This is a genomic window from Yersinia kristensenii (assembly GCF_900460525.1).
Taxonomy (GTDB): Bacteria; Pseudomonadota; Gammaproteobacteria; order Enterobacterales; family Enterobacteriaceae; genus Yersinia; species Yersinia kristensenii.
This window is the reverse complement of the sequence record NZ_UHIY01000001.1, coordinates 1,728,354-1,843,696: the sequence shown is the minus strand read 5'-3', so window position 1 is coordinate 1,843,696 and position 115,343 is coordinate 1,728,354. Positions and strand designations below refer to the sequence as shown.

Sequence of the window (115,343 nt, the reverse complement as noted above, 5' to 3'; positions counted from 1 at the left end):
TGCTCGCCATCGACTTATTGTTGCAGGGGCGTCGTGGCTCACAAACTATGACTCTACGCCAGGCCGCCTGTTGGTCGTTGGTGTGGGTGAGTTTATCTTTGCTGTTTAACGCCGGTTTCTGGTGGTATCTGACCGAGACCATGGGCCGCGAAATCGCCGACAAGCAAGCGCTGGCCTTCCTGACCGGCTATCTGATTGAAAAAGCACTCGCCGTCGATAACGTCTTCGTCTGGCTAATGCTATTTAGCTATTTTGCTGTTCCTGCAAATTTGCAGCGCCGCGTGCTGATTTACGGTGTTTTGGGTGCGATTGTGCTGCGAACTATCATGATCTTCGCCGGAAGTTGGTTAGTGTCACAATTCAGTTGGATTTTGTACCTGTTTGGTGCCTTCCTGCTGTTTACCGGCATCAAAATGGCATTGGCCAAAGAAGACAATACGCCGATCGGCGAAAAGCCACTGGTACGTTGGATCCGCAATCATCTGCGCATGACTGACGAGTTACATGGCGACCGCTTTACTGTGCGCAAAAACGGCCTGCTCTATGCTACACCGTTGGTGCTGGTATTGATTCTGGTTGAACTGAGTGATGTGATTTTTGCCGTTGATAGCATCCCGGCGATCTTCGCTGTCACCACGGATCCCTTTATTGTTTTGACCTCTAACCTGTTTGCTATTCTAGGCCTGCGCGCCATGTATTTCTTGTTAGCAAACGTGGCTGAGCGATTCTCAATGTTGAAGTACGGTTTATCCGTCATTTTGGTCTTTATCGGTGTCAAAATGATGATTATCGATCTGTTCCATATCCCTATTGGCATTTCATTAGGTGTGGTAGCAGGCATTTTGGCTCTAACATTGTTAATTAATGCGTGGGCAAATCATCGCGCAGATAAGCGTTTAGCAGCAGATAAGACTGCTCATAAATAGTCAGTATCGCGACACAATATATTATGCGGGGCAATTATGGCCCCGCATTTATCTCGCTTATTTCGTCAATAGCCAAATGTTATTGCCATCACACAAATGTAAATGAAATGTTATGCAAATTTGATCCGCATTGGATTTTGCTGATTGTTTCTTTCCTGCTCAATAGATTCCCTTATACTGTCAAAGCAAACACACCCAGTTACAAATAATACAAAGTTACAGGTGTGGAAACTAAACCCATTAGCCCCGTTCCGGCTCATGGGTGAATTAACTAAAAACAAGACAAACTTGGGAGAGGTATCACTGGAAACTATGGAAAAGACACAGTCTGGCTTTATCGGATTTATCATCCGCGGTAGTTTGGTTAAACAGATTCTGGTCGGTTTGATTGCCGGGATTATTTTAGCGCTGGTATCAACTCAGGCCGCAATGGCTGTGGGTTTGCTGGGAACTTTGTTCGTCGGTGCTTTAAAAGCGGTCGCCCCAGTTCTGGTTTTGATGTTGGTCATGGCCTCGATTGCTAACCATAAGCAAGGCCAAAAAACCAGTATCCGACCTATTCTGTTTTTGTATCTCTTGGGCACGTTCTCTGCGGCACTGATCGCCGTGGTCGTGAGTTTTATGTTCCCCTCAACACTGATCCTGGCCACTCATACCGCGGATATCACTCCACCGAGTGGGATTACCGAAGTGTTGAAAGGCTTGTTGAGCAGCATCATTGCTAACCCAATCCATGCTCTGCTTAATGCCAATTATATCGGCATTCTGGCTTGGGCTGTCGGCTTGGGTATTGCTCTGCGCCATGCTGCTGATACCACCAAGGCATTGATTAATGATATGTCTGACGCGGTAACTAAAGTGGTACGGGTAGTTATTCGCTTTGCACCGCTGGGTATCTTTGGTCTGGTTTCCTCCACCATGGCAGAAACCGGCTTTGGTGTGTTACTGGGCTACGCACAACTGTTGGTCGTCTTAATTGGCTGTATGTTATTGGTCGCATTGGTGGTCAACCCACTGATTGTTTACTGGAAAATCCGCCGCAATCCTTATCCATTGGTGTTTGCCTGCTTGCGCGAAAGTGGCGTTACCGCCTTCTTTACCCGCAGCTCAGCCGCCAACATTCCTGTGAATATGGAAATGTGCAAGAAGATGAATTTGAATGAAGATACCTATTCGGTATCCATTCCATTGGGCGCCACCATCAATATGGCCGGTGCGGCGATCACCATCACCGTGCTGACATTGGCGGCAGTTCATACCTTAGGTATTCCAGTGGATTTGCCAACAGCTCTGCTGTTAAGTGTGGTTGCTGCGGTCTGCGCCTGCGGGGCATCCGGTGTTGCCGGTGGCTCGCTGCTATTGATCCCGCTGGCATGCGGCATGTTTGGTATTCCAAATGAAATCGCCATGCAAGTGGTTGCGGTTGGTTTCATCATTGGCGTATTGCAGGATTCCGCTGAAACCGCGCTGAGCTCCTCAACCGACGTCCTGTTTACCGCCGCAGCTTGTCAGGCCGACGATGCCAGACTGGCGGATCCTGATCCGCTGGCGAGCCGTAAATCAGTCTGAAGCACATTATCGAGATAACTATCGGGGGCAATTTGGCCCCCGATAGTTATTATTTTTCGACGTTCTTCTCTACCAAAAAAGGGTCTATCCCTTGCCGTTGCAGACGATAGAAACGGATAATATTAAAGCCGTTAAGCAACAAGAAACTGCCTTCAATCAATGAACCGCCAATAGATCCTAACCAAACATTGTGGATAACCCAGCACACAGTGGATACCCACATCACACAGCGAGTTGTCAGGCCAGTGGTGCGAAATATCGCCCAAGTGCTGATAACGGTACCGAAAATCGGCAATATCTCGACTGTATGTTGCATACGCCAAAGTCCAAAAGCCAATGTCAGACTGATAAATACCAGCATGGCAATACTGCTACGGGTTTTAGCCGCGACCAAATTTCGCAGTGCATTCAGCATAGCGCTGCTGCCGGCAGCACTGGCCCCCATCAGGAAGAAATGGCAACCAATAATGGCACTATAGGCGGAAAGTTGCAGTCTAAAACGCCGTTCATCACGGTTGAAGAACATGGTGATACCGACAAAAAATGCCAGCACGCCAACGGCTTGAGCAAACCAATAGAAAGTCATGGGGGGATAATCCTGGTGTACGGTGACCGTACCAATTAATAAGCAAACGGCATTTTATTAAAAATAATAAAACACCGTTTCATATTAATCAAAAGACACACTATTTACAAGGTGACACCGCTTTTAAAGATTGCCAGTTCGCGGAAGTCATTGACTTCATTGCGTGCTGGTTGACCATTGGCAATGGCGACGATCAAATCAATAAACTCTGTCAGCAAGGTATCCATTGGCGTGCCGTGAATCAGTTTACCGGCATCGAAATCAATCCAATGGGGCTTTTTGGCGGCCAGCTCACTGTTAGTTGCCAGCTTAACTGTCGGCACAAAACCGCCATAAGGTGTGCCACGGCCGGTACTGAATAGCACCATATGGCAACCTGCGCCCGCTAATGCACTGGTGGCGACGGCATCATTACCCGGCGCACTGAGTAAATTCAGCCCTGGGCGCTGTAGGCGTTCACCATATTTCAGTACATCGACCACTTTGCTCTGGCCGGCTTTTTGGGTGCAACCCAGTGATTTCTCTTCCAACGTGGTGATGCCGCCCGCTTTATTGCCCGGTGATGGGTTTTCATAAATCGGTTGGTTATGCGCGATAAAGTACTGTTTGAAATCATTGACCATGCTAACAGTCTTTTCAAATGTCGCTTCATCACGGCATCGGCTCATCAAAATCCGCTCTGCCCCAAACATTTCCGGCACTTCTGTCAGGACGGATGTCCCGCCATTGGCAATCACATAGTCAGAAAAACGGCCCAGTAATGGGTTAGCGGTAATTCCTGATAAGCCGTCAGAACCTCCGCATTCCAGACCAAACTTCAGCTCACTCAACTTACCCGGCACCCGTTGGTCATTGCGCATGGCCTGATACAAAGCATGTAAATGCTCCAGACCGGCTTCAACTTCATCATCCTGCTGCTGGCAAACCATAAAGCGCACGCGTTCTTCATCCACCTTGCCCAGCGTGGACTGGAAAACGTCTACCTGATTGTTTTCGCAGCCCAAACCAATCACCAGCACTGCGCCAGCATTGGGGTGGCGCACCATATTTTGCAGCATGGTTCGGGTGTTTTCGTGATCCTGACCCAGCTGTGAACAGCCAAACGGGTGGCTGAACAGATAGACGCCATCAATACCTTCCGCGTCTTGTGTTTCTTTCAAGAAGCGTTGCTGGATCTGGCGGGCGATCCCATTCACGCAACCCACGGTTGGGATGATCCACAGTTCATTGCGAATCCCCACGTTGCCATTGGCACGGCGATAGATTTGCACCTCGCGATCCGCCATTTGTGGTGGCAACTCACTGAATTCTGGCTGATATTGATACTCATCCAGATCACTGAGGTTAGTTTTGGCATTTTGCGAATGAATATGTTCGCCCGGCTGGATCTGCATTAATGCATGGCCGATCGGCAAACCATACTTAACGATCATTTGTCCCGGCTCAATAGCTGTCAGGGCAAATTTATGCCCACGAGCCACTGGCTGAGCCAACTTAACACTGAATTCTCCGATTTCGAGAACCTCATCAGCGGCTAAATCTTGCAGTGCGACGGCGACATTATCTAGCGGGTGAATTTTTATAATACTTTGCATAATTAGACCCTTAGATGTAAGCCGCGACTGCAACTCTCATGCCACTGTTAATGATGGTTTGCAGTTGTTCTGTCACCTGATTTGCCAGTTGCGGTACGGCAGTCAGATCCTGCCCCCAGTGGGTAGCATCAGACAATACGCCGTTCACTAACTCAGCCAGCGCAATATCCCCGTTTTTCACCCCATTCCACAGGGTTGAATAACGTTCCAGCCAGTGAGCATCATCCTGTAGTGGATAAGTTTGACCATCACGCTCACCACGATAAAAGGCGATCAAAGCGGCCAGGGCAAAGGTCAGGCGCGGCGGCAATTTACCTTGCTGCTGCTGATAAGCCAGCAATTGAGGCAAAATACGGGTACGGAATTTTGTCATGCCATTCAAGGCAATAGATAATAATTGATGCTGAATGAACGGGTTGCGGAAGCGGCTCAGTACCGCCTGAGAGAATGACAACAACTCATCTTTCGGTAAATCCAATACTGGAACAATCTCTTCAGTAATGGTTTTTTCGACAAAACGGCTGATTTGCGCATCATCCATAGTTTGGCCGACAGTATCCAACCCAGACAGATACGCCACCGGTACCAGTGCAGTGTGCGCGCCGTTTAGAATCGCCACTTTGCGCTCTTTATAGGGTTTGATGTCATCAACGATAAGAACATTCAGATCTAATTTATCGAGACGAAGCTCTTGTGCTAATTCTTTTGGCCCTTGGATAACAAACAGATAGAAATATTCAGCCGTGTCCAGGAAGCTGTCCTGATAGCCCAATTCTGCTTGCAGTGCAGCCACTTCATCACGCGGATAACCGGTCACAATGCGGTCAACCAAGGTTGAGCAGAACGTGTTGTTTTCCGTTAACCACTGAGTAAATTCGGCAGGTAATTGCCAATGACTGGCATAGCGCAGCACCAACTCACGCAGAGCTTCACCATTATAATCAATCAGTTCACAAGGTAGCAGTATCCAACCTTTATCCGCCGCACCCGCAAAATGCTCAAAACGTTCGAATAGCAAGCGCGTCAATTTCGCCGGGAAAGAGCTTGGCGGCGCATCGCTGAATTGATCCGCTTCATTCCAGGCAATGCCCGCTTCAGTGGTGTTCGAAAACATAAAGCGGATATTAGGGTCACGGGCCAGCGCCAGATATTCATCAAACTGACGATAAATATTGATTTCGCGGTTAACCGAGCGGATCAGACGGGATTCACGCACCGCTTCGCCTTGCTCGTTCAGACCACGGATCACCGCAGTATACAAGCCATCCTGCGTACTGAGTGAAGGAGGGAAATCGCTATCGATCGGGCGAATCACCACGATCCCGGCATTCAGATCGGTATGTTCATTCAGTAAATCAATCTGCCAGTCAACAAAGGCTCGCAGGAAGTTACCTTCACCGAATTGAATGATTTTGTCCGGGTGGCTACGGCCAGGAAAGTCACGACGGTTCAAAGCTTGCATCAGGGTTCACCTCATAGTGCATACAGCCGGGCGTTAAATAAACAACAAGTTATCCCCGTCATACTTCAAGCCGCATGTGCGTTGGCTACGTTCAATCACCCGAATCACTTACAACACCGTAAGCTCATCGGGATGATGAGTCTCATCAGAGGCTCACCCTACGGGCCAGCGCAAGCGCTGTTCAAAATGGTTTACAACCAATTTGTCTCTCGCTTGCCGCCTTCCTGCAACTCAAATTATTTTGGATAAAATGTTATGCGGGGCTGGCATTCAGCCCCGTGATTGTTGTCAGATATTCATCACTGAAAAAATTCGGTGATTACAGCTCAATAGCGAAATATTGTTTGGCGTTATCAAAGCAGATGTTTTTCACCATGGAACCCAGCAGCTCCATATCTGCCGGAGCTTCACCATCTTCAACCCAGCGCCCAATCATTTGGCACAGAATGCGGCGGAAGTATTCATGGCGGGTATAGGACAGGAAGCTGCGGCTGTCAGTTAGCATCCCAACAAAGCGGCTCAACAAACCAAGCTGGGCCAATTGGGTCATCTGGCGTTGCATGCCATCTTTTTGGTCGTTGAACCACCAGCCCGAACCAAACTGCATTTTCCCCGCGGTACCTTCGCCCTGGAAGTTGCCTACCATGGTGCCGATCACTTCGTTATCCCGTGGGTTTAAGCAGTAAAGGATGGTTTTTGGCAGTGCATTACGCAGGCCTTGCGCATCCAATAAGCGCGATAAAGGCTGTGCTAAGGGTTGGTCATTGATGGAGTCAAAGCCGATATCCGGCCCGACCAGATTGAACATGCGGCTGTTGTTATTGCGCAATGCGCCGATGTGATACTGCTGAACCCATTCACGGCGGTGATACTCGCCAGACAGGAATAATAAGACAGCGGTTTTAAACTGAGCGATTTCTTCGGTGCTTGGCTGATTACCGGCCAAACGACGGGCGAGAATGCCGTCTAAAGTCGCTTCATCAGCTTCACCGTAAACCACCACATCCAACGCGTGGTCAGAAACTTTACAACCGTGGGCGGCAAAGTGATCCATACGCTTGTTCAGCGCGGAACACAAATCGGCAAAGCGGCTGATAGAAGTGTCAGCGGCAGCTTCCAGGCGCTGCATATAATCGTTGAAACCCGCGGCTTCAATATTGAAAGCTTTGTCTGGACGCCAGCTTGGTAACACTTTGATATTGAAGCTGCCGTCAGCCGCAATAGCTTTATGGTGGCGCAAGTCATCAATCGGGTCATCAGTAGTACCGACCATTTTGACATTCATCTGCTGCATAATACCGCGCGCGGAGAAGCTGTCCTGAGCCAGTAATTCGTTACCGCGCTGCCAGATTTCATCTGATGTGGCAGGGGACAATAACTTACCTGTAATACCAAATGGACGGCGTAATTCAAGATGTGTCCAGTGATACAGAGGGTTGCCAATGGTATGAGGAACCGTTGCAGCCCAAGCATCAAACTTCTCGCGGTCGCTGGCATCACCGGTACAAAAACGCTCCGCGACACCATTAGTGCGCATAGCTCGCCATTTGTAATGGTCACCTTTCAACCAGATGTCATACATATTCTTAAAGCGGGTGTTTTCTGCGATCTGCTCAGGGGGCAAATGACAGTGATAATCATATATCGGCTGATCTTTTGCATAGTCATGATACAGACGACGGGCAAATTCAGTGTCGAGCAAAAAGTCTTCGGTCAAAAACTGCGCCATATTAGGTTCCTCACTTGAAACATCTTAGAGTTCTGCTTTCTGTTATCGCGAAGTTATCACACCAATTTCATCTATCGTCCAGCATTTTTTTATAGATAAAGATCGCAAAAACCTAACAAAAAGAACAAATACTCAACATTTATAGTCTATTTAGTCCCTTTCGGCACTAAGTCTGCTGGGTTCTATTATTCCCTAATTGAAAAGTGGTTTTTGTGATATCACTCAACTTTTAAATCTGTATGACAAGTTATTGTTGCGTCGCCATCAGTCATCTCATTAGCCATGTTCACGTAAATGCATTGATTTGACTCAAATGGGTATACAGCCAATGGGGTATACAAAAAATGAGTGTCGTACCAGCACTGCGGCCTCGAATAGGAAGGGAAACCTAAAGTAGTTGAAGCGACCGCCAGCACGCCAGCCTCAACTCATGAATAAGAAAGACCAGGTACCACCGCATGCACTGTGATGTCGGATTGGGCCACATTGCGCCATGAAACGTCACGACAGGCGGCGTTTCATGGCAGTAATCTAATACTGGGAGAAAGTTACAAATGATGCGTAAAATTAAAGGGTTACGCTGGTACATGATCGCTTTGGTTACCGTTGGCACTATATTAGGTTACCTGACGCGTAACGCTATTGCCGTTGCCGCACCAACGTTGCAAGAGCAGTTACATATCACGACACAGCAATATTCTTATATTATCGCCGCTTATTCAGCCGCTTACACCCTGATGCAACCGGTCGCCGGTTATATTCTGGATGTGATGGGGACGAAAGTCGGTTATGCCATGTTTGCCGTGATGTGGGCCATATTCTGTATGAGTACCGCCTTAGCCAGCAGTTGGGGCGGTTTAGCTATCGCTCGTGGTGCTGTGGGTGCAGCAGAAGCAGCCATGATCCCTGCAGGTTTGAAAGCAACCAGTGAGTGGTTCCCAGCAAAAGAACGTTCCATTGCCGTGGGTTACTTCAACGTAGGTTCTTCTATCGGCGGCATGATTGCACCACCATTAGTGGTGTGGGCTATCGTGATGCACAGCTGGCAGATGGCATTTATCATTACCGGTGTGCTTAGCTTGATTTGGGCCATTGCTTGGTTAATCCTGTACAAACACCCGAAAGATCAGAAAAAACTGTCTGATGAAGAGCGTGAGTACATCCTGAGTGGTCAGGAAGCGCAGCACTCTACGGCTAACTCCAAAAAGATGTCTGCAATGCAGATTATCCGTAACCGCCAGTTCTGGGGTATTGCAATCCCACGTTTCCTGGCAGAACCGGCTTGGGGGACATTCAACGCGTGGATCCCACTGTTCATGTTCAAAGCTTATGGCTTTAACTTGAAAGAAATCGCCATGTTTGCCTGGATGCCAATGTTGTTTGCCGACTTAGGCTGCATTCTGGGGGGTTACCTGCCACCATTGTTCCAAAAATACTTCAAAGTTAACCTGATTGTATCCCGTAAGTTAGTGGTCACCATGGGCGGCTTGTTGATGATTGGGCCGGGGACTATTGGCCTGTTCACCAGCCCTTACGCGGCTATCGCCCTGCTGTGTGTCGGTGGGTTTGCTCACCAATCACTGTCTGGTGCGCTGATTACCTTATCGTCTGACGTCTTTGGCCGTAACGAAGTGGCCACCGCCAACGGCTTGACGGGAATGGCGGCTTGGACGGCCAGTACTATGTTCGCCCTGGTAGTGGGTGCTTTGGCAGATACCATGGGCTTCAGCCCACTGTTTGCCGCACTCGCCGTATTTGACGTGTTAGCCGTCGTGGTTATCTGGACGGTACTGCAAAACCGCCCGGCAGCCGAACCCGCTATCGATCCGGTACAACAAACGCCAGCCGGACAGAATTAATCCAAGACTTTACGCGAGAGACACCATCAGCCCGGTGATATTTGCCGGGCTTTTTATCCCCGAGCCGCCCTCCTTTACTGCACATTTTCCATCATAACTGTGATAGCAATAACTAGAACCCAATAGGGATAAGTGGTATAACAAGTCCAATTGTATCTCCTACGGGATATCATGCCTTCCAGACAAAATGAGCCGCAAAATTTGCTGCCTCAATTGATCCTTGATCCCAAGAGCCTTAATCATGGAATTCACAGAAACCAGACGGTTGTACCAGCAGTTAGCCGCAGAGTTAAAGCAGCGCATCGAAGCCGGTGTTTATCAGGTGGGCGATAAATTGCCCGCAGAACGCTACATTTCCGAAGAAATGAATGTCAGCCGAACTGTGGTCCGTGAAGCGATTATCATGTTGGAAGTGGAGGGCTATGTAGAAGTGCGCAAAGGCTCCGGCATCCATGTGATGTCGAATCAGCAAAAGCACTTAGTCATGCCAAACCACGGTATTGAATTCGCCACCGCCGGCCCTTTTGAGCTGTTACAGGCGCGTCAATTGATCGAAAGTAACATTGCTGAATTTGCGGCCACACAAGTGACTCGTCAAGATATCGTGCAATTAATCGAGATCCAAAAACATGCGCGGCAAGAAGATCGTTTTCGTGACTCGCAGTGGGATTTGAAATTCCATGTGCAAGTGGCGCTGGCGACGCAAAACACCGCTATGGCCACGATTGTCGAAAAAATGTGGAGCCAGCGGGTACATAACCCTTACTGGATCAAACTGCACGAGCATATTGATGATAAGTCGATCGAGAGTTGGTGCGAAGATCATGACCGGATCCTTGAGGCTCTGATGCGTAAAGATCCTTACGCCAGTAAGCTCGCCATGTGGCAACATCTGGAAAATACCAAACAAATGCTGTTCCGGGCCACGACTGATGATTTCGAGTTTAATGTAGACCGCTACTTATTCACCGAAAACCCGGTAGTTCATCTCGATATCCCCAAAGAGCTTGGTTTGAGTGTTACAGATAAGCCGCAAGCAAGCGAATCATTGAAATAAGTCATTAGAGACAAATTCGCCAAAAGTCGATGTGACCAAGGCTTATGGCGGCAATGCCCAAGGATGGGCCAGCTAACCGATATCGGTGATTTCCAGCACGAAGAGGCACTCTTCATGCGATGTTGTAGTCAGTAAATGTCGAGTTCTGTCAGCAAATGTCAGTGTTAAGCCTGTTTTTTAACTATTGCTTAAAAAACACTCAATTAGCATCTATATTTCCCTGTTTCATATCCCGCTATTTTGCTAAAGTGGCAGCACTTTTTTATTCGGATGCTTTGGGAGCGAAACGCAAATATATGCGCTGGTTGTTTGCTCTGTTTATTGCAGTAGCGGGCTGGGTCGGTTCGGCTTCCGGCAGCTTGCTATCGTCCACGCATCCCTCATCAAGTATAGTGCTACCTGCGCTTGACCGTCCCTGCGTCAGCGGCACCTCCTCATCCGTCAATGTCTTTTCGTCATATCTGCACCTGCAAAAGAAAGCCTTTTATTCTCAATTGCGCTTGATGGGTATGCCCGCTAAAAAAACCGCCATAAAAAATCGGTTGGGTGCGGCTAAACTTACCAGCTCAGTTAATCTTTCATTCGCCAATCACACTTGGCATAGCGCACATCTGGCTATGTCCCGCAGCAGCCGAGCGGATGAAATCTATAAACAGCCACGGCAATCACTGCCCCTGTTGAACTATTCCAATTGGATATTCTATGCTTCGACACAGCAAAATCGTGTGGGTGGCTGGAAAGAGAGTAATACTCAATATAGCGGGATGCTTACCTACCACATTATGGCGTGATGCTTTCTCGGTTGTCGTAATACGTGAGCATCGCAACAAGAAGTCAATTTACCTTTAGATATCAGCGAATTGGTTTGCTTTGGTTCCTTTATCAAAACCATCGCTAAAACACGAAAAACCATCAGATATTTTTTGATCGTGTTTATATCCATAACGATGCATACAACAAACAATGACGTTTTAGGAATACCCGATGGATATCATTAAAGAACTCTTACATGCTTTATGGGCGCAAGACTACGAGACACTGGCGAATCCATCTTTAGTCTGGGCCATTTACATCTTGTTATTTGTGATACTTTTTCTGGAAAATGGTCTGCTTCCGGCGGCTTTTTTACCGGGCGATAGTCTGTTGATTCTGGTTGGTGTCTTGATTGCAAAAGGGGCCATGAGCTTCCCGGTGACCATTGTAGTATTAACCACCGCAGCCAGCTTGGGTTGCTGGGTCAGCTATATTCAGGGGCGATGGCTGGGGAATACCAAAGTGGTGCAAGGGTGGCTATCCCATCTACCTGCCCATTATCACCAGCGCGCACATAACCTGTTCCACCGCCATGGGTTATCCGCCCTATTGGTCGGCCGTTTCCTGGCATTCGTGCGCACCTTATTGCCAACAATTGCGGGCCTTTCCGGCCTGAGCAATACCCGCTTTCAATTCTTTAACTGGATGAGTGGGTTGCTGTGGGTTTTGATCTTAACCACTATGGGCTTTGCCTTTGGCAAAACACCGGTATTCCTGAAATACGAAGATGAAGTGATGTTTTTCCTGATGTTGCTGCCTCTGGCACTCTTAGTGATTGGCTTATTTGGTTCTTTATATGTGCTTTGGCGCAAAAAAAGTGCCCCTCCGGCTAATAACAGCAATGATAAAGGTAAGCCAGAGTGATTACCCTCAGGGGCCGTTTTAGCCGCCCAGTTTGGCTCTATCTTATCCTGCCGGTGACCGCCTTATTGCTAGCAGCACTGTTGTTTACGCCAATGATTCTGCGCACAGAAAGTGCGTTAAAAATTCGGCCTAATCAGCAGGGCCTGTCGTTACCCGATGGATTTTATCTGTATCAACACCTAGATCAGCGGGGGATTCGCATCAAAAGCATCACTCCGGAGAATGACAGCCTGGTGGTGAGCCTTGAGTCTCCGGAACAGCAAAAAGAAGCGATCGAAGCTTTGCAGGATATCCTACCAAGCGGTTATGTCATTGTGACGAGTGAATCAAAGAAACGTCAGCGTTTATTACCCGCCTTCAGAAATAACCTACAAAATGTAGGGTAATCTACATGACGGGGAGCATCTCCCCGTCATCAGCTCTCCGTTATTCCCTATTTATTCTGCTGATACATGATTAATCTATAAAAATTCAGTAGTAAACTTGGGTATCACATAATTCAGCGCTATGCTTAGTCATTCATGGCAACCTATTTTATCACCGATTCTTGCTGTAAAAGGAAGCAATACCATGTTGTTACATACTGTGCTGTTACGCCCCGTTTTTTCACTACGGGCCTTTCTCCTGTTGGTCTTACCGATGGTTGCATTTTACAGTGTCGCCCAAACGAATGAATGCGACACCAAAGCTAAGGAGATCCAACAGCAGATTGATTATGCCAAACAGCATGGCAATACTCGCCGCGCCGCCGGTCTGGAAACAGCGCTGAAAGAAGTGAAAAATAATTGTACTGTTGAGAGTCTGAAAGCTGAGCGGCAGAAAAAAATCAAAGAAAAGCAACACAAAGTCGCAGAACGCAAGCAAGAACTCAAAGAAGCTCAGCAAAAGGGTGATGCTGGAAAAATCGCCAATAAACAGAAGAAGTTAACGGAGGCGCAAGCTGAGTTAAAGCAAGCTCAGGCACAGAAATAGCGACTCCGGGTTTAAATACAAACACAGTGAACTATTAGGATTATTAACCTATCAACTTTCCGATAAATTCACTAAATTAGATATTCACCTCAGTTATGTTAAGGAGCTATTACATGCCACAAGATAAAACCTCTGAACATTTGCGCGCTGAACTTAAGTCACTTGCGGATACTTTGGAAGAAGTGCTGCAATCTTCGACCGATAAGCCGAAAGCTGAGTTAGATAAGCTGCGGGCCAAAGCGGAGAGCGCGTTGAAGGATACACGTGAACGTCTGAGTGAAACTGGCGATAAAATTGCTGCCCAAACCAAAGAGATTGCTGATAAAGCTGATAACTATGTCCATGACAACCCTTGGGCTGGTGTGGGTATCGGTGCTGCTGTCGGCGTGGTGTTAGGCGTGTTGTTGTCTCGCCGCTGATTATGGCTGAACTTCCTCAAACTCAGGGCCCCGGTAAAGGGGTCCTCGATACTGTCCACCGTATCGCCACCATTGTGGTGGGTATGGTTGAAACCCGTGTCCGGCTGGCGGCCATTGAGCTGGAAGAAGAAAAGGCAACACTGATTCAGTTGCTGATAATGGCGGGGATTACCCTGCTGTTGACTGCTTTCGGTTTGATGAGCTTGCTTGTGTTAGTCATATGGGCGATTGATCCTGCCTATCGTTTAGTCGCACTGGGGTCGACAACCGCCGTGCTATTAGCGTTGGCAATCATCGGAGTTATCTGGACACTCACCAAAGCGCGTCACTCCACGCTGCTGGGTTCAACCCGCAAGCAACTGGAAACAGACCGCGAATTATTGGAGAAAGAGCGTTGAGCCGCCGTCAATTGGCACAGGAAAAGGCCGCATTGTTACGGGAGATCCAGCAGCAACGTCTGGATCTCGCTAACAGCGCAGCGCATTGGATTGAAGTCACAGCACCTTATGACCGAGGCTGGGTAAAAATCGTCAGTATGCGAAAATATCTGATGGTGGGTTCAAGCCTGGTCGCACTCTACGGTATCCGCCACCCCAGCAAATTAATCCGCTGGTCGCGCAGAGCTGTCAGTGCATGGGGTACTATCCAACTGTTTCGCAATACTTTTTTATTACGTTAACCCCCAATTTCACTGCACTGCCACGTCACCATTATCTTATGTTTGATCAACTCAGAATATAAAAGCCCACCTTTCCATAGGCGGGCTTTTATATTCTGTCACTTCAGTTTTTTTGATGAAAAACGACAGTTTTACTTGCTAACAACTTATCAACTTCTCGATTAACATTCTCTCATCAAGTCAGGGCGTTTGCAGAAACATATTGGCAAACAATCACATATAAACTTTTTGATGAAAAATTAACGCCAGCAAATGCCAGGCATTAATACAAAACACTTTTTGGAGAAGTCGTTGATGAACAAATTACAAGATACTGGCCTGTTGGTAGCACGCATTCTAATGCCAATTCTGTTTATTGTTGCCGGTTACGGCAAAATGGGTGATGCCTATGCCGGTACTCAGCAATATATGCAAGCAATGGGCGTCCCTGGCTTCTTCCTGCCACTGACTATTTTGTTGGAATTTGGCGGCGGCCTGGCCATTCTGTTTGGTTTCCTGACCCGTACCACTGCGCTGTTCACCGCCGGTTTCACTATTTTGACTGCATTAATCTTCCACACTAACTTTGCGGAAGGCGTTAACCAACTGATGTTTATGAAAAACCTGACCATCGCTGGCGGTTACATTGTCTTAGCCGTTGCTGGCCCAGGTGGTTTCAGTATTGACCGCCTGCTGGGTAAGAAGTGGTAAGCACAGTAGCCAAAATGAATATGCTATTTTAATTAACGACGCCCTATCATTTGATAGGGCGCGTTTTTATGGAGAAGTATAAAGATGGGGCAACTTGTTGACGGTGTATGGCAAGACGTTTGGTATGACACCAAACCTAGCGGGGGCCATTTCAAACGCAGTAACTCGCAATTCCGCAATTGGGTGACGACTGATGGTCAAGCTGGGCCACAAGGTAAGGCGGGCTTTAAAGCCGAAGCACATCGTTACCATTTGTATATTTCTCTGGCCTGTCCATGGGCGCACCGCACCTTACTAATGCGCAGCTTGAAAGGTTTGGAATCGCTAATTTCAGTTTCTGTGGTACATCCGCTGATGCTGGAGAATGGCTGGACATTCGGTCATGACTTCCCCGCCACCACCGGTGATGAGCTTTACCATCTCGATTATCTTTATCAACTCTATCTCCGTGCCGACCCCCATTATAGCGGGCGCGTGACCGTCCCGGTGTTATGGGATAAACAGCAACAAACTGTTGTTAGCAATGAGTCAGCCGATATCATTCGTATGTTCAATAATGCTTTTGATGCGGCTGGCGCTAAAGCAGGCGATTATTACCCTCCCGCATTACGCGGCAAGATTGACGATATCAATGAGTGGATTTACGATCAGGTCAATAATGGTGTGTATAAAGCGGGCTTTGCCACCACGCAAGAAGCTTATGACGAAGCCGTCACCCCCTTGTTTGATGCATTGAATAAGCTAGAACACATTCTGGGGAAACACCGCTATTTGACCGGTGACCAACTGACCGAAGCGGACTTACGCTTATGGACCACACTGGTACGTTTTGATCCAGTGTATGTCACGCATTTTAAGTGTGATAAGCGCCGTATTAGCGATTATCTCAACTTATACGGCTTTTTACGCGATATTTATCAGATGCCGGGTATTGCCGAGACAGTCGATTTTGACCATATTCGCCATCACTATTACCGCAGCCACGGCACCATTAATCCTTACGGGATTATCTCCATCGGCCCACAGCAAGACCTGCTGGAGCCCCATGGACGAGATACGCGCTTTAATTAGTTAACGCGCAGTCTCCGCTCCCTTTTCGAAGGCGTTGCGAGCGAAAGTAGTTTGGGTACGGCCTGCGCACAGCCACCGGAGCGTACACATAGTACGTGAGGATGGCGAGTACGTGAGGATGGCGAGCACAGCCCAAGCCCAAAATACGCACGCGCAGTAGCCGTTTATTTATTAGAAAAGAGCTTTGGGATCTCGCGCAGACACCACGACTTGGCCTCGCCCATGCTGTCACGCCGCCATGCCATAATGATATCCGCCTCACGGCTGTATTCCGGCCCGACAACCCTGAGTCGCCCTGCTTCGATATCTTTTTCCACCATGTCATAAGGCATGGTCGCCACGCCTAAACCGGCGAGTAATGCCCGCCGTTTATCTTCAATGGTGCTGACCGTCAGCCGCTGCTGTTTATCCAACAACTGTACAGTGATAACTGGCCGCTCACGGGCGGTATCTGCCACGGCAACAGCACGGTATTTTACCCGGGTTAGCTCAGAGAGCGGCTCTGGCTCCAAGTGAATAGGATGATCTGGGCTGGCGACATAAACACTGGTCACTTTGTACAGTTTGCGGCTGTTAATCTCCGACGATGCACGAAAATGCATATCCGGCGCGATAACAATATCAGCCCGCCCCTGCTCCAGCCGTTCCCATGCGCCCGCTAATACCTCGGTAAAGATAGAGACCTGAGTGTTAGCTTTGAGCGCCAGTTTGTCGATTAGCGGAAACAGTTTCCAGGCTGGAGACAATGCCTCGCTGACAATGGTGATATGGGTTTCCCAGCCGCGTGCCAATGCTTCTGCATCGGTAGTCAGTTTGTCTGCCGCTTCCAGCAGCACTCGCCCACGCTCCAGTAGCATGCGCCCAACATTGGTAAACTTGGTGCGATGCCCTGAGCGATCGAACAGCACCACATCAAGCTCTTCTTCAAGCTTCTGCATGGTGTAGCTCAGCGCAGAGGGTACTCGCCCCAATTCATCGGCTGCTGCCGCAAAACTACCACGGCGATCAATGGCATCCATCACTCTCAATGCTTCTAACGTTAGCGCCCGATCTTTGGCCATCATTTTCTCAATCAGGAAATTTGAATATAGTGACCAGATTAACTGGCTAACAATCTGCCGTCCAGACGCTTACCATTTGTTTACAGATTAATATACCCGTCGCCCTTCAAGATGCGGCTATAGGAGCAATCATGATCACATGCAGAACAGCAAAACAGTGCGGGCAAGCTGACTTTGGTTGGCTTCAAGCTCGTTATACCTTTTCATTCGGCCATTACTTTGATCCGAAATTATTAGGTTATGCCTCGCTACGAGTGTTGAATCAGGAAGTGTTAGCGCCCGGCGCATCATTCCAGCCGCGAACCTATCCACGGGTTGATATTCTGAATCTGATTTTACAAGGTGAAGCCGAATATCGGGATAGTTTGGGTAACCATGTGCGCGGTAAAACCGGCGATGTTCTGTTATTGTCTACCCAGCCCGGTGTCAGTTACAGCGAGCATAATCTTAGTACAGACAAACCATTAACCCGCATTCAGTTATGGCTCAATGCTTGTCCAGAACAAGACTGCCATCTCGCTCAGCGCATGTCTTTATGCTCTCAGCCATTGCGGTTATTGGCCTCTCCCGATGGGGAACAAGGTAGCCTGAAGCTGCGCCAGCAAGTGTGGATTCATCATTTAAATTTAGCCGCCGGTGAACAATATACAATTGATTTGCACGGCCCGAGGGCTTATCTGCAATCTATTCACGGGACGGTAGAAGTGGAAGGGCCGCAAGTGAGTGAAGCTCAGCGTTTGACCTGTGGTGACGGGGCTTTTGTGCAAGAAGAACAGCATTTAGTGATTACAGCAGAGACCCCGCTGCGGGCATTGCTGATTGATTTACCTGATTGACCAGGTATTCGCCCGGTCAATTTTAAATTGCCACATTGATTGTGGCATTGGCGCGCTATCTATATAGCATATGAATTTCTTACGGTTTCAATGACGCCATATCAATCACAAAGCGGTATTTCACATCACTTTTCAGCATACGGTCGTAAGCGTGGTTAATATCTTGAATATTAATCATTTCTATATCTGAAGCAATGCCGTGCTCAGCACAGAAATCCAACATTTCCTGTGTTTCGGCGATACCGCCAATGCAAGAACCCGCGACCGAACGCCGCCCCAAAATCATCGGTAAAGTGCTCACCATCGGGCTGATATCCCCGAGGAAACCGACAAACACCAGCGTGCCATTGACATTCAACGTCGGCATATAGGGGTTGATATCATGCACATAAGGCACAGTATCAATAATCAAATCAAACTGCCCTTTGGCGGCAGCCATTTGAGCATCATCGGTAGATAAAACAATATGATGCGCACCTAAGCGGCGGGCATCCGCCTCTTTATTGGGGGAGCGGGTAAAGAGTGTCACTTCAGCACCGAGCGCATTAGCCAATTTCAAGGCCATATGCCCCAACCCACCCAGCCCCACTACCGCCACTTTGCTACCCTTTCCGACCTTCCAATGGCGCAGCGGTGACCAAGTGGTGATACCCGCACACAACAGGGGAGCTGCCGCTTTCAAATCTAAGCCGGTAGGCATTTTAAGCACAAAATCTTGTGATGCAACAATGGCTTGTGAATATCCGCCATAAGTTGGCTGATGGTCATGGCGGTCAATACCATTATAGGTTTGCACATTTCCTTCTTCGCAATATTGTTCTAATCCTTGCTGACACGGATTGCAGTGTCGACAGGAATCCACCATACAGCCAATACCGGCAAAATCGCCCACTTTAAACTTCGTGACATCCTTACCCACCGCCGTAACGCGCCCCACCACCTCATGACCGGGAACAATAGGATAGGAGCTGAATCCCCAGTCATTACGCGCCTGATGCAGGTCTGAATGACAAACACCGCAATAGAGCACCTCCATCACCACATCATCTGGCCGAGGATCGCGACGGGTAAACTCAAAGGGGGCTAGAGGAACTTTTGCTGATGTAGCAGCATAACCGAGCACTTTCATTGTCATGGTGTATCTCCGGAATCATAAACACTGCGATTTGTAACTCGATAAACCTTAAAGAAGACCAAGGTAAACTGTATAACTGTAGACGCTGCATTTACATGTAGTAAATAAGTCATGTCTATCTCAGCTTGTAACTCATTATTATTTGCTACACATAAAACACAATTTCAGTTTTTATTTGCCTGATTCATCATTATCCCTTACCTTTTTGAGCTTATTGCCAAATTGATATTGGCAAATGGATGAATAAGGGATGATATGGCAACAGGATACTGGATAGTCAAAGGTGACAAGACCAGCTGTGGCGGGATAGTGCATGAGGGGATGCCGGAGAGAACATTTGCTAATCATCCGGTCGCAGTGAATGGCAGTAAAGTCTCGTGCGGCAAACACCCCGGCAGTTACAGCGTGGGGGGAGGACATCCGGGCGAGATAGTGTATGGGCATTACGTTGCCAGCACGCTGTATAGCCGCTCAACCTGCCCATGCAAGGCGTTTTTTATTCCGTCACAAACGTGGGCATCTCATGGCCCTTATCAGGGAGGACAACCGCAAGCCACCTCTTCTCGCGCAGCGGTAGATTCGCCGGTGGCCGAGCCCCAGCAGTTCGCCCAGTCAGCCAAAAAATCAAATCTTCCCCCCTACCTCACGGGTGAAAAACCATCTTCTGAATTTGTACCGGATTATTCAGTCTTGCGGAATACCCATACTCTACCGGATGATGCCTTACGTGCTATGTTGGCGCGAACCAATCAAGATGTGATGCTACTGACTCTCTCGGAGAGTTTGGAAGTGCTCCAATCATGGGGTTGGAAAAACACCAAAACAGCTTGGGTGGAAACCACTCAATCCGATGTCGGGCAAGTGATGGTTAATTACGGTGTCAATGGAAAGGATGTTGTCACCACCTCGATGATTATTGCTCGATTAGGTGACTTCGGTATTAAAGCTACCGTCTACGTTAATCATAAAGGTACTGAGTTAATAAAACTGACGGGTTATGCTGGTGTCAGGAAAGTATTAACCGCGCCGGTATTTGCATTAAAGAATCCCAAAGTGGTTGATTTAGGTATCGGTAAATATGGGCTAAAAAACTCTATTGTCAGTGGTGCGCGGGTTACATTTTATGTAGCAGCCGCTTACCGAACGCTTGATTTTATATTGAACGATGCAACGTCACTGGCTGAGTTTATCGGTTCCTTGGCAACCGATGTGGTGAAAATAGGTATTTCTTCTGCTATTGGTTGGGGAGTTGGGGGGGCTGCTGTTGCGTATATTCCTTTCATTTCAGCCCCATTAGTGGTTGTTGTTGGTTTTGGTTTGTTAGCTGCGTGGGGATTAAATAAACTTGATAGTAAATTTGGAGTCACGGATAAAGTTGTTGCGTACATTGAGGCTGCGCAGCAAGAGTTTGTAGAGAAAGCGCGAGAGATAGAGCAAGGACTCTGGGATTTGGGAGCTATGTATGCTGATCAGATGCTCGATAAAGGTAAGGAAGTTATTGAATCTGAAATAAAGAGATATTTCAGAGATACTATCAATAATGTAATCCCGAGGGTGTATTGATGTTGATAATAAGGCTTAAGGCCATTGCCGCCTTTTTTCTTTTTTTTATAATTGGATTGGGAGTGTTTTACTTTTCAATTCAAGAACTGATTGAGTACTTTAAGTTTCATGATGTGATAATATATTCTTGGATGGACTGTTTTGCCTTATTTTTCTCTTTTGTTGTTTTCCTTTTTTCTATATATCCCATTCATGTTGCTTTTTATGGTGTGCCTCTCCCACCGGATAAATCAAAGGGTACTTATAAAACAGTGCTTGTTTTTTTTGCTGTATCATTGGTAATACCTATTATTTTCTCTTTTATTTATGTAAGCAAAATAGAGTCTAAAGGATATATTCCGTGCCAAGGTACACCATCAGGATGGATGCCGGGAATGGCAACTAAATATGTAACGAGTGAAGATTTGTGCTTGAAAAAATCGGAGTGAAACACTTTTCTCTCGTGTATATATCACGACAACAAAAACCCCGCCGAAGCGGGGTCATGTGGAATGAGTGGAGTTGACCGGTAAGCCGGGTTCTGTCGTGGACAGTCATTCCTCTAGGCCAGCAATCACTCACTGGCTCAAGCAGCCTACCCGGGTTCAGTACGGGCCGTACCATGTGAACCCCTATTTGGCCTTGCTCCGGGTGGAGTTTACCTTGCCACGAACTGTTGCCAGCCGCGCGGTGCGCTCTTACCGCACCCTTTCACCCTTACCTGATCCCACTTGCGCGGGCCATCGGCGGTTTGCTCTCTGTTGCACTTGTCGTAGGCTTGCGCCTCCCAGGCGTTACCTGGCACCCTGCCCTATGGAGCCCGGACTTTCCTCCCCTTCACCTGTCTCCCCCGAAGGGGACGGCAGCGAAGCGGCGACTGTCTAGTCAACTCCGCGGCGGATTATAGTCACATTAGCCCTGAATGTCATCTTCCGACTGCAACAAAGATTCAAGTTGAAATAGTGTAAAGCTGAGCATTAATAAATTTACATAAATTTTCTTTTGAGTCAGTAACATAGAATGTGTTTGTCGGCTACGATTAAATACAGCCACTACCCGATTGAATATCGTCACTACCACGACAGTCAGCATAATTCACGATTTTATGCTGGCTGGGGAGTTCTACCATGAAACGTTCTGTCGGTTTTATCTTCCCGATAATTACTGTTGCACTATTAAGTGGTTGTGTCGTCGAACCGGCGCGATATGCAGAACCGCAGGTGTATGTCGAGCCGGGCGTAATGGTAGAACCCAATGTCGTTATACCGCCGAGAGTTGTCTATGTCGCGCCACATTATCCAAGGCCCGCACCAGGCTATGAATGGCGCTATCGTGAAGGGCATAACTGGGGGTGGTACCACCCACAATATGGCTGGCACCGCCGCGGCTGATTAAGCGCCCTGAGGCAAACTCTGGCCTCAGGGGATGACTTATTCTTCGTCGTCACCCTGCTCTTGAGCATCTTGCTCCAAAGCATGCTTATAAAGCGCATTCTTTTTCACACCATGGATTTCTGCGGCCAGGGCCGCCGCTTTTTTCAGCGGTAACTCTTTTTGTAACAACGCCAGAGTACGCAAGGCGGCAGCTGGCAGTGCATCATCAGCCTGTACTTTATGGCCTTCGACAATCAAGACCATTTCACCACGGCGGCGGGTTTCTTCTTCCTGAACCCAAGCCAGTAACTCGCCAACTGGCGCGCCGTGGATAGACTCCCAGGTTTTGGTGAGTTCTCTGGCCAGTACCACATAGCGTTGTGGGCCAAGTACAGTTACCATGTCCTGTAAACTTTCTAACAAGCGATGGGTTGATTCGTAGAAGATCAGGGTTCGAGGTTCCTCAATCAGCGCTTGCAGAGTATCCTTACGTCCTTTGGTTTTCGCAGGCAGGAAGCCTTCGTAGCAAAAACGATCTGAGGCAATACCGGCGGCCGAGAGAGCGGTAATCGCCGCACATGCGCCCGGCAATGGCACCACTCTGATGCCAGCTTCACGGCAACGGCGCACTAAATGGTAGCCCGGATCGTTAATAAGTGGTGTGCCTGCATCTGAAACCAGTGCAATACTCTGGCCTGCTTGCAGTTTCGCCAGTAAATGATCGGCTTTTTGTTGTTCGTTATGGTCATGAAGTGCAAATAGGCGGGCGTTGATCGCGAAATGTTGTAACAGCAACCCTGTATGACGTGTATCTTCTGCCGCAATCAAATCAACGCCTTTCAGTACCTCTAACGCCCGGTGGGTAATATCCCCTAGATTACCGATTGGGGTAGGTACCACATAAAGCGTAGATGCAGAAATCACTGCTCGATCGTGTTGATTCATTGTTTCATCCGAATTACCGATTTAATATTGAGCATCTTGAAAAAAACATCACTGGATACAGTATGCTTTCCTCAACATTCGTTCGTTCCAAAGCAGGGCTCGTCCCTGTTGTGCTGGCTGCTTTAATACTGGCAGCCTGTTCAGGCAGAGCACCACAGACGCCGCCCGTCAATATACAGGACGAAGCCAGCGCTAACTCTGACTATTATCTGCAACAGTTGCAACAGAGCAGTGATGATAACAAGGCTAACTGGCAATTACTTGCCATTCGTGCCCAGTTACGCGAAGGGAAAGTCCCTCAAGCGGCAGAACAACTTGGAACTTTGCCCGCTGACCTGAATGACACACAGCGCCAGGAACAGCAATTACTGACCGCAGAATTGCTGGTTGCTCAAAAAAATAATCCTGCGGCTGCTGATGTTTTAGGCAAGTTGGATGCCGGGAAGCTCTCAGCCAATCAACAAGTGCGCTTCTATCAAGCACAGATTGCCGCCAATCAAGGCAAAGCAACTTTGCCGTTGGTGCGTGCATTCATTGCTCAAGAACCTCTGCTCAGTGATAAAGCACATCAAGATAATATTGATGGTACCTGGCAAGCTCTGGCCCAGCTCACCCCTCAAGAATTGAATAACATGGTGATTAACGCGGACGAAAATGTTCTGCAAGGCTGGCTGGATTTGCTACATGTGTATCAGGATAACAAGCAAGATCCTGACCTGCTGAAAGCCGGTATTAAAGATTGGCAAAATCGTTATCCGCAAAATCCGGCGGCAAAAAATCTGCCAACAGCATTAACGCAAATCAGTAACTTCAGCCAGGCATCTACGGCGAAAATCGCCTTGTTGCTGCCATTAAGTGGCCCGGCACAAGTCTTTGCCGATGCTATCCAACAAGGTTTTACTGCCGCACAGAATGGCTTGCCAGTCAACGCCCCTGCTGCTGTAGAGCCCGATGCAGCAGCAAGCACGCCAACAGAGGCCGCGGCGACACCGGTTACAGATGTGGCTACACCAGCGCCAGCACCTGTTGCCACCAGCAATGCACAGGTCAAAGTCTACGATACCACTACTCAGCCGATTGCCGCTTTGCTCGCACAAGCCCAGCAAGATGGCGCGACATTGGTGGTTGGCCCGCTGCTGAAGCCCGAAGTTGAACAACTGAGCGCGACCCCCAGTACACTGAATATTCTGGCGCTGAATCAGCCGGAAGTCAGCACCAACAGCCCGAATATCTGTTATTTCGCCCTCTCTCCTGAAGATGAAGCCCGCGATGCCGCGCATCATTTATGGAGCCAGGAAAAGAGAATGCCGCTGTTGCTCACCCCGCGTGGTGCTTTGGGTGACCGCATCGCCAAGGCCTTTGCAGAAGAGTGGCAGAAGCAAGGTGGTCAGACGGTATTGCAACAAAACTTCGGTTCTACTACGGAGTTAAAACAAGCTATCAACAGTGGCGCGGGCATCCGCCTGACCGGTCAACCGGTTAGCGTTTCAAACGTACCGGCTGCTGCTCCGGCATCCGTCACTATTGCTGGCCTGACCATCCCTGCGCCGCCAGTCGATGCGCCGGTAGTTTCAACCTCTGCCGGTGGTAACATTGATGCGGTCTATATCATTGCGACACCTGCCGAGCTGACACTGATTAAGCCGATGATTGATATGGCGACCAGCACCCGCAGTAAACCGGCGCTGTTTGCCAGCTCACGCAGCTATCAAGCGGGTGCAGGCCCGGATTACCGCCTGGAGATGGAAGGCATTCAGTTTAGTGATATCCCACTGATGGCGGGCACGAACCCAGCTCTGATGCAACAAGCGGCAGCCAAATTTGCCAACGACTATTCGCTGGTGCGTTTGTACGCTATGGGCATTGATGCATGGACATTATCGAATCATTTTGCTGAAATGCGCCAAATTCCGGGTTTCCAGGTCAGCGGCACCACCGGTGATTTAACGGCATCAGCCGATTGTGTTATTACCCGCAAACTGCCTTGGCTGCAATACCGCCAGGGCATGGTCGTACCCGCGGCGTAAAGCGATTTAGGTGACAAATCTGTCTGGAACAGATTTGAACGCTGCTTGCAGCGGCCTCGCAGAGGCGATGCCCATGGACGGGCCGAGTAGTGAATGTAGCTAACACCCCTGCAACTTCAAGGACGAAGTGTATTCCCCAAGTCATTGGAGATTGCAGGTAGGCAGCAAATGAGCGAATCCCGATGAGCTTACTCAGGTAAGCGATTCGGGTGAATGAATGTAGCTAACACCCCTGCAACTTCAAGGATGAAAGGTATTCCCAAAGTCATTGGAGATTGCAGGTAGGCAGCAAATGAGTGAATCCCGATGAGCTTACTCAGGTAAGCGATTCGGGTGAATGAATGTAGCTAACACCCCTGCAACTTCAAGGATGAAGGGAATATGAGCCAAAGGAATACTGGCACACACTACGAAAACCAAGCCCGCAGCCATCTTGAGCGGGCAGGTTTAGTGTTTGAGGCGGCAAATGTCACCTATCAAAGTGGTGAGATTGACCTTATTATGCGCGACGGAACCACTTGGGTGTTTGTTGAAGTACGCTTTCGCCGCAATGCCCTATTCGGTGGCGCTGCCGCCAGTGTCACTTACCGCAAGCAACAACGGCTACTCCGGGCCGCCACCCTTTGGTTGGCACAGCGAAATGCCTGTTTTGCCACAACATCGTGCCGTTTTGATGTTTTTGCCATCACTGGTAGTCAGTTAGAATGGCTACCAAACGCTTTCAATGCGGATTGATGATTTTTCTCCGGTTTATACCGGCTATGACATTATTAAGTAGGTTAAATCAACGTGCTGGATAGAATCAAAGGTTGTTTTACAGAAAGTATTCAAACCCAGATTGCCGCGGCTGAGGCTCTGCCGGATGCCATATCCCGTGCAGCAATGACGTTGGTTCAGTCACTGCTCAACGGCAATAAAATTCTCTGCTGCGGTAATGGGACTTCTGCGGCTAACGCACAACACTTTGCGGCTAGCATGATAAACCGTTTTGAAACAGAACGGCCTAGCCTGCCTGCTATTGCTTTAAATGCTGATAATGTCGTGCTGACGGCGATCACTAATGACCGCTTGCATGATGAAGTCTATGCCAAACAAGTGCGCGCGCTGGGTCATGCAGGCGATGTTTTGCTCGCTATTTCCACTCGTGGCAATAGCCGTGATATTGTGAAAGCGGTCGAGGCCGCCGTCACCCGTGATATGACCATCGTCGCGCTTACCGGTTATGATGGCGGTGAGCTGGCGGGGTTGTTAGGTCAGCAGGATGTTGAAATCCGCATACCTTCGCACCGTAGCGCTCGGGTTCAAGAATTACACATGCTGACAGTGAATTGCTTGTGTGACTTAATTGACAACACTCTATTTCCTCACCAGGACGATTAAAGGAGCAAGAATGAAAGTTGGTTATATTTTTGCCATGCTATTCAGCGCCCTGCTATTACAAGGTTGTATCGGTGCTGTGGTGGTTGGCAGTGCTGCCGTTGCCACGAAATCTGCCACAGACCCGCGCTCTGTCGGCACTCAGGTCGACGACGGCACACTTGAGGCCAGAGTCGTCAATGCGCTGAGCAAAGATCAGCAGATAAAAAGCCAAACACGCTTTGTCGTGACCGCTTATCAAGGGAAAGTTTTGCTAACCGGGCAATCGCCAACGGCTGAACTGTCTAACCGAGCCAAACAAATTGCGACCGGTGTTGATGGTGCCACAGAAGTGTATAACGAAATGCGCTTGGGTAAACCGGTCGATCTATCCACGGCGTCCATGGATACTTGGATCACCACCAAAGTCCGGTCACAATTACTGACCGCAGATTCGGTGAAATCTTCCAATGTGAAAGTCACCACGGAGAATGGCGAAGTGTTCCTTTTGGGTCTGGTGACTCAGCAAGAAGGGCAATCAGCCGCTCAGATAGCCAGTCAGGTGAGTGGCGTTAAGCATGTGACCACCGCGTTTACTATTGTGAAATAACTCAGTCGGTTAAAAAGATAAACCCTATTCATGGGCCGGGAGAAATCCAGGCCCATTTTTATCTATCCAAAACATAAAACCATTAATCTAAATCATTTGCGTGTATGAATTCTTTGCCCCCCAATTGCCGCATCTGGCGCAAAATCCACTGCTGGCGGGAAATAACATAACCTGATGGCGCATTCACTTTAAAACGCAGTGGATTGGGCAGAACTGCGGCTAATAGGGCGGCTTCTGATGCGCTCAATTTACTGGCCGGTTTATTGAAGAAATGGCGAGCAGCAGCTTCTACGCCAAAAATACCCTCGCCAAATTCCGCGATATTCAGATAAACCGTCAGGATGCGCCGCTTAGTCCACACCAACTCAATACCGGCGGTCAAGCCCACCTCCAGCCCTTTACGCACCCAGCTCCGTCCATCCCATAAAAACAGATTTTTGGCAGTTTGTTGCGATAAGGTGGAGGCACCACGGATACGATTCTGATTGCGCTGATTGTGGGCTAATGCCGACTCAATGGCACCGACATCAAACCCCCAATGCTCAGGGAATTTTTGATCTTCCGCCGCCATCACCGCCAGCGCCATATAAGGCGAAATTTCATCCATCGGCACCCAATCAGAATGAGCAACATATGAGAAATCGCCCGTCAGCCAAGCCCCGAGCTGCCTTTCAATCATGACCATGGAAAACGGAACCGGCAGAAAAGCAAAAATCAAAATACCGGCCAACCACAGAGCAGCAAGGCCAATGATGCCCCGCTTACCCCAATACCAAAGCCAATTTAATCCGCGACGAACTGAAATCATTCGGTTAAATCCAGCACCTTCGCCACCAGCTTATCAATTCCTTTTGCTGCTTCGGAAATTGACGCCGCCAACATATAGGCCGGAGTTGTGACCACTTTATTCTCTGCATCGACCACCACATCATCAGCAGGGCAAATAACATGTTGCCCCCCCATAGCTTCAATTGCATCAATGGTGTCGGGATCGTTACCAATTGTCAGGCGAACAGGTTTCCCCAGCAGCTTTGGCAACATCACAGGCGAAATACACATAAACCCAATTGGTTTGCCGGCCTTATGCATTGATTGCGTAAGTTTATATAAATCCGGATCTATGGAACATTCAGAACCCTTAATTGCAAAATCGCTAAGGTTCTTTGCCGCTCCAAAGCCACCAGGAACAATAAGGGCATCCAAGTCATCTGAATTGGCGACAGAAAGCGGCTTTATCAGGCTACGGGCAATGCGCGCAGACTCAGCTAAAACATTGCGTTGCTCATGGGATTCTTCACCCATAAAATGATTAATAACATCGAGTTGTGGCTTATCTGGTGCGAAGAATAAAACACGAGCTCCAGCACGATCCAATGCTAATATAGTTAAGACAGATTCATGTATCTCTGTGCCATCTAAAACACCACATCCACTCAGCACGACACCGACTGTTTTCATCACACCTCTCCTTTTCTCACGCTGTCAATTGCTTAACTCGTTCTAGTAACAAAGACCAATCTCTATCACATATTTTAATGAATCTTGTAACAAGAGCGCTTACATTTGCTATGTTATTGCTTGTATGATGTATGGACGAATCCTTACAACCTGCGAATCCACTCGAAATCGAAATTATTATGCCCTAAATAATTCGAGTTACAGGAAGGTGGCAACTGAGCGAATTCCCAAGAGTCTACTTACTTTAAGGTCAACGACCAGTAAGTAACTGGGGTGAACCAAAGAAGCCAACGCGTATGTAACTTGAAGTATGACGGGGATCGCAGGTTAACGATTTCCCTGGTGTTGGCGCAATATTCGCGCACCCCGGCCTCGGTCGGGGTTATTTTTTTTCAGCGGTCGCTGCCCACTCACGTAACACTTGAACATCATTGCGCCATTCTGATTTTAATTCATCGACCCAATCTTGCACGTTATCCCACCATGCTGGCAGTGTCGGTGTCTGAATTTGCTGTGCAAGCTGCTGGATATGGCGTAACCCCACGGAGCCCGCCGCCCCTTTAATTTTATGCGCTTCTTCCGTAATACCCTGCTGATCCCGTGCAGTCATGTTTGAATCCAATACCGCCAAATAACCCGGCATCATTTGTTCAAACATTTCAAGGCTTTGATGGATTAATTGTGGGCCAACCAAATCGATGTATTGTTCCAGCATGGCAGTATCAAGTAACGATTCATGGGTTTGCATCACTTTAAGTTCCTGTTTTTTAGCGGCAGAAGAAGGCTTATGATCCCAGAATTGCTTAATCATGGCCGTGAGCGCGGGCACCGATAACGGCTTACTCAGCACATCATCCATCCCGGCATCTAAATATTCTTTTTTGTCTTTCAGCACGTTAGCAGTCAAGGCCACCAATGGCGGTAAAGATTGCTGGCCATAATCAGCCCGAATTTGACGGGCGATATCCAACCCACTCATATCCGGTAGCTGAATATCCAGCAGCACTAAATCGAAATCATCCGGTTTGAACATCGCCAGCGCATCATGGCCGTTCATCGCCACCTCAACACTGTTGCCCAGTTTTTCCAACACCGAGCGCGCGACAATAACATTCAGCTCGATATCCTCCACCAGCAAGATATGAAGAGCGGGTAGCGGGATATCTTCGCCTGATGGCGTGCTGGACGCGGCCTGCACGGCGGGCGCTTTAATAGTCAGGGTAAAGCATGAACCTGCTCCTTGGGCGCTTTTCACCGTGATATCCCCCCCCATGCTTTGGGCCAGGCGTTTAGACACCGCCAGCCCAATGCCTGTTCCGGTCGCCGGACGGCCGCCATTGCTGTCTTTCACCTGATAATACATGGCGAAAATCTTATCTTGTTCATCCTCAGGAATGCCCATCCCTGAATCTTCCACTTCAAAAATCAAGCGGTCAGTATCTTCACGCCGCACCCGCACCACAATTTTACCTTGCTGAGTAAACTTCACCGCATTACCAATCAAATTCCACAGGATTTGGCGCAAGCGGGTGCCATCGGTAATGATTTTTTCCGGCAAGGGCAACTGCGGTTCCATAATGAATTTCAGCCCTTTCGGCTGCACCAACAAACCAGAAAGGTTTTCTAAATCCGCCATAAACCCAGTAAAATCAATTGGTTGATTATCCAACTGAACTTTACGTCGCTCCAACTTATCCATCTCAATGATATCGTTGAAGATATTCCCGAGGGTGATAGCACTGACGTGAATGGTTTTCAGGTATTTTAGTTGCTCGCTGTCTAATTCGGTATCTAACAAGATGCGACTCAGGCCGACAATGCCATTAAGCGGCGTGCGCAGCTCGTGGCTGATAGTTGAGATAAAAGTCGTCTTATCCCTACTGGCATTCTCCAGCGCGTCCTGGTAGCGCTTGCGTTCGGTTATATCGCGCCCGAAGCCCATTAATCCATGACGCTTACCAACACTGTCGTAAAACGGCACTTTCCGCAATTCAAAGCAAGCTTTGCGGCCATCGGGGTAAACCAGCCACTGCTCATAAGTTAGCGAAACATTGTGGCGGAAAACTTTCTCATCGGTTTCCATCACTTTCTCAGCAATATCCGGCGCATAGACCTCTTTAGGGGTCAGCCCGACCAGTTGCTTCTCACTTTTGCCGGTCAGCAGCTCCATCGCCCGGTTACAGCCAGAGAACTCATTATCTTCGTTACGGTAATAAACCAAATCCGGTGAAGCATCCAAAAAAGAGCGCAATAAGGCCGACTGCTGCCCTAACTCAACCTGCGCCTGTTCACGGTGGCCCATCTCTTCTTTCAGTTTGTCGACCACTTGAAGGTGGGCTTTCTCTGCTTTTTCGCGCTCAACAATTTCTTGATTAAGTTGAGCAATATTTTCTGTCAGTTGCTTATTCAGCTCCAAATCGCGATAACGCATCACTTCAAGCTTATCAACCAACCGTGATAAGCGCTGGCGTGACTCTTCCAGTTGTTCAACCACCACCGACAGGAAATACACCGCCCAAGGGGTTATCAGCAAACCAAAGAAAATGGAACGCACCAGATCAAGGGTTTCCACCGAGCCACTCAATACCAATGTCACCGCCATCTGAACCACCATGGCCAGCAACACCAGCACAGATGCCAGTAGCAGCGAGAAGCGGACCAGCCCTAACTTAACCATTAAATCAACGTAGTACTGGGCTAATACCCTGATTTGCTTCATAGCAACCCCTGTCTGTGTTTATCTGATAAATCATACCGCAAAACTGGATTGAGATAAGGTGGCTTGCTTAGAAGTGTGGAAAAGATTGCAAATCACAATAAGAAATTGTGTGAGAAACAAGGTGGAAAGTAAAAACTTACGGCGTAGCGAGCTAAGTCAGACTGGGTGCGTACAGCGCGGAAAAACCGGAGCGTACACGCAGTACGTGAGGATTTTATTCGCTACGCTCCCCTGCGGGCCGCCCTAAAGGGCGTTCAAAATGCATGCATTTTGTGAGCACTGTACAATCTCAGTATGACGACGCGCAGTAGCCGATCACAGGGCAGAGGCTTGCCCGCCATGGGCCAGCATATAACTATTCAACTCATTCATGCCGGTCCAGCGATTCGCACACCATAATGGCGCAAGCAAAGTCGGCCTGCGGGCACTGGCAGAAATCCGGTGATAGACAATGTCGGCGGGGGTATGGCGGATCATTTCACCGGCGGTCAGCACATACTCTTCCAATGCCAGTTCCGGCAAACGCCCCGCCCGCCATGCTTTGGCCATGATACTGCCCTCGACGATATGCAGCGGGTGCAGTTTTATCCCATCAACACCGCTTGCCGCTACTTTCTCCAGAGTTTCCATGCATTGCGCCTGATTCTCACCGGGCAAGCCGACAATCAAATGACAACACACTTTCAGCCCTCGGGCACGGGCGCGGCGGGCGGTTTGCTGGTAACAAGCAAAGTCATGCCCACGATTAATACGTTTGAGAGTTTTATCATTCGCGGTCTGTAGCCCCAACTCCAGCCAGACTTCATAACCTTGCTGATGATAAGTACTCAATAAATCCAACACCGCGTCCGGCACACAATCGGGCCGGGTTCCGACACACAAACCGACAATGTCAGCTTCAGCCAAAGCTTGCTCATACATCGCCGCCAGCGCATTGACCTCTGCATAAGTACTGGTATAGGCCTGGAAGTAGGCCAGGTAGCGTTTTGCCCGATTGGCTTTTTTTGCTTGTTCCGCCAATTGCTGTGCAATGCCCTGCTGCTGCATTTGTTCGTCGGCAAATGAGGCCACATTACAAAAAGTGCAACCGCCGCGCCCCAGAGTTCCATCACGATTAGGGCAGCTAAACCCGCCGTGTAGCGTGAGTTTATGAATTTTTTCACCATAGCGGCGCTGTAAATCCGCACCAAACATATTGACTAATCGCTGCAACTGCATAATCTTGGCACTGCCTGTCAAAAAAGAGCTTTAGGCTACCCGCTAGCGATGTCATTCGCGATGACAGAGATCAACTCCCAAGCCCTTGGGTGCAGCTGCGCATAACCATTCACTATAAATGCAAATAAAATCACTTGACCGATGATTAAATTTTCTTATTTCCACCCAGCCCTTAGCGCTTCTGTTACAATTCAATGAAAAATAGTTTTAAACACCAGAAAATATATAAAATCCAGCTTATAATTCTACAATCCCCACCAGCACTAGCATGGTGCAGCGATTTGTCGATTGCACTATAGTGAGACAGCTCACACTTTAGTATCTACCTCATGGTGCATTGAGCAGGGTAAAAACAGCAATAAATTTATATTTATCATTACGATAAACCCTATTATTACATTAACGATATATCTTAAGCCTATATTTGACCTGAGTATTCTTTCTCGCTAAGTTGGAAGTCCGCTGGAAGCTTTCTAGACGGGCAAACGTCTAGTCATAATTATGCAGTAATTTAAGACTCCCTCTTAAAACAAGTCTTATACCACTTGTGAGAACCGTCACAAGAGGCCATTGCCGGAGGGCGGAAAAGCAGATTTACCGCGAAATACGCGGCTGTCAGCTAACCCCGTCTGATATCAATAGGTCTTTCTGGAGTCGGTTTGTGAGAGTCTCGCAGAGCCTGGGGAGGTTCACTGATATGTTGTACGATAAATCCCTTGAGAGGGACAACTGTGGTTTCGGCCTAATCGCCCACATAGAAGGCGAACCTAGCCATAAGGTCGTGCGTACCGCTATACACGCACTGGCCCGAATGCAACACCGTGGCGCGATCCTTGCTGATGGCAAGACCGGCGACGGTTGTGGTCTGCTATTACAAAAACCGGATCGTTTTTTCCGGATGGTCGCTGAAGAACGCGGATGGCGTTTGGCCAAAAACTATGCCGTCGGCATGATGTTTCTCAGTCAGGACGAAGAACTCGCCAAGGCAAGCCGCCGCATTGTAGAAGAAGAATTGCAAAACGAAACGCTGTCGATTATCGGCTGGCGTGAAGTGCCGACCAACCCGGATGTTCTTGGTGAAATCGCCCTCTCCTCCCTGCCTCGGATTGAACAAATTTTTGTGAACGCCCCTGCTGGCTGGCGTCCACGTGATATGGAACGCCGCCTGTTTGTGGCGCGTCGCCGTATTGAGAAGCGCATTGCAAATGACAAAGATTTCTACGTTTGTAGCTTCTCAAACCTGGTCACGATCTATAAAGGCTTATGTATGCCTGCGGATCTGCCGCGTTTTTATCTGGATTTGGCTGACCTGCGTATGGAGTCGGCTATCTGCCTATTCCACCAGCGCTTCTCAACCAACACCGTGCCGCGCTGGCCACTGGCTCAGCCATTCCGCTATTTGGCGCACAATGGCGAAATCAATACTATCGCCGGTAACCGCCAATGGGCACGGGCACGCGCTTACAAATTCAAAACGCCATTAATCCCCGATTTGCAGGATGCGGCCCCTTTCGTCAATGAGACCGGCTCGGACTCCAGCTCACTGGATAACATGCTAGAGCTGTTCCTCAGCGGCGGGATGGATTTGATCCGTGCTATGCGCCTGTTAGTGCCGCCAGCCTGGCAGAACAATCCGGATATGGACACCGACCTGCGCGCCTTCTTTGACTTCAACTCCATGCATATGGAGCCATGGGATGGCCCGGCTGGGATTGTAATGTCAGATGGCCGCTACGCCGCCTGTAACCTTGACCGTAATGGTCTGCGCCCTGCGCGCTATGTCATTACCAAAGATAAACTCATCACCTGCGCCTCTGAAGTCGGTATCTGGGATTACCAGCCCGATGAAGTCATCGAAAAAGGCCGTGTTGGCCCCGGCGAACTGATGGTGATTGACACCCGCAGCGGTAAAATTCTGCATTCCGCCGAAACCGATAATGACCTGAAAAGCCGCCACCCGTATAAAGAGTGGATGGAAAAGAACGTTAAGCGCTTGGTGCCGTTTGAAGATCTGCCGGAAGATCAGGTGGGTAGTCGCCAGTTAGATGATTCGACACTGGAAACCTATCAGAAACAGTTTGGTTACAGCAGCGAAGAGCTGGATCAAGTGATCCGCGTGTTGGGTGAAATTGGTCAGGAAGCCACCGGCTCAATGGGTGATGACACCCCGTTTGCCGTGCTTTCCAGCGGCCCGCGTATTATTTACGATTACTTCCGCCAGCAGTTTGCGCAGGTCACCAACCCGCCAATTGATCCATTGCGTGAAGCACATGTTATGTCACTGGCAACCAGTATTGGCCGTGAAATGAACGTATTTTGCGAAGCCGAAGGTCAGGCGCACCGTCTGAGTTTCAAATCGCCAATCTTGCTGTACTCCGATTTCCAGCAGTTAACCACGTTGGAAGGCGAACACTACCGCGCTGATCGGCTAGACCTGACCTTTAACCCGGCTGAAACAGATTTGGAACAAGCAGTGCTGGCCTTGTGCGAAGAAGCCGAGCACAAAGTGCGTGATGGTGCCGTGATGTTGGTGCTGTCAGACCGTGCTATCGCCCCTGACCGCCTGCCGGTACCGGCTCCGATGGCGGTCGGCGCGATTCAGACTCGCTTAGTCGAAAAAAATCTGCGCTGCGACGCCAACATCATTGTGGAAACCGCCAGCGCCCGTGACCCGCACCACTTTGCGGTATTGCTCGGTTTTGGTGCGACCGCGATTTACCCTTATTTAGCTTATGAATCATTGGCTAAATTAGTTGATAGCAAGGCGATTGATAAAAAGTATCGCGATGTGATGCTCAACTATCGCAACGGCATCAATAAAGGGCTGTACAAAATCATGTCCAAAATGGGCATTTCGACTGTCGCCTCATACCGCTGCGCCAAACTGTTTGAAGCTGTTGGTTTGCATCGTGATTTGTCTGATTTGTGTTTCCAGGGCGTGGTTAGCCGTATCGGCGGAGCCAGTTTCAGTGATTTCCAACAGGATTTACAGAATTTGTCCAAACGCGCCTGGCTGAAACGCAAGCCACTGGATCAAGGTGGATTACTGAAATTTGTCCACAACGGCGAATATCACGCGTACAACCCAGACGTAGTCAGTACCTTACAAACTGCGGTTCACAGCGGCGAATACAGTGACTATCAGGTTTATGCCAAGCTGGTGAATGAGCGCCCAATCGCCACACTGCGCGATCTGTTGGCCATCAAACCACAAGGCACCCCGATCCCGGTGGATCAGGTTGAACCGGCTGAATCACTGTTCAAGCGCTTTGATACTGCCGCCATGTCCATCGGCGCACTGAGTCCGGAAGCCCATGAATCACTCGCCATCGCCATGAACAGCCTCGGCGGGTTCTCTAACTCCGGTGAGGGCGGCGAAGACCCGGCGCGTTACGGCACCAATAAAGTGTCCCGCATCAAGCAGGTGGCGTCTGGCCGTTTTGGTGTGACACCGGCGTATCTGGTGAATGCCGATGTTATCCAAATCAAAGTGGCGCAAGGGGCAAAACCGGGTGAAGGCGGCCAATTACCGGGTGATAAAGTCACGCCGTATATTGCCAAACTGCGCTATTCCGTGCCCGGTGTGACCTTGATTTCTCCACCGCCGCACCATGATATTTACTCAATCGAAGACTTAGCTCAGTTGATTTTCGATTTGAAGCAGGTCAATCCGAAAGCCCTGATTTCGGTAAAACTGGTGTCTGAGCCGGGTGTCGGCACCATTGCCACCGGTGTGGCGAAAGCTTATGCCGATTTGATTACCATTGCCGGTTACGACGGCGGCACTGGTGCCAGCCCACTGTCTTCAGTGAAATATGCCGGCTGCCCGTGGGAACTGGGGCTGGTGGAAACCCAGCAAGCGCTGGTTGCCAATGGCCTGCGCCATAAAATCCGCCTGCAAGTGGATGGCGGCCTGAAAACCGGCGTCGATATTGTTAAAGCGGCGATTTTGGGTGCGGAAAGCTTCGGTTTCGGTACTGGCCCTATGGTGGCGCTGGGTTGTAAATACTTACGCATTTGCCACCTGAATAACTGCGCCACCGGTGTAGCCACCCAAGATGAGAAATTGCGTCGTGATCATTATCACGGCTTGCCTGAGCGTGTGGTGAACTACTTCCAGTTTATCGCCCGTGAAACCCGTGAAATCATGGCTGAATTGGGTGTGAGCCAACTGGTTGATTTAATTGGCCGTACTGACATGCTGCTGGAGCTTGATGGCATTTCAGCGAAACAAAATAAACTGGATCTGTCGCCAATGCTGAAAACAGCTACGCCGCATCCGGGTAAGGCACTGTATTGCACCGAAAGTAATCCTCCGTTCGATAAAGGCATATTGAACAAAGAGTTGCTGGCGCAAGCTGAACCACACATTGAAGCCAAACACAGCAAGACGTTTTACTTCGATATCCGCAACACTGACCGCTCAGTGGGCGCAGCGTTGTCCGGCGCGATTGCCACCAAACATGGCGACCAAGGCCTGGCAACCGACCCTATCAAAGCTTATTTCTCCGGTACTGCCGGTCAGAGCTTCGGGGTGTGGAATGCGGGCGGCGTCGAACTGACCCTGACGGGCGATGCCAACGACTATGTCGGTAAAGGCATGGCGGGTGGCCGCATCGCCGTGCGCCCTCCAGTCGGTTCCAACTTCCGCAGCCATGAAGCCAGCATTGTCGGCAACACCTGTCTGTATGGTGCCACTGGCGGCAAATTGTTCGCCGCAGGCCGGGCTGGCGAGCGTTTTGCAGTGCGTAACTCCGGTGCAATTACCGTGGTTGAGGGTATCGGCGATAACGGCTGTGAATATATGACAGGCGGAATTGTCTGCGTACTGGGCCGCACCGGGATTAACTTCGGCGCGGGTATGACCGGCGGTTTCGCTTATGTCCTTGATGAAGATGGTGAATTCCGTAAACGCGTTAACCCTGAGCTGGTCGAAGTGCTGGATGTCGACCAACTGGCAATCCATGAAGAGCATCTGCGCGGCCTGATTACTGAACATGTTCAGTTGACAGGTTCTAGCCGTGGTGAAGAGATTCTGGCTAACTGGCCGGAATGGGTGACCAAGTTTGCTTTGGTTAAACCGAAATCCAGCGATGTGAAAGCACTGTTGGGCCACCGTAGCCGTTCCGCAGCTGAGCTGCGGGTTCAAGCGCAGTAAGGGGTTGAAATGAGTCAGAATGTTTATCAGTTTATCGACCTACAGCGCGTAGATCCGCCGAAAAAGCCGCTGAAGATCCGCAAAATTGAATTTGTTGAGATTTACGAGCCATTCTCGGAAACACAGGCAAAAGCACAGGCAGACCGCTGTTTGTCGTGCGGTAACCCCTATTGCGAATGGAAATGCCCGGTTCATAACTACATCCCTAACTGGCTGAAACTGGCCAACGAAGGGCGGATTATGGAAGCGGCGGACTTGGCTCACCAGACCAATAGCTTGCCGGAAGTCTGCGGCCGTGTGTGCCCGCAAGACCGCTTGTGTGAAGGGTCATGTACTCTGAATGACGAGTTTGGCGCGGTCACCATCGGCAATATCGAGCGCTATATCAGTGATAAAGCCATCGAGATGGGCTGGAAGCCAGATATGTCCCATGTTCACCCCACCGGTAAACGTGTGGCGGTGATCGGCGCTGGCCCAGCCGGGCTGGCCTGTGCTGATGTGCTCGCCCGTAATGGGGTACAGGCGGTGGTGTTTGACCGTCACCCAGAGATTGGCGGCTTGCTAACCTTTGGTATTCCGGCCTTTAAGCTGGAAAAAGAAGTGATGATAAAACGCCGCAAAATCTTCTCCGAGATGGGCATTGAATTCCAACTGAATACTGAAGTTGGCAAAGACATTACCATGGATGCGCTGTTGCAAGAATATGACGCAGTGTTCCTCGGTGTGGGTACTTACCAATCAATGCGCGGTGGCCTGGAAAACGAAGATGCATCCGGTGTGTATGATGCGCTACCGTTCCTGATCGCCAATACTAAGCAGTTGATGGGCTATGAGGCCGCGCCTCACGAACCTTATATCAACATGCAAGGTAAACGCGTAGTGGTGCTGGGTGGCGGTGATACTGCAATGGACTGCGTGCGTTCATCCATTCGCCAAGGGGCTACCGACGTGGTTTGTGCCTATCGCCGTGATGAAGCCAACATGCCGGGTTCCAAACGGGAAGTGAAAAATGCCCGCGAGGAAGGGGTCGAATTTAAATTCAACCTGCAACCTTTGAGCATTGAAGTGAACAGTAACGGCAAAGTTTGTGGTGTGAAAATGGTTCGCACTCAACTGGGCGCTCCAGATGCACAAGGCCGTAGTGTGGCTGAGCAGATCCCTGGTTCAGAGCATATTCTGCCCGCGGATGCCGTGGTGATGGCGTTTGGCTTCCGCCCGCACAGCATGGAATGGTTGGCAGCTCATGATGTGGCATTGGATAAGCAAGGCCGAGTGGTGGCCCCAGAGCGCACTGATAACGCCTTCCAGACCAGTAACCCAAAAATCTTTGCCGGCGGCGATATTGTCCGTGGCTCTGATTTGGTGGTAACTGCTATTGCTGAAGGCCGCAAAGCCGCGGAAGGCATCATGAATTATCTGGAAGTTTGATCCCAATATAGACTCAAAGAAATCGGGGGCTGGTTATCCAGCCCCTTTCATTGCTATTTTCTACTGTATATCCCCACTTACTCAAGATTTTGTAACAATCTCAGCAGCCTTATTTGCAGCATTTTATACCTAAAGCGCTATAGTAAAGGCCGAGTTCATATTGACTAATACTTTATGAGCCAATTTCACTGGTCTGAATATGTTGTTACGCCTTGTTTTAAAGAAAGGATCATCTGTTATGAAATCTCATTTACTTTTCATTGCTGGCGGTTTGCTGGCTATTAGCGGCAGTGCATTAGCGATGTCGCTTAATTATCAAGAGGTTGGCTACAATATTGAGGCGCGAGGCGCTCGCGCAGTGGTGGCTGAATTGGCAAAGGCCGGGCAATTACCTGCTGTAGAGAATAATATAAAGCTGGGTGATGATAACTGGATTGCTATGGCCCCTAAATTAGCAGATGCCGGTAATGCGAGCTTCACTGCGGGGGTGAAATCTGCCCTATCCTCCGCGCTAATTTATAACCCAGCTGCGGTACTCAAAGCAGTAAGCAATAGCAAAACACTAACATTGTCAGAGATTTGCACTGCACCAGCCGATGCTAAAGATAGCGCGGCGAAAGCCAGTTTCCAGCAACGCGCGACTCACACTCTGTCAACGATCAGAAATAGTGACATGATGAGCCAGCGTGATAGCTGCCTGGCCGAGCTGAAAAAGTTATCTTAATTTTTAGCATGACAATATAATTGGCAGAAATAATAAGGGCGGCCACAGCCGCCCTGATAATACATTTGTTCGAGAAATAAAAAGACTACTTAACAACCCGCAATGCTGGGCGACCACCACTACGTGGCGGTTGCGGCGGCTCGTCATCCGGTGAGTTATCCTCGCCGTGAGGCACGTGAGCATCATCGGTTACCAACATCAAGTTTTCCGTCGGTGCCGTTGCGTTATCTTCCTCTTCTATGCCGACAAAATTGCCATCAGCATCAGAATCGTAAGCTTCTTCAGGTTCGAACATGGTGCCTGAACCGTTTTCACGCGCGTAGATTGCCATCACCGCCCCCATAGGGACAGTGACTTCGCGCGGAATACCACCAAAACGGGCATTGAAACTCACTTCCTCATTGCCCAATTCCAGATTTCCCACTGCACGCGGCGCCACATTCAAGACAATTTGCCCATCACGGGCGAACTCCATTGGCACCGAAACACCCGGCCGAGTGACATCCACCACCAAGTGTGGAGTCAGTTGATTATCAATCAACCACTCATAGAATGCGCGCAACAGGTAAGGACGGCGCGGAGACATACCAGACGTCGCCATAAAATTAACCCCGAGTTTGCAGGCGCATTTCACGTTCAGCTTCAGTTAAAGAAGCCAGGAATGCATCACGCTCAAACACACGTGTCATATAGCCTTTAAGCTCTTTAGAACCCGCGCCAGTGAATTCAATGCCTAATTCTGGTAAACGCCACAGCAGAGGAGCCAGATAACAATCGACCAGGCTGAACTCTTCGCTCATAAAGAAAGGCATTTCATTAAATACTGGCGCAATAGTCAGCAGTTCTTCACGTAATTGCTTACGAGCTGCATCTGCTTCCTGCGCATTGCCTTTCTGAATTTTCGCCAGCAGGGAATACCAATCTTGCTCAATGCGGTTCATCATCAAACGGCTGCTACCGCGTGCTACAGGGTAGACCGGCATCAATGGCGGGTGAGGGAAACGCTCATCCAAATATTCCATGATGATGCGGGATTCATACAGCGTCAGCTCGCGATCAACCAAAGTAGGGACGGTCTGGTAGGGATTGAGGTCAATCAGATCCTGCGGCAGATTATCAGCTTCAACCTGCTCAATCTCAACACTGACACCTTTCTCCGCCAGTACGATGCGTACTTGATGGCTAAAAATGTCGGTCGGGCCGGAAAACAGCGTCATTACCGAACGTTTGTTGGCAGCGACAGCCATGAAAACCTCCAAGATTATCTAGAAAACAATGCGAATAGCCCACGGTGACGTTGCTATCCTGAGTCGTTTTACCGCCGGTTCGCAATCAAGGTCGTTGCTGCCGTAAATAAGCCTTGGTCGAGAAAATAATTCAGCCAGGGAGATACACGGACGCCAACAGTTCGCCGAACAGGCACAAAAGTGAGTGATAGTTTACCAGATTTTGCATGTTTTGTGGGGATGGTGCTGCGATTTCATAAAGAATTGTTTATCTGACAACGGTTTAGCGGCAAAAATATAATGAATAAAATAGCGGAAGGGTATTTTTAGCGATTTATCTTGTCTTAAACCAATAAAAAAACCCGGTGAGACACCGGGTTTTTACCACTAATCTGATGCCATAAAGGCAAAAAATTAACGTTTGGAGAACTGTGGACGACGACGTGCTTTACGCAGACCCACTTTCTTACGCTCAACTTCACGCGCATCACGCGTTACGAAGCCAGCTTTACGCAGTTCACCACGCAGAGACTCGTCATATTCCATCAGTGCACGGGTGATACCGTGACGGATAGCGCCAGCCTGACCTGAAATACCACCACCTTTAACAGTGATGTACATGTCAAACTTGGTAACCATGTCTACCAGTTCCAACGGTTGATTCACTACCATACGGGCAGTTTCACGACCGAAGTAAACTTCAAGGCTACGTTGGTTAATAACGATTTTACCGCTACCCGGCTTAAGAAAAACGCGTGCAGCAGAACTTTTGCGGCGACCAGTGCCGTAGTATTGATTTTCAGCCATTGCCATAATCCCGATTAAATGTCCAGAACTTGCGGTTGCTGTGCCGCATGATTGTGCTCAGTACCTGCATAAACTTTAAGTTTACGATACATTGCACGGCCCAGCGGACCCTTCGGCAGCATGCCTTTAACCGCGATTTCAATCACACGCTCAGGACTGCGGGCAATCATCTCTTCAAAGGTCGCTTGTTTGATACCACCGATGTGACCGGTGTGACGGTAATAAATCTTGTCTGTACGCTTGTTACCGGTTACGGCAACTTTTTCTGCGTTCAGAACGATGATGTAATCACCAGTATCAACGTGCGGGGTGTATTCCGCTTTATGCTTGCCGCGTAAGCGACTAGCCAGTTCAGTAGCGAGGCGACCCAAGGTCTTATCCGTCGCGTCAACAACATACCAGTCGCGTTTTACAGTTTCTGGTTTAGCTGTGAAAGTTTTCATTATAAAAGCTTACCCAATTAATAAGTTACACGTTGGTGAACACCCAAACGTTCAAAAACAGTTGAGGCTCACACGACCATCAGTCCAGCAAACCTACCCCTTCGAATAGCCAATGCTGGCACTATACAAAGTTCTGGGAAAAAAACTTTGTTGTAACGTGGGGTCGCAAGATTATAGAGAAGTCGACGTCAAAGATCGAACTGTTTTTGGCGAGAAAGGTATAAATTAAACATGTTAAGTTAGGGCGAAGAATAATCGCCCACCACAGAATAGCATTTTAATGCCTATAAAGTGAATAACTGAGACGCAGATAGCTTTTACCACAAGTGCGCTTACGGCAGGTGCGGTAAAGAGAGATACTCTTCACTTTGCATCTCTTGTAATCGTGATAAACAGCGCTGATATTCAAATTTAAGCCTTTCACCACAATAGATTTCGAACATTGAAGCCTCTGCTGCAATGATCAATTTCACCCGCCGCTCATAAAACTCATCAACTAATGCCAGAAAACGCCGGGCGGTGTTTTCATCCCGCGTCGCCATCTTATGGACATTATGCAGTAATACGGTGTGATAGAGTTTAGAGAGCGCGATGTAATCCAGTTGGCTGCGTGCTTCTTCACACAGTGTATGAAAATCAACTGCCAGAACGCCTTGAGCCGAGCAAATCGCCGGTAAAGGACGATGATTCACTTCCAGCACCGGTGCCCTTTCACCCTCTTTACCTGCAAGTTTGACGAAAATATCCTCCATCGCCTGCTTAGTCTGCGGATTAAGCGGTGTCAGGTAAAGATTGGCCTGAGTTAATGTGCGCAGACGGTAATCAATACCAGCATCGACATTCATCACATCGCAATATTGCTTAATAAGCTCTATGGCCGGTAAAAAGCGAGCACGCTGCAAACCGTTACGATATAAGTCATCCGGTGGAATATTGGATGTCGCAACCAATGTAATGCCGCGGGCAAATAAGGCTTCCAGCAATGTTGCCAGCAACATGGCGTCAGTAATATCCGAAACAAAAAACTCATCAAAACACAGCACATCAGTCTGTGCCTTGAAACCATCAGCAATAATCTCTAAAGGATTTTCATGGCCTTGCAGTGTTGTTAGCTCTTGATGTACCCGCAACATAAAACGGTGGAAATGCAGACGGAGCTTACGCTCACCCGGCAAACTGTGGAAAAACATATCCATCAGCCAGGTTTTACCCCGCCCGACCCCGCCCCACATGTACAAGCCCTGAGCTGGGCGTATGGGCGTTTTGGGTGCACGACGGCCCAGTAAGCGGCCCAAGTGCCCTCGGATGCCCACATTGGCCGCAGGTGCGCTCTGGCATTGATTTAGCGCCTGATAAAGAGTGTCCAGCCGTGCGACGGTGCGCCGTTGGACGTCATCAGCTTGATAATCGCCAGCATCAATTGCCTGCTGGTAAAGTGCTATAGGTGAACTCGGTTGCATGTTTATCAACAATCCCTGATAAAATAGTTATCTACTTTTGTGGTACTTTATTGCTGATTTATCGGGCAATCGCAGCATTTACCGACACTGCCACTGCGGAAAAATCCTGATAACCATAGGCAATGTTGCATCAGGATTCCACTCCTGCAAGGTTAACGGTTATAGTGGGTATTATTAAGTGAAAAAGCCCTGCTGAACAATGAAGTCAAAAAAGGAGTCATTATGACCTGGGAGTATGCGCTTATTGGGTTGGTTGTTGGTATTGTGATTGGCGCGGTGGCTATGCGCTTTGGCAACCGTAAATTGCGTCAGCAGCAAGTGCTGCAAAATGAGCTGGAGAAGAGTAAATCAGATCTAGAGGAATACCGTCAGGAACTGGTTGGGCATTTTGCCCGCAGTGCCGAGTTGCTCGATAACATGGCTCGTGACTATCGCCAGCTTTATCAGCATATGGCGAAAAGCTCCAATAACTTGTTGCCAGACTTGCCAATGCAAGATAATCCGTTCCGCTACCGTCTGACGGAATCCGAAGCGGATAATGATCAAGCACCGGTCAAAATGCCACCTCGTGATTACTCCGAAGGAGCATCCGGTTTACTGCGTCCGGAACATCAGACTCGGGACTGAGCTAAACTTCTATCTATACCCTAAATAATTCGAGTTGCAGGAAAGCGGCAAGCGATATACAAATCGGTCGGGAACCGATTTGAACAGCATTTATGCTAGCCCGCAGGGTGAGCCTCAAGGAGGAAGCTCATTCATCCCGATGAGCTTACTGTGGTAAGTAATTCGGGTTATTGAGTGTAACCAACGCACATGCTGCTTGAAGTATGACGGGGATATCAAGCTGACTGCGGCGCTCACCGCCGTAGTCAGCACATTTACACTTCTATACCTACCTCTCCTTGAATTGCTTTACGCTAACCCCTATATCAAGTGACATCTTAGGGTGCTTATTTTTAGCACAGCAGTAGCCTTTTGAAATAAGTGAATTTTTTAGCTCATTCAGAGTCTGAATTTATAACGGGCCTGTAGCAGCCATCTACCCTATTCATTCACCGTTAGGTATTGAGAGAGTTTAAATCAATGAAGAAAAAATCATTATTTCTTAGTGCGCTGGCAATGAGTGTCGGCTTAGGCCTCGCGTCTGTTCCTATGGTGAGCGCAGCGGCTCTTCCGGCGGCAGTCGCCGGGCAATCAGTCCCAAGTCTGGCACCTATGCTAGAGAAAGTGTTGCCTGCGGTTGTTAGCGTTCACGTATCGGGCACTCAGGTGCAGCAGCAACGTTTGCCGGAAGAGTTCAAATTCTTCTTTGGCCCAAATGCGCCAACGGGCAAAGAGAGCAATCGCCCATTTGAAGGTTTGGGATCTGGCGTCATCATTAACGCGGAAAAAGGTTATGTGCTGACCAATAACCACGTGATCAATAACGCGGATAAAATTCGTGTCCAGCTCAATGATGGCCGTGAATATGATGCCAAATTGCTGGGCCGTGATGAACAAACTGATATCGCTTTATTGCAGCTAACTGATGCCAAAAACCTGACAGCAATTAAAATTGCAGATTCCGATAACCTGCGAGTCGGTGATTTTGCCGTCGCCGTGGGCAACCCATTTGGTCTCGGGCAGACCGCGACCTCCGGTATCATTTCCGCACTGGGCCGTAGTGGTTTGAATCTGGAAGGGTTAGAAAACTTTATTCAGACCGACGCCTCTATCAACCGGGGTAACTCCGGTGGTGCGCTAGTTAACCTGAACGGCGAATTGATCGGGATTAACACCGCTATTCTGGCGCCAGGTGGCGGTAACATCGGTATCGGCTTCGCCATTCCAAGTAATATGGCGCAAAACCTCAGCCAACAGTTAATTGAATTTGGCGAAGTGAAACGCGGCCTACTGGGTATTCGTGGTAGTGAAATGACCGCTGATATGGCGAAAGCCTTTAACATTGATGCACAGCGCGGCGCTTTTGTCAGTGAAGTGCTGCCAAAATCAGCGGCCTCTAAAGCCGGTATCAAAGCGGGCGACGTATTGGTTTCCGTCGATGGCAAGCCCGTTAGCAGCTTTGCTGAGTTACGTGCCAAAGTAGGCACTACCGGGCCGGGCAAAACCATTAAAGTCGGTTTATTGCGTGATGGCAAACCGCTTGAAGTGGCTGTAACGCTGGAGAACAGTAGCCCAACATCGACCAGTGCTGATACCTTATCGCCCTCATTGCAAGGTGCATCGCTGAGCAATGGCGAAATCAAGGGTGGCAGCAAGGGTGTCAAAGTTGAAAACGTCACCAAAGGCTCACCGGCAGCGCAATCGGGCTTGCAGAAAGACGATGTGATTATTGCCGTAAACCGTGTGCGAGTGAAAGATATCGCCGAGTTACGCAAAGCTATTGAAGCTAAACCCGCTGTGATTGCACTGAATATTGTGCGCGGTGAAGAGAATATTTATCTATTAATCCGCTAATTTGCAGAAAAATCGGACACAGCACAATGCTGTGTCCGCCAAACTCATGCTATCCTCCGGTTACCTATTCATTCATGCCTTAGACTTCATGTTTCTTAAGCTATTGCGTTCTATTATTTTGGGGCTAATTGTTGCCGGTATCTTGCTGGTCGCAATCCCTATGCTCCGCAGCCCCGGTCACTTTTTTTCGGGCAATGGTGATCGCGTAGATGAAGAGGCTCCAGTCAGTTATAACCAAGCTGTGCGTAGGGCTGCCCCTGCAGTTGTTAATGTTTATAACCGTAGCCTAAGCCCTAATCAGGAAGGATTAGCCATTCGAACCTTAGGTTCTGGCGTTATCATGAGTGATAAGGGTTATATCCTGACCAATAAACACGTTATCAATAATGCAGAACAAATCATTGTCGCATTACAAAATGGCCGTATCTCTGAAGCCTTGTTGGTCGGTTCAGATAACCTGACTGATTTAGCTGTGTTGAAAATTGATGCCGTCAACCTGCCGGTTATTCCGATTAATATTAACCGGACGCCACATATTGGTGATGTCGTGCTGGCCATTGGCAACCCCTATAATCTTGGACAAACCGTCACTCAGGGAATTATCAGTGCCACCGGGCGTATTGGTTTGAGTTCTTCTGGCCGACAAAATTTCCTCCAAACAGATGCCTCCATTAATCAGGGTAATTCCGGGGGAGCACTGGTCAATACTCTTGGCGAGTTGGTGGGGATCAACACACTTTCATTTGATAAAAGTAGCAATGGGGAAACTCCGGAAGGCATCGGTTTTGCCATTCCGACCGCGCTTGCCACCAAAGTAATGGAAAAACTGATTCGTGATGGGCGGGTGATCCGCGGCTATATTGGTATTACCGGCGAGGAGTATCCACCATTCAATGCCAGCGGTAATAATGGCGACCGAATACATGGCATTAAGGTGAATAAGATATCGCCAAATGGCCCAGCAGCGAATGCTGACTTGCAGGTGGGTGATATTATTCTAAGCGTTAATAATAAGCCTGCGACGTCCGTGATAGAAACCATGGATCAGGTGGCAGAAATTCGTCCGGGAACCACAATCCCAGTCTTATTATTACGCAATGGCCAGCAAATCACAGCACAAATTACTATTACCGAATTGGATCAAAATGAGCTCCTTGAACAACAGCCAGCGCCGTTGTCATAGGGCTTGTATAGCCTAACCGACTGCATTAATTGCAAAAAAATGCCAGCCTAATATCACCGGCTGGCATTTTTTATAGGGCGGCTAGAAAAACTTACTCGCCTTTTATACGCTCAATATTCGCACCTAACGCACGTAATTTATCTTCAATACCTTCGTAACCACGATCGATATGATAAATACGGTCAACAATGGTTACCCCATCAGCGATACAGCCCGCTAATACCAAGCTGGCAGAAGCACGCAAATCGGTTGCCATAACCTGAGCACCCGACAGTTGCTCAACACCATAGCAAATCACAGTATTGCTCTCGATTTCTGCATGTGCGCCCATGCGGATCAGTTCTGGCACATGCATAAAACGATTTTCAAAAATTGTTTCGGTGATAACACCGGTTCCTTCTGCAACCAAGTTCAATAAGCTGAACTGAGCCTGCATATCTGTTGGGAAACCAGGGTGTGGCGCGGTACGAAAAGTCACGGCTTTAGGGCGCTTACCCTGCATATCCAGGCTTATCCAGTCCTCGCCGATTTCAATATCAGCACCCGCCTCACGCAGTTTAGCCAGTACCGCATCCAGCGTATCTGGACGAGTCTGACGACACACCACTTTACCGCCAGAGATAGCCGCTGCAACCAGGAAAGTCCCGGTTTCAATACGGTCAGGCAGCACTCGGTAAACACCGCCACCCAAGCGCGCTACACCCTCAATGGTGATGCGGTCAGTCCCTGCGCCAGTGATTTTAGCGCCCAGCGTATTCAGGAAATTCGCTGTATCGACAATTTCTGGCTCGCGAGCGGCGTTTTCAATGACTGTGGTGCCTTCAGCCAAGGTTGCAGCACTCATAATGGTTACGGTTGCGCCAACGCTGACTTTATCCATCACGATATGCGCGCCTTTCAGGCGGCCATTGACGGAAGCTTTAACGTAACCTTCTTCCAGCTTGATTTCGGCACCCAGTTGCTCTAAACCGGTGATATGTAAATCGACCGGACGCGCGCCGATAGCACAACCGCCCGGTAAAGAAACCTGCCCTTTACCAAAGCGAGCAACCAATGGCCCCAAAGCCCAAATGGAGGCGCGCATGGTTTTAACCAAATCGTAAGGCGCGCAGAACTCGTCCACACCGCTGGCATCAACAAAAACGGAGCCGGAAGCATCACGTTCGATTTTGGTGCCTAATTGGCTCAGCAATTTAATGGTGGTATCAATGTCTTTTAGCTTTGGGACATTTTGCAACTCTACCGGGTCTTCTGCCAATAACGCAGCAAACATTATCGGTAATGCCGCGTTTTTCGCTCCGGAAATGGTGACTTCACCGCTTAGGCGAGTCCGCCCCTGCACACGAAACTTATCCATTGTGACCACTCTTTGTTGTCAAAATACTGGTTATCGTCAAAATACTGATCGACAAATTCGAATTCACTGCCCGCTTGAGACACAGCCTGACAAACCTGTAGGCAATCCTGAAGCCAACAGCATCAAAAACCGTTTAGTTTGCGATCCCGCTGCCACTCTTGTGGCGTATAGGCCTTAATGGATAAGGCATGAATACGGTTATCAGCAATATATTCCATCAGCGGCGCATACACCGCCTGCTGCTTTTTCACACGACTCATATCAACAAACAACTCACCCACAGCAATCACCTGAAAGTGGCTGCCATCACCGGTAACATGCGCTTCTTGTAATGCCAATGCTTGCATCAGCACGTCTTTAATTTCGTTAGTATCCATAAGATTCATTCTATTTTAAGAGGATCGTAATCAATTGAACATATTAGTGGAATACGGCTTTCTCTGAAACTAAAGAAAAGCCCCTGTTTCGTGATTACGCTCAGGGGCTTAAAAACTTTAGCTTTTTTGCTTTAGCAATAGGCGACACAAAAGGCCGCTAACTTAATTCTCATCGCTAGATACTGGCCGTTTCTACCGGGATGACATCCTGCAAATTGTACAGTTCAATCAAGGTAGACAACCGGTCGCTGACACCGGTAATCGCTAATGAGACACCCTGTTTACTGCGCAGTTCACGAAAATGGACCAGCAGCGCCAGACCGGAGGAATCAACACGCTGTAATTGGCTAACATCAATACGCGTTTTATCGGCCAACAATGCATCGCGCTGTTGCCATAAAGGTAGCAGCGTTTCGCGATCCAATTCACCTTGCAGTATCAGCGTTTCCTGCTGCGACTGCCAATTCAGTTCATCCGCCATAATCACTACTTATCTAAAGTTATCGGCTGTTTCGCTGCAATAAGCAACTGCTGAGTCAAACCATCAACCCCTTTCTGACGCAGGATAGAGGCCCACTCATTTTGCTTGGTGCTGATCATGCTAACCCCTTCGGCTATCATGTCATACGCCTGCCAGTTACCGGTTTGGCTGTTTTTACGCCACTGGAAATCTAAACGTACCGGAGGGCGGCCATTAGGGTCAAGGATGGTCACACGAATGGCGACGATATTGGCATCACCCAATGGCTGGTCTGGTGCAACATCGTAAGTTTGGCCGTGATATAGCGCCAAGGCCTGGCCATATGCTTGTTCCAAATATTGACTGAATGCATTGAAGTAGGCTTCGCGCTGTGCCGGGGTGGCGGCTTTGTAATAGCTGCCCAGCACCAATGCGCCAGCATATTTAATCTGAACAAATGGCAATAACTCTTCGCGTACAATAGTGCGCAAATATTCAGGATTTTGTTTAATGTTAGCTTGTTCGGTTTTCAGGCGCGTAAAGGTTCTTTGCGCGGCTTCATCCATCAGACGGTATGGGTTGGTTTGATCGACAGCATTAGCCAATGGGGCTACCACCAACAACGCGACCATAAGTAAACGTTTAAACATTCGATACCCTCTTAAGGATGTTGAGTAGCAGGTGAGCTGCTATTGGCTGGTGCCGGTTCGCTGGCTGGCGCATCAGAATTACCATCACCGCCGCTCTTGTACAAGAACTGACCGATAAGGTCTTCCAGAACCAATGCAGATTTCGTGTCTTGAATGACGCCACCATCTTTCAAAATACTGGTGCCCATATCCGGGTCTTCAAAACCGACATTGAGCGCCAAGAACTGCTCGCCCAATAAACCGGAAGTGCGTACCGCCAGTGAGCTGGTGTCCGGGATATGGTTATAGCGCTGCTGGATATCTATCGCCACACGCGGGCTGTAATTTTTAGTATCCAGCGTAATATCAGCGACTCGGCCCACCACAACCCCGCCAATTTTGACTGGCGAATTGTTTTTCAAGCCACCAATATTGTCAAAATTAGCATAAATCCGATACGTCGGCTGATTACCCACTGATTTGATATCTGCCACTTTCAAGCAGAGGAATACGACGGCCAGAATAGCAATCAGTATAAATGCCCCTACCCAGATTTCACTTTTCTTCGTTTGCATCGACTCAGTTCCCAAACATCAGTGCTGTCAGCACAAAATCTAATCCCAATACCGCCAGTGATGAATGCACCACAGTACGGGTCGTTGCCCGGCTGATCCCCTCAGATGTTGGGACCGCATCATACCCATTGAACAGCGCAATCCAAGTCACGGTAATGGCAAATACCAGGCTCTTAATCAGGCAATTCAGTAAATCTGTGCGCCACTCGACGGCACTTTGCATCGCAGACCAGAAGAAACCGCTGTCGATTCCTTTCCAGTCGACACCGACCACTGAGCCGCCCCAGATACCCACCGCGACAAAAATAGCCGTCAATAGTGGCATACTGATAAGCCCGGCCCAGAACCGAGGAGCAACCACTCGCCTTAGGGGATCAATCGCCATCATTTCCAAGCTGGAAATCTGTTCAGTGGCTTTCATTAGGCCAATTTCTGCCGTCAGGGCAGAACCGGCCCGGCCAGCAAACAGCAGCGCCGTCACTACTGGCCCCAATTCCCGCAGTAATGATAAAGAAACCATCATCCCGAGGCTGGCTTCTGCACTGTATGTGGTGAGGATCAAAAAGCCCTGCAAGCCCAAAACCATACCGATAAACAGACCGGAAACCACAATAATCAGTAAAGATTGCACCCCAACGCTATACAGCTGCTTGACCAATAACGGCCACTGTTTTCGCGGCTCAGGCCGGCCAACCAGTGCATTAAACAGCATTAAACCTGCGCGACCAAAGGATACGCAGACATTAATGCCCCGGCGGCCTAAAGACGCCAATGCCTGTACTAACATGAATACTCCATCTATTAGCCCAACAGCTCAGTTTTATAATCACCCGCCGGGAAACGGAAAGGCACCGGCCCATCGGCAATACCATCGAGGAACTGACGCACCCGCTGATCATCATTGGCTTGTAGCTGCTCTGGTGTTCCTTCAGCAATCACATGCTGATCGGCAACAATATAAGCATAATCAGCAATACTTAGCACTTCCGGTACATCGTGGGAAACCACCACGCAGGTGACCCCCAGTGCATGATTCAGCTCATCAATCAGTTTTACCAGTACGCCCATGGTGATAGGGTCCTGACCAACAAAAGGCTCATCAAACATAATCAATTCGGGATCAAGGGCAATAGCCCGCGCCAATGCGGCACGACGCGCCATACCGCCAGAAAGCTCAGCGGGCATTAAGTTAGCCGCACCACGCAACCCTACGGCCTCTAACTTCATCATCACCGTGCTGTGCAGCAACTCTTCCGGTAAGCGACTATGTTCACGTAATGGGAAAGCCACATTCTCAAATACGGTTAAATCGGTGAATAACGCACCCGATTGAAATAACATGCTCATTTTCTTGCGCACATCATACAAACGCTGGCGAGAAAGCGCCGGAATATTATCACCATCAAACCAGATTTCACCGGTATCCGGTGCCAGTTGCCCACCAATTAGGCGCAACAGAGTGGTTTTACCGATCCCCGAAGGCCCCATAATCGCTGTAACTTTGCCGCGCGGAACCGTCATATTGATATCGGCGAATATCGGGCGCTCACCACGGGTAAAACTCATCCCGCGGATCTCTATCAAATTCGACGCCAGTTGGTTCATTATCATTCGTCCCTTAGGCCTTTTATGACTCATCTAGCGCCAATGTTACAGCAAATGGCGATAACGAGCGCAATTGGGAAGTATTCTGACAACTTATTAACGCTTTTTCGTAGCCAAAGTTGCCATACGTTTTACTTTTCTGGCACTCACAGTCAAAATTAGGGGTAAGTAAAAAAAAGCGTAACGCGTTTTTAGTGATTTTTACCAACGAGTTTATGCCAATGGATCGGGATTATACCCTAAATAATTCGAGTTACAGGACTGCGGCAACTAAGTGAATTCCCAACAGCTTACATGAGTAAGTGACTGGGGTGAGCGAAGACAGCCAACACATCTGTGGTTTGAAGCATGACGGGTATATCACTAATAAAGGACTCTGCATGTTTCTTGCGATAGCACTATTAATCATTGGCTTAGTTTTATTGGTGTACGGCGCCGATCGATTAGTTTATGGCGCTGCCGTGTTATCCCGTTCTTTCGGTATCCCACCACTCATTATTGGGATGACCATTGTTGGCATTGGCACCTCACTGCCGGAGCTGATTGTATCAGTAACCGCGGCACTGAATAACCAAACAGATATGGCCGTCGGGAATGTGTTGGGCTCCAATATTACCAATCTATTGCTGATTGTCGGCGGTGCCGCCCTAATACGCCCGCTGACCGTGCGTTCAGAGATTGTACGGCGCGAATTACCCTTGATGTTGGTCGTGACGGTATTATGTGGTTTCCTGCTGGCTGACAATCATCTTAGCCGGGGGGATGGTGTTATTTTGCTATTGGCGGCGGCGGTTTTTATTATTCTGATACTGAAAATCGCACGCCTGGCCCATTCGCAAGGAAATGATATTCTCACTCGCGAGCAATTGGCTGAGCTGCCGCAAGACAGCAGTAATACTGTCGCATTATTATGGCTAGTGCTGGCATTCATTATTTTGCCACTCTCAGCCAAAATGATAATAGACAATGCTACGGTCATCGCCAGAGTCGCGGGTGTCAGTGAATTAGTTATCGGGCTGACTGTCATTGCCATTGGTACTAGCTTACCTGAGCTGGCCACCTTTATTGCCGGTGCGCTAAAAGGTGAAAATGATATGGCGGTCGGCAATATCATCGGTTCAAATATTTTTAATATTGTCATTGTGTTAGGCGTCCCCGCACTGCTGTCTCCGGGTGATATCAACCCCGAGGCTTTTCAACGAGATTATTGGGTCATGCTTGTTGTCAGTGTGATATTTACTGTGCTTTGTCTGGGGCGTAAACATCGAATCGGCCATATGGCGGGCGCTCTGTTATTATGCGGGTTTATCGCGTACCTAGTAGCGGTGCTTATACCCTAAATAATTCGATTTGCAGCCAGGCGGCAATTGGGCAAGCCCTCTGGAGCTTACACAAGTAAGTAACTGGGCGCACGAAAGCAGCCAACACATAGGCAGATTGAAGTATGACGGGTATATTTTGGCGGCCCTTAACTGCGGCCTAACCCATGTTGCCTACCAACATTGAGCGGGAAATAAGTATGTCTTTTTCTAATTTACAGCCGGGTGAGGATTTGCAGCCAAAAGTTGATTTTCAACAGGCAGGTAAACAAGTATTACAAATTGAGCGCGAAGGACTGGCGCAGCTTGATCAATACATTAATGACGATTTTGCCCGCGCTTGCGAGGCAATATTTAACTGTCACGGTAAAGTTGTCGTTATGGGGATGGGTAAATCTGGCCATATTGGGTGCAAAATTGCCGCGACTTTCGCCAGCACCGGTACCCCGTCATTCTTTGTCCATCCCGGCGAGGCCAGTCATGGCGATTTGGGGATGATCACGCCGCAAGATATCGTGCTAGCCATCTCCAACTCAGGGGAATCCAACGAAATCCTGGCATTGATCCCCGTCCTCAAGCGCCAGAAAATCCAGCTTATTTGCATGAGCAACAACCCAGAAAGCACCATGGGCAAAGCGGCTGATATTCACTTATGTATCAAGGTGCCGCAAGAAGCCTGCCCACTGGGGCTGGCCCCAACCACCAGCACTACCGCCACATTAGTGATGGGTGATGCCCTTGCGGTGGCTTTGCTGCAGGCGCGGGGCTTCACTCAGGAAGATTTTGCCCTCTCCCATCCCGGCGGCGCACTAGGGCGCAAATTATTATTGCGGATCAGCGATATTATGCACACTGGTGCCGACATTCCTCACGTCAGCCCTGATGCTTCATTACGTGATGCGTTACTGGAGATTACTCGGAAAAATCTGGGTTTAACCGTAATCTGTGACGATCTGATGATGATTAAAGGTATCTTTACCGATGGGGATTTGCGCCGGGTATTCGATATGGGCATTGACTTAAATCACGCGAAAATCGCCGATGTGATGACCAAAGGTGGCATTCGGGTGCGGCCAAATCTGTTGGCGGTAGATGTCCTCAACCTGATGGAATCACGTCATATTACCGCGGTATTAGTGGCCGATGGTGACCAATTGCTGGGTGTGGTGCATATGCACGACATGCTGAGAGCCGGTGTTGTTTAATAAAAGGTAAATTATGGATAGCACAGTATATCTGGACACATGCTATGGCCCAGTCGCTAGCAACGTTATGGAACGTGCGGCCAACATTCGCTTATTGATCTGTGATGTTGATGGTGTCATGTCCGATGGCCTGATTTATATGGGGAATCAGGGCGAAGAGCTGAAAGCTTTCAATGTGCGGGATGGCTATGGTATCCGCTGCCTGATAACCTCGGGTATTGAGGTGGCAATTATCACTGGCCGCAATGCCAAATTACTGGAAGACCGTGCCAACACCTTAGGTATTACCCACCTTTATCAAGGGCAATCTGATAAGCTGGTCGCCTATAACGCGTTATTGGCCGCATTAAAATGCCTGCCTGAGCAAGTTGCTTATATTGGTGATGATTTGATTGATTGGCCCGTAATGGCACAAGTGGGCTTATCCGTCGCCGTAGCGGATGCCCATCCGTTGCTCATCCCCAAAGCGGATTATGTCACGCAAATCAAGGGCGGGCGCGGTGCAGTACGCGAGTTATGTGATTTGATATTATTAGCCCAGGGTAAACTCGAAGGTGCTAAAGGATTGTCGATATGAGTAAAACAAGACTATGGATAACACTATCCTTAGCACTGATTGCGTTAGCGTTGATTGGCTGGAATTTTTCTGGTTTTAATCAACAAGGTATACAAAATGTGGCGAATGATCAGGAACCCTCATCGCAAAGCCAACATACTGTTACCGTGGTTTTTAATCCAGTTGGGCAATTAAGTTATAAACTGGTAGCAGAAGAAGTCCAGAACTTCAGCGAACAAGAGCTGACCTGGTTTACCCGGCCAGTCATGACAATGTTTGATGAGAATGCCGTTGCCACTTGGTCAGTACGTGCAGATCGCGCCAAGCTGACCAATGATAAGATGCTTTATTTGTATGGTCACGTCGAGGTTGATAGCCTAACCCCAGACGCACAGTTACAAAAAATTAAAACGGATAACGCCCAGGTTAATTTGATCACTCAGGATGTCTCCTCAGATGATGAAGTAACCCTCTTTGGTGTTGGATTTACATCTAACGGTATGAAAATGCGTGGCAATTTGCGGGATAAAACCGCCGAGCTGATTGAAAAGGTTAAAACCTCTTATGAAATCCAAAAATAAAATTCGTCATTTTTTGCTTGCCAGCTCACTTTTGGCCGCTAGCTTGCCAGCATTGGCTTTAACGGGTGATACCGATCAGCCCGTCAAGGTTGATTCCGTCAAACAAGCGCTAGATATGGCGGCGAATACCATCACATTTACTGATAATGTGATTATCAAGCAAGGCACTATTGAGATTAAGGCTGATAAAGTGGTGGTGACCCGTCCGGGGGGTGATCAAAGCAAAATGGTCATTGAAGGTTTTGGTAATCCGGTCACTTTCTATCAGATGCAAGACAGCGGTAAACCCGTGAAAGGTCATGGGCAGAAACTGCGTTACGAAGTCGCTAACGATTTTGTCGTATTGACCGGTGATGCCTATCTGGAGCAGCTTGATAGCAATATCAAAGGTGATCGCATCACTTATTTGGTGAAAAAACAGCAGATGGAAGCCTTCAGTGATAAAGGCAAGCGCGTCACCACCGTGCTATTACCGTCCCAATTACAAGATAAAGGGCCAGCAGCTTCAGGCCAAAAGAAGAGTAACTAATCATTTATGGCAACATTAATCGCAGAAAAACTGGCTAAGGCGTACAAAGGCCGTAAAGTGGTCGAAGACGTCAGCTTGAAAGTAAAGTCCGGTGAGATTGTCGGTTTACTTGGGCCAAACGGTGCCGGTAAAACCACCACTTTTTATATGGTCGTCGGCATTGTTCAGCGTGACGCCGGGCGTATTGTGATTGATGACGAAGATATCAGCCTCTTGCCTCTCCATGAACGCGCCCTGCGCGGAATTGGCTACTTACCGCAAGAAGCTTCCATCTTCCGCCGCCTGAGTGTCTTTAACAATCTGATGGCGGTGCTGGAAATCCGTAAAGACCTCTCATCTGAGCAACGTCAGGAGCGGGCTGATGAGTTAATGGAAGAGTTCCATATTACTCATTTACGTGACAGTCTGGGCCAATCACTTTCCGGTGGTGAACGTCGCCGGGTTGAAATCGCCCGTGCACTGGCGGCTAATCCTAAATTTATTCTGCTGGATGAACCGTTTGCTGGGGTTGACCCGATTTCTGTTATTGATATCAAAAAAATAATTGAACACCTGCGCGACAGTGGCCTCGGTGTCCTAATTACCGACCATAACGTGCGCGAAACACTAGACGTTTGTGAGCGGGCTTATATTGTAAGCCAAGGGCATTTAATCGCTCACGGAACACCACAGGAAATTTTGGCCGACGAACAAGTTAAACGTGTTTATCTGGGTGAGGAGTTCCGCCTTTAATCTTCTCATCACGGCACACTATTAATGACTTTGTTAGCCACCAGGAAAATTGATACTGCATTATGAAGCAAGGTTTGCAACTCAAGTTCAGCCAACAACTGGCCATGACTCCGCAGCTACAGCAGGCTATTCGCCTGTTGCAGCTTTCTACGCTAGAGCTCCAGCAGGAGATTCAGTTAGCGCTGGAGAGTAACCCCCTGCTTGAGCAAACCGATCTTCACGAAGAGATAGATGCAAAAGAAACGGTAGACAGTGAAGCGCTTGATACGCGCGAAGCGCTGGAACAAAAAGATATGCCGGAAGAGTTACCACTGGATGCCACCTGGGATGAGATTTACACCGCGGGCACACCATCTGGTATGGGCAATGATTACAGTGACGACGAACTACCGGTCTACCAGGGGGAAACCACCCAAACGCTACAAGATTATTTAATGTGGCAAGTGGACTTGACCCCCTTTTCTGAAACTGATGCTGCGATTGCGACTTCTATCGTCGATGCGGTTGATGAAACCGGCTATCTTACTGTGCCACTGGAAGACATTCTGGAAAGTATGGGAGATGAAAACGTCGGGTTAGACGAAGTTGAAGCGGTGCTTAAGCGAATACAACACTTTGATCCCATTGGTGTCGCTGCTCGCAACTTGCGTGAATGCCTGTTGGTGCAGTTGTCGCAATATGCCAAAGACACGCCTTATCTTGCCGAAGCGCGCCTGGTCATTAGTGATTATCTGGATTTGCTAGGCAACCATGATTTCCGCACGATGATCCGTTTAAGTCGGTTAAAAGAAGATACACTTAAAGAAGCCATTGCTCTGATTCAATCACTGGATCCGCGCCCTGGCCAGTCTATCAATACCGGGGAATCTGAGTACGTCATACCGGACGTTCTGGTGCGTAAAGACAAAGGGCACTGGACGGTAGAGCTGAATGCCGATAGCATTCCACGCCTGAAAATCAACCAGCAGTATGCGGCAATGGGCAGCAGCACCCGTAATGACAGTGACGGGCAGTTTATCCGCAGCAATCTGCAAGAGGCAAAATGGTTGATAAAAAGCCTTGAAAGCCGTAATGAGACACTGTTAAAAGTGGCGCGCTGCATTGTTGAGCAGCAAGTGGCCTTTTTTGAAAGTGGGCCTGAATTTATGAAACCCATGGTACTGGCAGACATTGCCCAAGCCGTGGATATGCATGAGTCGACAATTTCCCGTGTGACCACGCAGAAATTCCTGCACAGTCCTCGGGGTATTTTCGAGCTGAAATATTTCTTCTCCAGTCACGTCAATACAGAAAGCGGGGGTGAAGCTTCTTCCACTGCAATCCGTGCACTGGTGAAAAAATTGGTTGCGGCAGAAAATCCTGCCAAACCACTGAGTGACAGTAAGCTGACGACACTATTATGCGAACAAGGCATTATGGTGGCACGGCGTACCGTCGCGAAGTACCGAGAGTCGTTATCCATCCCGCCGTCAAACCAGCGTAAACAGTTGGTTTGACCTGAACTGAGAAGGAAGACACTATGCAACTCAATATTACCGGACATCATGTCGAAATAACCGAAGCATTACGCGAGTTTGTGACCACTAAATTTGCCAAACTAGAGCAATATTTTGATCGAATTAACCAGGTGTATGTGGTTTTAAGTGTCGAAAAAGTAAAACAAATTGCAGAAGCAACGGTGCATGTGAATGGGGGCGAGTTGCACGCAAGTTCAGAGCAGGAAGATATGTACGCCGCAATTGATATTTTGGTTGATAAACTGGCCCGCCAGTTAAACAAGCATAAAGATAAACTGAAACAACATTAGGGGCCCTTGTTGCTGTTATATACCCTGGATAATTCGAGTTACATCCATGCAGCTTGAAGTATGACGGGTACACAGCAAAGGTTCTACACTCGCTACACCACCTGATGCCAGCAGAGAAGAATATTCCGCTGGCATCAGGCGTAAAACAGCGCTTAAGTGAAAGATGAGATGATCAACGATCCAGCATTGCAATTAAGCTCGGTATTAAATATCGAGTGCACCAAAAGCTCCGTACATTGCTCAAGTAAAAAACGGGCTTTGGAAATTATCAGCGAGTTAGCTGCCAAACAGCTGAACCTGCCGTCACAGATCGTTTTCGATGCTGTGTTAACCCGCGAACGCATGGGCAGTACAGGTATTGGTAGTGGTATCGCGATCCCTCATGGCAAGCTGGAGGAAGATACACTGCGCGCTGTAGGTGTATTTATCCGCCTGGACCAACCTATTGCTTTCGATGCTATTGATAACCAACCGGTTGATCTATTATTTGCCTTGTTGGTTCCAGCAGATCAATGTAAAACTCACTTACACACTTTGTCTTTAGTCGCCAAGCGATTAGCTGATAAAACAGTGTGTCGTCGTTTACGGGCGGCGCAAAGTGATGATGAGCTTTATCAAATCATGACTGAATTACCGCCAGAAACAGCGTAATCAGGCAAGTAACGTCTATTTTATCCGTGATGCCCGGCTGTTGCCGGAATACAAGGTTCTACAAAGGGAGTCACTCACATGGTGCTGATGATTGTCAGCGGCCGTTCCGGTTCAGGGAAGTCTGTAGCTTTGCGCGCATTGGAAGATATGGGTTTCTATTGCGTCGATAACTTGCCCGTGGTTCTGCTGCCGCAATTGGCGAGTACACTTGCCGATAGGAATATCTCTGCCGCGGTGAGCATAGACGTGCGCAATATGCCTGAATCTCCTGAGGTATTTGAACATGCCATGACCCAACTGCCGGATAGCTTTTCCCCGCAGTTGCTGTTTTTGGATGCTGACCGCAATACCCTGATTCGTCGCTATAGTGATACCCGTCGGCTACATCCGCTGTCGACCAAGAATCTGTCATTAGAAAGTGCTATTGATGAAGAGAGCGACTTGCTAGAGCCTTTGCGCTCACGGGCTGACTTGATTATTGATACTTCTGAAATGTCAGTGCATGAGTTGGCTGAGATGCTGCGCACCCGCTTGCTGGGTAAACGTGAGCGCGAGCTGACCATGGTGTTTGAATCCTTCGGCTTTAAACACGGTCTGCCCATTGATGCAGATTATGTCTTCGACGTCCGCTTCCTGCCAAACCCGCACTGGGACCCGAAATTACGCCCAATGACAGGGCTGGATAAGCCGGTGGCTTCTTTCCTTGATCGCCATACCGAAGTGCATAACTTTATTTATCAGACCCGCAGCTATTTGGAGCTGTGGTTGCCGATGCTGGAAACCAATAACCGCAGTTATCTGACGGTAGCCATTGGATGTACCGGCGGTAAGCACCGCTCAGTCTACGTTGCGGAACAACTGGCCGATTACTTCCGCGCCCGTGGGAAGAATGTCCAATCACGTCATCGTACTCTGGAAAAGCGTAAATAATGACCGTCAAACAGACAGTTGAGATCAAAAACAAGTTGGGGATGCACGCCAGACCCGCAATGAAATTGTTCGAGCTGGTTCAAAGTTTTGATGCAGAAGTGATGTTACGCAATGACAGTGGTACCGAAGCCGAAGCCAGCAGTGTGATTGCACTGCTGATGCTTGATTCTGCCAAAGGCCGTCAAATTGAGGTTGAAGCGACCGGGCCTGATGAGATACAAGCCCTGGCGGCGGTAATTGAGTTGTTTAATTCGGGCTTTGATGAAGATTAAGTTTTTATTTTGCGGTTCAGTTGATATTCAATTAGATGATAGGTTCGGTTGTTAGAACTTCATTGCCAGCATGCGATCAGATTTCGGTTGATGCCTGATTAGATGATCCGCTTCGGTTGTTAGAATTTCATTGCCCACTTAGCCTCCGATGCACCAACCGCCAAAGGGGGCCGCGGCCCCCTTGTGGAATCCCGCGCTTTCGCACGTATCGCTTGCCCACTTCGTGGGTTCCCTCCTTCATCATTCCGCTGGCGGGACGGCTTTATTCGCGTCCCTGCTCATGACGCCTAAATCCGCCGTCCATGGCGGATTTCCCTAGCTACATTCTTCACTCGGCTGCTCAAATGTGCTTTTAATTTCAAGGTCAAAACAATGGTTTTGATTTTCTCTTTTGACCTTGAGCGCAATCAGGAATATTACCGACAAAGACGATGGCCCGAGTGAGCCGCCATGGACGGCGGCGAAAAGCGCGCTGGAGCAGGAAGCGACTCGCGCTGGCTCGATAAGGCCAACGGCTGCCGGAGGGGACTGCGAATAGCAGTAATATTTCGCGCAAGCCGCAGGTGCAGGAGGGCCGGCCTGCCCTCCTGCTCGGTTGAGGCCACAGAGGTAAGGTAATAACTGAACGACTATCAACCGAAAGATGATCCGCAGCGTCAACAACCAAACCAGTCACTGAACAAATCACATCTAAACAAACATTACCCAACTTAAGATATTTTAAATCAAAATGTACTGGGTAATCGTTTGCTAATCATAAAAAATGCGGCCTTTCCCCCTTGCAGAGAAATCCCACGCGAGTATAATTCGCCACAATTTGCCGGGAGATATGATGAAAAGCCGCTTGAATTTTGCTAAACATCGTCGTTTTGTGGAACATGGCCCTATTGATGGCCGACAAAATAAACTGCCAGCAGGCAGCCAATTGCCGTTCTTTCTCCCGTTGCTAAACCGATCCTGAAAAGCCCCTCATTGAGGGGCTTTTTTTTTGTCTGCTGATCGGAACCAAATTAAGCATTATCACTAATTAAAATATATACCCTAAATAATTCGGGTTGCAGGAAGGCGGCAACTGAGCAAATCCCCAAGAGCCTACTGACTTTAAGTAAGTAACTGGGATGAGCGAAAGCAGCCAACGCACATGCAGCTTGAAGCATGACGGGTCACAGAGGAGAGCGAAATGGTCAACCCATTGTATCACAAGCATATAATCTCAATTAACGACTTATGTCGCGAGGAGTTGGAGCTGGTACTGCGCACGGCCGCTAGTCTAAAAAGCCACCCGCAACCTGAGCTGTTAAAACACAAAGTGATCGCCAGTTGCTTTTTCGAAGCCTCAACTCGTACCCGTTTATCATTTGAAACCTCTATTCACCGCCTTGGCGCATCCGTCGTCGGTTTTTCGGATAGCAGTAACACTTCGCTGGGTAAAAAAGGCGAGACGCTGGCTGATACCATGTCAGTAATCAGTACCTATGTCGATGCCATCGTCATGCGCCACCCGCAAGAAGGAGCTGCCCGCCTTGCCGCCCAGTTCTCCGGCCATGTACCAGTGGTCAATGCCGGTGACGGAGCCAACCAGCATCCGACCCAAACACTGCTCGATTTATTCACGATTCAAGAAACCCAAGGGCGGCTGGATAACATTAATATCGCCATGGTCGGTGACCTAAAATATGGTCGTACGGTGCACTCGCTGACGCAAGCCTTGGCTAAATTTGATGGCAATCGCTTCTTCTTTATCGCTCCAGATGCCCTGGCAATGCCAGCTTATCTCCTTGAAATGTTGGAAGAAAAAGGCATTGAATATAGCCTGCACGAAAGTATTGAAGAAGTGGTGCCAGAGCTGGATATTCTCTATATGACCCGGGTGCAAAAAGAGCGCCTTGACCCATCGGAATACGCCAACGTTAAAGCACAGTTTGTCCTCCGCGCGGCTGATTTGAACGGTGCGCGAGATAATCTCAAAGTACTACACCCGCTGCCACGTATTGATGAAATCACCACCGATGTTGATAAAACCCCTTACGCCTACTATTTCCAACAAGCAGGTAATGGGATTTTTGCACGTCAGGCGCTGTTGGCGCTGGTACTCAACGCAGATTTGGCTCTTTAAGGGGATTGAACATGACTCAGGATTACAAATTACAGGTTGAAGCGATTAAATGCGGCACCGTGATTGACCATATTCCGGCGCAAATCGGGTTCAAATTGCTGTCGCTGTTCAAACTGACTGCAACTGACCAGCGCATTACCATCGGGTTGAATTTACCCTCTAAGCGTTCCGGCCGTAAGGATTTGATTAAAATAGAAAATACCTTCCTAACAGAGCAGCAAGCCAACCAATTGGCGATGTATGCCCCGGATGCTACCGTCAACCGCATTGATAATTACGAAGTCGTCAAAAAGCTGACTCTCAGTCTACCGGAGCATATCGACGGCGTACTCACCTGCCCTAATAGCAACTGTATCAGCCACAACGAGCCCGTCGACTCTAGCTTTAAGGTGAAAGCCAAGCAGGGTGAGATTCACCTTAAATGCAAATATTGCGAGAAAGAGTTCGATCACCAGGTGGTGTTACAAGCAGATTAGTGACAAGCAGATTAGCCGCAAAGTTGACGCGCGCGGGTTGCTGTAATTCGCTCCATCTTTATAATGATGGGGATAATTAATTATGATATTTCATAACCAGGAGTCTACATGTCACGCATTATCAGCACTGAACTCGCCCCTGCCGCTATTGGCCCTTATGTTCAAGGTGTCGATCTGGGCAGCATGATCATCACTTCCGGCCAAATCCCGGTTGATCCGAAAACCGGCCTGGTGGCCGATGACGTTTCAGCTCAGGCACGTCAATCACTGGAAAATGTGAAAGCTATTGTCGAAGCTGCTGGCCTAAAAGTAGCCGATATCGTGAAAACCACAGTATTCGTTAAAGATCTGAATGATTTCAGTACCGTTAACGCCACTTACGAAGCTTTCTTCGCAGAACACAATGCGCCATTCCCTGCGCGCTCATGTGTCGAAGTGGCCCGCTTGCCAAAAGATGTGAAAATAGAAATCGAAGCTATCGCGGTACGTCGTTAATTCTGATGTTATTGCGTCACGGCTGGTGAATACCAGCCGTAAGCCATCAATCTTCTCTAATCCAATAAATCCCTTCATAGGCCCGCAATTCCATCTCCTGCGGCTGGAAAGCACTTTCGCCATAGCTGCTCATCAACAACTGCCAGTTACTATCCTGCTCAATGCCCTCCGGCTGCCATTGCCGTGACTCACCACTCAGGTTCGCGACCACCAGTAATTTCTTACCTTGCCAACTCCGTAAATAACACCATAAATCAGGGTGTTGTGGGCAAAGATCCTGATAGTCACCAAAAGTGAACACATAGTGCTGCTTGCGTAGAGCTATTAAATATTGATAGGCATAAAACACCGAATCAGCATCTGCCAATGCGGCTTCGACGTTAATATTGGTGTAATTACTGCAAGGTTCGATCCACGGTGTTCCTTGGCTGAATCCAGCATTCTGCTGACTATCCCATTGCATTGGGGTACGGCCATTATCGCGGGATTTAGTCGCCAAAATTGCCAATAATTCGTCAGGATCACGGCCTTTCGCACTTAATTCGGCAAACATATTCAGGCTTTCAACATCACGATATTGATCAATTGAGCTGAAGTTTGGATTGGTCATCCCAATCTCTTCGCCCTGATAAATATAAGGCGTGCCCTGCATACCGTGCAGCACCATCGCCAGCATCTTGGCGGCAGGTAAACGCAATGCACCTTCATCACCAAAACGCGACACAATGCGCGGCTGGTCGTGATTACACCAAAACAATGCATTCCAGGCACGGTTATGCATCCCTTGCTGCCATTGGTTAAAAATCTGCTTAAGTTCGACGCGATCCGGTGACATCAGCGACCATTTCTCACCCTTGAGATAATCCACTTTCAAATGATGGAAATTAAAGGTCATCGACAGTTCGTCACCGCCCAAGGCGGCATAGCGCTGGCAATGCTCAAGGCGGGTGGAAGACATCTCCCCGACGGTCATCAGGCCGCGCGGCTGAAACACATCGCGGCTCATTTCTTGTAAAAATTCGTGGATACGCGGGCCATCAGTATAGAAACGACGGCCATCGCCTTCAAAGTCATCGGGGAAGTCTTGCTGCTTGGATACCAAATTGATCACATCCAGACGCAAGCCATCTACGCCAATATCAGCCCAAAACTCACACACTTTTTTCAGTTCGTCGCGTACCGGTTGGTGTTCCCAGTTGAGATCAGCCTGCTCGGTGGCGAATAAATGCAGATAATACTGACCACTGGCTGCGTGCCATTGCCAGGCATTACCACCAAATTTAGAGCGCCAGTTATTGGGTAAATTGTCTCCCTCTCCATCACGCCAAATATAAAACTGGCGGTAAGGGCTGTTGCGATCTTGGGATGCTTTAAACCAGGCATGCTCAGTGGATGTGTGATTGAACACCATATCCATCACGATGCGAATACCCCGTTGATGGGCTTGTTCTACCAGAGTTTTGAAGTCATCCAAAGTGCCGTAAGCCGGGTCAATGGCGCAATAATCCGCCACATCATAACCATTATCCACTTGTGGCGAGACATACACCGGCGTCAGCCAGATGGCATCAACACCCAGCTTTTGCAGATAATCCAACCGTTGCGTCACCCCCGCCAAGTCGCCGTAGCCATTACCGGTGCTGTCCTGAAAACTCTTCGGGTAAATCTGATAAATGACGCCGTTTTGCCACCAAGGGATAGGATTATTCATAACAGACTCTTATTTGTAGAAAAAACCGAAAAAATTGAGAAAAAACTTCACTTGAGAATAACTCCACCAGAGAATAATCTCTGGCGGAGGTTCAGGATTCAGACCGGCAATTCGCCGCGACTGTCTTTGCGTTTATAAACCAAGATGGTCAGAATCAACGGCACAACAACCGCCACCAACATGGCCAAGCTATAAATCGCCCAGAACTGCGGTTTGATGGACAAAATACCCGGTAACCCACCGACACCAATACCATTGGCCGTCACTCCGGTCAGCCCGCAAATCAGGCCAGCCAGTCCAGAACCAATCATGGCGCACAACATCGGGAAACGGTATTTCAAGTTAATACCGTACATAGCGGGTTCAGTCACACCGAGATAAGCTGAAATCGCCGCCGGAACAGAGATTTCGCGCTCATTGATCTTACGGCTGATAATGATAATACCCAGCACCGCAGAAGCTTGCGCAATATTCGACAAAGCAATCAGCGGCCAAACTGGCGTGCCGCCCATGCTCTGAATCATCTGCATATCAATGGCTAACGTGGTCTGATGTATGCCGGTAATCACCAATGGCGCATACAGGAAACCAAACAGTGCAGCACCAATAGGGGCGAAACTGCCGGTCATCACCATTTTAACCGCCCATGCCACACCATCACCAATCATGCGGCCAAATGGCCCAATCAAAGTATGAGCAAGGAACACGGCCAGCAACAAGGACACCACCGGCACGATAACTAAGTAGAGATAAGCGGGAATAATTTTTTTCAGATTGGTTTCAATCCAGCCCAGAGCTAAACCGGCCAGAATAGAGGGGATAACCTGCGCCTGATAACCCACTTTTTGAATGGTGAACCAGCCGAAGTTCCAAATCTCGGGAACTTGCTGCCCCAGTAAATAGGAATTCATTAACTGCGGAGAAACCAACGTAATCCCCAAGACAATCCCCAATACTGGCGTGCCGCCCATTTTCTTCACAGTTGACCAACAGATAGCCACTGGCAGGTAGAAGAAGATGGCTTCGCCCAGCAACCAAAGGAAGTCATAAATGGTTTTCCACGCCGGATACATCTGCGCCAGCGTTTTACCATCGGACATCGGGATGTCGCCGATCACATTACGGAAACCGAGGATCAAGCCGCCGCTGATCAATGCAGGTAATAGAGGGAAGAAAATCTCGGCAAAGTGAGAAATACCGCGCTCAAACCACGTCATATTCTGTCGCGCGGCCAGTTTGGTTTGTTCTTTATCCACTTCATTCTGGCCAATTTTAGCAATCAGCGCCTTGTAGTAATCATCAACTTCTGGCCCGATAACCACTTGAAATTGACCGGCATTGGTAAAGCAGCCTTTGACCATCGACAGCTTTTCTATCTCTTTGGGAAATGCTTTCGCAGGATCATTTAGCACAAAACGTAACCGGGTAATGCAGTGGCTGACGGTGGCAATATTTTCTCTGCCTCCCACCAGTACGATCAATTGATCGATGTCTTGTTGTTTTACTTTGCTCATTTCAACATACCTTTCGTAAAGGTGAGATAGCGTATTGAATTGTAAGTTTTTTTTAAAAAAATCTGTCCATTCTGTCTGGAACAAAAAACAAATTAAAAATAAACGTCGGCTATAAAAATGATAGCTGCTTATATATTCAGCTCATTAAAGATTAGCTAGGTATTTATTTTTATGAAATGGGAACGTTCCCAACTTGGGTTCAAGATCACAAATTGGCCATTTTTTATATGAGTTTTCGTCAGAAATCTGTCCGTGTCAGCAGTGCCCCCTCAAGATGAAATTGCAGGGAGCATCACTATGATAAAAGAAGCATCAGACTAATTGACCGGGAATGATAATTTGTTGAATAGGATGACTATTATTAAGTTGATCAAGCAGTTGTGATGCCGCTTTCATGCCAGCGCTACCGTAACCCAGCTCGACTGACAGGCTATTAGGGAACAAGAAACTCAAGAGCGGGGTATTCCCGATACCACAGACCTGGATATTTTGCTTCCCTTGCTGCTGCAAGTACTTACTAACCCCCATGGCGATGGTATCAGAGGCACAAACTAGCGCGGAGGTATCCGGTTTTATCACTTGAGGCGCGAGCAAAAAGCCACTTTGATAACTCAATTCACCCAACGCGACAGTGGGAGTCAGGTCATATTGCTGGCAGTAATCGAGGTAGGATTGGTGACGGCGCATACCGGTCGTGGCATCCGAGGGCTGCACCCCGATATAACTGATATGGCGATGTCCGGCTTGACGTAGTTTATCCATCAAGAGGCGCACCGCCCCTTCATCATCATAACAAACCGAAGAAAAACCGGTATATTCTCGCGCCAATACCACCATTTTTTCCTGCCACGGCGTGAGCATTTCTGCGGTTAAGCCAGTGAAACCAAAAAGAATAACACCATCAACATGGCGCTGTTGTAAAACATGCAAATGCTCGCTAACCAACTCAGGATCAAACTGGCTCTCCATCAAAATAGGGTCGTAACCTTGCTGGTAGAATAGCGGTAACATGGTGCGCACCGCTTGATTCTCAGATGGGGAATCCAGGCGCGAGACAATAATCCCCACCACTTTATCGCTTTGCCCGCGCATCGCGCGTGCCGATTTTGATGGAGTGAAACCTTGCTGACGAATAACCGCCTCAACCCGCTCGCGAGTCTGTGGGCTGACACTGCTTTCGTTATTCAATACCCGTGAAACTGTGGATTTTCCAACTCCACTCATGCGGGCAATGTCCTTAATGGTCAAACGGTTTTGCATGGTTTACCTAATGTTTAGGTTTGAATACATATAATAAACTGATTATTTATATTTAGCAGAACAGTGGGAAGCATACCATGCACAGAATCAGACTCAGCGCATGATATCTCCATGACTGGTAACATATTATTACCCTAACGGATGAAATCACCGTCAGGGTGATTTTTGCCGTGGCAACATTTTGTCGCGCGACAATCGTCATGCTGTTTACTGCTCGTATAGCTGCTTGAGTGCTCAAACTTAAGCAAAACGATTCTTCACTCGCCGGAGGTTAATTACCCAGTGGACCCTGTTCCCTCGATCTGCCCCCTTTGGGTGTACCGATAAGGTCATCCTCCGTCTGACGTGGTTGCCTTATTGGATCATAACAATCCGATAGGCAGTCACTGCGCATTTCCCCTGCGTTGGTTTCTGCTGATGCTATTTTTGCCCTTTCTACGGCAGGTTTGCCGTGGGTGCAACCTGAAGTTCATTCAATAAAAACTTCAGGGCGTGACAGTAAGGTTTGAACCATGCAAGTTAAAAATTTCACTCGGCAATTGCTCAATGTATTGAGCCGTAACCTGCCCCGCCGCCTGATCCGCCGGGAAACCATGCTAGACGGGCTTTCTGCGGGAAGTGCGGCCCATATCCCGGCAGACCTGACTCTACAGCGTTTGCAGTGTGCCAATGAAACGCCCCAGCAACTTTACCAACGTTTTCAAAGTCACCCCGAGGGGCTGACTGAGCAGGAAGCCGAGGCCATTCGCCTAAACAGTGGCAGTAATCTGATTGAGAATCAGCAAGCTGCTCCTTGGTGGGTTCACCTATGGCACTGTTATCGCAATCCTTTTAACTTACTCTTGACCATTCTGGCTCTGATTTCTTACGCCACGGAAGATCTCACCGCCGCGCTGGTGATTGGTGCCATGGTATTGATTTCCACCCTGATGCATTTTATTCAGGAAGCCCGATCTAACCGCGCAGCCGATACCCTGAAGGCCATGGTCAGCAACACCGCCACAGTGCTGCGAAGTGATGCTCATACTGGAAAGAGTGAACATCGCGAGCTGCCTATTTCCCAGTTGGTGCCGGGCGATATTATCAAACTGTCTGCTGGCGACATGATCCCGGCGGATCTCCGTATTTTGGTGGCGAAAGACCTGTTTATCAGCCAGGCCGCCCTGACCGGTGAATCGCTGCCGGTTGAGAAAGTGGCACAATGCCGTGAATGTGATGAGCAAAACCCATTGGAGCGGGATACCCTGTGCTTTATGGGCACCAATGTGGTGAGTGGATCTGCGCTCGCCATTGTCATTGGAACCGGTAACCAAACTTATTTTGGCTTACTGGCTGAGCGCGTAACTCATCAGGATGAGCAACCCAATGCTTTCCAAAGCGGCATCAGTAAAGTCAGTTGGTTGTTGATCCGCTTTATGTTGGTTATGACGCCAATTGTGTTGCTGATCAATGGCTTTACCAAAGGTGATTGGTGGGAGGCCGCGCTGTTTGCCCTCTCGGTCGCCGTGGGTTTGACCCCAGAAATGCTGCCAATGATTGTCACATCGACTTTGGCAAAAGGGGCAGTGAAGCTGTCAAAGCAGAAAGTCATCGTCAAACGGCTGGATGCTATCCAAAACTTTGGCGCGATGGATGTTCTGTGCACCGATAAGACCGGCACTCTGACTCAAGACAAGATTGTGCTGGAGAGCCACACCGACGTGTTTGGTGCCAATTGTGAGCGGGTACTGCGCTATGCCTGGCTCAATAGTTACTACCAAACCGGGCTAAAAAACCTGCTTGATGTGGCGGTACTCTCGTCCATGAGTGAATCCGCCAGCGCCGAATCTCAATCTGCCGACACGCTGGCGGGTTATCGCAAAATCGATGAAATTCCATTTGATTTTGAGCGCCGTCGCATGTCCGTGGTGGTCAGCGACAAATCGAATTATCACGAGCTAATCTGCAAGGGCGCATTGGAAGAGATACTGTCTATTTGCCGCCATGTCCGCCAGGGGGATGACGTTATCCCATTGACTGACGCGCTGCTGGCGCGCATTCGCCGCATCACTGATGAGCAGAACCAGCAAGGGTTGCGAGTGGTGGCCGTCGCGACACGGATTTTACCGGCATATCAGCGAGATTATGCTGTTATCGACGAATATGACCTGATTCTTGAAGGATATATCGCCTTCCTCGATCCGCCCAAAGAGAGTACCGCGCCCGCGCTGCTGGCGTTGAAAAACAGTGGCGTTAACGTCAAAATTCTTACTGGTGACAATGAGTTAGTGGCGCGTAAAGTCTGTAAGGATGTCGGGCTGTCTGTCGAGCAAGTCTTGCGCGGCAGTGATATCGAGCAGATGAGCGAAGCGGAACTGACCGAAGCGACCCGCACCACCACCGTGTTTGCCAAACTGACACCGATGCATAAAGAGCGCATCGTGCAAAACCTGCGCAATGCGGGCCATGTGGTTGGGTTTATGGGGGATGGTATCAATGATGCCCCGGCACTGCGGGCGGCTGATATCGGGATCTCCGTGGATTCGGCGGTAGATATTGCCAAAGAAGCGGCCGATATTATTTTGCTGGAAAAAAGCTTGATGGTGCTGGAACAGGGGGTGATAGAGGGCCGCCGCACTTTCGCCAACATGTTGAAATACATCAAAATGACGGCCAGCTCCAACTTCGGTAACGTTTTTAGTGTGCTGATTGCCAGTGCATTTTTGCCTTTCTTACCGATGCTGCCGCTACATTTGCTGATCCAAAACCTGATGTATGATATTTCCCAGATAGCCATTCCATTCGATAATGTCGACGAAGAGCAACTGGCCAAACCACAACGCTGGAACGCCGGTGATTTAGGGCGATTTATGGTGTTCTTTGGGCCGATAAGTTCAATCTTTGACGTTTTGACCTTCAGCCTGATGTGGTGGGTATTTAAAGCCAATACACCCGAAATGCAGACCTTGTTTCAGTCCGGCTGGTTCGTCGAGGGGTTGCTGTCCCAGACCTTAATTGTGCATATGATTCGTACTCGCAAAATTCCGTTTATTCAGAGCCGCGCCTCATGGCCACTGTGTCTGATGACATTGGCCGTGGTGGTGGTCGGTATCGGGCTGACCTTCTCACCACTGGCTGGATTCCTGCAATTACAGGCGCTGCCACTGTCTTACTTCCCATGGCTGATTTTGATTTTGACCGGTTATATGGTGACGACACAACTCGTGAAAGGCTGGTTTGTGAGGAGATATGGCTGGCAGTGATTTGATTTTTAATACAACGAGTGTTGCGCAGTGCGAAACATTCGCTATAATGTTTCTCGTGGCGCAACAGGGAACGAGAAATGATAAAAAGTTGGAAACACAAGGGACTGCAACGCTTCTTTGAAACGGGTTCTGCCGCTGGCATTAACCCTCAGCATGTTAAGCGGCTCCGCGACCGTTTACGATTTATCGACCTGGCGGAAACAATTGAAGATGTCAATGTCGCGGGGTACAAACTCCACCCGTTACAGGGTGACAGAGAAAACATCTGGTCAGTAACAGTGAGCGGAAATTGGCGCATTACGTTCAAGTTTACAGACGGAGATGCATTTATTCTTAACTACGAGGACTATCACTAATGAAAATGCATAATCCCCCACATCCGGGAGAAATGATTGAAGGAATCCTCGAAGATCTGGATCTCGGGATGAGAGAATTGGCGAGAGCATTAAACGTAGCACCGTCCACTGTCCAGCGGCTTGTCTCCTGTCACTCAGCCATTTCGCCGGAAATGGCCGTGAAACTGGCGGCGGTTTTGGGAAGCACTCCGGCCATGTGGCTTCGCCTTCAGGCGGCTTACGATCTCGCAAAAGCAGAAGAAAACATCGATGTTTCGAATCTGACTAAATTGTATAAACCGGAACCCGTATCGCTGCATAACTGATACGCTCAGATCCGACTCAAACAATCAATCGCGATGGCCTTAAAACTATCAAAATGCTGGCTACTCAATAAACGGCTCATGGAGCGCTCGCGCACAAAAGTGACAAACAGGTCATAAATGGCCATCGCCTCTTCATAATCCGTTTTACTGATAGCCAGCAAGAAAATCACATGAGCAACTTCGCCGTCCCCCCAGGCAATCCCCTCAGGGGCCAACAAAGTGACCACCACGGTTTTCTTGGCTAATAAGCCCAGTGAATGTGGCAGTGCAATCCCCTCGCCCAGCATGGTGGAGACTATCGCCTCCCGCTCGACGACTGAGGGGTAAAAATCCGCATCAACAAATCCTTCTTCTTCTAGCTGACTACAAACTTTTTTGAACAACTGCGCCTGGGTCATCGGCTGGTCGATAATCATAAAGTGATTGTTATCAAAGAATTTTTCCAGCATATAGGGCCGAGTTCGGTCGACTAAGACCAGCTTACCGAGTTGCTCTAATTGATATTCTGTCGGGAACGGCGACATCACCACCACCGGCTTGTTCTTCTCTGCTAATCGCGAATTGGAAATAATAAAATCTTCGTCGATATGGTCGAGATTTTCGTAATCACGCAGGGAAATAGTCTGGGTCATCACAATCTGCGGGTACTTACGGGAAATCTGCGCCTGAATCATTCGAGTGGTGGAATTCCCCGTATCACACACCAACATCACCTGCGGGTGGCGCTGATAACCAATGTTGTAATGGCGTTCCAAGCCGACCCCGATATGCAATACCAGATAGCCGATTTCATTTTCACTTAAGCTGTAAGGGGTGTATTTCCCCCAACTGGAAACTGCCGCCAGAGTGACATCATAGGCCATTGGGTAATGCTGTTTAATATTGGATAACAAGGGGTTAGGAATAGTAATCTGATATTTCACCCGCGTAATCATGGTTTTGATATGGGTGAGCAGGTCACTGCGCAACTGCTTATCGCCCTGTAAATTGTAGTTATAGTGAGCATTAATATACGAAAGGATATAATCCACCAGAGTCTCTTCGTCATCAGCATTAATCTCACTGGGGCGGCTGGTGCTGGGCTGGCTGGCTTGTACCCGACGGGCAGCAATATTCACCCGCAAATAAGCTTCTTCCGCCGCTGAAATGTCTTTACCGGATAACAGCTTGAGCTGATTTGATAAACAGCCAGAAGCCAACTTAACCGCCTCATCGACATCTTCAGCATCAAAATCAGATAATGGATAGCCGTCAGTGATGCGTTTTATCGCCACCGCACAGTAGAAAATCAGGTATTGCTCGCCCTCATCCGTTAACCGCACCTGGTATTGCGCGAGTAACTCATGCAGCAACCCCGTCAGTTCAGGAATAGTTTGGATACTGAGAAACTCATTATTTAATAACGGGTTATCAGCATCTTGCAGCTGTAACTGAAACAGTAAATCCGTCAGGCAGGTGCGAATGGCCAGCTCCGTTCCGAACAGTTTCATACCATAGCGCGGTTTAGTTTCAATCGTCAGATGGTAGCGATTTAACCTTTCTCTCACCTCAGCCATATCATTTTGCAATGTGCCACGGCTGACAAACCATTCATCGGCTAAATCTTCTAGTTTCAATGAAAAAGCAGAGGTCAGAAAACGGATGAGCAGATAATGCACTCGCTCATTGGCGGTGCGCGGCGTCAAATACATCTTACGATTTTGCTGCTGTAAAGCCCGGAAGCGCTCAGCATCATCAATCATCAGCCGATAACCAAAACCCCGATTATGGATAAAATGCGCACCATAATGCTCAAGAACCTCATTCAACGCCGTAATATCCGCCCGCACGGTGCGTGTCGAGACCGCAAAGCGTTTCGCTAACTCCTCCTGAGGTAGCGTTTCCGATTGCAATGCATCGAACATATAGGCCAGACGTTGATAGGGAAATCTCACTGCTCCACTCCGTTATTTAGGGCATTATTATTCTGAATATTAAGCCCCCCCTGCCAGCATGGCCGCAGGGGGCGCGGTATTTCACATTATTTTTTCTGTGCTGGCGGCAAAAACACCATTTGCGATGGGCTGCCGACGGCGGTATAGCCGGGTACAAAGGTCAATTTGCCACTTTGTGGTGAGACTTTAAAGCGGGTTATGTTATCGCTGCGTTGATTCATGGCATACAAATAGTGGCCGGTGGGGTCGAGCACCAACGTGCGCGGATAATCACCCCGCGTCCATACCTCGTCCACTGGCTTAAATTCACCAGCCTCCGTCACGGCAAACTGGCCGATACTGTTATGCAGCCGGTTGGCGACATATAAGAACTTACCGTCTTTCGAGAGCGTCAGACCGGCCGCAAAACTGGTGCCACGATAATCCGGCGGTAACGAAGAATGCGTATGTAACTGTTTTAAAGTGCCTTTTTCTGTATCCAACTGATAACTGGTCAGAGTCGAGGCTTCTTCATTGATTAAGAATAGCGTCTTACCGTTAGGATGAAAGACAAAATGACGTGGGCCGGCACCGGCGGATGAAGCGCTGATAAACGGCGGAGAGTTCGGTATCAACTTGCCATTATCCGCATCAAATTGGTATTGATAAATCCGGTCCAGCCCCAGATCTGTCGAGAAGACAAATTTGCCGCTCGGTGAGCTGGCAATCATGTGCGCATGTGGGCCATTGTGGTCACTGATGGCGAAACTGCCTTCTGCCGCCGCCACAGGTTTAGCCGCGCCCGCCGGGCCTTCATCTTGCTCGACTGAACTGGCCTCCGCGAGTTTACCGCCATTTTGCACCGGGAAAACCGCCACCGAGCCGCTGATATAGTTAGCGACCAATAAATGGCGGCCCGACGGCGTTAATGAGAGATACACCGGCCCGCCGCCCTGAGCATCAACCTGATTAATCAATGTCAAACTGCCATCAGCAGGATTGATACTGTATGCCGCAATCGCGCCGTGCTTGCCCCCATTGAAATCCGCCACTTCACTGGCGACATATAACGTTTTCCCCTGAGTATCCACCACTAGCTGTGCCGGATTCGCCAGTGAGCTGACCAGGGTTTTTTCACTTAATTCACCGGTTTTAGGATCAACCTGTAACCGGTACACCCCTTCCCCATTTGGGTTATAGGTTCCGACGTAAGCGAATGATTTATTAGCAGTCGGTTCAGCATGGGCCAGAGGATTAAATAGTGCGACCGTCGCCAAAGCCATGCCCGCTGACAGGCTTTTTAACCCCGTCAGGCCGGTTAAACCAGAATCTGTTGAGCTGTTATGCATATGGGTCCTTACTCATAGGGAACGATTATCGAATGGTATGGATTTATCCAACTTCACAGTCAGGGCAACCGGCTGGCCACCCCGTAGATACTGATGTTCTATCAAACTTGATACCAATAAATCAGAAGGTTACTGCACGATTTTTTTGACGATATTCAATAAGGTTTTCACATCTTCCGGACGGGTATTGCCGGTTTTGCTGTCGATAATCGAGCTATAAATATGCGGGATAATTTTCGTCACGCCAGCATCCAGCGCGATTTGCAGAATTTGCTCGAAATTCTCCAGATCAATACCGCCGGTTGGCTCCAGCCAGAAACCCGTTGCAGCACAAGCCTCGGCGACAAAACGGTATTCTTCGATAGAATCCAACCCATTCATCGGGAAGAATTTCACTGAACTGCCGCCCATATCTTTCAGCATGGCAATGGCAGTGGTGACCGGAACAATCGCGTCCTTTTGCTGAGAACTGAGTGGGCCGGTGGAAATCTTCACATAGCCCACTTTGCCAGTCGGTGAAATCAGGCCGTTAACCACAGTATCCTGCTGGCCCAGCAAGGCGCGGCTCGGGCCGACACCGGTAAAGACCTGATTCACATGCTGCGGCTGTACTTGGTGTGAAATCTGGCTGACCATCGCCGACTGCTTAGGGTCACCGGCTCCCAACCCAACCGACAAGGCATTGTCGATAAGTGCCGCGTACTCGCGCATATCTTTGACGGCGCTGTCGACATCCGGGTAATTCTTCGATAACACGCCCACCAGCACATGGCCTTCAGCGGCCTGATAAATATCGCGCGCATTGTCTTTAGAACCGGCCAGCACATTCAAACACACGCGGTCACGGTAATAATTTGGGGTCAGTTTCATCAGTTAGGCTCCCTTAACCAAGCGGTTAATGCAGGTGTAAATCGTCTCGAGCTGCGATGGCGTCACACTACGCACATCCACCTCAATCTTGCCTTCGTTGGCTTTGTAAGCGCGGAAGTAAATGGCGATATCGCCATTTTTGAGTGCCTCGACCAAATCTGGTGTTGAACGGCCAATTTTGGCTTCATCAAAACTGATTTCAGTGCGGGCAATATCACGCCCTGCTGCATCCCAAACCACTTTGGCTGATACACCATCAATAGTATTTAACTGACTGATAAATAGTGTCATTTTGTCAATCATCTGCTGGCCTGTTTCTTTCTCCAGCGTCATGTAACTTTCAATAGCGCGGGTCAAACCAAGGATGCCCTCTTTACCCACTTTCATCGCCCGACCAATGCCGTTTGATTGCAATTTCACCCAATCCACATAGGTTTTTTTGCCCAATACTAAGCCGCTGGTCGGCCCTTCAATGGCTTTGGCACCGCTGTAAATCACCAAATCAGCGCCCATTTGGTAGTAACACTGCAAATCTTCTTCTGCGGCGGCATCAACAATTAATGGCAATTGATGCTTACGCGCAATCACCACCGCCTGCTCAACGGACAGAATGCTTTTTTGCACACAATGGTGGGATTTTATATACAAGATCGCCGCCGTATTCGGCGTGATCGCCGCTTCCAGCTGTTCTGGCAAGCATTCATTGGCATAGCCCGCCTCCACCACTTTACCGCCACCCAAGGTCACCATAGTATCGACCGGCGCGCCAAAATTAACATTATGGCCCTTGGGCAAAACAATCTCGTGGGGCACAGTGAGCGGCGCGGCGTGCAAGTTAACCAATAAATTGGCATTGTCTTTGACAATCACGGCGGCGACCGACTGGGCAATCCCGGCAGAGGCGCAAGACACCACCACTGCACTTTCTACATTCAGTAAGTTGGCAATATAAGCGCCAGTTTGATTGACCAGATCTTTCATCACAAAGTAATGATTCAGACCCAATTCCACGGCCTCAACCACATCCTGCCGTGGCGTTGAGACGCCCAGCATCGTCATGCGGCCAGAAGCATTAATGACATGCTTTAACTGGTATTTTTCATAGACTGAAGACATCTTTTAACTTCCCTTCATCAGTTAATACTAAGTCACCGGCGACAACCGCAGCCAGTGGCACCAGATACTTCTCTCCGGTGACCGATTTACCCTCTGAATCACTGAATACCTGCGGCTGTTGTTTCAGCTCAAAAATAGTGAAATCAGCGTCATAGCCCATATCCAGCACCCCTTTATGGGTGAGGCGCAGGGCGTGTGCGGCATTTTCTGTCACACAGCGAATGACTTGATCAAGGCTCAGGCCGATAGTGAAAAATTTGGACATCACGGTCGCCAGGCTATGGACTGGCCCGTTCAGGCGGTTGCGGCAATAAATGTCGGAACTGATGGTGTGCGGGTAAATCCCTTGTTTGATGGCAAGCTCTGCCACATCAAAACTGAAGCTGGCACTGCCGTGGCCCACATCTAATAATACGCCGCGCTTCAGCGCCCGCTGAATAGACTCACGCAAGGCACCCGCTGGCGTCAAAATTCGGTTTGGTTTGCCATTGTAGCAATGGGTGATAATGTCGCCTTGTGTCAGTAAATCGGCAATTTCATCCAGATCCGGGGGGTTATTGCCAATATGCACCATTAGTGGCAACTGATTGTTTTCTTGCTGAATTTCTTTAGCGCGCACCAAAGGTTTGATGCCATTTTTACCGACTACGCTGCTACTCATACGCGCTTTAATGCCAATAATAAAACCAGGATTGCGGGCGATCGCCTGGCTGACACTGTGCTTATCAATCTGCGCCATATCGGCTAATTCGTTTTGCGTGACAATGCCGGTTTTCGCAATATTCAGGAAAGCATAAACATGGGTTTTGGCCGCGCGGGTTAAGCGGTAAAAATCATCCACATCATTGGCACCGGTGCTGCCTGCATCCACCACAGTGGTGACGCCACTGGCAACACCGACTAAATCGGCTTCATCATGATAAATAGGTGACGCGGGGTAACAGTGAACATGGGAATCAATCCAGCCAGCACTGAGGTAATATTTTCCAGCCAGATCCAACACTTTTTTAGCCTGTTTCGCTAAAAGCCCCGTTTGATTATTTTGTACCGCAGAAATAGCTGTATCAACTGCCACTATTTTGCCGTTATTTATTGCGATATCAACCTGACGGCCATCAACCAATACTGCGCGGGTGATAATAAAGTCATACATTATCTTTATTCTCCGTTATAGCCTTCTTAACTTGATGTCGCGGCGGGGTAAATATCCGGTTACTGGAATATTTACCCCGTGGATTAAGAGATTGCGACTGGGAAAATAGAACCTAAAATCATGGCCCCCAAAATTGCGCCACCGGTAATAGGTTTGTTCCACAGATAAAACAGTAATGCGCCGCCTAAAGAACCAATACCAATTGGAATTGAGGCGGTAATGGCAGACAAAATAATCAAGGGCCCCAAGAAGCGGCCAGATGAATTACCTGCGCCCATCATGACATCAGCACCGTAAGTTGAATTACTTTGGTTAATCGTAAATTTACGCGCCAAAATAATCAGATAGCCGATAGCCAAACCAATAACCAGGCCAGTCACCAAAGAAGCAGCGAAATTAGCAACCGGGAAGACGAACCCAGCCCCCAGCAATAATGCTGGCACACCCAAACCCACACCTGTTTGAATGGCACCACCGATATCTAAAATACCGACCAGTGAACCTTCGATAATTCGGGCGAATAAGAAGCTGGCACCAAACGCAGCCACTGCACCATAAACGCCGGTGTCCATTCCTGCTCGTAACATTGAAACAAAGGCCACTTCATTAAATGCACCGATCCCATATAAATAATACATATGGGTACCTGCAAATACGCCGGAGGATAATAATCCTACAAAGATCGGAAATGACCAGTCGGCATACCAGAAATTATTCTTGGTTTGTTCATCCATCATCAAGCTCCTCTCGCTGTGTTATTTTCCGCTTAATGCGTTATGAATGGTGTCGAGCCATACTGGTGCACTCAAACTAAATGACTCCAGGAATTTCAGATCGAATCCACGGAAGAAACCACTGAGCACGAATAACAGCACAATGACTGTCATCATGATTTTGGTGACTTTATTCCAGCCGCTTTCCTCAACACCTTTACCAATTAAAATACCCAAAACCAAGCCCGGTACTGCGTTGCCCATAATTAACTGCGCCAAACCGCCGAAAATAGTGGCCCAGAATCCAGAGCGACGCCCAGCATCAATTGCCGCTAACCAGAAAATAACTGGCATCACGGTGTTAACCAGAATATTTGCCGCGGGTACCAGCACTTTAATTGCCGTGACCTGTAATGCCGCAGGAACTGCCGATGCGGTGGTATTTAAAAAGCTGACGACGATAACCCCGATAATTCCGCAGGCAATCGCCATTTTTTTCGGGTTATGCATGGTTTCCGCCACATTACGATTTTTAATCATCAATGCTGCGGCACCCCAGTTAGGAATAATGCGGTGGTCGACGTCTTGAGTAAAAGCCCCTGCTGCTACTGAAGAAGCCCAGGCGTTGAAGAAGAATCCTAACCCAAAGGAAAAATGCGAAGCCGGATCGCCCTCACACGAGTTCAACTCGCCCAAGGTACGAAACGCCCCCATTCCCTGTATGGTCGGTGCGTGGAACATACGGGCGGCACCCACACCGACCCCCACACCGACCAGTCCGCCGATAATAATCGACTTAAAAAGAATGATTAGAAACATCAGTATATCCTTTTCATCTTATTTAGATATGAAGACAACCTTATCTGTATTAATGATTGTCACACTCACGGTAATATCTAATTCAACGCTGTAGGTCTTTCTTTCTCGCGGCAGGAAAAAGAATAAAAACTTTTCATTTTTTACTGATAATTCTGCTTTTAAGACTTTTACGTCTTGTGGTTCAATCCGCAGCAAAATATTTTGTGTCGACTTCAACACGGTATTCTGGACATTACCGAGTGCATTAGCGAAAGCTTTACCTTTAGTATCGCCTTTACCTTTGACTTGCACCTGAGTGGTATATTGCTCTTTCATTACGGCTGACCATATTTCTTGATATAGGCTTCCACTAACTTTTGCCCTAATTCTTCTTTATCCATAAATCCGAAGCCTAAAACCTTGCAGCCTTCATTTATTGCCGTCACACCTTCTTCCACTGAACGCATGCCGTATTTTGCTTTGTAGCCATATTTATTTTGTGCCGTAATAGCACCTGCACCGCCACTACCACAGAATGAAATACCGAAATCTGCTTTTTCGCTATTCATCACATCACCCAATTTCATATCTGCAGCCACTCCGGGAATAACCACCACGCGGCCACCAGCTAATTCAACGCCTTGCCCGACTTTCTGGCCTTTTCCTAAACGGTCGCCAATCACAACAGTAATTTGACTCATAGTATTTTCTCCAGAACAGGTTTTTATGAATTATTATCTTTCGCTACTTCAAAATGCACTGACAACAAATAAGCTTCTTCAATGGGTAAATTAGGAAATTCATCGACCACTTTCTGAGCCATTTTCATCGAATGTGCTGAAATCTCATCAAATAATGATTTATCGACTTCAGGTAGTGGCTCGCCCGTTATTGAGCGCAATACCATAGCCCGAATATGTGATGTCAACATTTGCTGTTGAACAGCATTGGTAAAAATATTTTCGGCATTTAACATCGCGGTAATTTCACCTAATACCCGCTCAGTGATGATAATGGCCTCTTTCATTCCAGGGTCTTCGGCTGCATTCAATGCGGCTACATCATTCACGCTGGCAATCCTCTATTCCTTACTGCTACAACTTTCTGACTGCAAAGATAAGTTCAGTTATTTATTCGTCATCCCTTGCCTCTGCGCTATAACATCACCCTACCTGCAAGCGGAATGGGTGTGTAGCGGCATTTTTTCCAGTTCAAAGTGGAAATGTAATGGACCGACGGGATCACTTTCGCAAAATACGCCGTTACATCCCTAACTTAATCATTAACAACAAAATAACTTGCTATGTAATCGAGAAATAGAAATAGACGGTGGAAAAAAGTTCGTGATCCGGATCTCTTTCTTTTCTCGCCGGAAGCGCCTAATATCAGAGTAATATTAAGCTATTTTCGAACACCCCCTCTCCTATGGCGTGGGGGTGTTGTTTTTATGTTTTGTTGAAATTGAATTGGAGAGTGGTATGACCAAGCCAACCATCACGATTAACGAGCTGGATGCTGAACGTTTGGATGCGTTACTGGCGCAACCGGCCTTTGCCGGTTCAGTGGTCGCAACAGCGCTCAATGAAGAACTGGATCGGGCAGAAATCCTGCCACCTAATGCTATCCCGGCAGATGTCGTGACCATGAACAGTCGCGTACGTTTTCGCGATCTGAACAGCCAGGAAGAACATATCCGCACATTGGTTTATCCGGCGTCGCTGAAAGACAGCAACGAGCAGCTCTCCGTCATGGCACCATTAGGTGCGGCATTGCTGGGGTTGCATGTGAATAACGAAATTAGTTGGAAATTACCGGGTGGGGATGAAGCCCGCATTATCGTGCTGGAATTGCTTTACCAGCCAGAAGCCGCCGGTGAATATCACCGCTAATTGGTGTCATGAGGGTAACGACCTAAGGCCATTACCCTCTTTCCCTGATCAGCGGTACTTTTTGTGGTAAGTATCGCGCGTCGGTTTAAAGTCTTGTGCCGCTTTTTTAGCCTCATCTAACTTACCTTGATCGGCCAATGCCAGCGCACCATCAATCTGCCCGATCAATAAATCTAAACCGTGGCGGAAATCTTTCACTTCGGGACTATCTTCAGCTTTGTCTTTCAACTTGGTCGGAATCCCTTTCTGTGCATCTTGCGCGGCTACCCGCATCGCCTGTAAACCTTGTTTAATCACATCGGTAGAGTCGGCCTTCAGCACTTTGCCGTAATTCTCGGCAATGGTATCCATGTTATCTGCCACGCTGGCCGCCATCGCCATGCTGCTGGCACACAGCAATGCCGCGGCCATCAAGCTCATTATTTTCTTATTCATGCTCACATTCCTTATAATTATTGTTAAATCACGGCACATTACTATTACATTGCTCATACATAACATAGGCAATGCAGGAGCAATCTGACAATGATTTTTTGTAATCAGTTAAGAAATGGGATGGGGTGGGATTCAGACCAAAAAAAAGCTGGCAACAGAGGCCAGCTTTAGATTTACAGCAATAATCTATTACTCGCCCGCAATCTTCATGGCTGGTAATAAAATAGAGCCGCACTGAATGTTACTGCGGGTTTCAATATCGCTGCCGACACTCACGATATTGCGCAGCATGTCTTTCAGATTACCGGCGATAGTTATCTCACTGACCGGATATTGAATCTCGCCGTTTTCAACCCAGAAACCGGCTGCACCACGGGAATAATCACCGGTCACGGTGCTAACCCCTTGCCCCATCAGCTCCGTCACCACCAAACCTTTGTCCAGTTGCTTGAGCATCCCGGCAAAATCCTGCCCCTGCCCAGCAATACGCCAGTTATGAATGCCCCCCGCATGGCCGGTACTTTGCAGCCCCAACTTCCGGGCCGAATAGCTGGTCAACAGATAGGTTTGCAGCACCCCGTCCTTGACGATTTCGCGTTGTAACGTGCGCACGCCTTCACTGTCAAAGGGAGTCGAAGCCAAGCCACGCAGTAAATGTGGGTGTTCTTCAATGGTTAGCCACTCCGGCAAAATCTGCTTGCCAAGGTGGTCGAGTAAGAAAGTGGATTTACGATAAATATTGCCGCCGCTGATGGCCGAAACCAAGTGACCAAACAGACCGGTGGCAACTTCTGCGGCAAACAGCACCGGCGACTGCATAGTCGGCAGTTTACGAGGTGACAAACGGGATAAAGTTCGGCGGGCGCACTCTTCGCCGATCCATTCCGGGTTAGCTAAATCTTCCATTCGCCGGCCAATGGTATAGGCGTAATCCCGCTCCATATCACCATTGTGCTCAGCAATCACACTGCTGGAGAGTGAATGACGGCTTGAGCAGTAGCTCTGTAACATCCCGTGGTTATTACCGAACACCCTGATGCCATAATGGCTATTAAAACTTCCCCCCTCGGTATTGGTAATCCGCTTGTCAGCCTGTAATGCCGCTTGCTCTGCTCGGGCGGCCAACAAGATACCTTGCTCTGCATCTAAATCGCTCGGATGGAACAAATCCAGATCCGGTGCTTCAAAAGCCAGTAGCGATTTTTCCGCCGGGCCAGCATAAGGATCCGGTGAGGTATAGCGGGCGATATCCAGTGCAGCCTGCACCGTACGGGCAACCGCATCTGGATTTAAGTCAGTGGTGGAGGCACTACCCTTACGCTGTTGGTGATAAACCGTGATCCCCAGCGCGCCATCGCTGTTGAATTCCACGTTTTCCACTTCACCAAAGCGGGTGCTGACACTGATTCCGGTGGTTTTGCTTACGGCAACTTCGGCCGCATCAGAACCCGCACGGGCTAGCTCTAAAGCCTGTGCAACTGCTTGTTCCAGCGTTTTACGCTGTTCTGCAACTTGAGTGACTACTTTCATCAGTCTGCCATAATTAATGAGATAATCGTTCAGGAAAGTGTCGTAATACGACGACTTACACGGATAAAATAGAGAATGCCTTAATTCTGAGTTTATCAGAGATCTTGGTACAATTTCGCAGAAAGCCAACAGCCTGCTACAATTAGCCTCTTTTTAAGGAATTTGACCATGAACAAACAGCCCGAAGACTGGCTAGATGAAGTCCCAGAAGATAAAAATGACGATGATGAAGAAATTATCTGGGTCAGTAAAAGTGAAATTAAACGTGACGCGGAAGCGCTGAAAGATCTCGGCACCGAACTGGTTGAGTTGGGTAAAAATGCGCTAGAGAAGATCTCGTTGGATGAAGATCTGCTGGCTGCCGTTGAATTGGCACAGAAAATCAAGAAAGAAGGCCGTCGCCGTCAGATCCAGTTAATTGGTAAAATGCTGCGCGCCCGTGATGTAGAACCGATTCAAACTGCATTGGATAAACTGAAAAATCGCCATAACCAGCAAGTCTCGCTGTTCCATAAGCTGGAATTACTGCGCGACCGTTTGGTTGAAGAGGGTGATGATGTCATCCCGACCGTGTTGGAATTGTATCCAGATGCTGATCGCCAACAGCTGCGTAGCTTGGTGCGTAATGCTCAGAAAGAGAAAGCCACCAACAAGCCGCCAAAATCATTCCGCCAGATTTTCCAGTATCTGCGTGAATTGGCTGAGAAACAGTAATCATCGGGCGGGGCCGGGTCTAACCCGGCTTCCGACTCAAAGGGGCCAGTTCAAGTTATATTGAAACGCAGGCTCCCCGCCAGCTCCTCTTCCGCCTCTTCGAACAATAAAACGATTGCCCCAAAACGGCGTTTCCGGCGGTGATTGAAATGAATAAATTCAATCTCTACCGGTAAAGCTATCTCGCCGGTTACCACATCCCACAGCGCATCCAGATTGGCACCAAAACTTTCGCTCAACGCAAATTTTTCGGAAAATGCGCGATAAAAAGCAGGAAGATCAGGTATATGGTCAAAATCGAATACCACTTTTACCATCTTTTCACTCCATCCGAATGAAATGCTTGTAGTGATCCTGAGTCAGATAAATCAGGCCGTCATTAGAGTAAAGTAACCGATCTGTACCACGATGCCCGCAACGATAATTTACATCGGCCTCACGCCAGTTGCGGCCTTTGGCATCGGGCAGTTGGCGTTCACGGTTAGAAAAACGATCGCCACCAATAGCCTTACCCGGCAATACCTTACACAAATTGCCGTCTTTGGGATTCCAGCCTTTTTCACGTGCCTGTTGCTTGGTAATATAAAAATCCGGCAGGCGGTGATGGGCTTGCAAGTATTTGACCACCTGCTGGTGCTGAGTTAATTGCTCAATAGATGCCGGGGCCGATAACCGCGGGCGCTCAAGATCCGGTGCCTGGCCGATAGCACGCACAGTGACGCCGTCAATACTTTGCCATGCTGCCACGGCCAGCAGCAATAACGCCCCGAGAATGGCTATAAATCGTTTATTCATGGCGCTCCTTACCCTTTAGGCTCCCAATAACAGTTTTGCTGCTCATCGCGATAAACCACGACCACTTTTATTCACCAATCCAATTTATAAATTACCCAGATGCAGGGTTTTGACTTCCATAAACTCATCCAACCCCAGTACTGAACCTTCACGCCCCAGGCCAGACTCTTTAACACCACCGAAAGGCGCTAACTCGGTTGAAACCGAGCTTTCGTTCACACCAATCATACCGCTTTCCAGCGCGTCTGAAACCCGGAATACCCGTTGCAAGTTCTGAGTATAGAAATAAGCCGCCAACCCGAATGGCGTGTTATTCGCCCGCTGAATGACTTCCTCTTCCGTTTTAAAACGGAAACACGCTGCCAGCGGGCCAAAAGTCTCTTCAGAGGCCACTTTCATCTGCTCTGTAGCATCCGCAATCACCGTCGGCTGGAAGAAATTACCGCCCAGTTCATGGCGGTGACCCCCAGCCAATAATCGCCCGCCTTTTTCAAGCGCGTCTTTGACGTGATCTTCCACCTTTTCCAACCCTGCGAGATTAATTAGCGGCCCCATATTGACGTTTTTATCCATGCCGTTGCCCACTTTCAGTTTCTTAACTTCAGCAGCCAGCCGATTAACAAACTCGTCATAGACGCCATCCTGAATATAGAAGCGGTTAACGCAAACACAGACTTGCCCGGCATTGCGGAATTTACAGGCCATGGCACCCGCGATGGCAGCATCCAAATCGGCATCATCAAATACGATATACGGCGCATTCCCACCCAGTTCCATGGAGATTTTCTTCATGGTAGCAGCGGCATTGCGCATCAGCGTTTTGCCGACTTCGGTCGAGCCAGTAAAGGAGATTTTGCGCACTTCAGGGCTGGCCATGATGGCATCACTGATAGCATGGGTATCACCGGCGACACCATTCAACACACCGGCTGGCACCCCCGCCTGCTCGGCCAGCGCCAGCAAAGCAAAAGCGGATAACGGCGTATTATTGGCCGGTTTAATCAGCCCAGTACAACCGGCCGCCAGTGCTGGCCCCAGTTTGCGAGTGAGCATCGCCAGTGGGAAGTTCCACGGCGTGATAGCAGCAACTACACCGACCGGCTCACGGGTCGCCAGAATGCGGGCACCTTCTTTGGCGGGCGGGATGATTTCGCCATTGGCACGTTTAGCCTGCTCACTAAACCATTGAATAAAGCTGGCGGCATAAGCAACCTCGCCCAGGGCTTCTTTCAATGGTTTACCTTGCTCAGAAACCATTATCTCGGCCAATGATTGCTGGTGCTCCAATATCAGCAGATACCAACGTTGTAAAATTTCTGCACGCTGTTTAGCGGGGGTTTTGCGCCAGGCAGGGAAAGCTTCGCTGGCGGCTTTAATCGCGGCTTCTGTTTCCTGTTTACCCGATTTAGCGACTTTTGCGACTAACTCGCCGGTAGCAGGGTTACGGACGTCGAAAGTATCCTGCGCTTGATGCCAAGAACCGCCGACAAAATAGCCGATATGATAAACACCGTCGCTGTGTCGTTGCGCTTGTAATGGATTGCTTGATGAGTTGCTCGATGGATTTTGTGCTGACATCTTGTCGACCTCCTGAGGGAAATAATGCCCTCATCAGTGGAGGGCGAGGAAGGATAGTTCCATTAAGTATATACCCAAAGTCATTGGAATTACCGGTAGGCAGCCAGCGAGCGCACCCCGATGAGCTGACCCATGTCAGTGATTCGGGTAAGTGAACGCCGCTAACAACCCGGTGGTTTCAAGGACGAAGGGTATGGTTAGATAAGCGCACTCTGATACTTGTGCAGCATATCAGCCAGCCGTTTTACTGGGCGGGTGACAGAATCAGGCGATTGATAATCCACTAATTTTTGCTGATATTGGTCTAATTCTTGTAATAGCCGGGCAAAATAATAGCGCCGTTTCTGCGAGTTTTTGGCATTAATAACGCGATCCGCGGTATAGCGGATTTGCTTATGAAAAGCACTCAATTCGGCATTAACCGGGACTTCGGTTTTATTGAGCCGCTGATGAGCAATTATCAGGGTCAAAGCCAGCCGATACTTGTCGATATCACCGGGAAACATCATCAAAAGTTGATTCAACTGCTGATATAGCGCCGGTAAATGGTTTTCATTGCGGCGCGCTTTATTGGTGGTTAGGGCAGATACCGCACTGTAAACAAAGCGATTTAATAAGGTTCGGCCAGTTCTGTCCTTGGCATTATCGCGGATTAGCAACAACACAATCAGGGAAACAAAACACCCGACAATTTGGCCTAATGCACTGTCGAGAAACAAACTGACATTAAATTGCATTGGATTACTCAACACCATAATGTTGATAGTACTGGCTAACGTCCCCAATGAGCCCAAGCGCCGCTTTTGCACTTCAATACCAATAATAAATGCCAGTAACCCTAAACTGATGCACAACAGCAACATACTTTGCTGAGTCGCGGGGATGATAAACATAAAGTAAAGTGCCCCGATAGGCAGCGCCATAATCACCCCCAGCAGAAAATCGAGCGCTACCATGCGCGGGTTAGGGGTTCGCATCGCCAGCGAAGTGACCACCGCAATCATCACCATACAGCCCGCCCCCGATGTCCAGCCCGTCCATAGCCAGAATAACCCACCAATCGCCGTCGCCACGCCGGTTCGCAAGCCATTAATCATTGCGTGGTGCCCCTCGGCTGAGACATGTTTCACCGGCACCACGCCAGCCAGAATCTCTTCTTCTACCCGGCTTATGCTGCTGTTGGTATGAATCCCTTTTGACAATAATAAATAGCGGGTTGCCGCACCGACCCAACTACTGATGGTATGTGGAATTGCTTCACTGTGGCTGGCCCCCATAAATTGGCGCAGTTTTTTCATTTGTTGATGAATTTCAGTCGGTGTTTGCGCCGGTTCGCTCAACATTGCTTTCAGTTCAGCGCTTAAGATATCGGGGTGATTAGCCAGCACCAGATAGGTTTCACACGCCTGAGTTATCAAGGTTAATGATTCGGTATGTAATACCTGTAAACGGCGATTACAGCGCTGCCAACGGGAAGACTCCATCATCAGATAGCTGCGCATCCCATTGAGCGCAGTGGTATTTTTAACTAAATCACTCCAGGCGCGGTCAATATCCGTTTTTTCTGCCGGGCGAATACACAGTTGCAAAAGCTGATATTGATCGACTAAGACTTTATCGACTAGCCGATCGATATCTTGCTTAATGGATCGCGGGGAAAACAGTAGATCCGCCATCACGGCGCAGACGATCCCCAACACAATCTCGCTACAGCGCTCAACGGCAAATTGTGGCGTCAATAAAGGGGTTTCACCGGTCGTCACAATGATGATAAGTGCAGTATAACCTGCTAGACCAAAGGCATAGGAGTTCTCGACGCGAACCAATGATGAAATCCAGGTACACACCCCAGCCCATAAACAGCAAAGCATTAAGGTCAACACCGGCGCTCTGATGGTCAGAACAATAATAATCAAACCACCAATACAGCCGATGAATGTCCCGATGATGCGCAGCCAGCCACGATGGCGGATTGCACCGGAAAAAGGTTCGCCACCGGCCGCAAAAGCCGGGCCAGCGGCTACAATTGCCGCCGTTAATACTGACCAGCGCGGTGTTTCCAATTGCAGATGAAAACCGAGAAACAGCGCCGCTACAATGGCAAAACTGAGCTTGAAAGCAAAGCGTAGGCGGATAAAGGCCGGGTTACTCATCTTAGCCAAACTCGCGTAGGCGATGCATCAATTTCACTATTGGCGATGCTTGATTAGGGTCGCGATCATTCGCTCCGGTGATGACCACAGTCGCAGTAGTCCCTGCCGGATAGGGATGCTGCTGATCTTCACTATCCAGGCGGATCTTCACCGGCACGCGCTGCGCCAACCGTACCCATTCGAGATTATTATCAATGGTGGCCAGCCCTTTGCTGTCTGCGCTGCTGCTACTGTTGGTCACCCCCGCTGAGATGCTGTCGACGGTGCCGTGCAGGATGCGGTTGCTGCCGAGCGGCGTGATTTCTGCCCGATACCCCGGTTTAACCCCTTCCAACTTGGTCTCTTCCAGATAAGCCAAGATATAGAAAGTGTCTTTCTTCACTAATGCCACGGCGGTAGCCCCGCGATTAATAAATTCTCCGGCATGGACATTCAGGTTGGTGACCCAGCCTTCAGCGGGTGCACGCACGGTGGTTCGCGCCAGATCAAGTTGAGCTAAATCGCGCACCGCAATAGCTTTTGCCAATTGATGGCGGACGGTTTGCAGCACATTGCTGGATTGATCAATTTCTTCTTGTGATAGTGCTTGAACCCCCAAACGTTGGCGTCTGCCGGATTCCCGCTGTTTCTCAGCAGCCAGTGTTTGGTAATAAGCAACATCGGCCTCGGCTTCAGCCAACGCTTGCTGATAGCGCGGCTGATCAATGACAAACAGGATTTGGCCTTTCTGCACCAGTTGGTTGTCTTTGACCGGCACATCAGTGATTAACCCACTGACATCTGGCGCAATCGCGACCACATCTGCGGTAAATTTCGCATCACGCGTCCACGGCGATTCGGTATAAAAAGCCCAGACTTTAAAAACAGCGATAACAGCCAGTAAAACCACCAATAAGGTGATGCCGATGCGGATTATTTTTAATACAAAAGTACTCACGGCGACCTCAGGAAGAAAGACGAGAAATTAAGTAAAAAAGGCAGCAATACAACGCGGTATTAAAGAGTGCCGGATGCCAAACAAACTCATAAATACCAGTGGGTTGTAGTAATCTACGCACCACAAAAAAAAGTGCCAGTGAAAGAAGCAGTTCAAGAAATATCGGTGGGAAAGACAGACCGAAAATCACCATCACCGGAAGCAAACTCATTCTTTAAATCCTTTCTGTTATTGGGTACCGGTGCCTCCACCTGAGTGAATAATCAGGCCGGTAATGAAACTCATCCAATCATTACAACCCCAGCTAAAAGCAAGAACCATAAGCCCACCATATAGGTTAAACTTAAATAACGAGTATATACCCTAAATAATTCGAGTTGCAGGAAGGCGGCAACTGAGCCACAAATCGGTCGGGAACCGATTTGAACAGCATTTATGCTAGCCCGCAGGGTGAGCCTCAAGGATGAGGCTCATTAATTCCCGAGAGCTTACATCAGTAAGTGACTGGGGTGAGTGATGACAGCCAACGCTCATGCAGCTTGAAGTATGACGGGTATAACTGTTGTTTGAATAAGGCGAGGTCATACTCCGGCTACGTGGTTTTCAACCTTGAGGCGGTTCTCCCGAGAGCAGTATATTAGCCTGCTTATTATCAACTTATCTACAATGTGTGATCTAAATCACTTTTAAGCCAGAGTTAACAATCACTGTGAAACACTCACTGTAAAAACAATCCATCCGGAGGGACTGTGGAAAGATTAAAACGGATGTCAGTATTCGCCAAGGTTGTCGAGTGCGGTTCCTTTACCGGTGCAGCACGGCAGTTAGAAATGAGCGTGTCGTCAATCAGCCAGACCGTGTCAAAACTGGAAACAGAGCTAAATGTTAAGTTGCTTAACCGCAGCACACGCCGTATTGGCCTGACAGAAGCGGGGCGGATTTATTATCAGGGCTGCCGGCGCATGTTGCAGGAAGTGCAGGAAGTCCATGAACAACTGTATGCCTTTAACAACACGCCAACCGGTACACTGCGCATCGGCTGTTCATCCACGATGGCACAAAATGTGCTAGCAACCATGACGGCTGAAATGCTGACAGAGTACCCCGGTTTGTCGGTCAATCTGGTCACCGGAATTCCAGCACCGGACTTGATTACCGATGGTTTAGATGTGGTGATCCGCGTAGGAGCACTACAAGATTCTGGGCTATTTTCGCGCCGCCTCGGCTCCATGCCGATGGTGGTCTGTGCAGCTAAAAGCTATTTATCGCAGCACGGCACACCGGAAAAACCCAGTGATATGACCCATTTTTCCTGGCTGGAATACAGCGTTCGACCAGACAGCAATTTTGAATTAATTGCGCCAGAAGGAATTACCACACAAATATCCCCGCAAGGGCGCTTTGTCACCAATGACTCACAGACCATGATCCGCTGGCTCAAGGCGGGGGCGGGGATTGCCTATGCCCCACTTATGTGGGTAATAGAAGAAATTAAACGTGGTGAAGTCGAAGTGCTGTTTAAAAAGTACCATTCAGATCCTCGGCCGGTATATGCGCTATATACCGAGAAAGATAAAATGCCACTCAAAGTCCAAGTTTGTATTGATTATTTAACCGAGTATTTTAAGCGAGTCGCTGATATATACCACAGTTATCGCTAGATAATTAGCTGGTATATATCTATAAATAACGCGATTTAGCGAGGAAACTCTCAATTTAATTGAGAATAATCCGATCTACTCAAGTTGACTGAGTTCGCCCAAGCGCTTCCAATATCTGAATATAGACTAAAAACTCTATATAGCGTTGTATACATAGCACATTTAAAACTATTTACCCGAGTGACTGGGGAATAAAATCAATGGATAAAAGAAGTTTAAATCAATAAATGTCTATTTTACATACGACATCACGAGCACTATATTAAAACGATCGCTCCGGCGGTCATAATATGTCAGCCACTAATACTTTCCCCAACAATATGGGAAAGTATTAGTGATAAATAAAAACTCTACGCCGTGCCACCCACGGTTAAATTATCCAGTTTCAGAGTCGGTTGACCGACTCCCACTGGTAGGCTTTGCCCCTCTTTGCCACACACTCCGACGCCTTTATCCAGCGCCAGATCGTTACCGACCATGGAAATCTGCTGCATAGCTTCAATGCCGGAGCCAATCAAGGTCGCGCCTTTCACCGCGTGGGTGATTTTGCCTTTCTCAATTAAGTAAGCTTCGGAAGTTGAGAACACAAATTTGCCGGAGGTGATATCCACCTGACCACCACCAAAGTTAGGTGCATACAGGCCATATTCCACACTGGCAATGATCTCTTCCGGTGTTGATTTGCCCGCCAACATATAAGTATTGGTCATGCGCGGCATTGGCAAGTGCGCATAGGATTCACGGCGGCCGTTACCGGTCGGCGCAACCCCCATCAGGCGTGCGTTCAGCTTATCCTGCATATAACCTTTCAGAATACCGTTTTCAATCAGTACGTTGTACTGGCCCGGCACCCCTTCATCATCAATAGCTAATGAGCCACGGCGACCTTGCATGGTGCCATCATCCACCACAGTACAGAGTTCTGAAGCCACCAATTTACCCATTTGGCCGCTAAATACGGAGCTGCCACGACGGTTAAAATCACCTTCCAACCCGTGACCTACCGCCTCATGCAGTAATACACCCGGCCAGCCTGCACCTAATACTACCGGCATAGCACCGGCAGGAGCGGCAACAGCAGACAGATTCACCAGTGCCATTCTGACCGCTTCATTGGCAAAATTATCAGCCCGCACTTCGCCATCAACGGTTTCCAGGAAGTAGTCATAGCCGAAACGGCCACCGCCACCACTGGCACCGCGTTCGCGTTTGCCGTTATCTTCCACCAATACGCTAACTGACAGCCGCACCAGAGGGCGTACATCCGCCGCCAGCGTACCGTCGGTAGCCGCCACCAGGATTTGCTCATACACGCCAGTCAGACTGGCACTCACTTCCTGCACTCGTTTGTCCGCAGCACGCGCCACTTTATCGACCCGGTGCAACAAAGCGATTTTGTCTTCCCGTGACAAACTTTGCAGCGGGTCGAGCAGCGGATAGAGCGCCTGATGGGAAATCTCACCCAAGGTATGCACTTTGCCATTGCCGGTATCACGCACGATACTGCGTGCCGCATGGGCACTTTGCTGTAAGGCATTCAGGGTGATTTGGTCGGCATAGGCAAAACCGGTTTTTTCACCGCTGACTGCTCGCACGCCAACACCCTGATCAATATTGTAAGAGCCATCTTTGATGATGCTGTCTTCCAACACCCAGGCCTCGTGATAGCTGGACTGGAAATACAGGTCAGCGTAATCGAGGCGGCGTTCAGCCAACTGCCCCAATACTGAGAACAAGTCCTGATGGTTCAGCTTGTTAGCAGCGAGTAACTGCTCACTGACAAACGAGAGGCTCATAATTTTCACTCTTTATTTAGATGATTGTTTTGAATCAGATAATGGCGGCACCAGCGACGACACAAAGCGATTGTGCTGCAATACCGGCATCTGATTACGAATAGTTTTCAAACCTGTGGTGTCGATTTTGACTTTTAAAGCAGCAACCGCATCTGGATTCTGCCCAATGATTTTACCCCAAGCATCGACCGCCATGGTGTGGCCCCAGGTACGGCGGGTCGCGCCATGACGCCCTACCTGTGCTGCGGCCAGTATTACACACTGGTTTTCAATCGCCCGTGCGCGCAATAAAATTTCCCAATGCGCTTCACCGGTAACTTTGGTAAAGGCCGCCGGGACTGAAATAATCTCAGCGCCCTGTGCCCGTAAAGCTTGGAACAAGCCGGGGAAACGCAAATCATAGCAAACCGTCATACCCAAGCGGCCCACCGGCGTATCCACCACCGTCAGTTGTTGGCCCGGTTGATAGGTATCTGACTCACGATAACGGCCATGAATATCTTTTATATCCACATCAAACATATGTATTTTGTCATAGCGCGCTTTCAGCTCGCCTTGGTCGTCAAACAGCAAGCTGCTGGTGGTGATAAGATCCGGTGACTCGCGGCTTATCATCGGCATGGATCCCACTTGGATCCAGACACCATATTTGCGGGCCATCTCGCGTACTTCTTGCTGTAATGGCCCGTCATTATGTTGTTCGGCGTGGTGACGATAGGAAGCTGCATTGGCAAATAGCAATGCATTTTCTGGCGTCATAACCAGTTGAATGCCTGAGTTTAACTGTTTGATCTGCTGCTCAATTTGAGCCAGATTGTCACGGGTATTTTCACCGCTGCATAGCTGTAATAATGCAACATTGGCATTTTTCATGGCGCCTTACTCTCCTTTAGTTGGCGTAATACTTCATGGATGGTCGGTTGATCCAAACTGCCAGTAATCTGGTAGCGAATCAGCGAAACCTTGCTCCATAAAGGCCCTAAAATCTTCGAGGCCGCAAATACTGCTGCCCCGACCACTGGGTTAATTGCAAAAGCAGTTGCAACACCGACAGTGGCAGAAATCTCTGGCGTAATAACCGCTTCCATGGCTATCTGGCGTTTCGCCAAATCGACATTACCGCTCATGGCAATATCAGCCGCTAGCCCATCAACGACTAAATCATTGGTGTGCATCACGCCATTTTTGATATTGGCGGTGGCGCGAATAGAATCAAACGCGAAGTCACGACTAAACGTATCACTAAAATCGAGCTGGAGCTTACGCAATAGTGCGTCAAAACTGACCAGCCGCAATAGTTGGCCCGCCCGCCCGCCACCGAGATCAGTCAGTAACCCTCTACCCAATTTACCCCTTAATGTACCATTGAGGGTATTTATCTGTGGTTGCCACGGAACACCATGCCAATTGACATCAGCATTGATATCAAACGAAGCATCTTTCATGGGTGTCGTCAGGCCAAAGAATGAGATGGTTTCATCGATTTTTGGCCCGGTCAGTGCCACATTGAGCTCGGTTTTATCACTGTCACCCTCTTGTTGCCATTGCCCGGTAATTTTCGCCCGCCCATTACCCGCCTCAATAAGGCCATTGGTCAGCGCCAGAATATTGCCTTTTGGGGTCAAATCCGCATTAACCCGCCCAATATTCTGCCCCAGGACCCAACAGGATTTACAACGCAATTGTAGGGCTGGCCAGCCATGGAACGAAATTTTACTGGGGCCTTGTGGCTCCTGCAATGCCGCTTGCGCCAGTGGGGATTTGTCTGCACTGGCCGCCCATTGCGGGTTGTAATAAAGATAATCAAAGTTGGCATTCCATGGCCCAAACTCAGCCATCAGCAAACTTCCATCCACTTCCTGACCTTTCGCCGTGACTTTGGTTCCCGCGGGCAGCGGCTCGACCATTAAGGCCAAATCATGCCAAGCTTGCCCACCGATCAACAGCTGCGGGGTCTGTAATATCAGCCGCTTAGGGAGAATGATATTGGATTCACCGCCTTTTAGGGTCGGTTGAGCAGATGAAGCAAAAGGCGCACTGACGGCCGCAAACTCAGACCCGAGCAAGGCCAGCCAGCGCTCGCCATCCAGATTAGGTAACTTGAGCACTAAACCTTTATCATCCGGCAACAGCGGCGTTTTTTTGCTGCCGGTCTGCCAGATAGCTCGTGCCAACTCCACTTGCTGCTTTTGCATTAGCCATTGGCTATTAAAGGCATTATTACCGCCCGCACTGCCCGATAAGGTGAAACTCTCGAGCCCACCGGCCACCTGTACCTGGAGCGGTAAAGATTGACCACTTGATTTATCTAGCGGTGACGGTAAGTGACTGCTTACTTTCTTGAGGTCGGCAGTGACATCAATCTTATAATCTGGTTTACCGTGTTTGGGTAATTGTACCGCAACTTTGCCTTGCCAACTGGCGCTGCCATTCAGCAATGTCGCCACATCGGCGGGTACCCCCGGTAATTTAGCCGGTAACCAGTCACCATGTAGCCCAACATTGACCAAAAAGTTTTTTGGCTGCTCTTCAGTAGTAAAATCAACGGTTAACGGTTGCCCAAACCAGTTGGCTGATAAGGTGTCACTCTCAAGATTGCCATCATTGAAGCGGAATTTTCCGCTGATATTCTCCAATTGGCTTTGCAGCGGCTTTACCAACAAGCTGTTATTTTTCAGTGTCACTTCACCGCTGGCATGGGTAATGCGGTTTTCTTCCAAGGGGATATCGAGATGTAAGCGCCCACTTACATTGCCTCCGACCTGCAATTCTTGCAATGTTTCCGCCACTGAATCTTTAAGGGGGGTGCCAGTAAAGTAGTCATGGACAGCGCGCCCTTCACCAACGACTTCAGCATCGACATACAGTTTTTCTTTCAGGTAATCGGGAATGATGGCGCTGATATTGCTGCCGGTAACCTTACCCAGCATGGCGTGAGGCGCGTTCATCCATAGACCTTCATTGAGGAAATTGAGGTCAATGGCTAAATTGTCCAACGCAGGCCAATCGGGCTGGAACTGGAAGGTGGCGTTACGCAGTGGAACATAAACCTGGAACTGGCCTTCTTTATGTTTATAAGGGAAATCATGGGGATTGCCGTTGTAAATCAGCGTGGCATTATCCACCTGCCCACCCTGTAGCGCCTCAGTCAGATAATCGGCCAGTTTCTCGCCCATTAACGGCACCGGGAAATAGCGCCAGGCATCAGTAGCATCATACAGGCGGATACCGCTCAGAATCTTGAGCCACGGCTGGCCACCATCTGGCTGCATATAGCGGAAACTGCCATTGCCCCATAATGATTTAGCCCGAACATCCAGTTGATCACTCCATAACTCCCAGCCCTTATCATCAACTTGCCAGTTCACTGCGCCACTGGCTTGGCTCACCTCCAGTGGTGCGCGGAACATATCGCCATAAGGTAATGTACTGTTTTTTAAGTTGATATCCAGCCGCCCAAGTTCGGCAGAGCCACTGAGTGCACCGGCAAAATTATTTACCCCCGGCAACATATCCCAATGCTGCCAACTGATATCGTGCCATTTGGCCTGAAAACGGGTCTTTTGCGGCTGGCTGATGGGAATATCCAATGCCAGCGCATCGATAATCCCTTGTGGCTGCAAATCCGCTAAGTGATTCATTAACTCAGGAGTAAAAAGTGACAATGTGGGCAATATCGGCCCCACTCGCTCTAGCTGAATATTCGTGGCACGAATTCGTAATTCTTGAGATTGGTCTGGCCCAATAAATTGGGTATTTTCCGGCAACCACAGCGCAGATAAATGCCCTTTTGGCCAAGATTGGCCGTCAGTTTTGAGGTTCAATTCCGGCGCATCAATTTGCCAGCCATTGCCCTGTCGGCAGCCTTCCAGCACAAAATCATCCACCGCAAGTTGGTGGGATTCGCTCCCCACCGTCCAATTGGCCTGCCCCTGGCTGAGCAGCACATTGCCACTGTAGATTTCGCCACTTTTGATACTCAACCAGGCCGCCAGACTGAACTCGGCACTGTCTAACCCAGTATTATTATGCAGCCAACGGCTAATCCAAGGTTTTAAATCAATATTATCGGCCTGCATATAAACAGTGCCATTGCTCAAAATCCCCTGATTATCATGCAGATCCATCCGCACCATCAACACGCCGTGCTGACCATTGATAGTCGACAGACTGATTTGCCCCTCAGCGCGATGCCGACTTGGGGAGTTAAGCCAGGTCAACTGTGGGATCTCTAATTCGGCGCGAGGGCCTGATGGGGTAAGGAATGAAACACGGCTGTTGCGCAGATCAAAATGATCTAATTGGCGTAAGAAGATATCAGTGAGCGTGCTGGCTTCAAAGTTGTTGCCATTGTTCTGCTGCCGATCCAACGTGGTGTTGAGATCCAGCTGCAATTGATAGAAAGTCATATCACGGAATTGCCAGCGCCAATGCAGCAATGATTGCCATACATCAAGCGCAAGGGTCACCCGTTGCACCTGCCAATTGGCTTGCGGCAATGTCGCACGAATATCACGCATTTCCAACGTCGGACCAAAGGTTTCCCACGTCCCTTGCATGAACCCCACTTCCAGTGGAATGCCACTAATGGACTGAATTTTGGCCACGATTTGCGGACGATAATCGTTGATGTGAGGCAGCATCATGCGTAGCCCACTGACCAACAGCGCCACCACAACAATTATTGTGGCGCCTGTCGCAAACATTATCCTGGGCAGTCGCCTCACACTTCTCTCCTTGCTATCCGCCGCACAAGTGGCCGCGGCTCCCGATAGAACCTATACACACAGGCCGGGAGGTGCTTACATCATCACCACATCAAACTGTTCTTGATTATACAGTGGCTCAATCTGGACTTTCACTTGCTTACCGACGAAGATTTCCACTTCAGCCAGCGCATGAGACTCTTCGCCTTTCAGCGCTTCGCCCACTGCCGGAGATGCATAAACCAGGAAGCGGTCGGAATCATAAGCATGGTGAACACGGACAATCTCGCGCAAGATTTCATAACACACGGTTTCCACTGATTTGACCGTGCCACGGCCACGGCAGGTCGGGCACTCATTGCACAGCACATGCTCGATGCTCTCCCGCGTGCGTTTACGGGTCATTTCAACTAAGCCTAGCTGAGAGAAACCGTTAATACTGGTTTTTACCCGATCTTTACTCAGCGCTTGCTCCAGTGAATGCAAAACACGCCGACGATGTTCTTCATTACTCATATCAATGAAATCAATAATGATAATCCCCCCCAGATTGCGCATCCGCAACTGGCGGGCGATAGCTTGAGTGGCCTCAATATTGGTGTTGAAGATAGTTTCGTCAAGATTACGATGACCGACAAATGCACCGGTGTTGATATCCACGGTGGTCATGGCTTCTGTCTGGTCAATAATCAGGTAACCACCTGATTTTAATTCAACTTTGCGTTCTAAAGAGCGCTGTATTTCATTTTCGACATCGTAGAGATCAAAAATGGGTTGTTTGCCCGCATACAACTCCAGTTTCTCAGTCATTTCTGGAATATATTCACGGGTAAACTCCACCAGCAAATCGTAAGTCAATTTGGAGTCAACACGGATTTTATCCAACGCAGCGCCGGCAAAGTCACGGAGCACCCGCTGCGCCAGTGCCATTTCACCATACAGCTTATATTTGGTGATATTGCGTTTTTTACGTTCCTGAACTTTCGTCCATAAGCGTTTAAGGAAGGCGGCATCAGCGGCCAACTCTTCTTCACCAATCCCCTCCGCGGCGGTACGGATAATAAAACCACCTTGCTCATCGCAATACTCTGCCACGGTTTTTTTCAGGCGTTCGCGTTCAACTTCACTTTCAATACGCTGGGAAACACCAACATGGGCAGCCCCTGGCATTAACACCAGATAGCGAGAAGGTAGCGTGATATCAGTGGTTAAACGTGCGCCTTTGGTGCCAAGCGGATCTTTCACCACCTGCACCATTAAATCCTGCCCCTGGCGAACCAGTTCAGCGATATCGCGCACATTGAAGTTTTTCTGCTCATCCCCAGCCACGCATTCGGTGTGGGGCATGATATCGGAAGCATGAAGGAAAGCGGCTTTATCCAACCCTATATCGACAAAAGCCGCCTGCATACCCGGTAACACCCGGCTAACACGGCCTTTGTAGATATTGCCGACGATGCCTCTTTTAGCTTCGCGCTCAATGTGAATTTCTTGCAGGATGCCACCATCAATGTAGGCAACCCGCGTTTCAGACGGTGTGATATTGACCAGTAATTCAGCTGTCATGACTTCCTCTCACATTACGCAGCGCAATGAAATGACTTAGTAATTCATGGGTTTCAACTAACGGCAGCCCCATCACCGCATGATAACTGCCGGTAATAGTTCTGACGAAACAACCACCTTTCCCCTGAATACCGTAAGCGCCCGCTTTGTCCATGGGTTCACCGGTAGCAATATAGTCACTGATTTCCAACTGGGATAACACGCGGAATGTCACATCTGTTACCACCATGGTAGATAACACGTCTTGTTTATCAGCCAGTGATACCGCAGTGATCACTTGATGCTGCTGCCCGGACAGCGCACTGAGTATTTCTTGCGCATGGGCTTTATCTCGAGGTTTTTCTAATACTTGCCCATTTAACACCACAATGGTATCTGCTCCAAGAACCGGCAGATCCCGTGGAGCGACCATCACCCCTGCTCGTGCTTTGTCCTGTGCCAAACGCTGGACATATTCTTGCGCACTTTCCTCCAGTCTACGCTGCTCTTCAACTTCCGTTTTTAGCACCTCAAAAGGAACATCAAGCAGGGTTAGTAATTCACGGCGACGCGGAGAACCAGAGGCGAGATACAGGGCGGTCATGAGTCTTAAATCCTTATTGCACCGTAAATCGACGGCGAATTTTACGCATTAACAAAAATAGCCACGGCCACAGAATACCGTTGACCACACTACTCCAGAAGACTTCGGGGCGGAATGAGACATTACTGACTAAAAACTCAGACCAAAACACGACAACATCCATTGTCAATGACAGCAACATCACAATGAGCGCCTGTTGCCACAGCGCCATATTGCGAAATAGCTGAAACTTAAACGCAACCAAATAAGCAATAATACTGAGCGCCAGCGCCCGCACCCCGAGAGTTGAACCCAAAATAAGGTCCATAATCAGCCCGAGAATAAAACCCGTTCCCACATTCACACGGTGCGGTAAGGCCATCACCCAATAAATTAAGACTAATGCTAACCACGAAGGCCGGAACATATAAATTTGTTCGGGCCACGGCATAATTTGCAGCACCATCGCAATCAGGAAAGATAACCAGATAACCCAACGCCCATTGCTGCTATAGCGGTTCATGGCGATACTCCCGGAGCAGTCACGGCTGTTGGTGTCGTGTTTGCAGGCGGTGCCGGAGGGCCCATCTCATCGGCGGCAGGCAATACTTGCGACATCATGGGAGCCAAACGTTCATTTGCAACCCGGCGAACTTCATCAGGTGGTAGTGGAATATCGCCATTGCGATCTGCGCCCCACAATAACAGCAGGTAACGTAAACGTTGCAAATCGGCGGTCGGACGCGCCTGAATCACCGTATATGCACGTTGGTTATCCACTTTGACTGAAGAAACCACGGCTACCGGATAACCCTCTGGGAAACGCCCACCCAAACCGGAGGTCACTAATACATCACCAACACGAATATCTGTATTGCTAGGTAAGTGCTCTAATAATAAGTCATCGGTGCAACCGCTACCGGCGGCAATCACCCGAATATCATTTCGCAGGACCTGAATAGGAAGAGCATGGGAGGTATCACAAATCAATAAGACGCGGCTGGTTAATTTACTGACCGCAACAACCTGGCCCACGACACCCCGGTCACTAATAACCGGCTGGCCTTCATACACGCCATTGTTAGAGCCTTTGTCGATAACCACTTGGTCACTATAAGGATCTGTCCCGCTGGACATCACCTGTGTCACCATTTTTTGTTCATCCTGACGCAGTGGAGAACCAAGCAATTCACGTAACCGATTGTTTTCTTGCTTAAATTGCCCAAGCAACTGTAGATCAGTATTTTTCAGCAATAGCTCTTGGCGTAGCGCACGGTTCTCCAGCTCTAACTGCTTATGGGTAGCTAGAGTTTCAGAAACGTTGTCGAGAACTTTACGTGGCCCATTGGCCAGAAAATAGAAAGGGCTAACGGCGGTGTCCATGTAGGTACGTATTTTAACAAATGTACCTAATCGGCTATCCGCAATAACCAAAACAATGGCTGCAAGAACGGCAAAGAACAACCGCAGTTGCAGGGATGGACCCCGGCTAAAAATCGGCTTCATAAATTATGCGTATTCCTTGGCGGCATGAAGGAAGAAGCGCCAAATCTCAATCACCCCTTCGTACTTAACGTTACAGCACTTTTCACGGCTTTCACTTATACGAACAACTGACCTGTGTCAGCGTATCCGCATTCGTTCCTTTGCCTGGCTGCAACGCCAATGACTTTTACCTGGGTATAGATTTATCCGACCGGCCCTTCTCCCTTTGGCTAACTATTCTTCGCTGAACAAATCGCCGCCATGCATGTCGATCATTTCCAACGCTTTACCACCACCGCGAGCGACGCAGGTCAATGGATCTTCTGCCACGACTACTGGGATACCGGTTTCTTCCATCAGTAGGCGATCCAAGTTACGCAGCAATGCGCCACCACCGGTCAGCACCATACCGCGCTCCGAGATATCAGAGGCCAATTCTGGTGGGCACTGTTCCAGCGCAACCATAACTGCACTAACAATACCGGTCAGCGGCTCTTGCAGCGCTTCTAGGATCTCATTGGAGTTTAGCGTAAAGCCACGTGGTACACCTTCTGCAAGGTTACGGCCACGGACTTCAATTTCCAGAACTTCATCACCCGGATAGGCCGAACCGATGCTGTGCTTGATACGTTCAGCTGTCGCTTCACCAATCAGTGAACCGTAGTTACGGCGCACATAATTAATGATGGCTTCATCAAAGCGGTCACCACCGATACGCACGGAAGAAGAGTAAACCACACCGTTCAGAGAGATAACGGCCACTTCTGTGGTACCACCACCAATATCCACAACCATTGAACCGGTCGCTTCAGAAACCGGTAAACCTGCGCCAATTGCCGCAGCCATAGGTTCTTCAATCAGAAACACTTCACGGGCGCCTGCGCCCTGAGCAGATTCACGGATCGCACGGCGCTCAACCTGAGTTGCCCCGACCGGTACGCACACCAATACACGCGGACTTGGGCGCATAAAGCTGTTGCTATGAACTTGCTTAATAAAGTGTTGCAGCATTTTTTCAGTGACAAAGAAATCGGCAATAACGCCATCTTTCATCGGCCGAATAGCTGCGATATTGCCGGGGGTACGCCCAAGCATCTGTTTGGCATCATGGCCTACAGCCGCAACGCTCTTCGGTGAACCGGCACGATCCTGACGAATAGCAACCACTGAAGGTTCATTCAGTACAATGCCTTGTCCTTTAACATATATAAGGGTATTGGCGGTACCCAAGTCGATGGACAAGTCGTTGGAAAACATGCCACGAAATTTCTTAAACATAACGAAAGGATAATCCTGCAAGCTGGGGGCGGAAAATAAAATCCGCCTACTTTACCAACCACACGAAGCAGCGACAAGGCGCAAAAACGTCCTGATTCGGTGAAAAAGTAGCTGCGTTATTGACATCTCGTTCCATTCAGTCCCCATGTTGCTTGAAAAGGTTGAATAAACCCTCCGCACAACACAGATTCTGCGCAACGACCGGCGTAACACAGCACATAAAATCTAACATTTAACCTGATTCTCGCCGGAAGTAAGTGCCCACCAACGATTTACGGAAATGACTGACACATTCTACGTTAATTTTTGCTCAACGATCAGGCTAAACATGGCCCTAATACGAATATTTTTTCTTTCCGGGGTTTAAAAGCGTTGGCGGAGCAAAAAAATTGCCCTGTCCACCGTAAACACCCTTTTCCTTCAGCGTTTGCCATTCTTCACGGGTAATAACTTCTGCTGCAAAAACTTTTGCATGTGTTCCCGCACAGGCACCGGTCAGGCTTTCGACAAACAGCTGATTTTCATAACGCAAATTAATGCTTCTGACTAATCCTGGATGAAGTTTAATCATTTCAACCCGGAGAGACTTAACGTATGACGTACTGACAACTGTCAATCCGGCCTGTGACACCATGACCTTGCAGCCTACACCGAGTAACAAACGCATCATCGGACGAATTTGGCTGATATATTGACACACATCTGCCTCTGCAAGTTCAAAGATAATTCGTTCTCGATCAGATTTTCTACATTGCAACAGCGTATCCCGCAGCCAGCGCTGGAAAGGACGCTGCAATAATGAATCAACGCTGATAGAAAATGCCAGTGTTTCATCTGGCCATAAAGCTAATAAAGGAATTATCCGATCAATTTTTTGACGGTCATATCGCTCACCCAGACCGAATAATTGTACCAATGGTGTAAATTCAGCAGCCCGTAATTCTTGTTCACCATCATATATGCGGCTCATTATTTCACGATGGTGAATTTTACCGTCAACGGTAACAACCGGTTTCTGATAAAGCCGTGGGCCACCATTAGCCAGTGTTTGTTCCAACAAAGTGCGCCATTTGACACTGCCACGCCCTTTTTCTGCTACTTTGGTGTCGTAAACATACCAGCTATTTCCCCCATACATCGCCGCATTTTTGGTCGCTTGTCTAGCATTATCCATTATTTGTTCGGCTGAATCGCCATTGCGATACGCCACAATACCAATATGCAGTAATGACTCACGGTCAATAACATGTGGGTCGGGTAACGACCCGACCGCATGAACTAATTGTGCAGCCATAACAGCAGCATCTTTTAATGTTTTATGGGGCAGTAAAATCGCAATATCACTCTGATGATAACGTGCCAATAACGCAGAGGAATGGCGGGTAACAAAAGTAGAAAGCAGGTTAATCAGCGAATGCATCAGTTCTTGAACCTGCTGGCGATCACCCGTTTCAATCAGGCTATCAAAGTCCGGCAACTGCACCATCATAACCACACCATGAGCACCAGACTCCTCCATTTGAGTCGTCAACTGATTATCAAAAAACTGGCGATTACTAAATCCGGTTTTGGCATCCTGCGCAGCAAAAGTACGAATCAAAGTATCAACGCGATTACGTTCCTCCCGCACTTCTATTAGTTCAGCTAATAGATGATCAATAGCGCGGCTGGCGCAAGGTGGCCATTCATGACCCTCGCTATGAATAGCATGTTCGCGCTCGCCATTCAGAATACGTTTAGCTCGCCACTCAAGTTTTTCCTGGCCGGCGGTCTGCTCACGCAACCAACGGAAACTGAGCAGGAGCGTCATCGCGACAATCACGACCACCAATGACAAAATCGCGACAGCATAAAGGGAGCGAGCATAGCTGCTTAAAGGGTCAATATAGCTGAAATGCATTGAAGCCCCTGGCTGATGCAACATCGGTACCACCAGGCTACGGTAGCGGCTTTGACTGTTCCAGGGAGTATAAATGGCAGGGAGTTTTAGTTGGTACAACGTACTGTTTTCATTCTGGACGCTAACTTCCAATACGCCCAGCGTTCGCATCATTATAGGCAGCCATTCACGTTCTTTATCAGCAGGTTGCAGCAGCAATGACTGATCATAAGCTGTCACAATGCTCTGGAGACGATGCTCCATTTTTTTCTGACACAAATAAAAAAAACTGGCCGTGCTACCCAGTAGCACTAAACACATAGCCAATACGACCAGCAAGGTCATAAACACAGAAAGTTTGGTTGTAAATCGCATCCCTTAACCTTGCGAAGCGCAATTCAGTGAAAAAAATGCCTCTGTTCCTTCGAGGAAAACACTATATGACAAATTGCCATCATAATACTGATTTTTTACTTCATAATTCGACCAAAAACCCATAACTCAGCCGTTTTCCCAGAACTTCTGGCAAATCCTCTTTCAAGGATAGTCACGGACGAAATCATCGGCCTCATTTTTGTTCTTGATCAGGCTAGAAGGTTGATGTTGTCGCTATATTGGCTCACTCTTAACCCATACTTTTCTGCATTCATACTATCTATAGGTGTTATATGCGAGCGCTTGTACTTGAGCAAACTGAAGGCCGGACTATCGCAGAAGTACGCGAAATATCCCCGTCACTGTTACCAGCCGGTAATGTCACCGTTGATGTTAATTGGTCCAGCTTGAATTATAAGGATGCACTGGCTATCACCGGTAAAGGGAAGATTATCCGTGAATTCCCGATGGTTCCAGGCATTGATTTTGCCGGTACCGTCCACAGTAGTGAAGATCCGCGTTTTCATGTGGGGCAGTCGGTTTTACTGACCGGTTGGGGGGTCGGTGAAAATCATTGGGGCGGGTTGGCAGAGCAGGCTCGTGTCAACGGCGACTGGCTGGTGCCGATGCCTGAAGGGTTAGAACCGCGTAAGGCTATGATTATTGGTACCGCTGGTTTTACCGCGATGTTGTGTGTCATGGCATTGGAGGAAGGCAGCGTGACACCTGAAAGTGGCGAAGTGGTGGTCACCGGGGCCAGCGGCGGTGTCGGTAGCACAGCAATCGCCCTACTTGCCGCCCTCGGTTATAAAATAGCCGCCATTTCTGGTCGTGACAGTAACAGTGAATACCTAAAAGACCTCGGTGCCCATAGGGTATTGTCACGTAACGATTATCTTGATGCTTCCCGCCCATTGGAAAAACAGTTATGGGCCGGTGCCATTGATACTGTTGGCGACAAATTACTGGCAAAAGTGTTGGCACAGATGAATTACAACAGCACCGTGGCCGCTTGTGGCTTGGCTGGTGGCTATTCGCTCCCAACAACCGTGATGCCCTTTATTCTGCGCAATGTGCGGTTGCAAGGGGTCGATTCAGTGATGACACCGCAACAACGCCGTCTACAAGCTTGGCAACGCTTACAGGAAATTTTGCCTGAAAGCTTCTATCAACAAGCTTCGCAAGCTATCACACTCGCCGATGCCCCGACCATCGCCGCTCGCCTATTGGCGAACGAAATTACCGGTAGAACCTTGGTAAAAGTTCGCTGATTCACCCCCCACTGGGGAGAGTGTCATGCTCCCCAGCTTATTATTCGTATTGTAATGATTTTCAAATTTCTCTCCGCCCCCTAGCACTTGCCCCTATAAGCCGCCATGATTAATATCAATAAGGCCGATATGCTTCCCCCTGTTTGATGGAGTCATTTTATGCGCAACTTTTTATCCCATTCCCTGCGTAATGCTGCCACGCCACGCAAGCTAACCGAAGCGGATGTCACCCCAGAAAGTGTTTTTTATCAGCGCCGTAAGGTATTGCAAGCATTGGGAATTACTGCCGCCACACTGGCATTGCCTACCTCTGCACAAGCTGATTTGCTGGCATGGTTTAAAGGGAATAATCGCCCCAAAGCCCCATCTGGCAAGCCACTAGACTTCACTCACTCAACCGTTTACCACCCCGATTTGGCGCTAACACCGGAAGATAAAGTCACCGGCTATAATAATTTCTATGAATTCGGCTTGGATAAAGCTGACCCTGCCGCCAATGCTGGCACACTGAAAACCGAAGGTTGGCAGATAAAAATCGACGGTGACGTCGCCAAGCCCATGACACTCGATATTGATGACCTGATAAAACGCTTCCCATTAGAGGAGCGCATTTACCGTATGCGCTGCGTAGAAGCCTGGTCGATGGTGGTGCCGTGGATTGGGTTTGAATTGGGCAAATTGCTTAAACTGGTTGAACCCACCAGCAATGCCCGCTATGTCGCATTCCAGACAATTTATGCGCCGGATCAGATGCCGGGGCAGGAAGATCGTTTTATTGGCGGCGGCCTGAAATACCCTTATGTCGAGGGGTTGCGACTGGACGAGGCGATGCACCCATTGGCCTTCATGACGCTGGGCGTGTATGGCAAAGCCCTTCCCCCCCAAAATGGCGCGCCGCTGCGGCTCGTCACTCCGTGGAAATACGGTTTTAAAGGCATAAAATCCATTGTTCATATCCGCCTGACTCATGACCAGCCCCCAACCACTTGGAACCTAAGTGCGCCCAACGAATATGGTTTTTATGCCAATGTGAACCCTCATGTCGACCATCCGCGCTGGTCGCAAGCAACCGAACGCTTTATTGGCTCAGGCGGTATCCTTGATGTTCAGCGCCAACCGACGCTGTTATTTAACGGTTATGCCGATCAAGTCGCATCACTCTATCGTGGTTTGGATCTGCGGGAGAATTTCTGATGCGGCTCAGTTTACGGCAAATTAAATGGCTAAAAGTGGCTATCTGGTTGGCGGCCGCACTCCCCTTTCTGTGGCTGATTTTATCGGTGGACCAAGGCTGGTTCAGTGCCGACCCCGCTAAAGATATTCAGCACTTTACCGGGCTAATGACCCTAAAATTATTATTGGCGACACTGCTGGTCACGCCACTGGCGCGCTATGGTAAGCAACCGCTGTTGATCCGCTGTCGCCGATTGTTGGGTTTATGGTGTTTTGCCTGGGGAACATTGCATTTGATCAGCTATTCAGCACTGGAACTTGGGCTGAACAATATTGGCCTGCTGGGGCGTGAACTGGTGACCCGCCCTTACCTGACATTAGGCATAATCAGTTGGCTATTGTTACTGTCACTGGCGGTGACATCCACCTTATGGGCACAGCGAAAAATGGGAGCCAACTGGCAAAAATTGCATAATTTGGTGTATGTTGTCGCCATTCTTGCACCAATTCATTATCTTTGGTCGGTCAAAACGCTATCGCCATTCCCCATTATTTATGCGGTGATAGCAGCAATATTATTGGCACTACGCTATAAAAAATTTCGCCAATGGTGCCGCTAAAAACCTGAACTTTTCATTGGTCATTATCTTTTTCTATTGAATATCTTCGCTGATAAGACCAGTATTTAGCTGCTAATTGCTACGATATCATTATAATGCCCGACCTTAATGCCGATCGCAGTGTCAAATTCGTCGTAAAAAGGTGACAAATCGGTGACATCAGGTTATTTTTTACGATGATGGACTAATTGCCGGAGATACCAGCACAATGTCGGATAAGTTTCACATTTTGCTTCTGAATGGCCCTAACTTGAATCTGCTTGGAACACGTGAACCGGAAAAGTACGGTTACACTACATTGGCTGATATTGTCAGCCAATTAGAGACTCAAGCTCAGGGAATGGATGTGGTGCTATCCCATTTGCAGTCAAATGCAGAGCATGTGCTGATCGATAGAATTCACCAGGCACGGGGTAATACTGATTTTATCTTGATCAACCCGGCAGCGTTTACACATACCAGTGTTGCACTGCGCGATGCATTGTTAGGTGTGCAGATCCCGTTTATCGAGGTCCACTTATCTAATGTGCATGCCCGGGAGCCTTTCCGTCATCATTCATATCTCTCTGATATCGCGGTTGGCGTAATCTGTGGACTTGGCGCAGATGGCTACAACTTTGCTTTACAGGCAGCGGTAAATCGCTTGTCAAAATCCAACTAATGCAACACAAAAAGAGTACGGAATCACACTCATGGATATTCGTAAGATTAAGAAACTGATCGAACTGGTTGAAGAATCCGGCATTTCAGAGCTGGAAATCTCAGAAGGCGAAGAGTCAGTACGCATCAGTCGTGCTCCTGCCGCACCAAACTACCCAATGATGCAACAGCCGTATGCTTTTGCTGCGCCGCAGCAGCAACCTGCTCTGGCCGCCGCCGTCGCTCCAGCACCTGCTGAAGCTGCTGCACCTGCTGCTATCAGTGGCCATATCGTGCGCTCCCCAATGGTCGGTACTTTCTACCGCACCCCGAGCCCGGATGCTAAATCCTTCATTGAAGTAGGTCAGAAAGTTTCTGTTGGTGACACTCTTTGCATCGTTGAAGCGATGAAAATGATGAACCAAATCGAAGCAGATAAATCCGGTACTGTAAAAGCCATTCTGGTTGAAAACGGCCAACCGGTTGAATTCGACGAGCCTCTTGTCGTCATCGAATAACGAGGCGTTCCATGCTTGATAAAATCGTAATCGCTAACCGCGGTGAGATTGCGCTGCGTATCCTGCGAGCTTGTAAAGAGCTGGGGATCAAAACTGTGGCAGTTCACTCTGTTGCAGACCGTGATCTTAAACACGTATTATTGGCTGACGAGACTGTCTGTATCGGTCCCGCACCTTCTGTTAAAAGCTATCTGAACATTCCGGCAATCATTTCTGCTGCTGAGATCACCGGCGCGGTGGCTATTCACCCCGGCTATGGTTTCCTGTCTGAAAATGCTGATTTTGCCGAACAGGTAGAACGTTCAGGTTTCATCTTCATTGGCCCACGTGCCGAAACCATTCGCCTGATGGGTGACAAGGTTTCTGCAATAAATGCCATGAAGAAAGCCGGTGTACCTTGTGTACCAGGCTCTGATGGCCCACTGGATGACGACACTGCCAAGAACAAAGCCTTTGCCAAACGAATCGGTTACCCGGTCATTATCAAGGCATCTGGTGGTGGTGGTGGTCGTGGTATGCGTGTGGTGCGTCATGACAAAGATCTTGAGCAATCCATTAACATGACCCGTGCGGAAGCCAAAGCGGCTTTCAATAACGACATGGTTTACATGGAGAAATACCTGGAAAACCCACGCCATATCGAAATTCAGATTTTGGCTGACGGGCAAGGTAATGCTATCTATCTGGCTGAGCGCGACTGTTCTATGCAGCGCCGCCACCAGAAAGTGGTTGAAGAGGCCCCAGCGCCAGGTATCACCAGCGAAATGCGCCGTCATATCGGTGAGCGCTGTGCGAAAGCCTGTGTGGAGATCGGTTATCGTGGCGCGGGGACTTTCGAGTTCCTGTATGAAAACGGCGAGTTCTATTTCATCGAAATGAACACCCGTATTCAGGTTGAACACCCAGTTACCGAAATGATTACCGGTGTCGATTTGATCAAAGAACAACTGCGGATCGCTGCGGGCCAGCCTCTCTCCATCAAACAAGATGAAGTGAAAGTCCACGGTCACGCAGTCGAGTGCCGTATCAACGCCGAAGACCCGAATACCTTCCTGCCGAGTCCGGGTAAAATTACCCGTTTCCATGCGCCGGGCGGTTTTGGGGTGCGTTGGGAGTCTCATATTTACGCCGGTTATACCGTGCCGCCATATTATGACTCCATGATCGGCAAGCTGATCACTTACGGTGAAAACCGTGATGTCGCGATTGCCCGCATGAAAAATGCGCTGGCAGAACTCATTATCGATGGCATCAAGACCAACGTCGAGTTACAGCAACGTATTATGAACGACGAGAACTTCCAGCATGGTGGGACTAATATCCACTATCTGGAGAAAAAACTCGGGTTGCAAGAAACCTGATTTTTCGCCTTTCATGCCAAGGCCGGTAAATTACCGGCCTTTTTCTTTTCATTTGTTTAATTTTCTTTTGATTAATAGGGCTGGCATTTCGCATAGCGGTAGTTAATAACACTGCGAGGCTAAGTAAGAAGGGAAAATATGGATACAAGGTTCCTACAGGCGAACAAAGAAGCGCGCTGGGCCTTTGGCTTAACGCTGGCTTATCTGGCTGGGTGGATAATAACGGCATATTTACCGGGCAATATTCCTGGGATAAGCGGCCTGCCGGCTTGGTTTGAAGCGGCCTGTATTGCGCTGCCGCTGCTATTTATTGTGCTGTGCTGGCTGATGGTGCGTTTCGTCTTCCGTGATATCTCGCTGGAGGATGACAATGCAAACTGATGTCATCCTGCCATTAGTGGGCTATCTGGCCATGGTATTCGGCTTATCCGTTTACGCTTATACCCGCCGTAAAACCGGGAATTTTCTTAACGAATATTTCATCGGCAACCGCTCGATGGGCGGATTTGTTCTGGCAATGACCCTAACTGCCACCTATATCAGCGCCAGCTCATTTATTGGCGGGCCGGGTGCAGCCTATAAATACGGCTTGGGCTGGGTCTTGTTGGCAATGATTCAATTACCCGCTGTGTGGCTATCACTGGGAGTATTAGGTAAGAAATTTGCCATACTGGCGCGACGTTATAATGCCGTGACTCTCAACGACATGCTATATGCCCGCTATCAAAGCCGCTTGCTGGTGTGGTTGGCCAGTATCAGCTTGCTAGTAGCGTTTGTCGGGGCAATGACGGTACAGTTTATCGGTGGTGCGCGCTTGCTGGAAACCGCAGCTGGCATCCCTTATGACACTGGCTTATTGATTTTCGGTATCAGTATCGCGCTGTATACCTCTTTTGGTGGTTTCCGCGCCAGTGTGCTGAATGATGCTTTACAAGGCATGGTGATGTTGGTCGGCACCATTTTACTGCTGGTGGCGGTTATACATGCCGCAGGTGGGTTGCACAAAGCCGTCGAGACTCTACAACATATTGATCCGGCGTTGGTCTCCCCTCAGGGTGGCGATCAGATCCTCGATGTACCGTTTATGGCATCATTCTGGATCTTGGTGTGCTTTGGAGTCATTGGTCTACCGCATACCGCCGTGCGTTGTATTTCGTATCGTGATAGCAAAGCCGTGCATCGTGGCATCATCCTCGGCACCATCGTGGTAGCAATCTTGATGTTCGGTATGCATTTGGCCGGCGCGCTAGGCCGGGCTATCTTGCCGGATCTAAAGATTCCGGACCAAGTGATCCCCACACTGATGATAACCGTGCTCCCGCCTTTTGCCGCCGGGATCTTCCTGGCAGCACCAATGGCGGCGATTATGTCGACCATCAATGCCCAGTTACTGCAATCCTCCGCGACTATTGTGAAAGATTTATACCTCAATCTGCGGCCGGAAGAGCTGAAAAATGAACGTAAATTAGCGCGTATTTCCAGTATGTCGACATTGATCCTCGGGCTATTATTGCTACTTGCCGCCTGGCGACCACCAGAAATGATCATCTGGTTAAATCTGTTGGCTTTTGGCGGTCTGGAAGCCGTGTTCCTCTGGCCATTGGTGCTGGGGTTATACTGGGAGCGCGCCAATGCCCACGGGGCCCTTAGCTCAATGATTGTCGGCGCGGTATGCTATACAGTACTGGCCAGTTTTGACATTAAGATAGCTGGCCTGCACCCAATAGTGCCCTCATTGGTGCTTAATTTGCTGGCGTTTTATATCGGTAATCAGTTTGGCGATAGAGCGCGGGCACGACAGCCCGTGGTTGCCAGCACTGAATAAATGACTATTTGTAGGTATTATTTACCGAAACCCTATTGATAAAAACCGATCGTAAAACCTCAGTTGAAGATCGGTTTTGGAAGATAAAGCTATGCCTTGGATCCAACTAAAGTTAAACACCACCGGTAATCAGGCCGAATCCCTTGGAGACGCGCTGATTGAAAGTGGTGCCGTGTCCGTGACGTTTCAAGATACCCATGATAATCCGGTGTTTGAGCCACTGCCGGGGGAAACCCGCCTATGGGGCGATACCGACGTGATTGGCCTGTATGATGCAGAAACCGATATGGCGGAAGTGGTCGCTATGCTGGAATATAACCCGCAGATCGGTCAAGGTTTCATCCATAAAATTGAGCAGTTGGAAGATAAAGATTGGGAGCGTGAATGGATGGATAATTTCCACCCAATGCGTTTTGGTGAGCGCCTGTGGATTTGCCCGAGCTGGCGTGATGTGCCCGACCCAACAGCCGTGAACGTGATGCTCGACCCCGGTTTGGCGTTTGGTACCGGTACTCACCCAACGACCGCATTGTGCTTACAATGGCTCGATGGCCTCAACCTACAGGATAAAACCGTTATCGATTTCGGTTGCGGCTCCGGCATCCTGGCGATTGCAGCTCTAAAACTCGGTGCCAAGCGCGCTATTGGCATTGATATTGATCCGCAAGCCATTCAGGCCAGTCGTGATAACGCACAGCGTAACGGCGTTTCAGAGCGTTTAGAGCTGTATCTTGCCAAAGATCAGCCAGCCGATTTATCCGCTGACGTGGTGGTCGCCAATATTCTGGCTGGCCCACTACGGGAACTCGCGCCGTTGATTAGCGTGTTGCCGGTTACGGGTGGCCATCTTGGCTTGTCAGGTGTACTGGCAACACAGGCAGCGGGTGTCGCACAGGCCTACGAGGATAAATTCACTCTCGACCCAGTGGCTGAGAAAGAAGAGTGGTGCCGCATCACCGGTGTCAAGAAGTCATAGCAACCACGCCAATAATGACTATCTATGTTATAGGCGTTGCAACACTCGCTGTTGTAACGCCAAAGTTGCAGAGTTTCTCTAGCATTTCCTGGCAGTAAGTCGCAACCCATCAAGCACTGTTTTTAATTGAAATGAGAAGTCTGACTCATTTATATCTGTTCTTTATCATTGATTTGATGAATAAATCAGCATTATCAACCGCAACTATGTTGCATAACTAGTCGAAAATTATGTTGTTTAGTAGAAAATACTAAAGCGCACAAATTAATCATATCAACTTAACTCAATGTTATATATGAATAAATAATTAATTAGCCAAGATTAACCTGTAATTTATCGCGTTTTTTTCATCAATTGGTCAAAGTTTGGCCTTTCATCTGAGCGCAAAAATGCGTAATATACGCGCCCTTACGGACACAGTGTGGTCATTCTTTGTCTATGCGTATTGGACACATCCAGCTTACAAATTGCCTGATTGCCGCCCCGATGGCGGGCATCACAGATCGCCCCTTCAGAGCGCTATGTCATGGTATGGGGGCTGGGATGGCTGTATCTGAAATGCTCTCCTCTAATCCAGAGGTATGGCGGACAGATAAGTCGCGTTTACGCATGGTTCATAGTGATGAGCCGGGGATTCGTGCCGTGCAGATTGCCGGTAATGACCCGGATGAGATGGCAGCAGCCGCCCAAATCAATGTGGCGAATGGTGCACAAATCATCGATATCAATATGGGATGTCCGGCCAAAAAAGTGAATCGCAAACTGGCAGGATCAGCATTATTGCAGCATCCTGAATTGGTCAAACAGATCCTCTCCGCAGTGGTTAATGCGGTAGATGTACCAGTGACGTTGAAGATCCGGACGGGTTGGTCGCCAGAACACCGTAACTGTATAGAAATTGCCCAATTGGCCGAAAACTGTGGTATACAAGCCCTGACGATTCATGGCCGAACCCGTTCTTGTTTGTTTAATGGCGAGGCGGAATACGACAGCATTCGGGCAGTTAAGCAGATTGTTTCCATTCCCGTTATCGCGAATGGTGACATCACTGACCCGCATAAAGCCAGAGCGGTGCTCGACTACACTGGGGCTGATGCCCTGATGATAGGACGTGCCGCTCAGGGAAGACCTTGGATCTTCCGGGAAATCCAGCATTACCTGGACACTGGGGAGCTGCTGCCACCGA

111 protein-coding genes and 1 other RNA gene (2 of these 112 cut by a window edge) are annotated in these 115,343 nt (G+C 48.8%); 58 read left to right on the top strand and 54 right to left on the bottom strand.

Annotation, left to right across the window (positions count from 1 at the left end):
• Nucleotides 1–926, top strand: the 3' portion of a protein-coding gene (locus DX162_RS08510) for a TerC family protein (RefSeq protein WP_004391968.1). The gene continues 61 nt to the left of window position 1, outside the view; only the last 926 of its 987 coding nucleotides appear in the window; its start codon lies off the left edge, out of view; its stop codon occupies nt 924–926.
• 312 nt (nt 927–1,238) lie between these two features.
• On the top strand, nt 1,239–2,495 hold the full coding sequence (gene sstT, locus DX162_RS08505; RefSeq protein ID WP_032820599.1) for a serine/threonine transporter SstT: 1,257 nt from the start codon (nt 1,239–1,241) through the stop codon (nt 2,493–2,495).
• Nucleotides 2,496–2,544: 49 nt separating this feature from the next.
• On the opposite strand, the gene DX162_RS08500 is transcribed toward sstT, so the two are convergent.
• The 4 genes from DX162_RS08500 to uxaC all read right to left on the bottom strand — a co-directional run bounded on the left by DX162_RS08500 (nt 2,545) and on the right by uxaC (nt 7,867).
• Nucleotides 2,545–3,081, bottom strand: coding sequence for a YgjV family protein (locus DX162_RS08500; RefSeq protein WP_004391972.1), 537 nt, complete (start codon nt 3,079–3,081; stop codon nt 2,545–2,547).
• A 104-nt stretch (nt 3,082–3,185) separates the two neighbouring features.
• Nucleotides 3,186–4,676: a UxaA family hydrolase gene (locus DX162_RS08495; RefSeq protein WP_004391973.1), complete on the bottom strand. Its 1,491-nt coding sequence runs from the start codon at nt 4,674–4,676 to the stop codon at nt 3,186–3,188.
• A gap of 10 nt (nt 4,677–4,686) precedes the next feature.
• Nucleotides 4,687–6,138: a tagaturonate reductase gene (locus DX162_RS08490; RefSeq protein WP_004391974.1), complete on the bottom strand. Its 1,452-nt coding sequence runs from the start codon at nt 6,136–6,138 to the stop codon at nt 4,687–4,689.
• Between the two features lie 319 nt (nt 6,139–6,457).
• Nucleotides 6,458–7,867, bottom strand: coding sequence for a glucuronate isomerase (gene uxaC / locus DX162_RS08480; protein ID WP_004391975.1), 1,410 nt, complete (start codon nt 7,865–7,867; stop codon nt 6,458–6,460).
• A 554-nt stretch (nt 7,868–8,421) separates the two neighbouring features.
• Between uxaC and DX162_RS08475 the strand changes: the two genes are divergently transcribed.
• From DX162_RS08475 to DX162_RS08425, 11 genes are all read left to right on the top strand, one after another.
• Nucleotides 8,422–9,726 carry an MFS transporter gene (locus DX162_RS08475; RefSeq protein ID WP_004391977.1) on the top strand — a complete coding sequence of 435 codons (1,305 nt, stop codon included), beginning with the start codon at nt 8,422–8,424 and terminating at the stop codon, nt 9,724–9,726.
• A 241-nt stretch (nt 9,727–9,967) separates the two neighbouring features.
• Complete coding sequence (exuR, locus tag DX162_RS08470) at nt 9,968–10,783, top strand: transcriptional regulator ExuR (protein WP_032820576.1); 816 nt, start codon at nt 9,968–9,970, stop codon at nt 10,781–10,783.
• A 296-nt stretch (nt 10,784–11,079) separates the two neighbouring features.
• Nucleotides 11,080–11,574, top strand: coding sequence for a hypothetical protein (locus DX162_RS08465; protein WP_032820604.1), 495 nt, complete (start codon nt 11,080–11,082; stop codon nt 11,572–11,574).
• A 193-nt stretch (nt 11,575–11,767) separates the two neighbouring features.
• On the top strand, nt 11,768–12,460 hold the full coding sequence (locus DX162_RS08460; protein WP_004391980.1) for a DedA family protein: 693 nt from the start codon (nt 11,768–11,770) through the stop codon (nt 12,458–12,460).
• On the top strand, nt 12,457–12,846 hold the full coding sequence (gene mzrA, locus DX162_RS08455) for an EnvZ/OmpR regulon moderator MzrA (RefSeq protein ID WP_032820578.1): 390 nt from the start codon (nt 12,457–12,459) through the stop codon (nt 12,844–12,846). The genes DX162_RS08460 and mzrA overlap by 4 nt, the downstream gene beginning before the upstream one ends.
• Nucleotides 12,847–13,030: 184 nt before the next feature.
• Nucleotides 13,031–13,432 carry a DUF1090 domain-containing protein gene (locus tag DX162_RS08450; RefSeq protein ID WP_042562484.1) on the top strand — a complete coding sequence of 134 codons (402 nt, stop codon included), beginning with the start codon at nt 13,031–13,033 and terminating at the stop codon, nt 13,430–13,432.
• 113 nt (nt 13,433–13,545) lie between these two features.
• Nucleotides 13,546–13,851: an ElaB/YgaM/YqjD family protein gene (locus tag DX162_RS08445; protein WP_004391984.1), complete on the top strand. Its 306-nt coding sequence runs from the start codon at nt 13,546–13,548 to the stop codon at nt 13,849–13,851.
• Between the two features lie 2 nt (nt 13,852–13,853).
• Complete coding sequence (locus DX162_RS08440) at nt 13,854–14,249, top strand: phage holin family protein (RefSeq protein WP_004391985.1); 396 nt, start codon at nt 13,854–13,856, stop codon at nt 14,247–14,249.
• Nucleotides 14,246–14,530, top strand: coding sequence for a YqjK-like family protein (locus tag DX162_RS08435; RefSeq protein WP_032820580.1), 285 nt, complete (start codon nt 14,246–14,248; stop codon nt 14,528–14,530). The genes DX162_RS08440 and DX162_RS08435 overlap by 4 nt, the downstream gene beginning before the upstream one ends.
• A 294-nt stretch (nt 14,531–14,824) precedes the next feature.
• Complete coding sequence (locus DX162_RS08430; RefSeq protein ID WP_004391987.1) at nt 14,825–15,220, top strand: DoxX family protein; 396 nt, start codon at nt 14,825–14,827, stop codon at nt 15,218–15,220.
• Between the two features lie 84 nt (nt 15,221–15,304).
• The gene (locus DX162_RS08425; RefSeq protein ID WP_004391988.1) at nt 15,305–16,291 is read left to right on the top strand and encodes a glutathione S-transferase family protein; all 987 of its coding nucleotides are present in this window, start codon (nt 15,305–15,307) and stop codon (nt 16,289–16,291) included.
• A gap of 164 nt (nt 16,292–16,455) precedes the next feature.
• Here DX162_RS08425 and DX162_RS08420 read toward each other — a convergent pair whose 3' ends face one another.
• Nucleotides 16,456–17,352 (bottom strand): LysR family transcriptional regulator, encoded by an 897-nt coding sequence (locus tag DX162_RS08420; RefSeq protein ID WP_004391990.1) that lies wholly within the window; start codon nt 17,350–17,352, stop codon nt 16,456–16,458.
• A 131-nt stretch (nt 17,353–17,483) separates the two neighbouring features.
• On the opposite strand from DX162_RS08420, the gene DX162_RS08415 reads away from it, so the two are divergent.
• Nucleotides 17,484–18,188 carry a pirin family protein gene (locus DX162_RS08415; RefSeq protein WP_004391991.1) on the top strand — a complete coding sequence of 235 codons (705 nt, stop codon included), beginning with the start codon at nt 17,484–17,486 and terminating at the stop codon, nt 18,186–18,188.
• 79 nt (nt 18,189–18,267) lie between these two features.
• On the opposite strand, the gene DX162_RS08410 is transcribed toward DX162_RS08415, so the two are convergent.
• Nucleotides 18,268–19,323, bottom strand: coding sequence for an NAD(P)-dependent alcohol dehydrogenase (locus DX162_RS08410; protein ID WP_032820582.1), 1,056 nt, complete (start codon nt 19,321–19,323; stop codon nt 18,268–18,270).
• Between the two features lie 255 nt (nt 19,324–19,578).
• On the opposite strand from DX162_RS08410, the gene DX162_RS08405 reads away from it, so the two are divergent.
• Together DX162_RS08405 and DX162_RS08400 are read left to right on the top strand one after the other, a co-directional pair.
• Nucleotides 19,579–20,886 carry a PAAR domain-containing protein gene (locus DX162_RS08405; protein ID WP_004391993.1) on the top strand — a complete coding sequence of 436 codons (1,308 nt, stop codon included), beginning with the start codon at nt 19,579–19,581 and terminating at the stop codon, nt 20,884–20,886.
• Entirely contained in the window at nt 20,886–21,314 is a 429-nt protein-coding gene (locus DX162_RS08400; protein ID WP_098081076.1) for a DUF1240 domain-containing protein, read from the top strand. Before DX162_RS08405 ends, DX162_RS08400 begins: the two co-directional genes overlap by 1 nt.
• Before the next feature lie 65 nt (nt 21,315–21,379).
• Here DX162_RS08400 and rnpB read toward each other — a convergent pair.
• Nucleotides 21,380–21,758, bottom strand: an RNA gene (rnpB, locus tag DX162_RS08395) — RNase P RNA component class A.
• Between the two features lie 234 nt (nt 21,759–21,992).
• Between rnpB and DX162_RS08390 the strand changes: the two genes are divergently transcribed.
• Complete coding sequence (locus tag DX162_RS08390) at nt 21,993–22,256, top strand: hypothetical protein (protein WP_004391995.1); 264 nt, start codon at nt 21,993–21,995, stop codon at nt 22,254–22,256.
• A 39-nt stretch (nt 22,257–22,295) separates the two neighbouring features.
• Here DX162_RS08390 and rsmI read toward each other — a convergent pair whose 3' ends face one another.
• On the bottom strand, nt 22,296–23,183 hold the full coding sequence (rsmI, locus tag DX162_RS08385) for a 16S rRNA (cytidine(1402)-2'-O)-methyltransferase (protein ID WP_032820583.1): 888 nt from the start codon (nt 23,181–23,183) through the stop codon (nt 22,296–22,298).
• A gap of 62 nt (nt 23,184–23,245) precedes the next feature.
• Here rsmI and DX162_RS08380 point away from each other — a divergent pair, with 62 nt between their 5' ends.
• The 4 genes from DX162_RS08380 (at nt 23,246) to dolP (ending at nt 27,176) form a co-directional block, all read left to right on the top strand.
• Nucleotides 23,246–25,210: a penicillin-binding protein activator gene (locus tag DX162_RS08380; protein ID WP_032820608.1), complete on the top strand. Its 1,965-nt coding sequence runs from the start codon at nt 23,246–23,248 to the stop codon at nt 25,208–25,210.
• Between the two features lie 381 nt (nt 25,211–25,591).
• Entirely contained in the window at nt 25,592–25,945 is a 354-nt protein-coding gene (locus tag DX162_RS08375; RefSeq protein ID WP_004391998.1) for a YraN family protein, read from the top strand.
• 54 nt (nt 25,946–25,999) lie between these two features.
• Nucleotides 26,000–26,590, top strand: a complete 591-nt coding sequence (gene diaA, locus DX162_RS08370; RefSeq protein ID WP_004391999.1) for a DnaA initiator-associating protein DiaA — start codon at nt 26,000–26,002, stop codon at nt 26,588–26,590.
• A 10-nt stretch (nt 26,591–26,600) separates the two neighbouring features.
• The gene (dolP, locus tag DX162_RS08365; protein WP_004392000.1) at nt 26,601–27,176 is read left to right on the top strand and encodes a division/outer membrane stress-associated lipid-binding lipoprotein; all 576 of its coding nucleotides are present in this window, start codon (nt 26,601–26,603) and stop codon (nt 27,174–27,176) included.
• Nucleotides 27,177–27,258: 82 nt separating this feature from the next.
• Here dolP and mtgA read toward each other — a convergent pair whose 3' ends face one another.
• From mtgA to mnmL, 4 genes are all read right to left on the bottom strand, one after another.
• Nucleotides 27,259–27,984, bottom strand: coding sequence for a monofunctional biosynthetic peptidoglycan transglycosylase (gene mtgA, locus DX162_RS08360; protein ID WP_032820585.1), 726 nt, complete (start codon nt 27,982–27,984; stop codon nt 27,259–27,261).
• Nucleotides 27,981–28,634, bottom strand: a complete 654-nt coding sequence (gene elbB / locus DX162_RS08355; RefSeq protein WP_004392002.1) for an isoprenoid biosynthesis glyoxalase ElbB — start codon at nt 28,632–28,634, stop codon at nt 27,981–27,983. Before elbB ends, mtgA begins: the two co-directional genes overlap by 4 nt.
• Nucleotides 28,635–29,016: 382 nt before the next feature.
• On the bottom strand, nt 29,017–31,353 hold the full coding sequence (gene arcB / locus DX162_RS08350; RefSeq protein WP_115155853.1) for an aerobic respiration two-component sensor histidine kinase ArcB: 2,337 nt from the start codon (nt 31,351–31,353) through the stop codon (nt 29,017–29,019).
• Nucleotides 31,354–31,668: 315 nt separating this feature from the next.
• Nucleotides 31,669–32,571 (bottom strand): tRNA modification radical SAM protein MnmL/YtqA, encoded by a 903-nt coding sequence (gene mnmL, locus DX162_RS08345; RefSeq protein WP_004392005.1) that lies wholly within the window; start codon nt 32,569–32,571, stop codon nt 31,669–31,671.
• 697 nt (nt 32,572–33,268) lie between these two features.
• On the opposite strand from mnmL, the gene gltB reads away from it, so the two are divergent.
• The 3 genes from gltB (at nt 33,269) to DX162_RS08330 (ending at nt 39,881) form a co-directional block, all read left to right on the top strand.
• Nucleotides 33,269–37,729, top strand: a complete 4,461-nt coding sequence (gene gltB, locus DX162_RS08340) for a glutamate synthase large subunit (protein WP_032820586.1) — start codon at nt 33,269–33,271, stop codon at nt 37,727–37,729.
• A gap of 9 nt (nt 37,730–37,738) precedes the next feature.
• On the top strand, nt 37,739–39,157 hold the full coding sequence (locus tag DX162_RS08335) for a glutamate synthase small subunit (RefSeq protein ID WP_004392007.1): 1,419 nt from the start codon (nt 37,739–37,741) through the stop codon (nt 39,155–39,157).
• A gap of 238 nt (nt 39,158–39,395) precedes the next feature.
• Nucleotides 39,396–39,881, top strand: coding sequence for a hypothetical protein (locus DX162_RS08330; RefSeq protein WP_004392008.1), 486 nt, complete (start codon nt 39,396–39,398; stop codon nt 39,879–39,881).
• A gap of 85 nt (nt 39,882–39,966) precedes the next feature.
• Here the strand turns inward: DX162_RS08330 and sspB are convergent, their stop codons facing one another.
• The 5 genes from sspB to zapE all read right to left on the bottom strand — a co-directional run bounded on the left by sspB (nt 39,967) and on the right by zapE (nt 43,817).
• Nucleotides 39,967–40,482 carry a ClpXP protease specificity-enhancing factor gene (gene sspB / locus DX162_RS08325; protein WP_004392009.1) on the bottom strand — a complete coding sequence of 172 codons (516 nt, stop codon included), beginning with the start codon at nt 40,480–40,482 and terminating at the stop codon, nt 39,967–39,969.
• Between the two features lie 4 nt (nt 40,483–40,486).
• Nucleotides 40,487–41,128 carry a stringent starvation protein SspA gene (gene sspA, locus DX162_RS08320; protein WP_004392010.1) on the bottom strand — a complete coding sequence of 214 codons (642 nt, stop codon included), beginning with the start codon at nt 41,126–41,128 and terminating at the stop codon, nt 40,487–40,489.
• Nucleotides 41,129–41,521: 393 nt separating this feature from the next.
• Nucleotides 41,522–41,914, bottom strand: a complete 393-nt coding sequence (gene rpsI, locus DX162_RS08315; protein ID WP_005162424.1) for a 30S ribosomal protein S9 — start codon at nt 41,912–41,914, stop codon at nt 41,522–41,524.
• A 14-nt stretch (nt 41,915–41,928) separates the two neighbouring features.
• Entirely contained in the window at nt 41,929–42,357 is a 429-nt protein-coding gene (rplM, locus tag DX162_RS08310) for a 50S ribosomal protein L13 (protein ID WP_004392012.1), read from the bottom strand.
• Nucleotides 42,358–42,689: 332 nt separating this feature from the next.
• The gene (zapE, locus tag DX162_RS08305) at nt 42,690–43,817 is read right to left on the bottom strand and encodes a cell division protein ZapE (protein ID WP_004392013.1); all 1,128 of its coding nucleotides are present in this window, start codon (nt 43,815–43,817) and stop codon (nt 42,690–42,692) included.
• A 222-nt stretch (nt 43,818–44,039) separates the two neighbouring features.
• Here zapE and zapG point away from each other — a divergent pair, with 222 nt between their 5' ends.
• The 3 genes from zapG (at nt 44,040) to degS (ending at nt 47,460) form a co-directional block, all read left to right on the top strand.
• Complete coding sequence (gene zapG / locus DX162_RS08300) at nt 44,040–44,444, top strand: Z-ring associated protein ZapG (protein ID WP_004392014.1); 405 nt, start codon at nt 44,040–44,042, stop codon at nt 44,442–44,444.
• Between the two features lie 459 nt (nt 44,445–44,903).
• Nucleotides 44,904–46,277, top strand: a complete 1,374-nt coding sequence (gene degQ, locus DX162_RS08295; protein ID WP_004392015.1) for a serine endoprotease DegQ — start codon at nt 44,904–44,906, stop codon at nt 46,275–46,277.
• 88 nt (nt 46,278–46,365) lie between these two features.
• Complete coding sequence (degS, locus tag DX162_RS08290) at nt 46,366–47,460, top strand: outer membrane-stress sensor serine endopeptidase DegS (RefSeq protein ID WP_004392016.1); 1,095 nt, start codon at nt 46,366–46,368, stop codon at nt 47,458–47,460.
• Between the two features lie 91 nt (nt 47,461–47,551).
• Here the strand turns inward: degS and murA are convergent, their stop codons facing one another.
• The 7 genes from murA to mlaF all read right to left on the bottom strand — a co-directional run bounded on the left by murA (nt 47,552) and on the right by mlaF (nt 52,463).
• Entirely contained in the window at nt 47,552–48,817 is a 1,266-nt protein-coding gene (gene murA / locus DX162_RS08285; protein ID WP_004392017.1) for a UDP-N-acetylglucosamine 1-carboxyvinyltransferase, read from the bottom strand.
• A gap of 122 nt (nt 48,818–48,939) precedes the next feature.
• Entirely contained in the window at nt 48,940–49,194 is a 255-nt protein-coding gene (gene ibaG, locus DX162_RS08280; RefSeq protein WP_004392019.1) for a BolA family iron metabolism protein IbaG, read from the bottom strand.
• Nucleotides 49,195–49,369: 175 nt separating this feature from the next.
• Entirely contained in the window at nt 49,370–49,675 is a 306-nt protein-coding gene (mlaB, locus tag DX162_RS08275) for a lipid asymmetry maintenance protein MlaB (protein ID WP_032820609.1), read from the bottom strand.
• A gap of 5 nt (nt 49,676–49,680) precedes the next feature.
• Complete coding sequence (gene mlaC, locus DX162_RS08270) at nt 49,681–50,304, bottom strand: phospholipid-binding protein MlaC (protein WP_032820587.1); 624 nt, start codon at nt 50,302–50,304, stop codon at nt 49,681–49,683.
• An 11-nt stretch (nt 50,305–50,315) separates the two neighbouring features.
• The gene (gene mlaD / locus DX162_RS08265) at nt 50,316–50,858 is read right to left on the bottom strand and encodes an outer membrane lipid asymmetry maintenance protein MlaD (protein ID WP_004392021.1); all 543 of its coding nucleotides are present in this window, start codon (nt 50,856–50,858) and stop codon (nt 50,316–50,318) included.
• A gap of 4 nt (nt 50,859–50,862) precedes the next feature.
• Entirely contained in the window at nt 50,863–51,645 is a 783-nt protein-coding gene (gene mlaE / locus DX162_RS08260; RefSeq protein ID WP_004392022.1) for a lipid asymmetry maintenance ABC transporter permease subunit MlaE, read from the bottom strand.
• Nucleotides 51,646–51,659: 14 nt separating this feature from the next.
• Nucleotides 51,660–52,463, bottom strand: a complete 804-nt coding sequence (gene mlaF / locus DX162_RS08255; protein WP_004392023.1) for a phospholipid ABC transporter ATP-binding protein MlaF — start codon at nt 52,461–52,463, stop codon at nt 51,660–51,662.
• 380 nt (nt 52,464–52,843) lie between these two features.
• Between mlaF and DX162_RS08250 the strand changes: the two genes are divergently transcribed.
• From DX162_RS08250 to ridA, 15 genes are all read left to right on the top strand, one after another.
• On the top strand, nt 52,844–53,803 hold the full coding sequence (locus DX162_RS08250; RefSeq protein ID WP_032820589.1) for a calcium/sodium antiporter: 960 nt from the start codon (nt 52,844–52,846) through the stop codon (nt 53,801–53,803).
• Between the two features lie 179 nt (nt 53,804–53,982).
• The gene (kdsD, locus tag DX162_RS08245; RefSeq protein ID WP_032820591.1) at nt 53,983–54,987 is read left to right on the top strand and encodes an arabinose-5-phosphate isomerase KdsD; all 1,005 of its coding nucleotides are present in this window, start codon (nt 53,983–53,985) and stop codon (nt 54,985–54,987) included.
• 13 nt (nt 54,988–55,000) lie between these two features.
• Nucleotides 55,001–55,564, top strand: a complete 564-nt coding sequence (gene kdsC / locus DX162_RS08240) for a 3-deoxy-manno-octulosonate-8-phosphatase KdsC (protein WP_032820592.1) — start codon at nt 55,001–55,003, stop codon at nt 55,562–55,564.
• Complete coding sequence (gene lptC / locus DX162_RS08235) at nt 55,561–56,124, top strand: LPS export ABC transporter periplasmic protein LptC (RefSeq protein WP_032820595.1); 564 nt, start codon at nt 55,561–55,563, stop codon at nt 56,122–56,124. Before kdsC ends, lptC begins: the two co-directional genes overlap by 4 nt.
• Nucleotides 56,108–56,653: a lipopolysaccharide ABC transporter substrate-binding protein LptA gene (gene lptA / locus DX162_RS08230; RefSeq protein WP_032820597.1), complete on the top strand. Its 546-nt coding sequence runs from the start codon at nt 56,108–56,110 to the stop codon at nt 56,651–56,653. Before lptC ends, lptA begins: the two co-directional genes overlap by 17 nt.
• A gap of 6 nt (nt 56,654–56,659) precedes the next feature.
• The gene (lptB, locus tag DX162_RS08225) at nt 56,660–57,385 is read left to right on the top strand and encodes an LPS export ABC transporter ATP-binding protein (protein ID WP_004392029.1); all 726 of its coding nucleotides are present in this window, start codon (nt 56,660–56,662) and stop codon (nt 57,383–57,385) included.
• Between the two features lie 62 nt (nt 57,386–57,447).
• Nucleotides 57,448–58,881 carry an RNA polymerase factor sigma-54 gene (gene rpoN, locus DX162_RS08220; protein ID WP_004392030.1) on the top strand — a complete coding sequence of 478 codons (1,434 nt, stop codon included), beginning with the start codon at nt 57,448–57,450 and terminating at the stop codon, nt 58,879–58,881.
• Nucleotides 58,882–58,904: 23 nt separating this feature from the next.
• Nucleotides 58,905–59,192 carry a ribosome hibernation promoting factor gene (hpf, locus tag DX162_RS08215; RefSeq protein WP_004392031.1) on the top strand — a complete coding sequence of 96 codons (288 nt, stop codon included), beginning with the start codon at nt 58,905–58,907 and terminating at the stop codon, nt 59,190–59,192.
• A 168-nt stretch (nt 59,193–59,360) separates the two neighbouring features.
• Nucleotides 59,361–59,843 carry a PTS IIA-like nitrogen regulatory protein PtsN gene (gene ptsN, locus DX162_RS08210; RefSeq protein ID WP_032820610.1) on the top strand — a complete coding sequence of 161 codons (483 nt, stop codon included), beginning with the start codon at nt 59,361–59,363 and terminating at the stop codon, nt 59,841–59,843.
• 78 nt (nt 59,844–59,921) lie between these two features.
• Entirely contained in the window at nt 59,922–60,773 is an 852-nt protein-coding gene (rapZ, locus tag DX162_RS08205; protein ID WP_004392034.1) for an RNase adapter RapZ, read from the top strand.
• Nucleotides 60,773–61,045 carry a PTS phosphocarrier protein NPr gene (npr, locus tag DX162_RS08200; RefSeq protein WP_005162489.1) on the top strand — a complete coding sequence of 91 codons (273 nt, stop codon included), beginning with the start codon at nt 60,773–60,775 and terminating at the stop codon, nt 61,043–61,045. Before rapZ ends, npr begins: the two co-directional genes overlap by 1 nt.
• A gap of 832 nt (nt 61,046–61,877) precedes the next feature.
• A complete protein-coding gene (locus DX162_RS22755) occupies nt 61,878–62,006 on the top strand; it encodes a hypothetical protein (protein ID WP_265331453.1) in 129 nt (42 codons plus the stop codon).
• A gap of 219 nt (nt 62,007–62,225) precedes the next feature.
• Nucleotides 62,226–63,161, top strand: a complete 936-nt coding sequence (gene pyrB, locus DX162_RS08195) for an aspartate carbamoyltransferase (RefSeq protein WP_032820756.1) — start codon at nt 62,226–62,228, stop codon at nt 63,159–63,161.
• A gap of 11 nt (nt 63,162–63,172) precedes the next feature.
• Complete coding sequence (pyrI, locus tag DX162_RS08190) at nt 63,173–63,637, top strand: aspartate carbamoyltransferase regulatory subunit (protein ID WP_004392342.1); 465 nt, start codon at nt 63,173–63,175, stop codon at nt 63,635–63,637.
• A 108-nt stretch (nt 63,638–63,745) separates the two neighbouring features.
• Nucleotides 63,746–64,132: a 2-iminobutanoate/2-iminopropanoate deaminase gene (gene ridA / locus DX162_RS08185; RefSeq protein WP_004392344.1), complete on the top strand. Its 387-nt coding sequence runs from the start codon at nt 63,746–63,748 to the stop codon at nt 64,130–64,132.
• Nucleotides 64,133–64,178: 46 nt separating this feature from the next.
• On the opposite strand, the gene treC is transcribed toward ridA, so the two are convergent.
• The 3 genes from treC to treR all read right to left on the bottom strand — a co-directional run bounded on the left by treC (nt 64,179) and on the right by treR (nt 68,617).
• Nucleotides 64,179–65,843, bottom strand: a complete 1,665-nt coding sequence (gene treC / locus DX162_RS08180) for an alpha,alpha-phosphotrehalase (protein ID WP_004392345.1) — start codon at nt 65,841–65,843, stop codon at nt 64,179–64,181.
• A 98-nt stretch (nt 65,844–65,941) separates the two neighbouring features.
• On the bottom strand, nt 65,942–67,357 hold the full coding sequence (gene treB / locus DX162_RS08175) for a PTS trehalose transporter subunit IIBC (RefSeq protein ID WP_004392346.1): 1,416 nt from the start codon (nt 67,355–67,357) through the stop codon (nt 65,942–65,944).
• Between the two features lie 312 nt (nt 67,358–67,669).
• Entirely contained in the window at nt 67,670–68,617 is a 948-nt protein-coding gene (treR, locus tag DX162_RS08170; protein WP_098081070.1) for a trehalose operon repressor TreR, read from the bottom strand.
• Between the two features lie 512 nt (nt 68,618–69,129).
• Between treR and mgtA the strand changes: the two genes are divergently transcribed.
• From mgtA to DX162_RS08155, 3 genes are all read left to right on the top strand, one after another.
• Entirely contained in the window at nt 69,130–71,859 is a 2,730-nt protein-coding gene (gene mgtA / locus DX162_RS08165; protein ID WP_004392348.1) for a magnesium-translocating P-type ATPase, read from the top strand.
• 80 nt (nt 71,860–71,939) lie between these two features.
• Nucleotides 71,940–72,218, top strand: a complete 279-nt coding sequence (locus DX162_RS08160) for a type II toxin-antitoxin system RelE/ParE family toxin (protein WP_004392349.1) — start codon at nt 71,940–71,942, stop codon at nt 72,216–72,218.
• Nucleotides 72,218–72,523 carry a HigA family addiction module antitoxin gene (locus tag DX162_RS08155; RefSeq protein ID WP_032820758.1) on the top strand — a complete coding sequence of 102 codons (306 nt, stop codon included), beginning with the start codon at nt 72,218–72,220 and terminating at the stop codon, nt 72,521–72,523. Before DX162_RS08160 ends, DX162_RS08155 begins: the two co-directional genes overlap by 1 nt.
• 5 nt (nt 72,524–72,528) lie before the next feature.
• Here DX162_RS08155 and DX162_RS08150 read toward each other — a convergent pair whose 3' ends face one another.
• The 10 genes from DX162_RS08150 to DX162_RS08105 all read right to left on the bottom strand — a co-directional run bounded on the left by DX162_RS08150 (nt 72,529) and on the right by DX162_RS08105 (nt 81,504).
• Nucleotides 72,529–74,457: a BglG family transcription antiterminator gene (locus DX162_RS08150; protein WP_004392351.1), complete on the bottom strand. Its 1,929-nt coding sequence runs from the start codon at nt 74,455–74,457 to the stop codon at nt 72,529–72,531.
• A gap of 86 nt (nt 74,458–74,543) precedes the next feature.
• Nucleotides 74,544–75,785, bottom strand: coding sequence for a lactonase family protein (locus DX162_RS08145; protein WP_004392352.1), 1,242 nt, complete (start codon nt 75,783–75,785; stop codon nt 74,544–74,546).
• A gap of 129 nt (nt 75,786–75,914) precedes the next feature.
• Nucleotides 75,915–76,655, bottom strand: a complete 741-nt coding sequence (dagF, locus tag DX162_RS08140) for a 2-dehydro-3-deoxy-phosphogluconate aldolase (RefSeq protein WP_004392353.1) — start codon at nt 76,653–76,655, stop codon at nt 75,915–75,917.
• A gap of 3 nt (nt 76,656–76,658) precedes the next feature.
• A complete protein-coding gene (locus DX162_RS08135) occupies nt 76,659–77,771 on the bottom strand; it encodes a DgaE family pyridoxal phosphate-dependent ammonia lyase (protein WP_032820760.1) in 1,113 nt (370 codons plus the stop codon).
• The gene (locus DX162_RS08130; RefSeq protein ID WP_004392355.1) at nt 77,755–78,924 is read right to left on the bottom strand and encodes an amidohydrolase/deacetylase family metallohydrolase; all 1,170 of its coding nucleotides are present in this window, start codon (nt 78,922–78,924) and stop codon (nt 77,755–77,757) included. Before DX162_RS08130 ends, DX162_RS08135 begins: the two co-directional genes overlap by 17 nt.
• Before the next feature lie 83 nt (nt 78,925–79,007).
• Nucleotides 79,008–79,658 carry a DUF4310 family protein gene (locus DX162_RS08125; protein ID WP_032815601.1) on the bottom strand — a complete coding sequence of 217 codons (651 nt, stop codon included), beginning with the start codon at nt 79,656–79,658 and terminating at the stop codon, nt 79,008–79,010.
• Between the two features lie 21 nt (nt 79,659–79,679).
• Complete coding sequence (locus tag DX162_RS08120) at nt 79,680–80,456, bottom strand: DUF4311 domain-containing protein (RefSeq protein ID WP_004392358.1); 777 nt, start codon at nt 80,454–80,456, stop codon at nt 79,680–79,682.
• Between the two features lie 18 nt (nt 80,457–80,474).
• Nucleotides 80,475–80,771 carry a DUF4312 family protein gene (locus DX162_RS08115; RefSeq protein ID WP_005174302.1) on the bottom strand — a complete coding sequence of 99 codons (297 nt, stop codon included), beginning with the start codon at nt 80,769–80,771 and terminating at the stop codon, nt 80,475–80,477.
• Entirely contained in the window at nt 80,771–81,136 is a 366-nt protein-coding gene (locus DX162_RS08110) for a glycine-rich SFCGS family protein (protein ID WP_004392359.1), read from the bottom strand. Before DX162_RS08110 ends, DX162_RS08115 begins: the two co-directional genes overlap by 1 nt.
• Nucleotides 81,137–81,159: 23 nt before the next feature.
• Nucleotides 81,160–81,504 carry a glycine dehydrogenase gene (locus tag DX162_RS08105; RefSeq protein ID WP_004392360.1) on the bottom strand — a complete coding sequence of 115 codons (345 nt, stop codon included), beginning with the start codon at nt 81,502–81,504 and terminating at the stop codon, nt 81,160–81,162.
• Between the two features lie 409 nt (nt 81,505–81,913).
• Here DX162_RS08105 and rnk point away from each other — a divergent pair, with 409 nt between their 5' ends.
• Complete coding sequence (gene rnk, locus DX162_RS08100) at nt 81,914–82,324, top strand: nucleoside diphosphate kinase regulator (protein ID WP_032820775.1); 411 nt, start codon at nt 81,914–81,916, stop codon at nt 82,322–82,324.
• 48 nt (nt 82,325–82,372) lie between these two features.
• Here rnk and cybC read toward each other — a convergent pair whose 3' ends face one another.
• Nucleotides 82,373–82,759: a cytochrome b562 gene (cybC, locus tag DX162_RS08095; protein WP_004392362.1), complete on the bottom strand. Its 387-nt coding sequence runs from the start codon at nt 82,757–82,759 to the stop codon at nt 82,373–82,375.
• A 189-nt stretch (nt 82,760–82,948) separates the two neighbouring features.
• Nucleotides 82,949–84,289 (bottom strand): metalloprotease PmbA, encoded by a 1,341-nt coding sequence (gene pmbA / locus DX162_RS08090; protein WP_098081067.1) that lies wholly within the window; start codon nt 84,287–84,289, stop codon nt 82,949–82,951.
• 168 nt (nt 84,290–84,457) lie between these two features.
• Between pmbA and yjgA the strand changes: the two genes are divergently transcribed.
• Nucleotides 84,458–85,003: a ribosome biogenesis factor YjgA gene (gene yjgA / locus DX162_RS08085; protein ID WP_004392365.1), complete on the top strand. Its 546-nt coding sequence runs from the start codon at nt 84,458–84,460 to the stop codon at nt 85,001–85,003.
• A 50-nt stretch (nt 85,004–85,053) separates the two neighbouring features.
• Here yjgA and DX162_RS08080 read toward each other — a convergent pair whose 3' ends face one another.
• From DX162_RS08080 to aaeX, 6 genes are all read right to left on the bottom strand, one after another.
• Nucleotides 85,054–85,320 carry a barstar family protein gene (locus DX162_RS08080; protein ID WP_004392366.1) on the bottom strand — a complete coding sequence of 89 codons (267 nt, stop codon included), beginning with the start codon at nt 85,318–85,320 and terminating at the stop codon, nt 85,054–85,056.
• A gap of 4 nt (nt 85,321–85,324) precedes the next feature.
• Complete coding sequence (locus DX162_RS08075; protein ID WP_004392367.1) at nt 85,325–85,798, bottom strand: ribonuclease; 474 nt, start codon at nt 85,796–85,798, stop codon at nt 85,325–85,327.
• Nucleotides 85,799–85,882: 84 nt separating this feature from the next.
• Nucleotides 85,883–87,376 (bottom strand): NAD-dependent succinate-semialdehyde dehydrogenase, encoded by a 1,494-nt coding sequence (locus tag DX162_RS08070; RefSeq protein ID WP_004392368.1) that lies wholly within the window; start codon nt 87,374–87,376, stop codon nt 85,883–85,885.
• A 197-nt stretch (nt 87,377–87,573) separates the two neighbouring features.
• Complete coding sequence (gene aaeB, locus DX162_RS08065; protein ID WP_004392369.1) at nt 87,574–89,529, bottom strand: p-hydroxybenzoic acid efflux pump subunit AaeB; 1,956 nt, start codon at nt 89,527–89,529, stop codon at nt 87,574–87,576.
• Nucleotide 89,530: 1 nt separating this feature from the next.
• Nucleotides 89,531–90,466: a p-hydroxybenzoic acid efflux pump subunit AaeA gene (gene aaeA, locus DX162_RS08060; protein WP_004392370.1), complete on the bottom strand. Its 936-nt coding sequence runs from the start codon at nt 90,464–90,466 to the stop codon at nt 89,531–89,533.
• A 7-nt stretch (nt 90,467–90,473) separates the two neighbouring features.
• On the bottom strand, nt 90,474–90,677 hold the full coding sequence (gene aaeX, locus DX162_RS08055; RefSeq protein ID WP_005163197.1) for a p-hydroxybenzoic acid efflux pump operon protein AaeX: 204 nt from the start codon (nt 90,675–90,677) through the stop codon (nt 90,474–90,476).
• A 538-nt stretch (nt 90,678–91,215) separates the two neighbouring features.
• Here aaeX and aaeR point away from each other — a divergent pair.
• On the top strand, nt 91,216–92,127 hold the full coding sequence (aaeR, locus tag DX162_RS08050) for an HTH-type transcriptional activator AaeR (protein WP_032820763.1): 912 nt from the start codon (nt 91,216–91,218) through the stop codon (nt 92,125–92,127).
• 350 nt (nt 92,128–92,477) lie between these two features.
• On the opposite strand, the gene tldD is transcribed toward aaeR, so the two are convergent.
• From tldD to csrD, 9 genes are all read right to left on the bottom strand, one after another.
• On the bottom strand, nt 92,478–93,923 hold the full coding sequence (gene tldD, locus DX162_RS08045) for a metalloprotease TldD (RefSeq protein ID WP_032820764.1): 1,446 nt from the start codon (nt 93,921–93,923) through the stop codon (nt 92,478–92,480).
• A 12-nt stretch (nt 93,924–93,935) separates the two neighbouring features.
• Nucleotides 93,936–94,796 carry a deaminated glutathione amidase gene (gene nit1 / locus DX162_RS08040; RefSeq protein ID WP_032820765.1) on the bottom strand — a complete coding sequence of 287 codons (861 nt, stop codon included), beginning with the start codon at nt 94,794–94,796 and terminating at the stop codon, nt 93,936–93,938.
• The gene (yhdP, locus tag DX162_RS08035; protein WP_098081063.1) at nt 94,793–98,650 is read right to left on the bottom strand and encodes an AsmA2 domain-containing protein YhdP; all 3,858 of its coding nucleotides are present in this window, start codon (nt 98,648–98,650) and stop codon (nt 94,793–94,795) included. Before yhdP ends, nit1 begins: the two co-directional genes overlap by 4 nt.
• A 75-nt stretch (nt 98,651–98,725) precedes the next feature.
• Entirely contained in the window at nt 98,726–100,195 is a 1,470-nt protein-coding gene (gene rng, locus DX162_RS08030) for a ribonuclease G (RefSeq protein ID WP_032820766.1), read from the bottom strand.
• Nucleotides 100,185–100,778, bottom strand: a complete 594-nt coding sequence (locus tag DX162_RS08025; protein WP_004392378.1) for a Maf family protein — start codon at nt 100,776–100,778, stop codon at nt 100,185–100,187. Before DX162_RS08025 ends, rng begins: the two co-directional genes overlap by 11 nt.
• Before the next feature lie 13 nt (nt 100,779–100,791).
• Nucleotides 100,792–101,280 carry a rod shape-determining protein MreD gene (mreD, locus tag DX162_RS08020; RefSeq protein ID WP_032820767.1) on the bottom strand — a complete coding sequence of 163 codons (489 nt, stop codon included), beginning with the start codon at nt 101,278–101,280 and terminating at the stop codon, nt 100,792–100,794.
• The gene (gene mreC / locus DX162_RS08015; RefSeq protein ID WP_004392380.1) at nt 101,277–102,263 is read right to left on the bottom strand and encodes a rod shape-determining protein MreC; all 987 of its coding nucleotides are present in this window, start codon (nt 102,261–102,263) and stop codon (nt 101,277–101,279) included. Before mreC ends, mreD begins: the two co-directional genes overlap by 4 nt.
• Nucleotides 102,264–102,476: 213 nt before the next feature.
• Nucleotides 102,477–103,520 (bottom strand): rod shape-determining protein MreB, encoded by a 1,044-nt coding sequence (gene mreB, locus DX162_RS08010; RefSeq protein WP_002228205.1) that lies wholly within the window; start codon nt 103,518–103,520, stop codon nt 102,477–102,479.
• A gap of 334 nt (nt 103,521–103,854) precedes the next feature.
• Nucleotides 103,855–105,774, bottom strand: a complete 1,920-nt coding sequence (gene csrD / locus DX162_RS08005) for an RNase E specificity factor CsrD (RefSeq protein WP_032820768.1) — start codon at nt 105,772–105,774, stop codon at nt 103,855–103,857.
• A 293-nt stretch (nt 105,775–106,067) separates the two neighbouring features.
• Here csrD and acuI point away from each other — a divergent pair, with 293 nt between their 5' ends.
• The 10 genes from acuI to dusB form a co-directional block, all read left to right on the top strand.
• A complete protein-coding gene (acuI, locus tag DX162_RS08000) occupies nt 106,068–107,045 on the top strand; it encodes an acrylyl-CoA reductase (NADPH) (protein WP_004392385.1) in 978 nt (325 codons plus the stop codon).
• Nucleotides 107,046–107,204: 159 nt separating this feature from the next.
• Nucleotides 107,205–108,239, top strand: a complete 1,035-nt coding sequence (gene msrP, locus DX162_RS07995) for a protein-methionine-sulfoxide reductase catalytic subunit MsrP (protein ID WP_004392387.1) — start codon at nt 107,205–107,207, stop codon at nt 108,237–108,239.
• A complete protein-coding gene (msrQ, locus tag DX162_RS07990; protein ID WP_032820769.1) occupies nt 108,239–108,838 on the top strand; it encodes a protein-methionine-sulfoxide reductase heme-binding subunit MsrQ in 600 nt (199 codons plus the stop codon). The genes msrP and msrQ overlap by 1 nt, the downstream gene beginning before the upstream one ends.
• Nucleotides 108,839–109,046: 208 nt before the next feature.
• Nucleotides 109,047–109,499 (top strand): type II 3-dehydroquinate dehydratase, encoded by a 453-nt coding sequence (aroQ, locus tag DX162_RS07985; protein ID WP_032820770.1) that lies wholly within the window; start codon nt 109,047–109,049, stop codon nt 109,497–109,499.
• A gap of 31 nt (nt 109,500–109,530) precedes the next feature.
• Nucleotides 109,531–109,995 carry an acetyl-CoA carboxylase biotin carboxyl carrier protein gene (gene accB, locus DX162_RS07980; protein WP_004392389.1) on the top strand — a complete coding sequence of 155 codons (465 nt, stop codon included), beginning with the start codon at nt 109,531–109,533 and terminating at the stop codon, nt 109,993–109,995.
• Between the two features lie 11 nt (nt 109,996–110,006).
• Complete coding sequence (accC, locus tag DX162_RS07975) at nt 110,007–111,356, top strand: acetyl-CoA carboxylase biotin carboxylase subunit (protein ID WP_004392390.1); 1,350 nt, start codon at nt 110,007–110,009, stop codon at nt 111,354–111,356.
• Nucleotides 111,357–111,494: 138 nt separating this feature from the next.
• The gene (locus DX162_RS07970; protein ID WP_004392391.1) at nt 111,495–111,737 is read left to right on the top strand and encodes a YhdT family protein; all 243 of its coding nucleotides are present in this window, start codon (nt 111,495–111,497) and stop codon (nt 111,735–111,737) included.
• Nucleotides 111,727–113,181: a sodium/pantothenate symporter gene (gene panF / locus DX162_RS07965; RefSeq protein ID WP_032820771.1), complete on the top strand. Its 1,455-nt coding sequence runs from the start codon at nt 111,727–111,729 to the stop codon at nt 113,179–113,181. The genes DX162_RS07970 and panF overlap by 11 nt, the downstream gene beginning before the upstream one ends.
• Before the next feature lie 91 nt (nt 113,182–113,272).
• Nucleotides 113,273–114,157, top strand: coding sequence for a 50S ribosomal protein L11 methyltransferase (gene prmA, locus DX162_RS07960; RefSeq protein ID WP_032820772.1), 885 nt, complete (start codon nt 113,273–113,275; stop codon nt 114,155–114,157).
• 438 nt (nt 114,158–114,595) lie between these two features.
• Nucleotides 114,596–115,343 carry the 5' portion of a tRNA dihydrouridine synthase DusB gene (gene dusB, locus DX162_RS07955; protein ID WP_004392395.1) on the top strand. Its footprint extends 218 nt past the window's final position, so the window shows 748 of its 966 coding nt (coding positions 1–748); its start codon is at nt 114,596–114,598; the stop codon falls past the right edge of the window.

What these genes read in the sequence shown, in the direction of transcription:
- npr (WP_005162489.1), top strand. Translation starts at nt 60,773, where the DNA reads ATGACCGTCAAACAGACAGTTGAGATCAAAAACAAGTTGGGGATGCAC.
- DX162_RS08495 (WP_004391973.1), bottom strand. Translation starts at nt 4,676, where the DNA reads ATGCAAAGTATTATAAAAATTCACCCGCTAGATAATGTCGCCGTCGCA.
- rnk (WP_032820775.1), top strand. Translation starts at nt 81,914, where the DNA reads ATGACCAAGCCAACCATCACGATTAACGAGCTGGATGCTGAACGTTTG.
- msrP (WP_004392387.1), top strand. Translation starts at nt 107,205, where the DNA reads ATGCGCAACTTTTTATCCCATTCCCTGCGTAATGCTGCCACGCCACGC.
- DX162_RS07970 (WP_004392391.1), top strand. Translation starts at nt 111,495, where the DNA reads ATGGATACAAGGTTCCTACAGGCGAACAAAGAAGCGCGCTGGGCCTTT.
- DX162_RS08075 (WP_004392367.1), bottom strand. Translation starts at nt 85,798, where the DNA reads ATGAATAAACGATTTATAGCCATTCTCGGGGCGTTATTGCTGCTGGCC.
- DX162_RS08155 (WP_032820758.1), top strand. Translation starts at nt 72,218, where the DNA reads ATGAAAATGCATAATCCCCCACATCCGGGAGAAATGATTGAAGGAATC.
- mlaE (WP_004392022.1), bottom strand. Translation starts at nt 51,645, where the DNA reads ATGTTAGTACAGGCATTGGCGTCTTTAGGCCGCCGGGGCATTAATGTC.
- rplM (WP_004392012.1), bottom strand. Translation starts at nt 42,357, where the DNA reads ATGAAAACTTTCACAGCTAAACCAGAAACTGTAAAACGCGACTGGTAT.
- exuR (WP_032820576.1), top strand. Translation starts at nt 9,968, where the DNA reads ATGGAATTCACAGAAACCAGACGGTTGTACCAGCAGTTAGCCGCAGAG.
- DX162_RS08430 (WP_004391987.1), top strand. Translation starts at nt 14,825, where the DNA reads ATGAACAAATTACAAGATACTGGCCTGTTGGTAGCACGCATTCTAATG.
- DX162_RS08410 (WP_032820582.1), bottom strand. Translation starts at nt 19,323, where the DNA reads ATGACAATGAAAGTGCTCGGTTATGCTGCTACATCAGCAAAAGTTCCT.
- DX162_RS08080 (WP_004392366.1), bottom strand. Translation starts at nt 85,320, where the DNA reads ATGGTAAAAGTGGTATTCGATTTTGACCATATACCTGATCTTCCTGCT.
- mgtA (WP_004392348.1), top strand. Translation starts at nt 69,130, where the DNA reads ATGCAAGTTAAAAATTTCACTCGGCAATTGCTCAATGTATTGAGCCGT.
- rsmI (WP_032820583.1), bottom strand. Translation starts at nt 23,183, where the DNA reads ATGAATCAACACGATCGAGCAGTGATTTCTGCATCTACGCTTTATGTG.
- DX162_RS08110 (WP_004392359.1), bottom strand. Translation starts at nt 81,136, where the DNA reads ATGAGTCAAATTACTGTTGTGATTGGCGACCGTTTAGGAAAAGGCCAG.
- DX162_RS08145 (WP_004392352.1), bottom strand. Translation starts at nt 75,785, where the DNA reads ATGCATAACAGCTCAACAGATTCTGGTTTAACCGGCCTGACGGGGTTA.
- elbB (WP_004392002.1), bottom strand. Translation starts at nt 28,634, where the DNA reads ATGAAAACAGTCGGTGTCGTGCTGAGTGGATGTGGTGTTTTAGATGGC.
- rpsI (WP_005162424.1), bottom strand. Translation starts at nt 41,914, where the DNA reads ATGGCTGAAAATCAATACTACGGCACTGGTCGCCGCAAAAGTTCTGCT.
- DX162_RS08120 (WP_004392358.1), bottom strand. Translation starts at nt 80,456, where the DNA reads ATGTTTCTAATCATTCTTTTTAAGTCGATTATTATCGGCGGACTGGTC.
- msrQ (WP_032820769.1), top strand. Translation starts at nt 108,239, where the DNA reads ATGCGGCTCAGTTTACGGCAAATTAAATGGCTAAAAGTGGCTATCTGG.
- DX162_RS22755 (WP_265331453.1), top strand. Translation starts at nt 61,878, where the DNA reads ATGAAAAGCCGCTTGAATTTTGCTAAACATCGTCGTTTTGTGGAACAT.
- pyrB (WP_032820756.1), top strand. Translation starts at nt 62,226, where the DNA reads ATGGTCAACCCATTGTATCACAAGCATATAATCTCAATTAACGACTTA.
- sstT (WP_032820599.1), top strand. Translation starts at nt 1,239, where the DNA reads ATGGAAAAGACACAGTCTGGCTTTATCGGATTTATCATCCGCGGTAGT.
- rpoN (WP_004392030.1), top strand. Translation starts at nt 57,448, where the DNA reads ATGAAGCAAGGTTTGCAACTCAAGTTCAGCCAACAACTGGCCATGACT.
- aaeX (WP_005163197.1), bottom strand. Translation starts at nt 90,677, where the DNA reads ATGAGTTTGCTTCCGGTGATGGTGATTTTCGGTCTGTCTTTCCCACCG.
- mtgA (WP_032820585.1), bottom strand. Translation starts at nt 27,984, where the DNA reads ATGATTTCAGTTCGTCGCGGATTAAATTGGCTTTGGTATTGGGGTAAG.
- DX162_RS08460 (WP_004391980.1), top strand. Translation starts at nt 11,768, where the DNA reads ATGGATATCATTAAAGAACTCTTACATGCTTTATGGGCGCAAGACTAC.
- mnmL (WP_004392005.1), bottom strand. Translation starts at nt 32,571, where the DNA reads ATGCAGTTGCAGCGATTAGTCAATATGTTTGGTGCGGATTTACAGCGC.
- treR (WP_098081070.1), bottom strand. Translation starts at nt 68,617, where the DNA reads ATGCAAAACCGTTTGACCATTAAGGACATTGCCCGCATGAGTGGAGTT.
- ibaG (WP_004392019.1), bottom strand. Translation starts at nt 49,194, where the DNA reads ATGGATACTAACGAAATTAAAGACGTGCTGATGCAAGCATTGGCATTA.
- mlaF (WP_004392023.1), bottom strand. Translation starts at nt 52,463, where the DNA reads ATGAACCAACTGGCGTCGAATTTGATAGAGATCCGCGGGATGAGTTTT.
- accC (WP_004392390.1), top strand. Translation starts at nt 110,007, where the DNA reads ATGCTTGATAAAATCGTAATCGCTAACCGCGGTGAGATTGCGCTGCGT.
- DX162_RS08440 (WP_004391985.1), top strand. Translation starts at nt 13,854, where the DNA reads ATGGCTGAACTTCCTCAAACTCAGGGCCCCGGTAAAGGGGTCCTCGAT.
- treB (WP_004392346.1), bottom strand. Translation starts at nt 67,357, where the DNA reads ATGAGCAAAGTAAAACAACAAGACATCGATCAATTGATCGTACTGGTG.
- DX162_RS08465 (WP_032820604.1), top strand. Translation starts at nt 11,080, where the DNA reads ATGCGCTGGTTGTTTGCTCTGTTTATTGCAGTAGCGGGCTGGGTCGGT.
- csrD (WP_032820768.1), bottom strand. Translation starts at nt 105,774, where the DNA reads ATGCGATTTACAACCAAACTTTCTGTGTTTATGACCTTGCTGGTCGTA.
- DX162_RS08130 (WP_004392355.1), bottom strand. Translation starts at nt 78,924, where the DNA reads ATGTATGACTTTATTATCACCCGCGCAGTATTGGTTGATGGCCGTCAG.
- dolP (WP_004392000.1), top strand. Translation starts at nt 26,601, where the DNA reads ATGAAAGTTGGTTATATTTTTGCCATGCTATTCAGCGCCCTGCTATTA.
- mlaC (WP_032820587.1), bottom strand. Translation starts at nt 50,304, where the DNA reads ATGTTTAAACGTTTACTTATGGTCGCGTTGTTGGTGGTAGCCCCATTG.
- DX162_RS08500 (WP_004391972.1), bottom strand. Translation starts at nt 3,081, where the DNA reads ATGACTTTCTATTGGTTTGCTCAAGCCGTTGGCGTGCTGGCATTTTTT.
- zapG (WP_004392014.1), top strand. Translation starts at nt 44,040, where the DNA reads ATGACCTGGGAGTATGCGCTTATTGGGTTGGTTGTTGGTATTGTGATT.
- DX162_RS08405 (WP_004391993.1), top strand. Translation starts at nt 19,579, where the DNA reads ATGGCAACAGGATACTGGATAGTCAAAGGTGACAAGACCAGCTGTGGC.
- gltB (WP_032820586.1), top strand. Translation starts at nt 33,269, where the DNA reads ATGTTGTACGATAAATCCCTTGAGAGGGACAACTGTGGTTTCGGCCTA.
- cybC (WP_004392362.1), bottom strand. Translation starts at nt 82,759, where the DNA reads ATGAATAAGAAAATAATGAGCTTGATGGCCGCGGCATTGCTGTGTGCC.
- kdsD (WP_032820591.1), top strand. Translation starts at nt 53,983, where the DNA reads ATGTCTTTTTCTAATTTACAGCCGGGTGAGGATTTGCAGCCAAAAGTT.
- tldD (WP_032820764.1), bottom strand. Translation starts at nt 93,923, where the DNA reads ATGAGCCTCTCGTTTGTCAGTGAGCAGTTACTCGCTGCTAACAAGCTG.
- aroQ (WP_032820770.1), top strand. Translation starts at nt 109,047, where the DNA reads ATGTCGGATAAGTTTCACATTTTGCTTCTGAATGGCCCTAACTTGAAT.
- ptsN (WP_032820610.1), top strand. Translation starts at nt 59,361, where the DNA reads ATGATCAACGATCCAGCATTGCAATTAAGCTCGGTATTAAATATCGAG.
- degQ (WP_004392015.1), top strand. Translation starts at nt 44,904, where the DNA reads ATGAAGAAAAAATCATTATTTCTTAGTGCGCTGGCAATGAGTGTCGGC.
- DX162_RS08135 (WP_032820760.1), bottom strand. Translation starts at nt 77,771, where the DNA reads ATGTCTTCAGTCTATGAAAAATACCAGTTAAAGCATGTCATTAATGCT.
- degS (WP_004392016.1), top strand. Translation starts at nt 46,366, where the DNA reads ATGTTTCTTAAGCTATTGCGTTCTATTATTTTGGGGCTAATTGTTGCC.
- DX162_RS08160 (WP_004392349.1), top strand. Translation starts at nt 71,940, where the DNA reads ATGATAAAAAGTTGGAAACACAAGGGACTGCAACGCTTCTTTGAAACG.
- accB (WP_004392389.1), top strand. Translation starts at nt 109,531, where the DNA reads ATGGATATTCGTAAGATTAAGAAACTGATCGAACTGGTTGAAGAATCC.
- mreC (WP_004392380.1), bottom strand. Translation starts at nt 102,263, where the DNA reads ATGAAGCCGATTTTTAGCCGGGGTCCATCCCTGCAACTGCGGTTGTTC.
- DX162_RS08450 (WP_042562484.1), top strand. Translation starts at nt 13,031, where the DNA reads ATGTTGTTACATACTGTGCTGTTACGCCCCGTTTTTTCACTACGGGCC.
- arcB (WP_115155853.1), bottom strand. Translation starts at nt 31,353, where the DNA reads ATGAAGCAAATCAGGGTATTAGCCCAGTACTACGTTGATTTAATGGTT.
- zapE (WP_004392013.1), bottom strand. Translation starts at nt 43,817, where the DNA reads ATGCAACCGAGTTCACCTATAGCACTTTACCAGCAGGCAATTGATGCT.
- rapZ (WP_004392034.1), top strand. Translation starts at nt 59,922, where the DNA reads ATGGTGCTGATGATTGTCAGCGGCCGTTCCGGTTCAGGGAAGTCTGTA.
- DX162_RS08250 (WP_032820589.1), top strand. Translation starts at nt 52,844, where the DNA reads ATGTTTCTTGCGATAGCACTATTAATCATTGGCTTAGTTTTATTGGTG.
- DX162_RS08330 (WP_004392008.1), top strand. Translation starts at nt 39,396, where the DNA reads ATGAAATCTCATTTACTTTTCATTGCTGGCGGTTTGCTGGCTATTAGC.
- nit1 (WP_032820765.1), bottom strand. Translation starts at nt 94,796, where the DNA reads ATGAAAAATGCCAATGTTGCATTATTACAGCTATGCAGCGGTGAAAAT.
- DX162_RS08445 (WP_004391984.1), top strand. Translation starts at nt 13,546, where the DNA reads ATGCCACAAGATAAAACCTCTGAACATTTGCGCGCTGAACTTAAGTCA.
- DX162_RS08025 (WP_004392378.1), bottom strand. Translation starts at nt 100,778, where the DNA reads ATGACCGCCCTGTATCTCGCCTCTGGTTCTCCGCGTCGCCGTGAATTA.
- mreB (WP_002228205.1), bottom strand. Translation starts at nt 103,520, where the DNA reads ATGTTTAAGAAATTTCGTGGCATGTTTTCCAACGACTTGTCCATCGAC.
- lptA (WP_032820597.1), top strand. Translation starts at nt 56,108, where the DNA reads ATGAAATCCAAAAATAAAATTCGTCATTTTTTGCTTGCCAGCTCACTT.
- treC (WP_004392345.1), bottom strand. Translation starts at nt 65,843, where the DNA reads ATGAATAATCCTATCCCTTGGTGGCAAAACGGCGTCATTTATCAGATT.
- sspB (WP_004392009.1), bottom strand. Translation starts at nt 40,482, where the DNA reads ATGGCGACGTCTGGTATGTCTCCGCGCCGTCCTTACCTGTTGCGCGCA.
- DX162_RS08425 (WP_004391988.1), top strand. Translation starts at nt 15,305, where the DNA reads ATGGGGCAACTTGTTGACGGTGTATGGCAAGACGTTTGGTATGACACC.
- ridA (WP_004392344.1), top strand. Translation starts at nt 63,746, where the DNA reads ATGTCACGCATTATCAGCACTGAACTCGCCCCTGCCGCTATTGGCCCT.
- mreD (WP_032820767.1), bottom strand. Translation starts at nt 101,280, where the DNA reads ATGAACCGCTATAGCAGCAATGGGCGTTGGGTTATCTGGTTATCTTTC.
- mlaD (WP_004392021.1), bottom strand. Translation starts at nt 50,858, where the DNA reads ATGCAAACGAAGAAAAGTGAAATCTGGGTAGGGGCATTTATACTGATT.
- pmbA (WP_098081067.1), bottom strand. Translation starts at nt 84,289, where the DNA reads ATGAAAGTAGTCACTCAAGTTGCAGAACAGCGTAAAACGCTGGAACAA.
- DX162_RS08415 (WP_004391991.1), top strand. Translation starts at nt 17,484, where the DNA reads ATGATCACATGCAGAACAGCAAAACAGTGCGGGCAAGCTGACTTTGGT.
- acuI (WP_004392385.1), top strand. Translation starts at nt 106,068, where the DNA reads ATGCGAGCGCTTGTACTTGAGCAAACTGAAGGCCGGACTATCGCAGAA.
- DX162_RS08070 (WP_004392368.1), bottom strand. Translation starts at nt 87,376, where the DNA reads ATGTCAGCACAAAATCCATCGAGCAACTCATCAAGCAATCCATTACAA.
- pyrI (WP_004392342.1), top strand. Translation starts at nt 63,173, where the DNA reads ATGACTCAGGATTACAAATTACAGGTTGAAGCGATTAAATGCGGCACC.
- uxaC (WP_004391975.1), bottom strand. Translation starts at nt 7,867, where the DNA reads ATGGCGCAGTTTTTGACCGAAGACTTTTTGCTCGACACTGAATTTGCC.
- DX162_RS08400 (WP_098081076.1), top strand. Translation starts at nt 20,886, where the DNA reads ATGTTGATAATAAGGCTTAAGGCCATTGCCGCCTTTTTTCTTTTTTTT.
- murA (WP_004392017.1), bottom strand. Translation starts at nt 48,817, where the DNA reads ATGGATAAGTTTCGTGTGCAGGGGCGGACTCGCCTAAGCGGTGAAGTC.
- lptC (WP_032820595.1), top strand. Translation starts at nt 55,561, where the DNA reads ATGAGTAAAACAAGACTATGGATAACACTATCCTTAGCACTGATTGCG.
- rng (WP_032820766.1), bottom strand. Translation starts at nt 100,195, where the DNA reads ATGACAGCTGAATTACTGGTCAATATCACACCGTCTGAAACGCGGGTT.
- aaeB (WP_004392369.1), bottom strand. Translation starts at nt 89,529, where the DNA reads ATGAGTAACCCGGCCTTTATCCGCCTACGCTTTGCTTTCAAGCTCAGT.
- DX162_RS08115 (WP_005174302.1), bottom strand. Translation starts at nt 80,771, where the DNA reads ATGAAAGAGCAATATACCACTCAGGTGCAAGTCAAAGGTAAAGGCGAT.
- DX162_RS08420 (WP_004391990.1), bottom strand. Translation starts at nt 17,352, where the DNA reads ATGGCCAAAGATCGGGCGCTAACGTTAGAAGCATTGAGAGTGATGGAT.
- DX162_RS08475 (WP_004391977.1), top strand. Translation starts at nt 8,422, where the DNA reads ATGATGCGTAAAATTAAAGGGTTACGCTGGTACATGATCGCTTTGGTT.
- kdsC (WP_032820592.1), top strand. Translation starts at nt 55,001, where the DNA reads ATGGATAGCACAGTATATCTGGACACATGCTATGGCCCAGTCGCTAGC.
- DX162_RS08335 (WP_004392007.1), top strand. Translation starts at nt 37,739, where the DNA reads ATGAGTCAGAATGTTTATCAGTTTATCGACCTACAGCGCGTAGATCCG.
- yjgA (WP_004392365.1), top strand. Translation starts at nt 84,458, where the DNA reads ATGAACAAACAGCCCGAAGACTGGCTAGATGAAGTCCCAGAAGATAAA.
- dagF (WP_004392353.1), bottom strand. Translation starts at nt 76,655, where the DNA reads ATGAAACTGACCCCAAATTATTACCGTGACCGCGTGTGTTTGAATGTG.
- hpf (WP_004392031.1), top strand. Translation starts at nt 58,905, where the DNA reads ATGCAACTCAATATTACCGGACATCATGTCGAAATAACCGAAGCATTA.
- sspA (WP_004392010.1), bottom strand. Translation starts at nt 41,128, where the DNA reads ATGGCTGTCGCTGCCAACAAACGTTCGGTAATGACGCTGTTTTCCGGC.
- DX162_RS08375 (WP_004391998.1), top strand. Translation starts at nt 25,592, where the DNA reads ATGAGCCAAAGGAATACTGGCACACACTACGAAAACCAAGCCCGCAGC.
- DX162_RS08125 (WP_032815601.1), bottom strand. Translation starts at nt 79,658, where the DNA reads ATGGATGAACAAACCAAGAATAATTTCTGGTATGCCGACTGGTCATTT.
- lptB (WP_004392029.1), top strand. Translation starts at nt 56,660, where the DNA reads ATGGCAACATTAATCGCAGAAAAACTGGCTAAGGCGTACAAAGGCCGT.
- mlaB (WP_032820609.1), bottom strand. Translation starts at nt 49,675, where the DNA reads ATGGCGGATGAACTGAATTGGCAGTCGCAGCAGGAAACGCTGATACTG.
- panF (WP_032820771.1), top strand. Translation starts at nt 111,727, where the DNA reads ATGCAAACTGATGTCATCCTGCCATTAGTGGGCTATCTGGCCATGGTA.
- prmA (WP_032820772.1), top strand. Translation starts at nt 113,273, where the DNA reads ATGCCTTGGATCCAACTAAAGTTAAACACCACCGGTAATCAGGCCGAA.
- DX162_RS08380 (WP_032820608.1), top strand. Translation starts at nt 23,246, where the DNA reads ATGCTTTCCTCAACATTCGTTCGTTCCAAAGCAGGGCTCGTCCCTGTT.
- DX162_RS08390 (WP_004391995.1), top strand. Translation starts at nt 21,993, where the DNA reads ATGAAACGTTCTGTCGGTTTTATCTTCCCGATAATTACTGTTGCACTA.
- DX162_RS08490 (WP_004391974.1), bottom strand. Translation starts at nt 6,138, where the DNA reads ATGCAAGCTTTGAACCGTCGTGACTTTCCTGGCCGTAGCCACCCGGAC.